Origin of the sequence: Erwinia rhapontici (genome assembly GCF_012271765.1) — a bacterium.
Taxonomy (GTDB): domain Bacteria; phylum Pseudomonadota; class Gammaproteobacteria; order Enterobacterales; family Enterobacteriaceae; genus Erwinia; species Erwinia rhapontici.
In genome coordinates, this window is sequence record NZ_VRKO01000012.1 from 1 (window position 1) to 115343 (window position 115343).

116 protein-coding genes and 2 pseudogenes (1 of these 118 running past the window's edge) are annotated in these 115343 nt (G+C 53.0%); 79 read left to right on the top strand and 39 right to left on the bottom strand.

The features are described from left to right. Positions 1–5: 5 nt before the first annotated feature. The 4 genes from FVB43_RS10055 to FVB43_RS10070 form a co-directional block, all read right to left on the bottom strand. Positions 6–413 (bottom strand): hypothetical protein, encoded by a 408-nt coding sequence (locus FVB43_RS10055; protein WP_167863892.1) that lies wholly within the window; start codon positions 411–413, stop codon positions 6–8. A 1528-nt stretch (positions 414–1941) separates the two neighbouring features. Continuing rightward, on the bottom strand, positions 1942–2760 hold the full coding sequence (locus FVB43_RS10060; protein WP_167863893.1) for a DUF3037 domain-containing protein: 819 nt from the start codon (positions 2758–2760) through the stop codon (positions 1942–1944). Then, positions 2757–3497: a HipA family kinase gene (locus FVB43_RS10065; protein ID WP_167863894.1), complete on the bottom strand. Its 741-nt coding sequence runs from the start codon at positions 3495–3497 to the stop codon at positions 2757–2759. Before FVB43_RS10065 ends, FVB43_RS10060 begins: the two co-directional genes overlap by 4 nt. Positions 3498–3642: 145 nt before the next feature. Beyond that, positions 3643–4353, bottom strand: a complete 711-nt coding sequence (locus tag FVB43_RS10070) for a LexA family protein (protein WP_167863895.1) — start codon at positions 4351–4353, stop codon at positions 3643–3645. 107 nt (positions 4354–4460) lie between these two features. On the opposite strand from FVB43_RS10070, the gene FVB43_RS10075 reads away from it, so the two are divergent. The 9 genes from FVB43_RS10075 (at position 4461) to FVB43_RS10115 (ending at position 9260) form a co-directional block, all read left to right on the top strand. Continuing rightward, entirely contained in the window at positions 4461–4658 is a 198-nt protein-coding gene (locus FVB43_RS10075) for a Cro/CI family transcriptional regulator (RefSeq protein WP_167863896.1), read from the top strand. A 59-nt stretch (positions 4659–4717) separates the two neighbouring features. Beyond that, positions 4718–5041: a hypothetical protein gene (locus FVB43_RS10080; protein WP_167863897.1), complete on the top strand. Its 324-nt coding sequence runs from the start codon at positions 4718–4720 to the stop codon at positions 5039–5041. Next, the gene (locus FVB43_RS10085) at positions 5034–5228 is read left to right on the top strand and encodes a DUF4222 domain-containing protein (protein ID WP_167863898.1); all 195 of its coding nucleotides are present in this window, start codon (positions 5034–5036) and stop codon (positions 5226–5228) included. The genes FVB43_RS10080 and FVB43_RS10085 overlap by 8 nt, the downstream gene beginning before the upstream one ends. Further along, positions 5218–5436, top strand: coding sequence for a hypothetical protein (locus FVB43_RS10090; RefSeq protein WP_167863899.1), 219 nt, complete (start codon positions 5218–5220; stop codon positions 5434–5436). Before FVB43_RS10085 ends, FVB43_RS10090 begins: the two co-directional genes overlap by 11 nt. Continuing rightward, complete coding sequence (locus FVB43_RS24780; protein WP_167863900.1) at positions 5429–6478, top strand: replication protein; 1050 nt, start codon at positions 5429–5431, stop codon at positions 6476–6478. The genes FVB43_RS10090 and FVB43_RS24780 overlap by 8 nt, the downstream gene beginning before the upstream one ends. After that, complete coding sequence (locus tag FVB43_RS10100) at positions 6475–7857, top strand: replicative DNA helicase (RefSeq protein WP_167863901.1); 1383 nt, start codon at positions 6475–6477, stop codon at positions 7855–7857. Before FVB43_RS24780 ends, FVB43_RS10100 begins: the two co-directional genes overlap by 4 nt. Next, complete coding sequence (locus tag FVB43_RS10105; protein WP_167863902.1) at positions 7857–8213, top strand: RusA family crossover junction endodeoxyribonuclease; 357 nt, start codon at positions 7857–7859, stop codon at positions 8211–8213. The genes FVB43_RS10100 and FVB43_RS10105 overlap by 1 nt, the downstream gene beginning before the upstream one ends. 9 nt (positions 8214–8222) lie before the next feature. Further along, positions 8223–8363: a LexA family protein gene (locus tag FVB43_RS24860; protein ID WP_167863903.1), complete on the top strand. Its 141-nt coding sequence runs from the start codon at positions 8223–8225 to the stop codon at positions 8361–8363. Positions 8364–8498: 135 nt separating this feature from the next. After that, the gene (locus FVB43_RS10115) at positions 8499–9260 is read left to right on the top strand and encodes an antitermination protein Q (protein ID WP_167863904.1); all 762 of its coding nucleotides are present in this window, start codon (positions 8499–8501) and stop codon (positions 9258–9260) included. 137 nt (positions 9261–9397) lie between these two features. Here the strand turns inward: FVB43_RS10115 and FVB43_RS10120 are convergent, their stop codons facing one another. After that, on the bottom strand, positions 9398–9952 hold the full coding sequence (locus FVB43_RS10120) for a DUF6037 family protein (protein ID WP_133844960.1): 555 nt from the start codon (positions 9950–9952) through the stop codon (positions 9398–9400). Positions 9953–10233: 281 nt separating this feature from the next. On the opposite strand from FVB43_RS10120, the gene FVB43_RS10125 reads away from it, so the two are divergent. Genes FVB43_RS10125 through FVB43_RS10135 form a run of 3 tightly spaced genes read left to right on the top strand, consistent with a single transcriptional unit; the run spans position 10234 to position 11383 of the window. After that, complete coding sequence (locus FVB43_RS10125; RefSeq protein WP_167863905.1) at positions 10234–10449, top strand: class II holin family protein; 216 nt, start codon at positions 10234–10236, stop codon at positions 10447–10449. 5 nt (positions 10450–10454) lie between these two features. Then, on the top strand, positions 10455–10934 hold the full coding sequence (locus FVB43_RS10130; RefSeq protein ID WP_167864000.1) for a lysozyme: 480 nt from the start codon (positions 10455–10457) through the stop codon (positions 10932–10934). Further along, positions 10931–11383, top strand: coding sequence for a lysis protein (locus FVB43_RS10135; protein ID WP_167863906.1), 453 nt, complete (start codon positions 10931–10933; stop codon positions 11381–11383). Before FVB43_RS10130 ends, FVB43_RS10135 begins: the two co-directional genes overlap by 4 nt. Here FVB43_RS10135 and FVB43_RS10140 read toward each other — a convergent pair. Beyond that, the gene (locus FVB43_RS10140) at positions 11376–11807 is read right to left on the bottom strand and encodes a hypothetical protein (protein ID WP_167863907.1); all 432 of its coding nucleotides are present in this window, start codon (positions 11805–11807) and stop codon (positions 11376–11378) included. The two genes, FVB43_RS10135 and FVB43_RS10140, sit on opposite strands and share 8 nt — an antisense overlap. 173 nt (positions 11808–11980) lie before the next feature. On the opposite strand from FVB43_RS10140, the gene FVB43_RS10145 reads away from it, so the two are divergent. Further along, a complete protein-coding gene (locus FVB43_RS10145) occupies positions 11981–12184 on the top strand; it encodes a hypothetical protein (RefSeq protein WP_167863908.1) in 204 nt (67 codons plus the stop codon). A 99-nt stretch (positions 12185–12283) separates the two neighbouring features. Here FVB43_RS10145 and FVB43_RS10150 read toward each other — a convergent pair whose 3' ends face one another. Next, positions 12284–12568 (bottom strand): hypothetical protein, encoded by a 285-nt coding sequence (locus tag FVB43_RS10150; RefSeq protein WP_167863909.1) that lies wholly within the window; start codon positions 12566–12568, stop codon positions 12284–12286. 167 nt (positions 12569–12735) lie between these two features. On the opposite strand from FVB43_RS10150, the gene FVB43_RS10155 reads away from it, so the two are divergent. The 24 genes from FVB43_RS10155 (at position 12736) to FVB43_RS10270 (ending at position 34668) form a co-directional block, all read left to right on the top strand. Next, positions 12736–13752 (top strand): terminase small subunit, encoded by a 1017-nt coding sequence (locus FVB43_RS10155; RefSeq protein WP_167863910.1) that lies wholly within the window; start codon positions 12736–12738, stop codon positions 13750–13752. Beyond that, positions 13691–15037: a terminase large subunit gene (locus tag FVB43_RS10160; RefSeq protein WP_242462132.1), complete on the top strand. Its 1347-nt coding sequence runs from the start codon at positions 13691–13693 to the stop codon at positions 15035–15037. Before FVB43_RS10155 ends, FVB43_RS10160 begins: the two co-directional genes overlap by 62 nt. A 3-nt stretch (positions 15038–15040) precedes the next feature. After that, positions 15041–16459, top strand: a complete 1419-nt coding sequence (locus FVB43_RS10165; RefSeq protein WP_167863911.1) for a DUF4055 domain-containing protein — start codon at positions 15041–15043, stop codon at positions 16457–16459. Beyond that, entirely contained in the window at positions 16431–17516 is a 1086-nt protein-coding gene (locus FVB43_RS10170; RefSeq protein WP_167863912.1) for a structural protein, read from the top strand. Before FVB43_RS10165 ends, FVB43_RS10170 begins: the two co-directional genes overlap by 29 nt. A gap of 129 nt (positions 17517–17645) precedes the next feature. Continuing rightward, positions 17646–18398 (top strand): DUF6651 domain-containing protein, encoded by a 753-nt coding sequence (locus FVB43_RS10175; RefSeq protein WP_167863913.1) that lies wholly within the window; start codon positions 17646–17648, stop codon positions 18396–18398. Positions 18399–18484: 86 nt separating this feature from the next. Beyond that, positions 18485–19621: a major capsid protein gene (locus FVB43_RS10180; RefSeq protein ID WP_167863914.1), complete on the top strand. Its 1137-nt coding sequence runs from the start codon at positions 18485–18487 to the stop codon at positions 19619–19621. 39 nt (positions 19622–19660) lie between these two features. Then, positions 19661–20038, top strand: coding sequence for a hypothetical protein (locus FVB43_RS10185; RefSeq protein ID WP_159338013.1), 378 nt, complete (start codon positions 19661–19663; stop codon positions 20036–20038). Next, a complete protein-coding gene (locus FVB43_RS10190) occupies positions 20038–20520 on the top strand; it encodes a DnaT-like ssDNA-binding protein (protein ID WP_167863915.1) in 483 nt (160 codons plus the stop codon). The genes FVB43_RS10185 and FVB43_RS10190 overlap by 1 nt, the downstream gene beginning before the upstream one ends. A gap of 1 nt (position 20521) precedes the next feature. Beyond that, positions 20522–20872 carry a hypothetical protein gene (locus tag FVB43_RS10195; protein ID WP_159338015.1) on the top strand — a complete coding sequence of 117 codons (351 nt, stop codon included), beginning with the start codon at positions 20522–20524 and terminating at the stop codon, positions 20870–20872. 1 nt (position 20873) lies between these two features. Beyond that, positions 20874–21458: a hypothetical protein gene (locus FVB43_RS10200; RefSeq protein WP_167863916.1), complete on the top strand. Its 585-nt coding sequence runs from the start codon at positions 20874–20876 to the stop codon at positions 21456–21458. Continuing rightward, positions 21455–21865: a phage tail terminator-like protein gene (locus FVB43_RS10205; protein WP_167863917.1), complete on the top strand. Its 411-nt coding sequence runs from the start codon at positions 21455–21457 to the stop codon at positions 21863–21865. Before FVB43_RS10200 ends, FVB43_RS10205 begins: the two co-directional genes overlap by 4 nt. Positions 21866–21919: 54 nt before the next feature. Beyond that, positions 21920–22579: a phage tail protein gene (locus FVB43_RS10210; protein WP_167863918.1), complete on the top strand. Its 660-nt coding sequence runs from the start codon at positions 21920–21922 to the stop codon at positions 22577–22579. After that, the gene (locus tag FVB43_RS10215) at positions 22576–22836 is read left to right on the top strand and encodes an Ig-like domain-containing protein (RefSeq protein ID WP_197931275.1); all 261 of its coding nucleotides are present in this window, start codon (positions 22576–22578) and stop codon (positions 22834–22836) included. The genes FVB43_RS10210 and FVB43_RS10215 overlap by 4 nt, the downstream gene beginning before the upstream one ends. Positions 22837–22872: 36 nt before the next feature. Then, positions 22873–23184 carry a phage tail assembly chaperone gene (locus tag FVB43_RS10220; RefSeq protein ID WP_167863919.1) on the top strand — a complete coding sequence of 104 codons (312 nt, stop codon included), beginning with the start codon at positions 22873–22875 and terminating at the stop codon, positions 23182–23184. 62 nt (positions 23185–23246) lie between these two features. After that, complete coding sequence (locus tag FVB43_RS10225; RefSeq protein ID WP_238337101.1) at positions 23247–23498, top strand: DUF1799 domain-containing protein; 252 nt, start codon at positions 23247–23249, stop codon at positions 23496–23498. Beyond that, positions 23498–26899 (top strand): phage tail tape measure protein, encoded by a 3402-nt coding sequence (locus FVB43_RS10230; protein WP_167863920.1) that lies wholly within the window; start codon positions 23498–23500, stop codon positions 26897–26899. Before FVB43_RS10225 ends, FVB43_RS10230 begins: the two co-directional genes overlap by 1 nt. 36 nt (positions 26900–26935) lie before the next feature. Beyond that, entirely contained in the window at positions 26936–27283 is a 348-nt protein-coding gene (locus FVB43_RS10235; protein WP_159338020.1) for a phage tail protein, read from the top strand. Positions 27284–27290: 7 nt separating this feature from the next. After that, on the top strand, positions 27291–28049 hold the full coding sequence (locus tag FVB43_RS10240; RefSeq protein WP_159338021.1) for a phage minor tail protein L: 759 nt from the start codon (positions 27291–27293) through the stop codon (positions 28047–28049). Positions 28050–28051: 2 nt separating this feature from the next. After that, entirely contained in the window at positions 28052–28759 is a 708-nt protein-coding gene (locus tag FVB43_RS10245; protein ID WP_159338022.1) for a C40 family peptidase, read from the top strand. Positions 28760–28890: 131 nt separating this feature from the next. Further along, positions 28891–29247 (top strand): hypothetical protein, encoded by a 357-nt coding sequence (locus FVB43_RS10250; RefSeq protein WP_159338023.1) that lies wholly within the window; start codon positions 28891–28893, stop codon positions 29245–29247. A gap of 147 nt (positions 29248–29394) precedes the next feature. Further along, positions 29395–29814 carry a hypothetical protein gene (locus FVB43_RS10255; RefSeq protein WP_167863921.1) on the top strand — a complete coding sequence of 140 codons (420 nt, stop codon included), beginning with the start codon at positions 29395–29397 and terminating at the stop codon, positions 29812–29814. After that, entirely contained in the window at positions 29814–30446 is a 633-nt protein-coding gene (locus tag FVB43_RS10260; protein WP_242462133.1) for a tail assembly protein, read from the top strand. The genes FVB43_RS10255 and FVB43_RS10260 overlap by 1 nt, the downstream gene beginning before the upstream one ends. Before the next feature lie 59 nt (positions 30447–30505). Continuing rightward, on the top strand, positions 30506–33718 hold the full coding sequence (locus FVB43_RS10265; protein WP_167863922.1) for a TipJ family phage tail tip protein: 3213 nt from the start codon (positions 30506–30508) through the stop codon (positions 33716–33718). Then, positions 33718–34668 (top strand): hypothetical protein, encoded by a 951-nt coding sequence (locus tag FVB43_RS10270; RefSeq protein WP_167863923.1) that lies wholly within the window; start codon positions 33718–33720, stop codon positions 34666–34668. The genes FVB43_RS10265 and FVB43_RS10270 overlap by 1 nt, the downstream gene beginning before the upstream one ends. Here the strand turns inward: FVB43_RS10270 and cor are convergent. Beyond that, positions 34662–34919, bottom strand: a complete 258-nt coding sequence (gene cor / locus FVB43_RS10275; protein WP_167863924.1) for a phage exclusion lipoprotein Cor — start codon at positions 34917–34919, stop codon at positions 34662–34664. The genes FVB43_RS10270 and cor overlap by 7 nt on opposite strands. A gap of 156 nt (positions 34920–35075) precedes the next feature. On the opposite strand from cor, the gene FVB43_RS10280 reads away from it, so the two are divergent. The 5 genes from FVB43_RS10280 (at position 35076) to FVB43_RS10295 (ending at position 40136) form a co-directional block, all read left to right on the top strand. Further along, positions 35076–36836 carry a hypothetical protein gene (locus FVB43_RS10280; RefSeq protein WP_167863925.1) on the top strand — a complete coding sequence of 587 codons (1761 nt, stop codon included), beginning with the start codon at positions 35076–35078 and terminating at the stop codon, positions 36834–36836. Beyond that, positions 36833–37216, top strand: coding sequence for a tail fiber assembly protein (locus FVB43_RS10285; protein WP_167863926.1), 384 nt, complete (start codon positions 36833–36835; stop codon positions 37214–37216). The genes FVB43_RS10280 and FVB43_RS10285 overlap by 4 nt, the downstream gene beginning before the upstream one ends. 170 nt (positions 37217–37386) lie before the next feature. After that, a complete protein-coding gene (locus FVB43_RS10290; protein WP_167863927.1) occupies positions 37387–38934 on the top strand; it encodes a recombinase family protein in 1548 nt (515 codons plus the stop codon). Positions 38935–39570: 636 nt separating this feature from the next. After that, a complete protein-coding gene (locus FVB43_RS24610; RefSeq protein WP_242462134.1) occupies positions 39571–39813 on the top strand; it encodes a DNA polymerase V in 243 nt (80 codons plus the stop codon). Continuing rightward, positions 39813–40136 (top strand): S24/S26 family peptidase, encoded by a 324-nt coding sequence (locus tag FVB43_RS10295; protein ID WP_167863928.1) that lies wholly within the window; start codon positions 39813–39815, stop codon positions 40134–40136. Before FVB43_RS24610 ends, FVB43_RS10295 begins: the two co-directional genes overlap by 1 nt. A 705-nt stretch (positions 40137–40841) precedes the next feature. On the opposite strand, the gene FVB43_RS10300 is transcribed toward FVB43_RS10295, so the two are convergent. Beyond that, the gene (locus tag FVB43_RS10300) at positions 40842–41258 is read right to left on the bottom strand and encodes a hypothetical protein (protein ID WP_167863929.1); all 417 of its coding nucleotides are present in this window, start codon (positions 41256–41258) and stop codon (positions 40842–40844) included. Positions 41259–41322: 64 nt separating this feature from the next. Between FVB43_RS10300 and FVB43_RS24865 the strand changes: the two are divergent. Beyond that, positions 41323–41557 (top strand): annotated as a pseudogene (locus FVB43_RS24865) (DUF2213 domain-containing protein); the annotation flags it as partial. Between the two features lie 34 nt (positions 41558–41591). Here FVB43_RS24865 and FVB43_RS10310 read toward each other — a convergent pair. After that, positions 41592–42146 (bottom strand): hypothetical protein, encoded by a 555-nt coding sequence (locus FVB43_RS10310; RefSeq protein WP_167863930.1) that lies wholly within the window; start codon positions 42144–42146, stop codon positions 41592–41594. A gap of 223 nt (positions 42147–42369) precedes the next feature. Between FVB43_RS10310 and FVB43_RS24870 the strand changes: the two genes are divergently transcribed. Next, positions 42370–42435 (top strand): hypothetical protein, encoded by a 66-nt coding sequence (locus FVB43_RS24870; protein ID WP_422718021.1) that lies wholly within the window; start codon positions 42370–42372, stop codon positions 42433–42435. Here FVB43_RS24870 and FVB43_RS10320 read toward each other — a convergent pair. Beyond that, a complete protein-coding gene (locus FVB43_RS10320; RefSeq protein WP_167863931.1) occupies positions 42413–43021 on the bottom strand; it encodes a hypothetical protein in 609 nt (202 codons plus the stop codon). The genes FVB43_RS24870 and FVB43_RS10320 overlap by 23 nt on opposite strands. Positions 43022–43574: 553 nt before the next feature. Between FVB43_RS10320 and FVB43_RS10325 the strand changes: the two genes are divergently transcribed. Then, positions 43575–44036: a fimbrial protein gene (locus FVB43_RS10325; RefSeq protein WP_167863932.1), complete on the top strand. Its 462-nt coding sequence runs from the start codon at positions 43575–43577 to the stop codon at positions 44034–44036. 873 nt (positions 44037–44909) lie between these two features. On the opposite strand, the gene FVB43_RS10330 is transcribed toward FVB43_RS10325, so the two are convergent. Then, the gene (locus FVB43_RS10330; protein ID WP_159338178.1) at positions 44910–45068 is read right to left on the bottom strand and encodes a hypothetical protein; all 159 of its coding nucleotides are present in this window, start codon (positions 45066–45068) and stop codon (positions 44910–44912) included. A gap of 208 nt (positions 45069–45276) precedes the next feature. On the opposite strand from FVB43_RS10330, the gene FVB43_RS10335 reads away from it, so the two are divergent. The 3 genes from FVB43_RS10335 (at position 45277) to FVB43_RS10345 (ending at position 47034) form a co-directional block, all read left to right on the top strand. Continuing rightward, the gene (locus FVB43_RS10335; protein ID WP_133846497.1) at positions 45277–46194 is read left to right on the top strand and encodes a sugar ABC transporter substrate-binding protein; all 918 of its coding nucleotides are present in this window, start codon (positions 45277–45279) and stop codon (positions 46192–46194) included. An 83-nt stretch (positions 46195–46277) separates the two neighbouring features. Further along, complete coding sequence (locus FVB43_RS10340; protein WP_159338176.1) at positions 46278–46748, top strand: ribonuclease domain-containing protein; 471 nt, start codon at positions 46278–46280, stop codon at positions 46746–46748. A 1-nt stretch (position 46749) separates the two neighbouring features. Beyond that, complete coding sequence (locus tag FVB43_RS10345; RefSeq protein WP_133846499.1) at positions 46750–47034, top strand: barstar family protein; 285 nt, start codon at positions 46750–46752, stop codon at positions 47032–47034. Here FVB43_RS10345 and FVB43_RS10350 read toward each other — a convergent pair. Genes FVB43_RS10350 through FVB43_RS10360 form a run of 3 tightly spaced genes read right to left on the bottom strand, consistent with a single transcriptional unit; the run spans position 47031 to position 53853 of the window. Beyond that, positions 47031–49421: a virulence factor SrfC family protein gene (locus FVB43_RS10350; RefSeq protein ID WP_167863933.1), complete on the bottom strand. Its 2391-nt coding sequence runs from the start codon at positions 49419–49421 to the stop codon at positions 47031–47033. The two genes, FVB43_RS10345 and FVB43_RS10350, sit on opposite strands and share 4 nt — an antisense overlap. Then, entirely contained in the window at positions 49418–52402 is a 2985-nt protein-coding gene (locus tag FVB43_RS10355) for a virulence factor SrfB (protein ID WP_159338175.1), read from the bottom strand. The genes FVB43_RS10350 and FVB43_RS10355 overlap by 4 nt, the downstream gene beginning before the upstream one ends. Further along, positions 52402–53853 carry an SrfA family protein gene (locus FVB43_RS10360; RefSeq protein ID WP_167863934.1) on the bottom strand — a complete coding sequence of 484 codons (1452 nt, stop codon included), beginning with the start codon at positions 53851–53853 and terminating at the stop codon, positions 52402–52404. The genes FVB43_RS10355 and FVB43_RS10360 overlap by 1 nt, the downstream gene beginning before the upstream one ends. 295 nt (positions 53854–54148) lie before the next feature. Between FVB43_RS10360 and FVB43_RS10365 the strand changes: the two genes are divergently transcribed. Both FVB43_RS10365 and FVB43_RS10370 read left to right on the top strand, forming a co-directional pair. After that, complete coding sequence (locus tag FVB43_RS10365; protein WP_166653765.1) at positions 54149–54346, top strand: peptidoglycan recognition protein family protein; 198 nt, start codon at positions 54149–54151, stop codon at positions 54344–54346. Beyond that, positions 54337–54630: a hypothetical protein gene (locus FVB43_RS10370; protein WP_167863935.1), complete on the top strand. Its 294-nt coding sequence runs from the start codon at positions 54337–54339 to the stop codon at positions 54628–54630. The genes FVB43_RS10365 and FVB43_RS10370 overlap by 10 nt, the downstream gene beginning before the upstream one ends. A 136-nt stretch (positions 54631–54766) precedes the next feature. Here the strand turns inward: FVB43_RS10370 and FVB43_RS10375 are convergent, their stop codons facing one another. Beyond that, complete coding sequence (locus FVB43_RS10375) at positions 54767–55393, bottom strand: Vat family streptogramin A O-acetyltransferase (protein ID WP_159338172.1); 627 nt, start codon at positions 55391–55393, stop codon at positions 54767–54769. 183 nt (positions 55394–55576) lie between these two features. Here FVB43_RS10375 and FVB43_RS10380 point away from each other — a divergent pair, with 183 nt between their 5' ends. Together FVB43_RS10380 and FVB43_RS10385 are read left to right on the top strand one after the other, a co-directional pair. After that, complete coding sequence (locus FVB43_RS10380; RefSeq protein ID WP_133846506.1) at positions 55577–56011, top strand: hypothetical protein; 435 nt, start codon at positions 55577–55579, stop codon at positions 56009–56011. Positions 56012–56146: 135 nt separating this feature from the next. Continuing rightward, positions 56147–56536, top strand: a complete 390-nt coding sequence (locus tag FVB43_RS10385) for a hypothetical protein (protein ID WP_133846507.1) — start codon at positions 56147–56149, stop codon at positions 56534–56536. Between the two features lie 122 nt (positions 56537–56658). On the opposite strand, the gene mqo is transcribed toward FVB43_RS10385, so the two are convergent. Both mqo and FVB43_RS10395 read right to left on the bottom strand, forming a co-directional pair. Then, the gene (mqo, locus tag FVB43_RS10390; RefSeq protein ID WP_133846508.1) at positions 56659–58314 is read right to left on the bottom strand and encodes a malate dehydrogenase (quinone); all 1656 of its coding nucleotides are present in this window, start codon (positions 58312–58314) and stop codon (positions 56659–56661) included. A 347-nt stretch (positions 58315–58661) separates the two neighbouring features. After that, a complete protein-coding gene (locus FVB43_RS10395; RefSeq protein WP_167863936.1) occupies positions 58662–59522 on the bottom strand; it encodes an aldo/keto reductase family oxidoreductase in 861 nt (286 codons plus the stop codon). Between the two features lie 88 nt (positions 59523–59610). Here FVB43_RS10395 and FVB43_RS10400 point away from each other — a divergent pair, with 88 nt between their 5' ends. The 7 genes from FVB43_RS10400 to FVB43_RS10430 all read left to right on the top strand — a co-directional run bounded on the left by FVB43_RS10400 (position 59611) and on the right by FVB43_RS10430 (position 64563). Next, positions 59611–60243, top strand: a complete 633-nt coding sequence (locus tag FVB43_RS10400) for a TetR/AcrR family transcriptional regulator (protein ID WP_422718022.1) — start codon at positions 59611–59613, stop codon at positions 60241–60243. Between the two features lie 244 nt (positions 60244–60487). After that, complete coding sequence (locus FVB43_RS10405; protein ID WP_242462135.1) at positions 60488–61159, top strand: hypothetical protein; 672 nt, start codon at positions 60488–60490, stop codon at positions 61157–61159. 444 nt (positions 61160–61603) lie between these two features. Next, positions 61604–62188, top strand: a complete 585-nt coding sequence (locus tag FVB43_RS10410; RefSeq protein WP_167863938.1) for a cytochrome b — start codon at positions 61604–61606, stop codon at positions 62186–62188. A gap of 10 nt (positions 62189–62198) precedes the next feature. Beyond that, complete coding sequence (locus FVB43_RS10415) at positions 62199–62723, top strand: tetratricopeptide repeat protein (protein ID WP_167863939.1); 525 nt, start codon at positions 62199–62201, stop codon at positions 62721–62723. A 12-nt stretch (positions 62724–62735) separates the two neighbouring features. Then, positions 62736–63263 (top strand): sigma-70 family RNA polymerase sigma factor, encoded by a 528-nt coding sequence (locus FVB43_RS10420; protein WP_167863940.1) that lies wholly within the window; start codon positions 62736–62738, stop codon positions 63261–63263. Further along, positions 63260–64066, top strand: a complete 807-nt coding sequence (locus FVB43_RS10425; RefSeq protein ID WP_159338165.1) for an anti-sigma factor family protein — start codon at positions 63260–63262, stop codon at positions 64064–64066. Before FVB43_RS10420 ends, FVB43_RS10425 begins: the two co-directional genes overlap by 4 nt. Before the next feature lie 101 nt (positions 64067–64167). Next, positions 64168–64563, top strand: a complete 396-nt coding sequence (locus tag FVB43_RS10430; RefSeq protein WP_167863941.1) for a YybH family protein — start codon at positions 64168–64170, stop codon at positions 64561–64563. A 10-nt stretch (positions 64564–64573) separates the two neighbouring features. On the opposite strand, the gene FVB43_RS10435 is transcribed toward FVB43_RS10430, so the two are convergent. Continuing rightward, the gene (locus FVB43_RS10435; protein ID WP_159338163.1) at positions 64574–66349 is read right to left on the bottom strand and encodes a sigma-54-dependent Fis family transcriptional regulator; all 1776 of its coding nucleotides are present in this window, start codon (positions 66347–66349) and stop codon (positions 64574–64576) included. Between the two features lie 286 nt (positions 66350–66635). On the opposite strand from FVB43_RS10435, the gene exaC reads away from it, so the two are divergent. From exaC to FVB43_RS10455, 4 genes are all read left to right on the top strand, one after another. Further along, complete coding sequence (exaC, locus tag FVB43_RS10440) at positions 66636–68156, top strand: acetaldehyde dehydrogenase ExaC (protein ID WP_133846526.1); 1521 nt, start codon at positions 66636–66638, stop codon at positions 68154–68156. Between the two features lie 26 nt (positions 68157–68182). After that, entirely contained in the window at positions 68183–69208 is a 1026-nt protein-coding gene (gene adhP, locus FVB43_RS10445) for an alcohol dehydrogenase AdhP (protein WP_133846527.1), read from the top strand. Positions 69209–69342: 134 nt separating this feature from the next. Further along, the gene (locus tag FVB43_RS10450) at positions 69343–70104 is read left to right on the top strand and encodes a YdcF family protein (RefSeq protein ID WP_159338161.1); all 762 of its coding nucleotides are present in this window, start codon (positions 69343–69345) and stop codon (positions 70102–70104) included. Between the two features lies 1 nt (position 70105). Then, complete coding sequence (locus FVB43_RS10455) at positions 70106–71017, top strand: LysR family transcriptional regulator (RefSeq protein WP_159338160.1); 912 nt, start codon at positions 70106–70108, stop codon at positions 71015–71017. Here FVB43_RS10455 and FVB43_RS10460 read toward each other — a convergent pair. The 3 genes from FVB43_RS10460 to FVB43_RS10465 all read right to left on the bottom strand — a co-directional run bounded on the left by FVB43_RS10460 (position 70999) and on the right by FVB43_RS10465 (position 80182). Next, positions 70999–79563, bottom strand: coding sequence for a glycoside hydrolase family 94 protein (locus FVB43_RS10460; protein WP_422718023.1), 8565 nt, complete (start codon positions 79561–79563; stop codon positions 70999–71001). The genes FVB43_RS10455 and FVB43_RS10460 overlap by 19 nt on opposite strands. 168 nt (positions 79564–79731) lie before the next feature. Further along, the gene (locus FVB43_RS24875; RefSeq protein WP_213202360.1) at positions 79732–79899 is read right to left on the bottom strand and encodes a YnfU family zinc-binding protein; all 168 of its coding nucleotides are present in this window, start codon (positions 79897–79899) and stop codon (positions 79732–79734) included. Positions 79900–79933: 34 nt separating this feature from the next. Then, positions 79934–80182, bottom strand: a complete 249-nt coding sequence (locus FVB43_RS10465; RefSeq protein WP_133846531.1) for a hypothetical protein — start codon at positions 80180–80182, stop codon at positions 79934–79936. A gap of 592 nt (positions 80183–80774) precedes the next feature. Here FVB43_RS10465 and FVB43_RS10470 point away from each other — a divergent pair. The 3 genes from FVB43_RS10470 (at position 80775) to FVB43_RS10480 (ending at position 82460) form a co-directional block, all read left to right on the top strand. Then, entirely contained in the window at positions 80775–81254 is a 480-nt protein-coding gene (locus tag FVB43_RS10470; protein ID WP_167863943.1) for a YciE/YciF ferroxidase family protein, read from the top strand. A gap of 177 nt (positions 81255–81431) precedes the next feature. After that, positions 81432–81881, top strand: coding sequence for a DUF4385 domain-containing protein (locus tag FVB43_RS10475; protein WP_167863944.1), 450 nt, complete (start codon positions 81432–81434; stop codon positions 81879–81881). A 168-nt stretch (positions 81882–82049) separates the two neighbouring features. After that, the gene (locus FVB43_RS10480) at positions 82050–82460 is read left to right on the top strand and encodes a hypothetical protein (RefSeq protein WP_133846534.1); all 411 of its coding nucleotides are present in this window, start codon (positions 82050–82052) and stop codon (positions 82458–82460) included. Positions 82461–82515: 55 nt separating this feature from the next. Here FVB43_RS10480 and FVB43_RS10485 read toward each other — a convergent pair whose 3' ends face one another. Then, positions 82516–84042 (bottom strand): FAD-dependent oxidoreductase, encoded by a 1527-nt coding sequence (locus tag FVB43_RS10485; RefSeq protein WP_167863945.1) that lies wholly within the window; start codon positions 84040–84042, stop codon positions 82516–82518. Positions 84043–84090: 48 nt separating this feature from the next. Here FVB43_RS10485 and FVB43_RS10490 point away from each other — a divergent pair, with 48 nt between their 5' ends. Continuing rightward, entirely contained in the window at positions 84091–84606 is a 516-nt protein-coding gene (locus FVB43_RS10490) for a MarR family winged helix-turn-helix transcriptional regulator (protein ID WP_197931276.1), read from the top strand. A gap of 48 nt (positions 84607–84654) precedes the next feature. On the opposite strand, the gene FVB43_RS10495 is transcribed toward FVB43_RS10490, so the two are convergent. Further along, on the bottom strand, positions 84655–85074 hold the full coding sequence (locus FVB43_RS10495; protein ID WP_167863947.1) for a GNAT family N-acetyltransferase: 420 nt from the start codon (positions 85072–85074) through the stop codon (positions 84655–84657). A gap of 132 nt (positions 85075–85206) precedes the next feature. On the opposite strand from FVB43_RS10495, the gene FVB43_RS10500 reads away from it, so the two are divergent. Next, the gene (locus tag FVB43_RS10500; RefSeq protein WP_167863948.1) at positions 85207–87039 is read left to right on the top strand and encodes a methyl-accepting chemotaxis protein; all 1833 of its coding nucleotides are present in this window, start codon (positions 85207–85209) and stop codon (positions 87037–87039) included. Between the two features lie 61 nt (positions 87040–87100). On the opposite strand, the gene FVB43_RS10505 is transcribed toward FVB43_RS10500, so the two are convergent. Together FVB43_RS10505 and FVB43_RS10510 are read right to left on the bottom strand one after the other, a co-directional pair. Next, positions 87101–88309 (bottom strand): diguanylate phosphodiesterase, encoded by a 1209-nt coding sequence (locus FVB43_RS10505; protein WP_133846539.1) that lies wholly within the window; start codon positions 88307–88309, stop codon positions 87101–87103. A gap of 217 nt (positions 88310–88526) precedes the next feature. Continuing rightward, positions 88527–89672, bottom strand: coding sequence for a Gfo/Idh/MocA family protein (locus FVB43_RS10510; RefSeq protein WP_159338152.1), 1146 nt, complete (start codon positions 89670–89672; stop codon positions 88527–88529). A 289-nt stretch (positions 89673–89961) separates the two neighbouring features. On the opposite strand from FVB43_RS10510, the gene FVB43_RS10515 reads away from it, so the two are divergent. After that, positions 89962–90840 carry a glucosamine kinase nucleotide-binding domain-containing protein gene (locus FVB43_RS10515; protein ID WP_159338151.1) on the top strand — a complete coding sequence of 293 codons (879 nt, stop codon included), beginning with the start codon at positions 89962–89964 and terminating at the stop codon, positions 90838–90840. Between the two features lie 7 nt (positions 90841–90847). Beyond that, positions 90848–91975, top strand: coding sequence for an ROK family transcriptional regulator (locus tag FVB43_RS10520; RefSeq protein ID WP_159338150.1), 1128 nt, complete (start codon positions 90848–90850; stop codon positions 91973–91975). 626 nt (positions 91976–92601) lie between these two features. Here the strand turns inward: FVB43_RS10520 and FVB43_RS10525 are convergent. Together FVB43_RS10525 and FVB43_RS10530 are read right to left on the bottom strand one after the other, a co-directional pair. Next, entirely contained in the window at positions 92602–93693 is a 1092-nt protein-coding gene (locus tag FVB43_RS10525) for an ABC transporter ATP-binding protein (protein ID WP_167863949.1), read from the bottom strand. 12 nt (positions 93694–93705) lie between these two features. Continuing rightward, entirely contained in the window at positions 93706–94305 is a 600-nt protein-coding gene (locus tag FVB43_RS10530; RefSeq protein WP_167864006.1) for a GNAT family N-acetyltransferase, read from the bottom strand. 530 nt (positions 94306–94835) lie between these two features. Between FVB43_RS10530 and FVB43_RS10535 the strand changes: the two genes are divergently transcribed. Genes FVB43_RS10535 through FVB43_RS10545 form a run of 3 tightly spaced genes read left to right on the top strand, consistent with a single transcriptional unit; the run spans position 94836 to position 97922 of the window. Beyond that, positions 94836–96176, top strand: a complete 1341-nt coding sequence (locus tag FVB43_RS10535; protein ID WP_167863950.1) for an ABC transporter substrate-binding protein — start codon at positions 94836–94838, stop codon at positions 96174–96176. 58 nt (positions 96177–96234) lie between these two features. After that, complete coding sequence (locus FVB43_RS10540; RefSeq protein ID WP_133846545.1) at positions 96235–97104, top strand: carbohydrate ABC transporter permease; 870 nt, start codon at positions 96235–96237, stop codon at positions 97102–97104. Between the two features lie 2 nt (positions 97105–97106). Continuing rightward, positions 97107–97922 (top strand): carbohydrate ABC transporter permease, encoded by an 816-nt coding sequence (locus FVB43_RS10545; protein ID WP_133846546.1) that lies wholly within the window; start codon positions 97107–97109, stop codon positions 97920–97922. Between the two features lie 22 nt (positions 97923–97944). Here FVB43_RS10545 and FVB43_RS10550 read toward each other — a convergent pair whose 3' ends face one another. Then, entirely contained in the window at positions 97945–98094 is a 150-nt protein-coding gene (locus tag FVB43_RS10550; RefSeq protein ID WP_159338149.1) for a hypothetical protein, read from the bottom strand. A gap of 245 nt (positions 98095–98339) precedes the next feature. Between FVB43_RS10550 and FVB43_RS10555 the strand changes: the two genes are divergently transcribed. Further along, the gene (locus FVB43_RS10555) at positions 98340–98879 is read left to right on the top strand and encodes a cytochrome b/b6 domain-containing protein (RefSeq protein WP_133846547.1); all 540 of its coding nucleotides are present in this window, start codon (positions 98340–98342) and stop codon (positions 98877–98879) included. 34 nt (positions 98880–98913) lie between these two features. Here FVB43_RS10555 and FVB43_RS10560 read toward each other — a convergent pair whose 3' ends face one another. From FVB43_RS10560 to FVB43_RS10585, 6 genes are read right to left on the bottom strand one after another with little or no spacing between them, the layout of a single operon-like run. Then, the gene (locus tag FVB43_RS10560; protein WP_197931277.1) at positions 98914–99585 is read right to left on the bottom strand and encodes a flavin reductase family protein; all 672 of its coding nucleotides are present in this window, start codon (positions 99583–99585) and stop codon (positions 98914–98916) included. 1 nt (position 99586) lies between these two features. Then, positions 99587–101011, bottom strand: a complete 1425-nt coding sequence (locus tag FVB43_RS10565) for a M24 family metallopeptidase (RefSeq protein WP_133846548.1) — start codon at positions 101009–101011, stop codon at positions 99587–99589. A gap of 23 nt (positions 101012–101034) precedes the next feature. Beyond that, positions 101035–101859, bottom strand: coding sequence for an ABC transporter permease (locus FVB43_RS10570; protein ID WP_133846549.1), 825 nt, complete (start codon positions 101857–101859; stop codon positions 101035–101037). Next, on the bottom strand, positions 101852–102679 hold the full coding sequence (locus FVB43_RS10575; protein ID WP_167863951.1) for an ABC transporter permease: 828 nt from the start codon (positions 102677–102679) through the stop codon (positions 101852–101854). Before FVB43_RS10575 ends, FVB43_RS10570 begins: the two co-directional genes overlap by 8 nt. A gap of 9 nt (positions 102680–102688) precedes the next feature. Further along, the gene (locus FVB43_RS10580; RefSeq protein WP_167863952.1) at positions 102689–103741 is read right to left on the bottom strand and encodes an ABC transporter substrate-binding protein; all 1053 of its coding nucleotides are present in this window, start codon (positions 103739–103741) and stop codon (positions 102689–102691) included. Positions 103742–103755: 14 nt separating this feature from the next. Beyond that, complete coding sequence (locus tag FVB43_RS10585) at positions 103756–104871, bottom strand: ABC transporter ATP-binding protein (RefSeq protein WP_197931278.1); 1116 nt, start codon at positions 104869–104871, stop codon at positions 103756–103758. Positions 104872–105414: 543 nt separating this feature from the next. Here FVB43_RS10585 and FVB43_RS10590 point away from each other — a divergent pair. From FVB43_RS10590 to FVB43_RS10600, 3 genes are all read left to right on the top strand, one after another. After that, positions 105415–106515, top strand: coding sequence for a sugar phosphate isomerase/epimerase family protein (locus tag FVB43_RS10590; RefSeq protein ID WP_167863954.1), 1101 nt, complete (start codon positions 105415–105417; stop codon positions 106513–106515). Between the two features lie 108 nt (positions 106516–106623). After that, positions 106624–107346 (top strand): GntR family transcriptional regulator, encoded by a 723-nt coding sequence (locus FVB43_RS10595; protein WP_133846554.1) that lies wholly within the window; start codon positions 106624–106626, stop codon positions 107344–107346. A gap of 75 nt (positions 107347–107421) precedes the next feature. Beyond that, on the top strand, positions 107422–107835 hold the full coding sequence (locus FVB43_RS10600) for a GFA family protein (protein ID WP_159338239.1): 414 nt from the start codon (positions 107422–107424) through the stop codon (positions 107833–107835). A 52-nt stretch (positions 107836–107887) separates the two neighbouring features. Here FVB43_RS10600 and katG read toward each other — a convergent pair whose 3' ends face one another. The 4 genes from katG to FVB43_RS10620 all read right to left on the bottom strand — a co-directional run bounded on the left by katG (position 107888) and on the right by FVB43_RS10620 (position 113506). After that, positions 107888–110065 carry a catalase/peroxidase HPI gene (gene katG, locus FVB43_RS10605; RefSeq protein ID WP_167863955.1) on the bottom strand — a complete coding sequence of 726 codons (2178 nt, stop codon included), beginning with the start codon at positions 110063–110065 and terminating at the stop codon, positions 107888–107890. Between the two features lie 150 nt (positions 110066–110215). Continuing rightward, complete coding sequence (gene satP, locus FVB43_RS10610; RefSeq protein ID WP_167863956.1) at positions 110216–110782, bottom strand: acetate uptake transporter; 567 nt, start codon at positions 110780–110782, stop codon at positions 110216–110218. Positions 110783–110976: 194 nt separating this feature from the next. Then, positions 110977–112182: an MFS transporter gene (locus FVB43_RS10615; protein ID WP_167863957.1), complete on the bottom strand. Its 1206-nt coding sequence runs from the start codon at positions 112180–112182 to the stop codon at positions 110977–110979. A gap of 208 nt (positions 112183–112390) precedes the next feature. After that, positions 112391–113506, bottom strand: coding sequence for a metallophosphoesterase (locus tag FVB43_RS10620; protein ID WP_133846559.1), 1116 nt, complete (start codon positions 113504–113506; stop codon positions 112391–112393). 148 nt (positions 113507–113654) lie between these two features. Between FVB43_RS10620 and FVB43_RS10625 the strand changes: the two genes are divergently transcribed. Together FVB43_RS10625 and FVB43_RS10630 are read left to right on the top strand one after the other, a co-directional pair. After that, on the top strand, positions 113655–114188 hold the full coding sequence (locus tag FVB43_RS10625) for a GrpB family protein (RefSeq protein WP_133846560.1): 534 nt from the start codon (positions 113655–113657) through the stop codon (positions 114186–114188). A gap of 614 nt (positions 114189–114802) precedes the next feature. Then, positions 114803–115343 (top strand): annotated as a pseudogene (locus FVB43_RS10630) (methyl-accepting chemotaxis protein); it runs 746 nt beyond the window's last position.

The following is a 115343-nucleotide window of genomic DNA, read 5'->3' on the forward strand; positions in this document are numbered from 1 at the left end:
CGGTTTCATGATGCTTTCCTCATTGTGAGGCGCGTTCTCGTTTGTGACGGCACGCGAATGGTCTGCTGATAGCGCTTCGCACATTCAGTGTCAGCGCAGAATTCATGTGGTTCGGCCCGGTCCCAGAATTCGATCAGCTTTTTTCTGATGTCGCCTGGTTGCCGGAACTTGCCGCAGTATTTGCACATCACCGCATCGATAAATTCGGTACCGCATTGCAGAACCGTTGATTCGCAGTGAGTCTGCTCGTTGCCTTCCGGATCGAGATAGTCAACGAACGTTGTCTCGTCGCCCTTATAATCCGGTCGGATGCTGCAGTTACTGAAGGTGACCAGCTGGCTGCCCAACCGGATCGGGGTGCCCGGCGGCAACTCAGCCAGGCGTTGAGTGGTCAGTTTTGGAATGGCTTGCACGGACACCTCCGTTAGTTAAATGAATGGCAGCACAACCATCGCCAGTACCAGAGACACGCCAGCGAGGAAGGCAAGCACAAGGCAAATTTCCATAGGGTTCTCCAGTGAGAGGCGAAAAAAAGCCCCCGAGGCGGGGGCAAAGGCTACACAGCAATGGATGGGATTGTGCCTGCCGGAATCGAACCGGCCCCAGTCGGGATCAGCGCTGGTCATACCCATGCGACACAACGAGGAGAGCACTGACGGGACTGTCGGACTGTGTAAGCTGCGCCAGCTTGATCACCGACAATGCTCTTTTCGTTGTGTACCAAGGCTATGTCTGGCTTCTGCTTTTAAGTTGTGGCTGGCAAAATCTATCCTTATGCATGGCGAAGCCAACTAAGGTTAATAGACTTTATGTGAAGTTTATTCAGTTTTACTTAAGTGTTGGATTTGTGTGGTTTAATCTTTCTTTTATTTCTGAGGATTAAGGATGAAATGCTACAACATTCCGCTCAAAGGCAATCAGTACTACTACAATGGCCTTAGGGCTAATCTCTTAACTTTTTGTACATCTCTAATTGGGGTGGCTATTTACTCCTTAGTAAAATCATGGCCTGATGGCATATTTTCAAATAGGGCTGCGTGGATAGCTATATTTGGTCTGTTAGTGCTTGCTTTGCTCATTTTTATTTACAGCAAATTCTTACCAAATCGTTTCTACGTTTTTAATTCAGGAAAAACACCAAGTTATAACAAGTGCGTGGCAACTTTTTGGTTTGCTTCTTTACAGTTGTCAACTGGTGTGTTCTGTTCATTTTTCTTTGATTTTATGTTTTCCCCTCTTACAACTCGACTTTTTATAACAGTGATAATTTTTTTGATTATCTATGGAGTTGGCATGAATGAATTCGCAAAAAATGCAGTGCGAAGGGCTACTCTCAGACATAGAGAATGATGACGAATAAAACACAATGGAACATCAAAGGAACTACGCCCCACCATCGGGGCGCTTCAATTTGCACAGCAGCCCGTCGTGGTTACGGGTTCCCCTTCGCGAACTATCACCCGCAGATGACTCGCCCGCCTGCCTGGTATCCTTACCGGCGCTATTTCATTTTGCCGGGAGCGTTGGCCGCTTCTGGCTGCTGTGAAAACCGAGTTGTTAAAGAGCGGGTCAGCGTTCTGCGGTGGGCTGCGTAGTGCTATTGGGTTTAACAATACTAGCGGTATTAATTAATATCAATACTTGAGGTATTAAAAAAATACTAAAGATATTAATCCGCTGATTTGATTAGCTATTTATTTTTCACTGCGCCAAGCGCTGTTACGTTTGGTTGGATGAAACTTAATCAGAAATGACTAAGGATGCTTCATGAAAAGAGGAAAAGCGGCTTTTATCGCTATAGAGATTGGCGGTGCAGTGGTCGGCTTGATAGTACAGGGTAAATATCGATGGAGGTGCTGACCAGCTACACGTTGGTTAGGGGAGACAGTTAATGTTGGAATTCAGGCACAACGATCCCGGCGCGATGGCCGGGTCAGGTAGTTATAGAGATTGTCTTGCAAATTTTACTATTGAATTTTCATCTTCGTGCTCAACGTGATTTATTCCAAGAGAAGTAAATGTCCTTCTAATCTCTTGTATTGCTTTAGTTTCTAATGAATTTGGTCTATATGGAGGGTCTATAGTAAATAGCACATTTGATAAATTTAATACTTGTTCACTGGCTGCACGTAAAACCTTCGCAGCCCAAGAATCACAGTGCTCCATCATCTTCTCGGGTTTGTCCTGTGTGAAGGCTAACGGTTTGATGGCGCAAATGACTTGTCCATCTTTTTTAGCTACAAACGGAATGCTAAAACGCGTCAATTCACCGCCTAGTGTCTCTTTTTTAAGGACATGTTTTAGGTCGCTGTAGTATGAAAGTCTGTTGCGTAGCTCGCGAGTAAGTATAATTTCCCGTGATTCTTTCGTTACATCAGAGTGGTTTACAAACTTATTGAAAATATTAATTGCAGTAGCATCAGGGTCTGTCGCCATAATCACCCTTGCAGAGCTGAAGTTTATGACAGATTCCTTTTTAGCAATCAGGTAGTTAAAGAAATTAGCTAGTTTATCAGGCGCGATGATGCCTGCTGCTTGGTCTTGAGCAAACTTCAGTTCTCTTGCGATAGCATCTTTTGCAAAAGGGAAGATGGTGTCATCTTTGAAGAAATTTTTAACCCTATTATTATTGCTATTCGTTAGGTAAAAACAAAATTTGTTCATTTTTGGCGCACACAAGACTACACCCACATTAGCGAATTCTTCGGTTTCCGCGTAAGGTGCATACCTGACTATGCTGTATAGGCATGGTGTAGTCATATGATATTGCTCCAAAATTCGTGATCTTGACATTTTTCCAGACGGCTTTTAATAGAAAGGAAAAAATCATAGTTTTGCTCGAGGTTATCGGCAAGCCAACTGCGAGGAATTCCTTCAATGATATCGTCAATATTTCTCAAAGCATGTGTTGCTAAAACCTGCAGTTCATCATAGTCAACGAGGTCGTATCGCCACATCCTTCTTGAAGGAGAATATACATGTACATCGTATTCTTCCTCAGTAGCAGATTGATCGAAAGCAAGGTTGTGGTCAATCAGGTAATGCCTATTGTTAACAGAATCGAAAATGATGTTTACATTACCGCCGAACTCCGTAAGTGATCTGTCTGTGTTAAGTATCCATTTATCAAAGAAGAATATTTTTTTTTGGTCGGAAATGTTGACTGAGTTACGGGCTTGCTGAAGGTTAATTGTTGATGTCCCTTCAATGTAAACTGTTGCGAAGGCTAATCCAGGGTAGATCTGTCCTTGCAGGTCGGGCATGAATTCGATTATCTCTTCACCTACATCAACGATGCAATAATCAGGTATTGAAAGCCCTAAAGCACCCGCAAGAGAAGCACACATCCATTCTGCAGCTAACTCAGAGCTGCGCAACTTAGGCCTGCTTTTAACTATGTATTGCTTGCCGTCATCACAAGTACAAAGAAATGGCTGAGTAAACCCGTCATTCATCCTTCGAGTGTACGCTGTCACGCTTAAGATCTGGTCAGGCATTGACGGTTTTTTCCTTGATGAACGTCATCTTGTTTACGAGCACTCATAGAGCATGTATAGAGTTTTTTTAAAACATCAGCAACCACAACGAAAACTTCAGGCCGTATCTCTGCTACCTCGCCCGAACGCTTTCCAAACCACCGGGCTAGACCAGCCGCATCTTCGTTTCCACACCAACACCGATAATTTTGCAATTACCGTTGATAGGTATCATGGGCCACTGTGGGTTGAGCCCTTTAAGGTACTTTTGGTTGCCATCAATGATCAGCCGTTTGAATGTTGCCTCGTTCGAGTCTGACAGTTTGGCAATGACCAGGCTGTTGTTGATCGCGTCTCTGCCGGTATCGAAAAGAACGAAGGTACCTTCCGGAATGCTTAGGCCTGCCGGAGCAGTCATTGAGTCACCTTCGACCTCAAGCCAGAAGGCATCACCTTGGATATGGGCGTCGGACTCCAGCCACAGGTCGATATCTTTGAGCGAGTAGACCTCACATGCTTCAGCCCAAGCACCCGCCTGGACTTTGCTTAATACTGGATACCTCGAACCGGGAGCATACTCCTTCACAAAAGATACATTCGGCTCTGCTGAGGAAGCATAGGCTGCGGCTTCACGTGCCAGTAAAGGGCTAAAGTCTGCTATCGAAACTCCCAGTTTATGAGCAAATGCTGAAGCAACAGAAACGTTAAGGGCATTTCTGCCGTTAAGGTAATGGCCGACCGCACCTTGGGTTATATCTAACAGGTCTGCGAGTTGTTGCTGCGTTACACCAAGACTTTTCTTCTTCGACTCATACAACGCTTTTAGTCGCTTTGCATCTTCGAACTGTTCAGGTGTAAGTGATTTTTTCTTTTCCATGCCTCGATTCTAATACCTGAGTTATTAAATAATGAAATACCGCAAGTATTGAATATTTTAATACTTAGGGTATTATTGCTCCATCGGTACACAACTGGAGATCACCGATGGAAAAAATACCACTTGGCGAGTACGTAAGAGAGAACGGTCAAGCCCATGCAGCAGATGTAATTGGTGTGCATCAAACGGCCATTAGCAAGGCTGTCCGTGTGGGCCGACAGATTTTCATTACCCGTTTGCCAGATGGGCGAGTGGCAGCAGAAGAGATACGGCCATTTCCCACACCTAAGCACCCAAAAAATTGAAGTACGGTGCAAGTGACGATCACTTGCCACTTTAAGCTGTTTAAGAAGGGAAATTATCAATGGAATCAGTAGCAACAAGTTGCAATTCAGTTCGAGTGACTTGCAAACCGGAAGCGTTAGAGAGTTTTTTTCACAAAGAAGCGATTAGCCGTGGCAACAAACCACTGGCGCTTGATATGGGAATACACCCTTCAGGCCTCAGCCGTAAAAAGGTCAGTCTTGTTGGTCTGGCTTGCAAATTAATCCATGAGCTTGGCTTGCCTGCGGGGTGCGTTGCGGCGCCTGGTTGCGAACAAAACGTGGTGATCACCGGGGAAGAGGCGAGAAAGCTGCTGTCGATGCTTGAGCACATCCGCACCCCAGTTGGAGGAACTGGTGGATGAAGATCGCTTCGCCGAAACAGACCAGCTTTGGCGCGATAAGCGCGGAACTGTCGTTCGTGTCATCAGTTACGACCGTCAGGAGCGTCGGGTCATCTTCATGCGGCCAGATTATGCGCATGCGTGCTTTGTGCCGAAATGGCTATTTGAAAAGTTTTTCAGGAAGTACGAAGAGAAAGGTGAAGGCTGAACAGCGCCAACTGAACAGCCGGGTACTGCAGTGCTCATCAAAAGCGAGGTTAATTATGCGTCAGAAAACCAAGCCAGCGCAACCACAAAATACTGTACATAAAGACATGGCCCGGGATCAGCTTGCCCGAGGATTTACTCCTGAAGCAGTCAACCGGCTGCGTCAGCTTCTCGAGCAGAACAAACTCGCGAGGGAAGGGCATGAGTAACACCGCCGAGATCATCAATTTCCGCGCTCGTACTGAGCACGAGGAGCAGCGCGTGGCTGATACCGACGATGGCTATGCCAGGCTGGCTAACATGCTGCTGGAGGAGTATGCAGGCGCGGATCTGACTAAGCGCCAGTTCAAGGTGCTGCTGGCTGTCCTGCGGCTGACCTACGGGTGGAATAAAAAAATTGACCGTATCAGCGATTCGCAGATTTCGGAGATTGCTCGCCTGCCGGTTAAGCGCTGCAATGAAGCCAAGTTGCAATTGGTTGAAATGAATATTCTTATCCAGCGTGGCCGCCAGTTTGGTCCAAACAAAAACGTCTCTGAATGGCGAATCCCTCAAAACGAGGGATTATCCCTCAATTCAGGGGATAAAAACTCCCTCAAATTAGGGGAGCGCTATCCCTCAAAACAGGGGGACACCAAAGACATTATTCCTAAGACAGTAAAAACAGATCCCCCTAAAGCCCCCAAGGGGGAATTTTCGGAAGAGGTAATCTCACAGGCAAAACAGGTCCTGGAGTATTACAACGAACTCACAGGGAGCACCTGCCGCTCTGCAGAAGCCTTTGCCGTTTTACTGACAGGACGTTCCGCCCGGGCCGCCTACACAGTGGACGATCTGAAGCTGGTGGTGCGCTGGGTTGTGCTGACATGGAAACGCCGTGGCGCAACCACAGTGGCCAAGCCATCGAACATCTGCCGGGTTAACCGCTTTGACGGGTATCTGGCTGACGCATCCGCCTGGTTGGATACCTACGTTGAGATTGACTGTGCAGCTGTGGTCGATGCTTACAACGAACTGGCTGGCGAACGCATGCCTCCAGCAGAACTGGACAGCGACCGGGAAGTGATGATCCGCGAGTTCGTCACGCACATGAGCAAGAAAACCGTGGAAGCCTTCCGCGCGTATTTCTCTGCGTTCCTGGCCGAGGCCCGCCCGTATTACTTCGGTGAAAGCCCGTCTGGCTGGCGCGCTAACTTCGATTACCTGATGAAGCCTGACACGCTGCGTAAAGTACGGGAGGGTTCACTGTGAGCGACCTGTATCTCGAAGCCAGCGTGATCGGCAGCCTGCTGCACGCAGGGCTTACACCGGATGCCAGCGATGTGCTGAATACCCTTGACCCGAAAGCGTTTACCCATCCGTTCTACGTGAAACTGTACGTTGAGATTAAGCGCCAGGCTACGCAGCGCAAGATGATTGATGCGCTGCTTGTGGCTAATGCCATGGGTGACGCCCCGGGGGTGTTTGCTGATGTGATGGAAACTGTGAAAACCATGCCCAGCGCAGCAAACCTCAGAGGGTATGCGAAAAGTCTGAATGAGAAGTTTGTGATCCGCAGCTTCGCCCGTCTGATGGAAACCAGTTACGACAGCATTACCGGGGCTAACAACCATGAGCAGGCTATGGAGAACATCCAGTCGTTTACCAGCCAGGTGATGGCGCTGGGTCGACCCGTTGACGAAGTGATGCCAGTGCACATCGACACACTGCTGGACTCCTACGCCGATGTATTGGAGCGCCGGGTAACCAACGGCGAGGAATCCGACACACTCAAGACCGGGATCGCCGAACTGGACGAGATCACCGGCGGTATGAACGACGAGGACTTTGTTGTGGTGGCTGCTCGGCCCGGCATGGGTAAAACCGAGTTCGCACTGAAAGTCGCCGAGGGTGTTGCCTCGAGTGAGCGCGTGATGGGCGATCACAAGGTTCGTCGCGGAGTGCTGATTTTCACTATGGAAATGAGCAACCAGCAGGTTATTGAGCGCCAGATCGCCGGTGCATCCAATATGCCGGTATCCAGCCTGCGTAAACCATCGCGGATGGATGATGTTGACTGGGGCCGGATCTCTATGGGCATCAAGCGCCTGATGGGCCTTGATGTCTGGATGGTGGATGCGGCAAACCTGACTATTGAGCAGATCCGTTCTATCGCAGAACGACACAAGCGCCTGTTCCCTGGACTGTCCCTGATTCTGGTCGACTACCTCGGTCTGATTAAAAAGCCCCGAGCTGAACGAAATGACCTGGCGATCGCTGTTATCTCCGGCGGTCTGAAGACCATGGCTAAAGAGCTGAAAACGCCGGTGCTTTCGCTCAGTCAGTTATCGAGAGAAGTGGAGAAGCGCCCGAACAAGCGGCCGGTGAATGCGGATCTGCGCGACGGTGGCAGCATTGAACAGGACGCTGACAGCATCATCATGCTCTACCGGGATGCCGTCTATAACGAGAACAGCCCGGCAGCCAAATTCGCCGAAATTATCGTTACAAAAAACCGTTTTGGCGAACTGGGGACCGTTTACCAGGAATTCCGCAATGGTCACTTCCACGAAACTAACCAGGACGAGGCCCGGCACATCTGCACCGAGAAAGTCGCCGCCAGTCGTAGTCCGGCCAGGAGAGATTTTTGATGCAGGTTTACGATATCTGCCCGCTGCCGAAGCCACGCATGACGCAGCGCGATCGCTGGGCAAAGCGGCCAGCAGTTCTCCGGTACCGCGCATTCTGCGATGAAGTGCGCCTGCGCGGGGTAACGCTTCCCGTCTGTTGCTCGCACGTCACGTTCGTGATGCCCATGCCGCCCAGCTGGAGTAAGAAAAAGCGCGCGGCACACGCTGGCCAGCCGCACCAGCAGAAACCGGACGCCGACAATCTGCTCAAAGCGTTGATGGACGCCATCTATCACGACGACTGTGCCGTGTGGGATGTGCGCGTTACGAAGCTGTGGGGCGAAGCCGGCAGCATCCAAATTACCGAAACAGCCTGAGGAGGCCGTATGCCAGAACTGACCGAGATCCAAAAAAACGTCTGTCGCTTCATCAGGGATTACTCAGCGGAGAACGGCTACGCGCCATCCAGGCAGGACATGTGCGACCACTTCGGCTGGACGCAGAGGCCCATATCAAAGCGCTCATGAACAAAGGCGCCATATCAAATAAGCCCCGCAAGCCGCGCACGCTCAATGTGCTGATCGACGTTTGACCGCAGTGAAGCCGTGACAGCAGTAGAGCCAGATAAGAAAAACAGATCGAAACGATAAGGGGAAACAACAGTGAGAATCGAAGCCGTGTTAAAACATTTCAGCGCAAAAAGCCTGATGATCACCGACATCCCCGGCGCGACCGCATCGGACAGTTTGAGCGGTACCGACGTCATGGCCGCAATTGGCATGTGCCATGCGTCCGCCAGTTTCGGTATGAGCGCTTACCTCGGTAAAGCGGGCATCAGCCAGCACGATCGGGAAGATGCCGCCAAAGCACTGGCGCTGTATGCCCGTAAAACCGCCCCTGCGCTTCTCAGTAAGGCCGCTGGCAGAAAAATGGGCCAGTGCATGATAGTGCTGGCTAAATTCGCCTACGACGATTACGCGCGTTCTGCTGCTGATACGACTAATTGCCCTGATTGCCGTGGGCGCGGTGTCACGAATACGCTGGCCAATGTCATGACGCATCCGGGGTGTGGATCAACGCCAGCAAACCATCAGTTGCAACTGGTGGAAAACACCTGTGTGACATGTCACGGAAAAGGAAAGCTGTCAGCGCGCTGCCGCTGTGGTGGTACCGGGCGGGTTCGTGACATCGAGAAATCAAAGCTGGTGGGCGCTCCGGTTGAGAAGGACTGCGACCGTTGCGGCGGCCTGGGTTTCAAGCGGCAGCCATCCACACTGGCGTTTACCGTGATACGGCACCTGGTCCCTGACCTGAACGAACGCACGTGGCGCCGCAACTGGAAACCGTTCTATGAAAAGCTGATCACTAAATGCGAAATGGAAGAGAGTTGTGCAGGGGATGAGTTCCAGAAAATTACCCGCTGATGAACAAATTACTATTGCATTTTGTCCGAAATTGGATAAATATCTCTCCCATCGTGGGATTTTAATGCTCACAGATAATTAAACGAATTCGAAGGCTCCGCATATGCGGGGCCTTTTTGCTTTACAGGGCTTCGATACTAACTTTCTGCTCTACTAACTGCCGTCCAGCAGCTGCTTATATTCCTTTCTTGGCATGTATTAGCTATCTCTGCGCCGAAGGCAGTGCGTGTTTTTTCAATATTATCATTGGTCACATGACCTCCTTTTTCGCCGTTATTTCTCCAGTGACTAAAAAACAGCTTCTCGTTTCCATTATCAATAGCAGCTCGGATAGCTGTCTGTCTGGCCGGCTGTTTTGATGGGATAGTTTCTGGGATGCTGTTTGAAAAGCTAGTGAAGAAATCTGACGTTTTGAATCGGTTGGCAGGGTCAGGCGTGACCCCCAGGGCATCCAAAAGATCCTTGTAAGCTGATTCTGGTCGGATGGCCGTGCCAATTTCAAATCCAGGTTGAACATTCACAATGAAAGCGCACTTGTGCCCAATTGCGCCGAACAAAAGTTGGAATGGCTTCCTATCTATCAGAAAAAGGATATCAAACACGGTCTTGTTATGTTGATATTGAAATCGAGAGCTAGTTATCTTTTTGGACATCATGTCCTTGTACAGCTCTTTAAGCTTAGATAAATACATTAGGGATCCTTATTTTTTAGGTTCATTAATGACCATAACTCTAAATTACTACGATTTAAAGTGCTGATACATAAGATGTAAATTAGCAATGATTCAAAACCATCTTTGATCTGTATCACGCGACCATAATCGATACGATCCCCAAGACACCTTTAACGATTGGCACGCTTCTGGGAGTCGCTGTTCTTTAGGCATTAGAAAATTCAAAGGCTCACTTCGGTGGGCTTTTTTTAATTCCTTTCCCACCCACACACGGCACCACGGCAAAGCCGGAGGTGAATATGTATCGAATGGACAAACTAACAACGGGCATTGCCTACGGAGCGTCAGCGGGTAGTTCAGGCTTCTGGGCATTACAGCTCCTCGATAGAGTCAGCCCGTCACAGTGGGCGGCGATCGGGGTGCTTGGTAGCTTGGTATTTGGTCTGCTGACGTTCCTCGCGAATCTCTATTTCAAAATCAAAGAAGACAGGCGTAAAGCCGCAAGGGGTCAGTAATGGCATTGTCACCACAACTGAAGAAAAGCATTGCCGGGGCTGTGAGTGGCGGTGCTCTGGCTATTGCAGCTGTGCTTGTCCCTTCGCTGGAGGGGAAAGAGAACAAGCCCTATCAGGATGTCGTTGGTGTATGGACGGTCTGCTACGGCCACACTGGCCCCGACATAATCAAAACAAAGACGTATACAGACGCGGAATGCCAGGCGCTACTGAATAAAGACCTGGTGCCGTTCGCCCGTTCGGTTGAGCGCTCCGTGAAAGTCCCTGCCACTGAATACCAGAAGGCCGCGCTAATCTCATTCAGCTACAACGTTGGCGATACCGCGTTCGAGCGTTCGTCTCTGCTACGCAAGCTTAATGCTGGGGACTACACCGGGGCGTGTGACGGCCTGCGCCAGTGGATTTATGCAGGCGGCAAGCAGTGGAAAGGTCTGATGAATCGACGCGAGATTGAGCGGGAAGTCTGCATGTGGGGCCAGAAATGAACGTAAAAGGCTGGCTGGTTATCGCTGTAGGGTTTCTTCTGTCGGTCATCATCATCTTGGTTCTTCAGTCGCAACTAACAAAGCAGAAAGCTCGCGCCGAGACAGCCGAGTCACTGTCGAAACAGCGTCAGGAAGCTATCACTGACATGCAGACGCGCCAGCGTGATGTAGCCGCACTCGACGCCCAATACACGAAGGAGTTAGCAGATGCCCAAGCCAGTATTGACCAGCTTCACTCTGATGTTGTTGCTGGTCGTAAGCGGTTGCAGCTCAACGCCACCTGCCAGAAACAATCCACCACCGGCACCGCCAGCATGGATGATGCAGCCCGCGCCGGACTTACTGACGCCGCTGAACGGGATTATTTCACCCTCAGAGACAGAATCGAAACCAGCGGAAAGATGATCGCCGGATTGCAACAGTACATTAGAGAGCAGTGTATTAAATGATACGATTATCGTCATAAAAGGTAATAAAGCTTCGCTTTAACCTAATGCGAATAGTTCCTCTTTTTATATACTCTAGAGTGCCTAGGATAGTAGGAACCCCAAGGGATAGATACTTACCCCCTAAAGCTTTCCATTCAACTAACTTACTGGATAGATAGATTTCTGATACAGGATGATATCTGGTTAAAAACCGAAGTTCGTATATGGCAGCGATTTGGATTTCAACATAGGGATTTGTATGCTTTCCTTCATCAGTGTCGTGTTGAATTTTCCTCATTACATCATGAAAACGTTTAAACTGAGCCTCTTGGTTCTCTCTTCTGCGGTTAAACAAATACTGAAAAATCCCCCAGAGAAAAGCAAGAGAGGCTCCCATAATTGGCAGTATCGCAATATACTTGGTTAAAATATCTATAGCTGACATCAAGTCGATTTCCAAATTTATACCGAATACGCACTTTATCGGCGTGGAGACTGAAACCATTAGTCATTTTCGTAAAGAAGATTGATCACGGGCAAGAAGTTACTTATAAAATTCCTTTATCGAGACTTATGAAGGTGGCAATGTATAGCCTCCAATTATGAAAGGAGGTTGTGATGTTAGATAATTATTTTACCCCAAGCGAAGGCGTTGAAAAGAAACAGAGACTACTGGCTGTCCAAGCTGCGCTTGAAATAGCAAAGGCTTCGGTTGGTAGCTCCGAAGGATCAACTTTTTCAAGAGTTGATGATGATTTGAATCATGTAGCTAAAGTAGTGTCAGATTTAGCCGATGCCATTCAGGCCTCATTGGGTAAGTAATCAAACATGAATGTTAGCTGAGCCACCTCCGGTCGGTTTTTTATTGTTCTGAACTTGCGTAATGAAAAAAAAGGGTGATGCTATCACCCTTTAATTCAATCACTTAAAGTCATTGTGGCTGTTTTCAATTGTGATTTTGGTAGTATGTTCTACATCACCAAATGGGCCTTGGGTAATGCGATGTTCAATGTTAGTCACATTCGAGTAGTCGCCTGATGTGTTGCAGATTGATTCTCTATCCTCTCCCCTCAAATCCTGCACATTGATTGAGTCTCCGAGGCTTATAGCACCAAATGGTGTATGTGACCTTAACTCAAGCAAAGCTGTGTTTTCTTCTCGACTGAAAACTACCAGTCGGTATGTATTTGGGTTCAAATTGCTCATACGTAATCCTGTGTGTGAAATAAAGTCCTGATTGGCTGCGCAAAAACTAACGCAGCCTTACGATATATGGTCCTTGAAAAAATTATGTCAAGGGTTTTGCATGGTTATTGCCATCACAATGCCTAGCGTGCCGGGCATCGTAATGGCTCTAAACAAAGAGATATCACATGGCAAAACCGGACTGGGGGGCCATTCAGAAAGAGTTCCTCGCCGATCACGCCATATCAGGAATATCACCGAAGGAGTGGTGCGAGGCGCGGGGTTACAACTACTCCACGGCCCGCCGCTACATCAAGCACCCTTCTGCGCAAAATGCGCAAACCACTGCGCAAGAGAAAGTGCGCAGTGCGCAGTCAAAGCGCAGCGCAAAACAACTCGTTGCTAATGACAACCTGAACGATCAGCAGCGTCGGTTCGTTGCCGAGTACCTCAAAGATAACAACGCCACTCAGGCCGCTATCCGCGCCGGGTACAGCGTTGCGTCTGCCGGGCAGCTTGGATATCAGTTGCTTCAAAAACCTTCAATAATCGACGCCATCACTGAGCAGCAGACTGCGCAGATGTCCCGCGTGCTGATTTCGGCGGATACCGTTCTTGCGCAGATGTGGCAACTGGCCACCTTCGATGCTAACGACCTGTCGCAATACCGCCGTGGATGCTGCCGGTACTGCTGGGGCTTCGGCCATAACTACCAGTGGCGCGATATGGTCGAGTTTGACGAAAAGCAGGATGAAGCCACTGAACGTGATAAGCCTGGCCCGAAGGATGTAGGCGGATACGGCTACGACGCAACGAAGCCCGCTAATCCCGAATGCCCTCGCTGCAATGGCGAGGGGCTGGGCCGTCCGTATATTCAGGACACACGCGAACTGCCGCCGATTGCTCGCCTCGCTTACTCCGGTACGAAGGTCGGAAAAAACGGCATTGAGCTGGCCAGCATAAGCCGGGAACGGATGTTCGAAGCGGTGGCGAAGCGGCTCGGCCTGGCGGATACCGAATTCACGCAGAAATTGCAGCAGATCGAGATTGAGAACCGGCGGCTGGAGCTGGAGCGGAAGCAGCTCGAGGTTGATCAGCTCCGTCGTGAACTGGCGCGCTCCGGTAAGCCGGACGGGCTTGAGGATGATTATCAACTGCAGAGCCTTAACCCTGATGAACCACTCCCGGACAACCCAATTCTCTGAAGGCTCAGTAAGCCTCACGCCGAAACAGGCAAACATCTATGCGTGGGGCTGGCAGCGATCTGCACGTTTTCGGGATGCTGTCTGCGGACGGCGTTTTGGCAAAACCTTCCTAGGTAAAGCTGAGATACGCCGCGCTGCACGTCTGGCCGTGAAATGGCAGGTCAGCGTTGAGGATGAAATCTGGTACTGCGCCCCGACGCAGAAGCAGGCAAAACGTGTGTTCTGGAGGCGGTTAAAGCAGGCGATCCCCGCTCACTGGCGCGCAACCAAGCCGAATGAGACTGAGCTGTCTATAACGTTGCGTAGCGGGCATATCATTCGCTGCGTTGGACTGAACAACTATGACGATCTGCGTGGGTCAGGTCTGTTCTTTGTGCTGGTGGATGAATGGGCGGACTGCCCATATGCAGCATGGGAGGAGGTTATCCGCCCGATGCTGTCAACATGCCGTTATGTCGTCAATGGCGTGCTCTACATCGGCGGGCATGCGCTGCGGATCGGCACACCCAAAGGCTTCAATCATTGCTATGACACCTATCTTGCCGGGCAGGATGGCAGGGAGCCAGACCATCGCAGCTGGAGTTATACATCTGTTGATGGCGGCAATGTTCCAGAGGAGGAACTGGAGTCTGCCCGGCGAAAAATGGATCCGCGCACTTTTCGCCAGGAGTATGAAGCCAGTTTCGAAAACTATCAGGGGGTTGTTTACTACTGTTTTGACCGCCGCCAGAACCACACCGACGAAAGCCTACGCCAAAATGACGCGCTGCACATCGGTATGGACTTTAACGTCAGCAAGATGGCCGCCGTTGTTTACGTCATGCGCGAAGGGTTGCCATGCGCAGTTGATGAGTTGATGGAGGTGTTCGACACGCCAGCGATGATCACCAAACTGCAGGAACGTTTCGTTGGGCATAAAATCGCGATATATCCTGATGCCTCTGGCGATAACAGAAAATCAAGCAATGCCAGTGAGTCAGATATAGCACTTCTCAAAGCCGCTGGTTTTACGGTGAACGTGAATCCAACCAACCCAGCAGTGAAAGACAGGGTGAATGCGATGAACGGCATGCTTTGCAATACATACGGTGAACGGCGCATGCGCGTTAACACCCATAAATGCCCCAAGTATACGCACTGCCTTGAGCGTCAGATTTATAACGATGCTGGAGAACCTGACAAGAAGGGAGGCTTTGACCACGGAAATGACGCCGGCGGTTATCCAATCGCATACCTTTTCCCAGTCAAGAAGCCGCAGGGCAAATCAACTCCACTACGGATGTAAACCATGCCAGATATCTCAACACCCAATCTCGATTACGGGAACATGCTGCAGGCGTGGGACATCAATGATGCCCTCATGGGCGGCACGCTTTACATGCGCACGCTGGGCGAGGCGTATTTGCCTAAATGGCCGAACGAAGATCCGGAAGCGTATAAGCACCGCCTCAGTGTCGCCACCCTGCTGCCTGGCTACGAAGAGACAATCTGCCAGAACATTGGCCGTGTATTCGCTGAACCGTTGAAACTGAGTGATGACACTCCCGATCAACTGGTGACCATCACCACCAATTTCGATATGGCCGGTAACCGGCTTGACGTTTGGGCGCAGGAGCTATTCCGCATTGCTTCACAGTATGGACTGGCTCATGCGTTGGTGGATTATCCGCGTGTTGACCGGGAGAACACCCGCACGAAGGCACAGGAGAAGGCCAGCGGTGCACGCCCTTATGCAACTTTGATAAATCCCCGTCAGGTCATCGGCTGGGAATCAGAAGTGCAGAATGGGCGAGTGGTACTTACTGAGCTGCGTATCAAAGAGGTGGTTGTAGAAAAAGCGGAGCAGTTCGGGCAGACGAAAGTCGAGCAGATCCGCTATATGACGCCGGGCAAAGTCCAGATTTACCGGAAATCGACCGTGGGTGATGGCGCGATCGCCTGGGCCTTGCATGAAGAGTGGGAAACATCACGGCAGGACATCACGCTGGTTACGCTTTACACCAAGCGTACCGGGTTTATGTGCGGCTCACCACCATTGCTCAATCTGGCAATGCTCAATATCAAACACTGGCAGAGCCAGAGTGAGCAGGACAACATTCTGCACGTTGCCCGTGTGCCGATCCTGAGTGTTTATGGGCTTGCAGAAGGGCAGGAACTGACAATCGGATCATCCAGCGCGATCCGCTTTGATGACAGACAACGACAGGGTGTCGAATACACCGAACACACTGGCTCTGCTGTTGGTGCTGGTAAAACCTCGCTGGAAGACCTCGAACAGCAAATGCGCATGGCTGGAGCCAAGCTGCTGCGCTCGGAGAACACCTCAACCAAGTCTGTCGATCAGACCAATGAGGAGCGCATGCAGGAGCACTCACCGCTCTATACCATGGCGAATTCGCTCGAGGATGCGCTCGACAACATCATGCAGATCATGGCCGAGTGGCTTGGCCTGGCTGAGGGCGGCAATGTCGATGTGCGCACGGAGCTGGAAGCGGCAGAGCAGACTATCAATGCACCAGCGGCGCTGGCAATCCAGTCATTGCGCCAAAGTGGTGACATTCGCCGGGTGGATGCGGTTCGCGGCCTGCAAAGCCTGAGAATCATCGATCCGGACGCAAAGCCGGAAAGCATTATCGACGAGTTAATCAACCAGGCACCTGACCTGATCGGTGGCAATAATGGCAACGGTAAACAACCGACTGAGTGATGAAAGCATTGCGCATGCATTGTTTGTCAGCCGGTACGGCACTGGCGCTGCCCGGCGAATGGTCAAAACTCTCAATGAGAGCGATGCAGAGCTGACAGCGCGGCTGCTGGTGGCAATGGATAGCCTCGGACGAGATGGCTTCACAGTGAACCGTCTTGAGAGCCTGCTGGGAAGTGTTAGAGAGGTAAATCATACGGCGGTGCAGGGCGCATTCGGCACGCTGGCAGACGAGTTACTGGCGTTCGCTTCGCATGAGGTTGGCTACCAGCATGACCTGTTCAATGAGCTGCTGCCTCATGCAGTGCTGCGTCATTATCCACTGGCCGCAATCACACCAGATATGGCATACGTAGCGGCGATGTCCAGGCCGTTCCAGGGGCGCCTGCTGAAAGAGTGGGCGGAGAATCTGGAAACTGACCGACTCAAACGTATCAGCAACACGGTCCGCTCGGGCTATCTGGCTGGCGATACGACCGAACAGATAGCCAGAAAGGTTCGCGGTACCGTAACCAATAATTTTCAGGACGGCTCGCTGCAAATGAGCCGGGCTAACGCTACCAGCATCACCAAAACAGCGGTGAGCCATGTTGCGGCGGTAGCGCGTGACAGCTTTGCAGAGGCAAACAGCGACATTCTCGACTGTAAGCAGTGGCTATCAACGCTGGATAATAAGACAACGCCAACCTGTATCATCCGCGACCGTAAGAAGTACACGCTGGACGGCAAGCCCGTGGGACACAAAATCGCTTACCTGCAAGGCCCCGGGCGTATCCACTTCTGCTGCCGTTCCACTGAAACGCTGGTGACGAAGTCCTGGAGTGAACTGGGTATCGACAGTGGCGAAATGGATGCAGGCACCAGGGCATCAATGGACGGGCAGGTACCAGAGGATACGACCTATCTGGAGTGGCTGGCACGTCAGTCACCAGACAGGCAGGACCAGGTGCTGGGCGTTGAACGGGGGCGCATGTTCCGAGATGGTGAGTTGCAACTCGGCGACATGTTCACCGATAAGGGCGAGTGGCTTACGCTGGCCCAACTCAAAAAAATGTCATAACCGCAAATAAATCATCTTTTATCAGGCTGCCCCCGGGTGGCCTTTTTTTATGCCTGCCGTTTAGCGGATGCAACGCGGCGCCGGGGTGGATGCCCCCTTAAACAGTGGCCGGAAGGCCTGGAGAACACCATGAAATTGAAACTTGATGCTAACGGTCATGTGGTAGTTGAAAACGGCATGCCGGTATATGTCCATGACGACGGCAAAGAAATCGCCTTCGACGCCGCACAGGCCGTCAGCAAGATTAGCGCGCTTAATGGTGAGGCAAAGACTCACCGTGAAGGCAAAGAAGCTGCTGAGGCCAGCCTGGCTAAGTTCGCCAACATTAGCGACCCAACCAAAGCACTCGAGGCGCTGGAAATGATGACCAAAATCGACCAGAAGAAGCTGATCGACGCTGGCGCCGTTGACCAGGTTAAAGCCGAAATCACCAAATCATTCCAGACCCAGCTGGACGAAGCGAATGGCAAAAACCAGAAGCTCGAGCAGCAGTTGTACGGCGAAATGATTGGTGGCCGTTTCGGTGGCTCCAAGTTCATCCAGGAGAAGATGGCGATCCCCGCTGACTTCGTTCAATCACGCTTTGGCAACTCCTTCAAAATCGAAGATGGCAAGGTCGTGGCCTACGACGGCACCGGCAATAAAGTGTATTCCCGCGCCAAACCGGGGGAGCTGGCCGAATTCGACGAGGCGCTGGAATTCCTGGTCGAGCAGTATCCGCAGAAAGACCACATCCTGAAAGCCTCCGGCAACTCAGGCGGTGGTTCTCAGCAGTCCCAGCATCAGGCTGGACAGAAAACACTTAAGCGCTCTGCGTTCGATTCGCTGGATCTGGCAGGCAAGCAGAACGCGCTCAAAGAAGGCACCACCATCATTGACTAACCCCTTTTGCCGTAGCTCGGAAGAGACGCGGTGCCAGAGCTGGATAGCTCAAAAATCACCCCTCAATTCGCAAAGGAAATTACCAAATGTCTAATACCCTCACTGGGTTGATCCCGACTATCTATACCGCTCTGGACGTTGTGTCCCGCGAGCAGGTGGGCTTTATTCCCGCCGTTGCACGTAATGCTAAAGCCGATGCTGCAGCTAAAGGGCAGACGGTTACCGCGTCTGTCGCGCCAGTGGCAACCACCGTCGATATCGAGCCTGGCCCAACCGCACCAAACAACGGTGATCAGGACATTGGCACAGTTGATGTCAAAATCACTAAATCCAAAATGGCACCTGTCAAATGGAACGGTGAAGAACAGTTGGCTATTGGTCCGTCAGGTACTTACAACACCATCCTCGCCGATCAGTTCAAACAGGCATTCCGCGCGCTGGCTAATGAAGTTGATGCCGATCTGGGTTCGCTTTACTACGGCACTTCACGCGCGGTTGGTACTGCCGGTACCACGCCTTTCGGTATCAAAGAAGATTTCACAGACGCTGCGCAGGCACGGCAGGTTCTCTCAGATAATGGTGCTCCAACCACTGATATGCAGATGGTGTTGGGTTCTTCTGCTATCACCAACCTGCGCGGTAAGCAGTCAGTACTATTCAAGGCTAATGAAGCCGGTACGGACTCTTTGTTGCGTGAAGGCGTTATTGGACGTCTTGAAGGGTTCAACATCCATGAATCAGCAGGTGTGAAGCGTGTTGCTGCTGGAGCCGGTGCTGGTTACCTGGTAAACGGTGCGAAACAGGCTGGCGATATCATCGTTGCTATCGATACCGGCACTGGCGGCATCGCACAGGGCAGCGTTGTCACCTTCGCTGGTGACGACAATAAGTATGTAGTGGCAGCTGCCACTGCCTCCACCATCACTCTCGCAGCACCGGGTCTGCGTCAGTCTCTGGCCGATAATGCAGAAATCACCATCAGCGGCTCGTTCACCGCGAATATGGCGTTTGATCGAGGTGCGTTCCTGCTTGCAGCGCGTACCCCAGCAATGCCTGAGGGCGGTGACGATGCCGATGACGTGATGAACGTTACCGATCCGGTTTCCGGCATTACCTTCCAGATTGCTCTGTACCGCCAGTATCGACAGGTGCGTTATGAAGTAGGCCTGGCCTGGGGCGTTGCATCCATCAAGCCAGCGCACGCAGTGCTGCTGCTGGGCTAATCACAGGGGCTTCGGCCCCTTTTTTAATCAGGAGGCCATATGGCTGGATTGACCAGAGAACAGAAGGCTGAACGCGAAGCGCAAAAGCTTGCGGAACAGCAGAACAGTGACCAAACCAACACGCAGACCGCTATTGGTGCAAATGCTCCTGAAATCGCAGGGGCATCCAGTGACGGAGCATCAGTAAGCCAGCAGCCAGCGCTGACTGATGGCGGCGATAATGATGCTGATCTGGATGGCAAGTTGGCTGCACTATCTCAGCAACTGGAACAGCAGCTTGCTGCTACCGAAACAGTAATGATGGTGCGTTCCTCCCCAGCGCATCCCGGCGGCCCGGTTGAAGCGGACGTTCATCCCAATGATGTCCATCTTTGGATTGATGAAGGCTGGGTGAAGGATACCAGCGAGGAGGCGTAATGCTGATTACCGATCCCTCTTCACCTGATTTCGAAAGCTACGCCAGCGTTATGGATCTGCGTGACCTGGCTGAGCGGCGGGGCTATGACGTTCCGGTGGAAGATGTTGAGTGTGAGCAGGTGCTGATGCAAGCGATGGATTACCTTTCAGGGCTGAAATGGAAAGGCACCCGCGCATATCCCGATCAGCCTCAGGCATGGCCGCGCACTTGCGTGGTGGTCGATGGTGCCACGCTGCCAGGTAACACCATACCGAAACAGCTGATCCAGGCGCAATGCAGGCTGGCAATCGAAGCACAGGAAACCGATTTGCAGCCATCTACTGCTGGCGGCGGGGAGGTGTTGCAGGAAACGGTAACCGGAGCGGTAAGCGTGACTTATGCGCAGGGCAGCCGAACAGCGGCGCCGTCATTCGCCTGGCTCGGTGGTTTGCTGCGCGGCATGGTAATGGGCAGTAGCCAGATCAGTGTTGTCAGGGGTTGATATGCCAATCAATTATTCCCGTATGCGCGCCACAGCGACCCGCCTGTTGACCGAAAACGGCATGAAGTATGACGTTAAGCGAAAGGGGGGCATCAGGGTTGTGGCTGGTAAAGAGGTGCACGATCCCGACCTGGACTTTACTGCCACAGGCGTGAGAACCGATTACGACCCAAAGGAAATCGACGGTACCAATATTCTGGCCGGTGATGTGCGGATCGCGTTCACTGCTGAAGCTGAGTTGCTGGTGGGTGATCTGATTGAGGTGGACAGCAAACTGCACCGTATTGTCAAACCTCACCCGGTAAAACCAGCATCGCTGGTGCTGTGTTATCAGGCACAATTGAGGGCGTGACATGTCACAAAATCAATCCTTCCTTTCCTCCATTGATGCTTTCGTTAACAAGGCAAAAGCTAACCAGGCAGATGTCGTGCGTGCAGTATCGATCAAGATACTGGCCCGACTGGTTCAGATGTCACCCGTTGGGAATCCTGAGACATGGGCTGTGAACCAGACTGCGGTTTCATATAACGAGGCTGTAGCAGAGCACAACAGTCTGCTGCGGCATAACCCGGAGAACCTGACGAAAGCTGGGCGGCTCAGGCCCGGCCGTAAAGTGAAGGACAGCATGGGTATCACTGCGCCGCCAGGTTATACGGGCGGCCGCTTCCGTGGCAACTGGCAGGTGTCATTCGATCAGAAGTCGGAGGGGGAAACCGGGCGTATTGATAAGTCCGGTAACGAAACCATTGCCGCAGGAAATATGGTGATCGAGCGCTTTAAGGTTGGCATGACAGCGGTCTATTTTTGCAACAACGTGCCGTATGCCTATCCGCTTGAATTCGGTCACTCAAAGCAGGCACCCGGCGGCATGGTGCGGATCACCGCTGCTGAGTTTCAGCGGTTCTTTGATGAAGCGGTACGGGAGGTGCAACAGTGAGTCGGCCTGATATTACGACAGTTCTGGAGGCCCGGCTGGGTGAGTGGGCAGAGGGGCAGGGATTGCAGGTGGCATATGACAATATCTCTTTTGACCCTCCTGGTGGTATTTATCTGACTTCTCACGATATGCCAGCCACGCCTTACGCAATCGACCTCAGCCAGCGCAGCAAAGTCTTTATCGGCGTGTACCAGGTGAATGTGGTGATCCCGGCAGCGCAGGGCCGAACAGCAGGAAAATCTGTTGCCTCCCAAATTGAGGAGATCTTCGCTAACGGTACCGAAATGAACGGAGAAGGATTCGCCTGCTATATCAGTTCTGAACCGGCGCAGTATGCCGGGATCTCCACTGATACCACTTACACCATCCCCATAAGCATGAACTACCGCGCTGACGTGGCGCAGTAATCCCCCTACCGACATTCGTTGGTTTTTTTATGTCCAAATAACGGAGAAACCATTATGGGCTTCGCATTACCTAATGGCGCCACGGTGTTCGTTGGTTCAGAGCTGGATGATGCTATTCCAGTAACGGCCGTATCGAATGCTCTTGGCGCTGTATTCACCGTTGCCACCGGCCATGGGCTGGCGGTTGATGATGTCGTGCTGATTAAATCGGGTTGGTCATTAATTGACGATTTGGTTGCTCGCGTTTCTGCGCAGACGGCTACCAGCATCACGGTCGGCATTATCGATACGTCAGATGTGAACTTCTTTGCAGCCGGTGCAGGTATCGGTTCAATTCAGAAGGTTACTGGCTGGACGGAAATCCCTCAAATTACGGAGGTGGCGCCATCAGGCGGCGATCAGCAGTATGTGCAGATCCAGTTCCTGGCGGATGATAACCAGCGAAACCTGGCGTCATATAAAGCGGCCAAAACGCTGACTTATACCCTCGCGCATGATTCAGCGCTGCCGATTTATCCAGTGCTGAAAAAAGCCGATCGATATGGGGACACTATGCCCATGCGCATGTACGTACCCAAGGCGAAAGAGATGCGCTACTGGTCTGGCACGCCATCATTCGACGGCGAACCGACATCAGCGGTAAACGCGGTGGAAACAACCACTGCTGCATTCTCCCGGAAGTCCCGCGATATGACGTTCTACAAGGAAAAGTGAGCACAGTAGCGGTAACTGGCGTCAGCCTGGATAAATCGACGATTGCTCTGGCAGTCGGTGAAACGTCCACGCTGGCCGCTACTGTACTTCCCACCAACGCCACTAACAAAGCCGTCATCTGGTCATCATCTGTTCCGACTATCGCTACCGTAACCAGCGGTGGGGTAGTGGAAGGTGTTGCTGATGGCAATGCAACTATCACCGCGACTACTGAAGACGGCACCAAAACAGCAAATTGCACCGTGACGGTAGCTTAACCACGCCCCCGGATGGGGGCTTTCTCAGAGAGAATTATGGCAACTAAATTTCAGCTTCAACCAAAGCCGACTTTCAAGGTCGACGTATCGATTCCGCGCGCTGGTGATGAAAATGGAGTTATCACATTCACCTTCAAGCACAAGCCGCTGAAAGAGCTTACTTCACTCGAAACGATGGAAGGAAAAACCACCGTTGATTTTCTGATCGAAATCACAGAAGCATGGGCGTTGCCCGATGAGTTCAACCGCGACAATCTCGAAACGCTGCTTGATAACTACCCGCGCGCGCTCGAAGCCGTCACCAAAGCTTATTACGACGAGCTGATGACGAATCGCCAAAAAAACTGATAGCGGTTGCCTCGGCGTTTTATACGCCTGCCCCCTCCACAGAAGACCTCGCAGCATTCGGCCTGAGCGCTGATGACTATACCGAAGAAGAGCAGACCGTTGAGGTCTGGCCTGATTGCTGGGCCGCATTTGGCGTTTTCCGTGCCATGGCAACGCAATGGCGCACTGGTGTGGGCGGGATTACCGGGTTGGATTACAACGTTCTGCCCTGGTTGATGAAAATGGAAGGCATAGACGACGAGGCTGCCGCGCTCAATGACGTCCGGATTATGGAACGTGCTGCGCTGGACCTGATCCACAGTAAGGGGGCGTAATGTCCGATATTGCAACAATTTCGCTCCGCGTTAACACCTCCGAACTGGAACGCGGCAATAAGGCTCTGGATGATTTTAAGGATGCTGCTGGTGCCGCCGCAAAGGGGGCTGACGATTTAGGAACCAGCAATAGAAGCGCAGGGAAACTGACGGCGGACGCTGCGCGGGAGATCAACGAGATTCATCAGCGTGTGCGTGACTTTACCAACGCACAGAAGCAGAGCCAGAGCAGCACCAAAGGTGCAACTCTGGCAACCGCCCAGCAGCAGCAGGAGCTGCAAAACCTGCTCAACCGCATCAGCCCGGTAAACCGTGCGCTGAATGACTTGGACGACCTGCAGACCAGCTTGTCGAAGCATCGCGGCAATCTTGACACGGAAACCTACGCCCGCTTTAACGCTATTCTGGATACCACTCGCACCAAACTTGCTCAGGTGATGGAGTCAGAAACGGCAGAGGGTCGCGCCCGTCAGGAGCAGGCGCAAAACGCAGAACGTGCTGCTGTTTCACAAAAGTCGTTTCTGCAAAGTCTCAATGATCAGGCGGCCGCGTTTAAATCTTCTAAAGCTGACATCGCTGAATACCGTGCCGCGCAAATGGGTATTAGCCAGCAAGCCGCCCCTATCATCGCCCGGCTACGTGAGCAGGAGCAGGCCGTTGCACGCGAGGCGGATCAGAAGCGTGCTGCTACCATCGCATCCAGAGGGTTGAAACAGGCACTGGCAGAACAGGAATCTGCTGAACGTGCAGTAGCAGCTGAATCAAGGCGTGCCGCCGCGGCGCAGCAGACCTTCATTGAGTCCCTGCAAAGCCAGGTCACAGCGATCGACAAAACACGCTCTGAGTTACTGGAGCTTAAAGCCGCACAACTGGGTGTTTCATCGCAGGCCGCGCCGATGATTGCCCGACTGCGGGATCAGGAAAATGCGTGGAAAACGGGTGCTGTTAGTGCAGGTCAGTATCGCCAGGCAATGCGTATGCTCCCGGCGCAGTTCACTGATATCGCGACTTCCATCGCTGGCGGTATGCCTATCTGGATGATCGCCATTCAGCAGGGCGGCCAGATCAAGGACTCATTCGGTGGAGTAGGTAATTCACTCAAGGCGCTGGCCAGTCTGATCACTCCCGTCCGCCTGGCGCTCGGCGGGCTGGTTACGGCTGGTGCGCTGGTGGCCTACAACTTCTTCAGTGCGGCAGAGCGTTCTGAAGAGCTGCGAAAGTCTCTGGCGCTGACCAACAGCTATTCAGGGCTGACGGCCACATCCCTGCAGAACACAGTATCAGCGGCTAACGCAGCTGGCGTGTCCTACTCAAGCGCCTCTGATTCTCTGAACAGTTTAGTAAAAGCTGGTGTGCCGGCCGGTGCTAATTTCGAGATGCTGACCGTATCGGTGTCGAAATTTTCGAAGGAGTCCGGCGTTGCGCTCGACGAAGTGGCCAAAGATATCGCGGCGCTGGCGAATGACCCGTCAAAAGGCATCCTGGCGCTGAACGAGAAATATCATTTCCTCACTGCGGTGCAGTACCAGCATATCGCTGCGCTGCAGGAAGAGGGGCGCTATACCGAAGCGCTGGCGGAGGCTAACCGCGTTGCCGCTGACGGTATGGAAACTGCAGCTACCAACATGAAGGAATCACTGGGTACTGTCTCACGCATCATGCGCGGTCTAACCGACATGGCCAAAGGCATGTGGGACGCGATTGAGGGCATTGGCCGCGCTCCAACACAGAACGAAGCGCTGACCACACTGATGAACCGTCGCAACAGTGTGCAGGCGCAAATCACCAACTCAGAGGCGACCGGATATAACCAGAAAAACGGCCGCCTTGATGAGTGGCGCAAAGAACTTGGTGTGCTTAACGCTCAGATCAACGCTTTTACTCTTCAGGGCGATATTCAGGTAGCGAAGGAAAAAGCCGCCAGCGATGCGCGGGCGCAGCATAACCAGAATCTGACTGATGCCATATCTCTGCAGCAGGGTCTTAATCAGGGGCTTACCAACGCTGAGAAGCGTGAAAAGGCTATCACTGAGCTGAATCAGCAGCGCATCCGAATGAATAAAGCGGCAGCGGCTGATCCTAAAAGCAACCTTGGTATGTCGGATGCTGATTATCAGAAGCGCCTGGCGAACATTGCCAATCAGTATAAGGATCCGAAGACTGCCAAAGGCAAAACCTATACCACTCCAGCGGGGAATAGGGCTGAGGATAGCGGGCAAAGCGAGCTTCTGGCACTGCAGGCTCAATATAAAGTTCTCCAGCAGCACAGCAGCATCAATGATGTCATCAGTCAGCAGCGCAAAGATCTTTGGAAAACCGAATCACAGTTCACTGTGCTGGAGGAAGCGGCACGGACTCGCCAACTGTCAAAGCAGGAGCAATCCCTGCTCGCCAGTAAAGACCAGGTGCTGCAGTTGGCGCGCCAGAAAGCGTTACTTGGCGACCAGATCACCGCCCAGGAGCAGCTTAACAAGCGCATGGACACTGCGCAGAAGTATGCGACGCAAATGGCTGAGAAACAGCAGGCGTTGCAGACCAGCTCAACAATGAGCGACCGAATGGCAAGCCGTGAAGCAGCTCGTTCTCAGCTTCGTAGCGGCTGGCAGAACGCTGGTGGAAGCCTGTCTGATGATGGTTATCGAACTGAGCTAAAAGCGGCAGAGGACTATTACGCTGCTGAAGACGCGCTTCGTAGCGACTGGCTGTCCGGTGCTAAAAAGGGATGGGCTGAATATCAGGACTCTGCAACCAACGTTTATTCATCTGTGAGCCAGGTTGCACAGGCCGGGTTAAATGGCCTGGCCGATGCCCTCACATCGATGGTCACCACTGGAAAGGCCAGCATCAAAGATTTTGGCGTTTCCATGCTGAAGATGATCGTTGAGGTTATCAACCGTCTTCTCATTGCCTACGCAGTTCAGCAGGCTCTCGGCTGGATTAGCGCTGGCGCATCAGCTACATCAACGGCAGCCTCGGCTGGTTCAACTGGTGCTATGGGCATGTCTACCAGTTATGCCGCATATGACGAAGGTGGTTATACCGGTTCTGGCGGGAAGTATGAGCCTGCCGGTGTTGTACACAAAGGTGAATTCGTTTTCACCAAAGAGGCGACACAGCGGATCGGCGTATCAAACCTTTACGGGATGATGCGCGGCTATGCAGATGGCGGCGTGGTCGATGGTGCAGGGATGATGTATGGCACATCGTCCAGTGGCGCTGCAGGTGTAAACGTACAAGCCTCAGTCACCGTAAACACTGGAGACAACCAACAGCAATCAGCCAGCCAGAACGCTGCACTTTCCAAAGCCTATCAACAGACAGTTGATCGCTCTGTGAGAGAGGGGATTCAGAGGGAAACACGGCAAGGTGGCATCATCTGGCAGGCCCAGCAGACCCGTTAACGCCCGGTCCGCCGGGCATTTCTTCCTGGAGGGAAAATGGCGATCGAAACATTTACCTGGCGAACCCAGATCCAGAACCAGCCCCAAGGGGCTTACACACAACGTGTGCGTGAAGCAGGGTTTGGGGATGGGTACAAACAGGTGTCAGGGGACGGACTAAACCCTGAGTCACAAAGCTGGCCTCTCACCTTTACAGGTCGTGAGCAGGACATGCTGCCAATCCATACCTTCATGCGCAATCATGTAGTTAAATCCTTCATCTGGACGCCACCTTACGGTGTTGCAGGCCTTTACCGCGTAGCGAAGGAGTCCATCGGCGCAATGCCGATCGGCGGTAATGCTATGACCGTCATAGGGACATTCGAACAGGCATACGCATCATAGGAGCCATATGGCTATCAACAGTGATATACAGAAACTGGAACCGGGAAACTGGGTCAGGCTTCTCGAGGTGGATGGTAGCGAGTTTGGCGCTGATATATTGCGCTTCCATGCGCATAACATTCCTCATACTCCTGAGGAAATTGCAGCGGCCGGTGGAGATAAAACCAAACTGCCACCAAAGTCTATCTGGTGGCAGGGAAACGAATATACTGCGTGGCCATGTGAGATTACAGGAATTGAGGCTGCTACCAGCGGCACAAGCGCACAGCCAAAGCTATCTGTGGCAAACATCAACGGTTCTATTACGGCTCTTTGCTTAGCTTACGACGATATGCTGCAGGCCAAAGTGTACGTTCATGACACGTTTGCGCAGTACCTCGACGTGCGGAATTTCGCGGGGGGCAATGTTACCGCCGACCCGACACAGGAAAAGATCCAAGTATTCTATATCGACAGCAAAAGCAAGGAAGTGCCTGGTGTAAGTATTGAATTCACATTGAGCAGCCCGATGGACCTGCAGGGGCTGATGATCCCCACACGCCAGTTGCACTCACTTTGCACCTGGTGCATACGAGGGAAGTACCGCAGCGGCGATGGCTGCGACTATGCCGGTACCAAATATTTCGATAAGCACGGCAATCCGGTAGATGACCCCTCGCAAGATGTTTGCAATGGCACTCTGAACAGTGGGTGTAAACCCCGTTTTGGCGCTAACAATCCGCTGCCTTTTGGTGGCTTCCCTGGCACCTCCCTGATTAAGAGCTGATCATGCGTGAAAAAACTCAGCAGGCAATATTTGAGCATGCGCGTCAGTGCTATCCGTCGGAGTGCTGCGGCGTCATTGCGCAGAAAAGCCGGGTAGAGCGGTATTTTCCCTGCCGTAACCTGTCGGAAAAGCCAGAAGATGATTTCCACCTCTGCTCGGAGGATTACGCCGCGGCGGAGGACTGGGGAACCATTACTGCGATCATTCACAGCCATCCGGATGGCACCACCCATCCCAGCGAATTGGATAAAGCCCAGTGTGATGCCACTAAACTGCCCTGGCATATCGTCAGCTGGCCAGAGGGGGATCTGCGTACCATACAGCCCCGTGGCGAATTGCCGCTCCTTGAGCGCTCATTTGTGCTGGGGCATACCGACTGCTGGGGGCTGGTTATGAGCTACTTCAAGCAGGAACACGGTATCGAACTGACTGACTTCCGGGTGGATTACCCATGGTGGGAGGGCGGAATAGAGAATCGCTATCTGGACAACTGGTATGCGTGTGGTTTTCGGGAGTTCAGTGGGGATCCGCAACCCGGTGACGTGGTCATTATGCAAGTTCAGGCTCCGGTAGCCAACCATGCTGGCGTACTGCTGGCTGACAATATGCTGCTACACCACATGTACGGCATGATGAGCCAACGAGTGCCATACGGGGGGTACTGGCGGGACAGGACGGTGAAGATAGTCCGATATGGGGATTTTTGTTGATGACTACCTGGCGAAGAATACGCCTAGGCTTGCTAAGTCAATGAAATAGAAGTGGCGCTTATATTTAGGAATTCTTTTGTAAAGCTTCCGTGATAAGATGTTTCTGATTGCAATCAAATGGAAATGTATTAATGAAAAAGGTTTTAGCTGTTGTTCTGGGTGCTCTGGTTCTCTCTGGATGTTCAATTCGCATAGCCGATCTGACAGTTGGCAGCACCAAAAATTACAACATCAATGGCAATAAGTTCGTTACCGGCCCGCGTGTAACAGCAGAAGATTCATACCCTGTGATCCTGTTCCCTACAGGCATTCCTAACATGAAAACTGCCATTGACCGTGCCATCGAGAAGGATAAGTGCGCTGTTGGCCTGAGTAATGTGGTAATTACCCAGCTAAACCATGCCTTTATTTTCGGTAAAATCGGTATCCGTGCCGAAGGCAACCTGATCATCGACCGCAGCTTGCCAGGTTGCGAGAATCACGCTTAAACCCACTGAGGTTTGTAGCTAGTAACCCGCCACCCGGCGGGTTTTTTTCTTTCAGGGGCATGCCTACTCAGGTGTGATTCTTATCTTCTTGCGTTACCTTGATCCCGGTCGCTGCTATCATTCTGCAACTTACTTCTGAGGGAACGAATGATGAAAAAATCCGCATTTTTGCTGGTGGCGCTAATCAGCATCGCTGGTTGCACAACCACACCAATCCCAACAAACAAGGCAGTAGATGTTCCGTCTGAGCGGGTTTTCAATAAAGCTTTATTGAACGACGGTCCCGATAGAGGAACTGTGATTGTTAAGCGTGATTCTGGTCATGTCGGCAACGCTTGCTATAGCATTGTGTACATGGATGGAAAAGAGATTGCCTATCTCGATCCTGGAGAAAAGTTTGAATTTTACCCCCCAGTTGGGGATCACATTATCGGGGCACAACCTAAAGGTATGTGTGGCGGATCGACAAGTGAGTTGTCGATTACAGTCCGACATGGGGAAAAGCACACCTTCAGGGTCGGATATGACTCGGGCGTAATATTTAGATTAAGCCCAACAGCATTTTAATGATAACAGCCGCTTTGAGCGGCTTTTTTTATGGGTGGAATATGCAGGAAAAAATGAGAACAGTACGCCTTTATGGTGTACTTGGGGCAACCTTTGGCCGGGTACACCGTCTCGCCGTATCCACGCCAAAAGAAGCGCTTAAAGCACTATCTGTGATACTCCCCGGCTTTGAGCCGTTCATCAATAACAGTAGGCGCAGGGGTCTCGCTTACGCGGTATTCAGTGGTAAGAGCAACCTTACTATTGACGGGTTGAATACGGACAATAGTGATCGTGATATTCGTATTGCTCCGATGATTATCGGCAGTAAGCAAGCTGGAGTTTTCCAAATCATTGCAGCAGCAATTATCGCGGTTGTCATGTGGTGGAACCCATTAGGGTGGTCAGCGGCCGCAGTCGCTGCTGGTTACGCCACAGCAGCGTCTATGGCTATCGGTGGCGTTATTCAGATGCTCTCACCTCAAGCCAGAGGACTCGCCAGTAAGCAGGATGCTGACAACCAGGCTTCTTATGCGTTTGGAAGCGTGACTAACACGGCCGCCCAGGGATATCCCGTTGCGCTTCCTTACGGAAAGCCACGAATCGGCGGGGCCATTATTTCCGCCGGCATCTATGTTGAAGACCAGCAGTAAATAACGCATCAATCCACCTTTAAGGTCGCCATTTGGCGGCCTTTTTTTATGGGCGCAATATGGCAACAGCTACCGCGATTAAAGGCCGCAAAGGCGGCAGCTCTTCTGGCCGCACTCCCATCGAAAAACCTGATGATCTCCAGTCTGTCGCTAAAGCAAAACTATTGCTTGCTCTCGGCGAGGGTGAGATTGAAGGCGGTTTGACTGATCAGACAATTTTCCTCGATGGCACACCGCTAAAAAACAGAGACGGGTCCAATAATTTCAGTGGCGTGGTGTGGGAATTTCGTCCGGGAACCCAGGCACAAACTTATATCCAGGGTATGCCAGGCACTGAAAACGAAGTCAGTGTTGGCACTGAGATTAAAAGCGATGCTACCTGGTCCCATACCTTTACTAATACGCAACTGTCTGCAATTCGTCTCCGTCTTAAGTGGCCGTCCCTGTTTAAGCAGGAAGACGATGGGGATCTGGTTGGCTACTCAATACGCTATGCCATCGATCTGCAAACAGATGGCGGTTCGTTTGTCACAGTCGTCAATACGGCAGTAACTGGCAAAACCACTTCCGGCTATGAGCGCAGTCACCGCATAGATTTGCCGCAGGCGGGAAGAACCTGGACGGTGCGTCTGCGCAGGATGACAACCAACGGTAACAGCGCGAAAGTTGGCGATGCAATGACGCTTCAGAGCTACACGGAAGTGATCGACGCCAAACTGCGCTATCCGCACACCGCACTTCTTTATATCGAATTCGACTCCAGCCAGTTTAACGGTTCAATCCCTCAGATTTCATGTGAACCCAAAGGGCGGATCATCCGTGTTCCGGATAATTACGACCCGATCGGTCGCACTTATGCCGGGACCTGGTCAGGCGTTTTTAAGTGGGCGTGGACTGACAACCCGGCATGGATTTTTTACGACATCGTGATCAGCGACCGCTTTGGCCTTGGCCAGCGCCTTTCTGCCGCGAACATTGATAAATGGGAACTGTATCGCGTTGCGCAGTATTGTGACCAGCCAGTGCCGGACGGCAAAGGCGGTAATGGTACGGAACCTCGCTATAAGTGTGATGTTTACGTGCAGCAGCGCAACGATGCTTACACAGTCCTGCGCGATTTTGCCGCCATATTCCGGGGCATGACCTACTGGGGCGGTAATCAGATTGTGGCGCTGGCCGATATGCCGCGTGACGTCGACTACAGCTACACCCGCGCCAACGTGATTGATGGCCTGTTCACATACTCGAGCAGCACCACCAAGACTCGTTACACCACTGCCCTGGTATCCTGGACGGATCCGGGGAATGGCTATGCAGATGCAATGGAGCCGGTGTTTGAGCAGGAGCTTGTAGTGCGTTATGGCTTCAACCAGCTCGAGTTGACGGCGATCGGCTGCACCCGACAGACGGAAGCAAATCGCAAGGGGCGTTGGGGCATTCTGACCAACAACAAAGACCGCGTTGTGACTTTCTCCGTAGGCCTGGATGGCATGATCCCGCAACCGGGTTACATCATTGGCGTCGCTGATGAACTCCTGTCAGGGAAGGTAACCGGCGGCCGCATTAGCGCTGTTAACGGTCGCTCAATCACACTGGACCGTACAGCCGATGCAGTGGCTGGTGATCGGCTGATTCTGAACCTACCGAGCGGCGCTGCGCAGAGTCGTACGATTCAAAGCGTAACCGGTACGGTAATCACCGTGACTGTGGCATATAGCGAAGTACCAGAACGCGAAAGCGTTTGGGTTGTTGAGTCTGATCAGCTTTACGTGCAGCAGTACCGCGTTCTCAGCATCGCAGACAATAACGACAACACCTTCACTATTTCAGCCGCTTATCACGACCCGGATAAATATGCCCGCATCGATACCGGCGCAATAATTGATGAACGCCCGATCAGTGTTGTGCCGCCAGGCAGCCAGTTACCGCCGTCCGGTATCACTATTGAGTCGTATTCGGTGGTTAACCAGGGCATCAGCGTACAGACCATGCGTGCGGCGTGGGGTGAAACGGCTAACGCCATATCTTACGAAGCGCAATGGCGGCGCAACGAGGGCAACTGGGTGAGCGTAGCCCGCAGCTCAACGACGTCCTTTGAAGTACCTGGCATCTATGCTGGCCGCTATGTTGTCCGCGTTCGTGCTATTAATGCGGCGGAAATTTCGAGCAGCTGGGGATATTCGGATGAAATCACGCTGACGGGCAAAGTTGGCAATCCACCCAAGCCGGTTGGCCTGGCTGCTATCGGTATCAACTGGGGTATTCAGTTGAACTGGGGTTTCCCGGAAAACACGTCAGATACCCTGAAGACGGAAATTCAGTATTCAGTTAACAGCGACCAATCCGATCCGTTGCTGCTTTCTGACGTCCCATATCCGCAAGCCACTTACACACAGATGGGGCTGAAAGCTGGTCAGGAGTTCTGGTACCGGGCGCAACTGGTCGATAAGACAGGCAACGAGTCCGGCTACACAGAATGGATCAGGGGCATGGCCAACAATAATGCTGATGATTATCTGGGCGATATCACGGGTGATTTTCTGACCGGGAAAGATGGTGACAGGCTGACGAGCAACATTGAGATGAACCTTGAAGCCATTCTCCAGAATGCGCTCAGCCTCGGTTCTACCATCGATCACCAGTTCGCCGTCATGGGTACAGTCAAAGCCGACATTATGACTATCAGGACGACGATAGCCGAAGTTGATGAAGCACTGGCCGAGCTATCAACAACAGTCCAGGCGCAAATCGAAGACGTCACCGCAACGCTCGAAGATAAGCTGACTGCGGTCGTTGATGGTGACGGAGCATCGGCGGTTTACACGCTGAAAGCAGGCGTTCGCATCAATGACGTTGTGTATAACGCGGGTATGTCGATTGCAGTATTGGCAGAGCCGGGTCAGCCTGTTGTAACCCGTGTGGGCTTCAATGCTAATCAATTTGTTCTGATGTCTGGCTCTGGTGATACGCAGTTCTCTCCCTTTGCAGTAAAGGATGGGCAGGTGTTCATCAGTAGCGCCTTTATTCAGAATGCAACAATAACCAGTGCACACATTGCTGATGCCGCAATTACTCGGGCAAAAATTGCCGAGGTTATTCAATCAGAAAACTATGTGCCGGGTAAAACTGGCATGGCTATTAATTTTAAAACTGGAGAGTTTGAGCTTAACGGAAGTGTTCAAGGGGAGGGGCGTTTCTCCATTACAAACCTACGGTCTGTATCATTTGACGAAGAGGGTTTCCCTTCTGCCGTTATGGGGAAAAGATTATAATGACATTTGGACTTCAAATATTCGTCAAAGGCACTTCATATGATGTTGTGAATTCTATGGACTTCAATTTTGTGTTTGATATATTCAACGCAAATGCAGGATCTGGAAGTCGTAGTTACAATAATTTACCTTCCTGCTCCTTTGAGCTTGTGCCCATATCAAATCTTGCTAGTACTGGAAGCAGAACATTTTCGTTTAGCCAGTCAGGTAAGACAGTTACATGGTCTAGCAGTACGGCAGTTAAAGTGGCTGTTATAGCCACGCCAAAAGTAGGAGCTGAATTTCCCGAAAATAATTTCGGGTTTAGATATTACAAAAATAAGATTCCATATTTATCCCCTAATTTCGTGCCGTTTTCTCTTGTTCAGGTGCTCAATGTCACCCCATCGACAGGGGCGATAATCCGTACCAACGTCCCTGCTGGGAAAAATGTTTTGGTGTTTCATCGCGGCGTTAGCGGGATTGATGATTTCTGGTACACTGAAACCACTCAGGCAGGTTTTGTAGCATTAGACGTTGCATTTTCAAGAGAAAATACCCCCGCGAGGATATACGTTTTTGCGCAATATTTGGTCAACGTACCAGAGCACGGTTTTTTTATGTATCGAAAAGGTGAAATGGTTTGGCACAGCAAATGCTTGCCTTTGAGATTACAGGTCATTAATGTTCCTGAAGATAGCTTTGTTGTTAGAAAAAACACTCCAATGGCAATTATGAGTACGGTTTCAGGGAACCTCAATTTACAACTGGGAGGATCAGGATACAGAAGAATATTTACAGCACCTGCCGCTGGTTGGAGTGGAACACAATATGAGGCGTCCACGATGGGTTATCGTTATATTAACGATATTATGTCAGGTTCGCCTCCAGGAGGCTGGCGAATGCCTTATGTGGGTTATATTGATACAGCTATCTATGATCAGTATTATAAGTCTGCATTGGGTTACTGAGTTACCTTACAAGCTAATTTATCACACTCTCCAGTGTACGTGAATGAACCACGCTTCACCCATTCATAACCGAATACAGAACCAGATCGGTATTCTTTATCGTTGACACCCTGCCTGATATCAAATACGGGAATATCATAATCCCCACGAGAAAGATGAGCAGTGTTGTGGCAGATGGGGGGTGTATTTGTCACGCATGAAGCTGAGGATACAACCACCAAAATCAGCAAGCTTTTACGAAGAATTTCCATTTCTCACCCATAAGTAAAATTTATGAGAATAATCTTACAGTATACGTAACAAAATGCTTCTTTTTTTGCGATTGCGATTCTTTACCCCCGCCTTTAACTCAAATAACCGCAGCAGCCCAACCCTCCATGGAGGGTTTTTCGTCTGGAGAAAACTCTATGCCAGCAGGCACTATTGCATTAACTAATAACTCAGCAGCCGTTACGGGGACAGGGACTTCATTCGGAACTGAACTGGCTGCGAATGATTTCATTGTGGCCACAGTCGGCGGTGTCACGTACACCCTTGGTATTGAGTCTGTCGACTCTGCAACGGCACTTACGCTTTCAAAAATTTATGACGGCCCAACAACAGCCACCGCAGCCTGGACGCCTTTGCCCGCTGCGGCCATGTCTTTAATCAGCGCTCAGACAGCCGCAGATGTGGCGCGAGCGTTGCGTGCAGCCAACTTTGACAAGGTGAATTGGCAGCAGGTGTTCAGTGAACTCGGCGACATTACTGTTACGCTGCCAGACGGCAGTCAGTTCCAGGGCCCAAGCTGGCGCAAAATCTCCGAACTGCTCGCAACGCTGGACGTCGGCAGCATCACTGAGATTGCCGCTCAAATCCATGCAGATGCGGAACAAGTGGCATCGGATAAGTCATTAATCTTGCAGGCCGCAGATAATGCTATTGCCGCCAATAATTCTGCTCAGCAAGCAAAAGAGGGCGCCCAGGCCGCAGACCAGTCAGCGCAACAGTCTAAAGCCGATGCAACCACGCAGGCTGGGATAGCCAAGGCTGAGGCTGACCGAGCGAAAGCTGAAGCAGACCGCGCGGCGGCATCGAATCCTGATAACTCACTGCTGAAAAGCCAGAATCTGAATGATCTCCCGGATAAATCTGAGTCTCGTAAAAACTTGGATGTGTACTCAAGGGCGGAGGTAGACGGTAAAGGGGGTGGCTATGTTGGTCGCGCATTCTGGCACCCTCTCCGCACCTCCGTGCCAGGAGGGAACTCTCCTGCGGATGGGCAAGTTGTTAACCGCACCGGGGCTTACGCGTCCCTGTGGGCTGAATGCGCAGCGGGGAGGCTGCCAGTCGTAACAGACGCGGTATGGCTGGCCGATACGACGAAACGCGGTTGCTACTCAAGCGGGGATGGCTCAACAACATTCCGCTTCCCCGATTATAACGGCGTTCAGCCAGGCTCGATTCCTGCGCCCGTAATGCGTGGTGATGGTGGTTTGACAGACGGGACCATTCAGCAGAACGCTGCGCCAGCAATCCGAGGCAGTCTTGGCGGGTATTGGCGAGCAATTGGTACACCTGATGGTGCTTTTGCTGCGAGCGCCCCGGTTAGTAGCAACACCGCAGGCACAGCAACACCGACTTACACTGATACCAATTTTGACGCCAGCCGTTCAAACCTTGCTTATGGCCGCGACGGCGCAACAGAAGTCCGTATGAACTCCCTCGTGGGGTGCTGGGTTATTCAGTTTGCCGGGGTTGCAAATAACTCAGGCAGCATTGACGCGCTAGCTCTGGCAACACGCATCGAGCAAGTATCGCAGTCAGTTACTGCCGTGAGCAATAGAATAGGCTATGCGCTAGTGACTACAACAACTGACCTTGCCTTGGGGTCGCGTACCTCCTTTGCCAATCCTTTTGGTAACACAACCCCGGTAATCCTCGTTGCTGAGTTTTATCACCAGACGTTGGGGGTGTGGGTGAGCACTGGTCTGGGTTGGAATACGGGCAACGGCAACAGCTACGGAGTCGCTGCTTACCAGAACATGTCAGCAGGTTTGGTGCTATGTATCGGCTCCGCGGGGTATGCTGCCAATACTGCTGCATTTCCCTTTTCAAGTACCACTCTATCCACTAACTACACAACGCCTGGCCCAATAAGGGTCCACGTTTGGAAGGTGACGCAATGATAATCTACGTATCAACACACGACTACCGCTCGTATGGCTTCAGCCCAGACCTGTGGGAGGGGGCCGTGATCCCGGTAGAAGTGCCTGAGGAGTTTAGCGGCGGGAATATGACCTATGATCCGGGGGCAGACACCTGGATCGTGGACGTGCCCGCGAAGTGGGACTACGTAGGCGAAGCTAATTCTAAAAAACAGGAGCTGACTGCACTATTCTGGTCAGAAACTGAAAACTGGCGCTTAGACTTGCAGCTGGGCGACATCAGCGAAGCGGACTCCGACAGCCTGAAATTGTGGGTAGCCTGGCGCAAAGCCGTTGAGGCTGTCGACACGTCTATCGCATCAGAAGAAACCCCAGTAGAGTTTCCAGTTTTCCCCGTATAAATACATCAACTTAGTCTACTGGAAGTGTTTTTTTGACGAATTAAATAGGGCCTGTAGATGATCGCCATCAGCTACAAGTGCTCGCTACATGTAATTCTTAGTTTGAGATAATTGGAATTTGCTCACATATATTATTGTTTTTATTTGAGAAGATATGCATAAATACGACTTTGTTAGGTGAAAATAATGTCAAAAAAGCAATAGCTTACATCCGATTCTCCTCTTCTTCTCAACAGTATGGCGACTCTAAAAGACGTCAGGATCAGCTTATAGATGAATGGATATCACATAACCCTGGATATGAGTTGGATGAAATAACTTATCAGGACTTAGGTTTAAGCGCATACAGTGGGGCAAATGCATCACGTGGAGCATTGGCTGATTTCATTGATGCCGTTGAACATGGTTATATAATGCGCGGTACGGTGCTTTTAGTTGAAAGTTTGGATCGCCTATCAAGAGAAAAAATTGGCGATGCCACTGACAGATTGAAAAGCATTCTCAAATGTGGAATTGATGTAGTAACACTAACTGACCACACTCGATACACTGAGGAGTCTCTTGATGATCCTTACTCATTAATTAAGGCTATATTAATTGCGCAAAGGGCAAATGAAGAAAGCGAAATTAAATCTCGCCGTATGCGTTCAGCCTGGCAGAGGAAAAGGGAAGACGCAGAGAGAACTGGTAAGATAATAACTAAATCATGCCCTCGTTGGTTGAAGGTATCTCCGGGCGGGGATTTTTTCGAACCGATCCCAGAGAGGGTCAAGTCTATTGTGAAAATTTTCAAACTTAGACTTAAAGGTCATTCTCTTAATGGTATTGTAAAAATACTAAATGATAAAAAAGTAGAAACCCTAACCGGGGAGTATGGCGTTTGGAATCCTTCTACAATAGAAAAACTACTGGGAAATAAAGCTCTTATCGGCACCTATGTGCCTTCATATCAAACGATGTCTAAAGGTGTAAAAGACATCCCAAATTACTTTCCTTCCGTGGTTCCCCAGAAATTATTTAATGATGTTCAAGGAATTAGGCTAACACCCTTTGGCAAGGATGCTGTTTATGATAACCCCTACCTTATAAATATCTTTAGATCGTTGATGGAATGCAAAAAATGTGGGTGCTCAATCATAATGTCTGGGATTGATAAAAAAGGTATGGGCTATTATGTATGCCCGATGCGTCGATTGCATCGATGTGATACCCCTGCCATAAGAAGGGATGTTGTTGATGGTGTTTTGATTGGAACACTATTGTTTTGCCTCGATTGGTTTCAGAAAAATAATAACTCATCAGGTAATCATGTCCATCTTGAAAAAAACTTGATTGAGATTCAATTAAAAATAAATAGGTTGATAGAAGCACTTCAATTCGCACCTAATGTTGAATTGCTTGCTAATAAAGTAAGAGAGTTAAATAAAGAACTACAAGCCGGTGAAGCAAAGCTTAGAGCGATGAAATCAAAAGGAACCCCATCCAATAGTTCTGACATCTCTGAAATGGATTTAAGTGAGCGTAGCAATCGGGAGCGCTGCAGAGGCTATGTGCTTCGCCGATTTGAAAAAATAATACTTGATACTAGTGCTGGGCGATGTGACGTTTACATAGCTAATGGGGTTAAGTTGTTGAATTTTCCTCTTTTGAAAACTTTAAACAAACATTCGTTGATAAGTGCAATTGAGTACCTTGATGGCGATACACTTGTTCTGTGAAGTACCGGATTGCCGGGATACTTACATTTATAAGCCTCTATCAGCTAATTCTGTTCTCGGAATGTCAACAGAACAATAAAGGCACTCAATTCAAACATGGGTGATTCATGATGACGGGAACGCCCTAATGGCAAATACCACTTCTGGATTCGCGATAAAAGACTCTATTGAAGCCATGGTGGGTAAGGTCACCGTAACCTTTATAGTAAAGATATACAAAAAACCGGCTAAGGCCGGTTAAGTTTTGCAATCTATCAAGTAAATCATATGTCAGTTCCCTGGTGCTGGTCAGCGCAGGCGATGCGCTTCGTAACTCCACTGACGTACTTGCTATCGGCACTGCGGAGGAAAGCTTGAGGAAAAAAATGCCCGCAAGGGGGTTGGCGGGCGAAATCCTTATTCGTCGAGCCTAGGCTCTTTGAGGTTGACACAATGGCTGTGTCAATTTGAGTTTAGTAGGGCCAATCATAAGTGCAAAATTTAAGCTCAATTAAATCATGAAAATGATAGGAGATTGTATACCCAAATAAATTCCTTATCAGATCATTGCCCTGACAATTTTCCCCTGTTATCCGGTTGATCATTCTCGTTAGCTGATCAAATAATACTGTATATCCAAACAGTATTGAGGTAAGCATGGGCAGGAGAGATGACATTCCGTTAGCATTCAGAGAAAGCATAAAAGTAGAGGCAAGCGGGCGGCGTACGGTCGCTACAGCTGACTTTGTGAAAGCCTTGGCGGAGGTTAACTATCATTGGACTCTGGCCGAGGCCAATCGATGGATAGAGCACTATCAGAGCACATTCCGCGATGTGTCTACAGAGGAAGGTGAGCGTCGGACGTTCCAACTGTTCAATCCGAATAACGGAGGCTTCTGATGGGATTTCCCTCTCCAGCCATGGACTACATTGAAGATCGGCCATGCCTCAACCGGATGTTCGTCCATCACCCGGCAGCGACATCTTTCATTGAGTTCGGTGGGCATAATTACGTCGTTGATGCTGCGCTTACACCCCTTGATGGAGACACGCTGTGTTATGAGATATTCGGGGAACTGGCGATCGGGAAAATGATGGGGGGATGTATCGTGACGCCGGACGGTGATGTGATAGAAGGCGAGGCGTTGAGTGAAGTGATCGTGATGGGGAAGGTCGTACTGACGATTACCCAGCACTATGACTGGGGCTGTCCGACGATTTAGATGTGGCCTGCAAAACCAATGTGTTTATGAACAGTCTTATATGGTTTTTTCTTTGAAATGTATTCTGCAAAACTATTTTTAACTTGATGTTATCTAAGTGATTTATAACAGCAAAAAGAATGGCAACAATCCAGCAAAAGACGAAATTATCAGATAAATATCAATTCGTTACGTTATTTTAGTTACAGTACTGTCGCAGCAGTTTAACGCGCTGACGGGGCCTGCGGCGACGAGCATGCTTTTGACCACGATTTTCTCTGCGCTAACCACACCGTTGTTTATGTTGGTTATGGGTGTGGTTTATGGGTGAGTTTCTATTCTTAACCCCGTTTATCGGTCATTGATTTGCTTTTAGGGCCCAAACAGGTCTGGGTACCGATACACTGGATTCACTAAACCGCAAACAGAAAGTCGGTAGCCTACGAAGGATAGTGCGAGCTATGGGGACATCGTCGATGGTCGCTACGATGGCTCAAACGATAGTGTCCTGGAGCGCATAGATGCGCTGTAAAATACAGTGGCAGTATTGATGGCTAGGCGCACCGGGTGGAGAGTGACTTTAAAGTGAAGATGGGACGGCAAAAACGGCAAACAGTTGTGGTAGCAGAGCCAGTGCATCAGCGCTGAACTCCGCCATATTGTGCAGAACACACCTGTCGGGCAGGTCAATTACTCTGGAAAATTCTCGCTGTTATGCTGAAGTAGTTATTTAATTTCATGAGAACTCTTCTTTTTACTTGGCCAGCTGTAGATTATTAGATACATAGCTAACCATACGCATAACCATGACACTACAATTATTAATAGCGTTGCGGAATAGGAATTTTTCCAGGTTGGTGTGTAAAGCAGGATGTCAATCAAGGCAGCAGCCAACGGAGTGACTGTAAATGCAAATGCTACTGTCTTTGATTGCACTTCATTAAGGTATCCTTTTATAAATCTATCTACCATTAATCCTATGACTGCAAGGGCGCAATAAATTGCATTTAGGTAAGTTATTTTTTCAGATAACTCATTGAGTCTAAGATAAAAAAATGCCCACAAAAACAAAACGCTTATAAAGGCTGAGGTTAACGAAACCTTATCGCTAACAATCGAATTTATATATTTTTTAATAAACATGTAATCATCCGTTATCTTTTTTGAAAAAAACATTTATAACCTTTATTTTAGATTTAATAAAGCTATGAAATACCATTTTAGTCGCCGCCTGGGCGAAACGCGGTACCGACGTCGGTGACGGCTCATTGCCCAGCAAAGACGTGCCTGTTGCCCGTATCGGCTCGCAGCTGTAAGCGCACGCGACCTGCCAAGATGCATATTGTGAAATCGTCGGTGAGCGTAAAGCTGACGAAGTATTCAGCCCGGAAACGCTGGCCTCTTTCGAGGGCATGACAGTCACTGTCCTCCACGCTGAGGATAACGCTAAGGGGAGTGACAACAAGGCCACCCCCCCTATGCTTTTCTGTACCAGAGCGTAATATCACTACTGGTCGCAGAAATGATGAAATCACCATCCCAGGAAAATCCTGTGCAACGGAAATAGTCGGAAATGAGTTTGAAACATCCTTCCTGATGACCTTGGCACAATGCATCTTTATTTGGTGGGCACCAGATTAAGACTTCAAGAGGCCATTCTGGTGATACTCGTTCCAATGTTTCACCGTAATGATTATACATTGGTAATCCGCCACCACATTGGCCAGCAATGGAGATCTTTTCACCAGCTAATGGCCCTATGCCATTGCATGTGAGATTGATGGGATCGTACCAGTCCCCATATTCTTCAAAATCTCTGGCAACCTTTTCGCCAGTAATGCAGTTGAATACTCCTCGTCCTGAGGAAGATATGACCAACAACAGGTGATTATATCGCTGAGAAAAACCGATCTCTGTTAATCCCCCGACGGCAATCTCTACACAGGGATGCCATTCAGGAGGATGATCAGGAATATTAAGCAATGACTTAATATAGTTATTTTCATGCTTTTTTTTACGCCAGCCAAACATTTATGTTCATCTCTACAAAAGTAAATATCTAAGTTCTCTGACTTTAATAATACCATACGTAACTCAGATAACCTCTGACGGCTACAGTCAGATTTATTGCTGGCCGAAAGGGGGGCAACGTAAGCTCGAAGTAATGTACCATCGGCACCGTCTGCGTGGATGGTGCTACCAGCCCACGACTTACTGATACACTAAACGGGATTATTTTACCTTCAGACAGCGAATCGAAACCAGCACAAAGATGATCGTCGGATTGCAGCAGTACATCAAAGAGCAGTGCTTGAACTAGTCTTTGTATGACAAAATTCCATGTGCGTATGAAGCTGATAAAAACCGATGCATTTAGAGATCGTGCGTCGAATGAATGAGCTAATAATAATTATAAGCTTAATTCTATTAGGAGTCTCTTTTGACTTAAAGGAGAAAAAACCTTTGCTAGTACCATTTGCATTAAAAAACTCTGCACACTCATCATCGAGATGTAAGTCAGAGTCATTATCCATATTACGTACCAAGTCTGCAAGAGATGCTATTAAATTTTTATTGATGGCTTCAATTGTTATTTTGTGAGCAAGATCATTTCTCAGGCCGTTAAATTTATCGAGAACTCTAAACGATTTCATGGGTAACCCAAGCCTCTCAGCTAATTCAAGTTTTTTAAAGTAATTTAGTTTAAATGGCCTGCCTGTATCTGGTTTGGGATCAAATAGATTTTCTTTTCCAATAGATGCACAAATGAAGGCTTCAAGGAAATTTTCTGTGATCAAATGAAGTCTTAATGCGACACCAATATCATCTTTACATTCAGTTGAGGCGATCAGCGCTTTATGTACTGACTTGTTATCAAAAAGCTTCTGAAATATAAAAATATTCATATGTTCCTTTAAGTGATTCATCAAATAGAAAGGCTATTAAGCATTAAATTATACTTGATAGACCTGCGGAGATGAAGAAGACAAATGACGGACACCTAAGTGGAAGGTGGGGAAGAATTTGTCGTAAATTATTGACGGCACTGACGCTGGTGATATAGTAACCGCATTCTGAACAGTTACAAGTATCGTGTTCTTTATACCATCGAGAATCACACTGCTCATGTGCATATTTTCTGTAGCACCAGGGAAGATTTTAACCGGCTGCTCTATCTGGTAATGATGTCCTGACCCTGGCCTTTCCTTTTACAGGTAATGCACATCTTCTTGCAGCTAGTCGCTTAAATCGTTCCTATGGTTCAGCATATCCCGAGCTCTGCCAGGCTGTATATCGGAGAATCTCTACCTTCACCAAGAAAGTGCCATCCCTTACACAACAACACTCTGTCGCACAATTACTCACCACGTGGTGATATAGTGGCAAGGCGTCATCAGCGCTAAGTGATAACCAGGTAAATACAATTACTTTTATTAACAGTGTATTAAAGGAGTTCTTATGTCTAACGGAATGGTTAATTTCAAAGCAAAAGTTATCAGTGGGTCAATGACCCTTCCACTCGTGCGTCGAGCTATTGAGTCGGCCGAACCGGGGCGACCAGATATTAATGTGGATATGGGGCAGGTGAGTGAAAGCCTTTTCACTATGGTGGATGAAACGGCCTCAGGCGTGATATTTGAAATACGGTTTAATAACCCGGATGCGCAAAAAGTGAGTATTACTTTCAACGGCGTTGCCTCCGACGTCATCGATGGGGTTATCGGTACAACCAATCCCACGGTGGGGGTTCAGTTGCAAGACGATGACGGCAATATTGTGCCAATAAACGAAGCACGCGACTATCCAGTTTACCCAGGGCCAAACGTGATCAGGTTCACATCCAGCCTGATTGCCACGCACGTCCCTGTGATGGCAGGCCCTCTTGTCGCCAATGCCGTCTTCACCCTGGCGTACATGTGATAGTGAGTGAGCTAAACGTCAGCCCCGGCATCGTCCGGGGCTGAGTTGTTACTGTGGAGGCGCAAACCCTTCTCTGATGTATTCCTGCAGTTCGGCCCCGAAGTACCAGGCAACCAAACCCATTCCAATCACGACGATCGTGATAATTTTCTTGTTCATGGCGACGACATCCTGTGTTGAGAGGGGCATACCTGAGGTATCCCATAAAATATGACAGGCATAAACCTGTACAGGCTAAGTTCTTTCGGTTTGCCAGTGGCACACACCATCAACACGGAGCGATCGGAAAAAACGATCGACCTCTACGATAAATCGCATTGTCGTGGCGGTTTTAAAATCCACAGCGAGCAACTGCTCTGCGGGGATGGGGCCAGTTTGAGGTAAGCCGGACGTCACGCGACAGGACGTCGCGTGCCGAGGCCCGCATGGATGCGGCCGTTGCCGTTCCGGCGTGCTCAAACTGGCCTCAGACCTGAAACCAGACTGTCAGCCACAAATAACCGGGGATCCTTAAGGCCTTATCCTGCCATGTGTGGTGCAGATGCTGAAGTGTTAAACAGGCTTTCATGCTGTAATTTTATTTTATGCTACTATACGTACAAATAACCTGCAATTAGAAGCATAAACATGCTGAATATTCAGTGCCGTGTCTCGCGTTTTCCGAGGGGAGTAATTTCGGATCTGGCATAATATGCTGTTTGGCCTGGTGTGAATCGGTCATGCAGAGGAACCACTCCCGATCGTCAGGCATAAAAAACCCGGCTTTCGCCGGGCGGTATAATCTGCACCATTAACGGAACCAGCAATGATCCCGGGCTAAGAATAGCCTCAGGTCAAAAAAGCGCCAGTAAGAATGAGAAATATAATTTTTTCTTAACCCACCACTATGCCAACCACGAGATTGACCAGTCCTGCCAGCAGCATCGTAGCGCCAGGGATCAGATAGTTTTTGTCTTTTTTACGCAAGAAAAGGGCGATAAAGAACAGGCCGATAGCCAGTAGTGGCAGGGCGGTGAGGATAAATGTCGACATGCTGACTCCTTAGCAAAACATCTTTCAGTCCAGTGAGAATAGAAAGCACTATAACCCAAACGCTGACACTGAACGCTAAAGCGTGACCGATGTTATGGTTTCGTTAAATTTCGATTGCTGACAAACCATTTATTTCATTATCCTCTAAATGTGGTTATTGCATTTCATTTAACCCGTGCGAACATCTTGCTGCCTCTGGAGAATAATAATGAAACATATGAAAAAACTGCTGCTGGTTGCGGCGTTGAGCTGCTCCACTTCTGCACTGGCTGAAACCATTGGTGTTTCAATGGCCTACTTCGACCAGAACTTCCTGACCATTATTCGCCAGGCCATCGATAAAGAAGCGAAGGCACGCGGGATCACCGTACAGTTTGAAGATGCGCGCGGCGACGTAGGGCGTCAGACCGATCAGGTTCAGAGTTTTATCAGTGCCGGTGTGGATGCGATTATCGTTGACCCGGTCAACTCGGCGGGCACCCCGGCGATGACCAAACTGGTCAGCCAGGCCAAAGTGCCGCTGGTGTATGTTAACCGCACGCCAGGTGATAAAACGCTGCCGCCGGGCGTGGTGTTTGTTGGTTCTGATGAGAAACAGTCAGGCACCTTGCAGATGGAAGAGCTGGCGCGTCTGGCTAACTATCAGGGCAAAGTGGGCGTGATGATCGGTAACCTCAGCGATGCAGGTGCGCTGCAACGTACCAAAGACGTTGAACAGGTGGTAGCCAAGTACCCGAAAATGAAAGTGGTGCAGAAGCAGAGCGCTAACTACTCGCGCAGCGAAGGGATGGACCTGATGCTGAGCTGGATCACCAACGGTGAAGAGATCGATATTGTGGCCGCCAACAATGATGAAATGGCGATTGGTGCCATTATGGCACTGCAACAGTCCGGTAAAAAAGACAGCAAAGTGCTGGTGGGCGGGATTGATGCCACGCCGGACGGCCTGAAAGCGATGTCCTCCGGTAAAATGCAGGTCACGGTATTCCAGGATGCGGTAGGCCAGGGCAAAGCCTCTGTGGATGTGGCCCAGCGCATGATCAAAGGCGAAAAACTCGATTCCTATCACTGGATCCCGTTTGAGCTGGTCACCCCGGAAAATATGAAAAAGTACGAAGAGAAGTAATCTTTTCTGCCAGCGGCCCTGAGAACAAGGCCGCTGTGCATTTTTCCCCTCGCTCCGCATCGTCGTTTTGCTAAACTGCTCAAATGAATAAAAAACTCATTATTGCCGCTATCTTGGCGATCGTCGCCAGCTACGCCGGTCTGCGTCAACAGGGCGAGTCGCGTGCGCCTGCCACCCGCCATGAGCAACCCGTATCCCGCCAGCAGAACGGCAGCAACGACATCAGCGCGCTGACGCAGCAACAGCGCGTGGCGGACTATCTGCATCAGCACCAGCGGCTGCCGGACTATTACATCCGCAAAGGGGATGCGCGGCGTCAGGGCTGGGATCCGTCCAAAGGCAATCTGTGTGACGTGCTGCCTGGCCGGGCAATCGGGGGCGATCGCTTCAGTAATCGTGAAGGGGGCTTGCCGGAGAAAAACGGACGGCACTGGTTCGAGGCTGACGTTAACTATCAGTGCGGGCGGCGTGGAACGGATCGCATGCTCTATTCCAGCGATGGCCTGATCTATGTGACCCGCGACCATTACCGTCACTTTGAGCAGGTGAACTGAGATGCAGATGGCGACGTTCGATTTACAGCAGGTGCGCGACAGCGACGATTTCTACCGTCAGTTTGCGCTGAAATTTGACCTGAGCTATTTCGGCAACAATCTCGATGCGCTGTGGGATATGTTAACGGCGGGGATTGAACTGCCCGTGCGCATCACCCTGCGACATCTCGATCGGCATCCGCAGCGGGCGGCGCTGGAGCGTATTCTGGCGGTGATGCAGGAGGCAGAGCAGGAAACCGGCGGGGCATTCAGTGTGCGTGTCAGCCGAATGCCCGCGGGAGATTAGCGGCGGATAACCTTCAAAATTTGCGCCAGTTTCTCGCGCTGTTCCAGACTGATTTCGCGCGAAGCGGCATAACCGGCATTCTGCACAATCATCTCATTTAACCCCACCAGCCAGTCGTAAATATAAAACGCTGCATGGTTGTTGGGCTTCAGTGCCAGGCGCGTCAGGCGCTGGCCTGGTCCGAGGTTGACGGTCTGCGCTTCCGGTTTGGCAAAAATCTTCTGCCCCCGGTTGATGCGGCTTTCCGGGCGCTGCGCTTCCGGCAACTGCTGGAACCCGAGCCAGGCGACAAAATCACCCAGCACGCTGAGCGCCCTGGAGACCTGGCGGTCGGCAATCTGCTCTGGAGGCAGCCCTTGCGCATCGCTGTCGGCCAGCACGCGCATCAGGGAACCTTCTAATTCCTGGCGCACGCTGGCGGTGATCAGCTCTTCGGTCAGCATCTCCAGCGTGGGCTTACTCACGCCTAACAACTCGAGCAGTGGGCCGTTGTCCGGCAGCAGGCGCAGCTGATTCACCCAGTGGCGATACACGCTCTGCGCAAACTCCGCTTCCTGATCGACGACGGGCACGCTGTGATAGCTGGTCTGTACCGCAGTGAGCGGTTCGTCGCTGAGCAGGTCGATGGTCATTCCGATGCCAAAAGGATCGTCTTCGTTGATGCTGTACTCATCGGCAGCGGTGCGTTCGGTACGCAACTGACGTTGCAGGAAAAGATGGCGCAGCGTATCGCGTACCGGCACCAGGCGCTCCAGCAGTTCACCGTGCACCCCGGTACGGGTTTGCAGGGCTTTTAACAGGGATTCCGCAATACGCAGACGCTCCGCCGGATCTTCCCCTTCGGCTGCCTGATACCAGCGACCAAGCAGATTTTCACTCAGTTCGCGCTGGATCTCGGCACGCTGTGTGGCAATACGCGCCAGTTTGCTGTCGGTGCGCACTTCATTGACCAGATAGCCCGCCATACGCTGCACGCCTTTCTCATCCATCGCCAGCATGGCGCCCCAGGCATCACCCGGGTTGCCAACAAAGCGCTGCACGGCGGCATCATGATTGTGGCCGTGAGTAATGCGCTGATCGAACGGGGTCATCGCCCAGATCAACCCCGGCTTACGACCGGTTCGCTGCGCGGTGGTCTCGCCCTGGGTCTGTTTTACCCAGAAGTCGAGCAGGCGGCCAATATGGCGGGTTTCATTACGGTGAGCCGAGGCGCTGCACACCAGCAGATGGGTCACATCCTGCTCAATGGCTGCACGCTGTAACAGGAACGGGCGACGAGCCTGTAAAAACTCCAGCGCCAGTTCGTGATGCTCGTCGTCAGGCAACACGGTTAATTCGATAAAGCCCGGGAAATCGAGCAGGTCGACTTCGGTAAACAGCTCTTCACGCGGCGCGCTATAGAGCGGCAGCAGCACTTCACGGCTGAGCAGCGTCAGTTCGGCCAGCGCCACGCTGACCGGGGCGAGTGCGCGACCGTTATGGCGCGGCACCACCTGCAACGTCAGGTCGGCTGTGGCATTAAACTGGCTGACCCCGGAGCTGTTTAACAGACTGTAAGAGGGTTCATCCAGCACGCTTAACGGTGCCAGCACCTGCGGCACGCAGGAGAGGTGATGCAGCACGTGTGCCAGCTGGCGATACAGCGCCGTCAGCTGACGATCTTCGCCCCACAACAGGGAGAACAGTCTGGCGCGGTCGTCAACACCCAGCTGCGGTGCGAGTTCAACGGCCTGCGGCCAGAAATGGCTGTCCAGCGCGCTGCTGCGCGCCAGGCTGATGGTCAGTGCATCCCACAACGCCACCATCTGATGGCGGTTAATGCCTGCAACCGGTTCCGGCTGGCGATACATCGCCACGTTTTGCACGCGTTCGCCCAGCTGGGATTCATCCAGTGGCGTGACAGTGTCACTGCCACGTTGCGCGTATTGCAGTGCCAGCACCGCCACCAAATCACATTCGGTCAACAGGGAGAGCTGTACCGGCCAGTTGCTGTCGCTGCTCTGCTGCTGGCCGCTGAAGCGCTGCACCAGATTCGCTGTATGCTGCTGTGGATTGAGCTGGCTGGCGTAATCCACCACGCTGTTACCCAGTGCACATTCCAGGCGGCCTTTCTCGCTGGATGCCAGTGCACCAATCAAATAGGACTTGCCCGCCTGGGCCAGGCCAAACAGCCCAATGGCACAGTTCAGCGGGGTATTCCGCGCCAGTACGCTGGCATGGTTATGCTGACGCAGCAGTTTGATCGCCAGACGATCCGCTTCCATATTCAGGCGAGGCGCCTGCGAACGGTTCACATCCAGCCAGGCCAGCGCCTGCTCAATGCCCTGGGTCAGGGCATCACGTTTTTTATTCGCCTGTGCGGTCAGGATTTTATTCAGAGATTTCATTTCTTGTAGACGCTCCCGCTGTCAATCCAGTAATGCGCCATACCTGAAGCGCTGCTGGCCAGCGTATTCAGACGCAGGCGCAGATGCTCCAGCGGCACCTGGCTGCCATCATCCAGAGTGGCATCGGCAATATCAAACCGTTCCGGGCCAAATTCACCAAACGGACGGCTGACCGCCAGCTTGATACGTAACACTTTATCGCCCGCAACGCTGCGCGCCAGCTGAGAATCCACAATGGTCAATGTATAGAGCGGCGAAGCAGGCCAGCGGTCGTTATCCAACTGACGGAAGCCAAGCGTGATGGCCCCGCGCACCTGGAAGCGGCTGCGGACATCCAGCGTGAAGTTGTGCTGATCCAGATCGATATCACTGTACCAGACGTTTTCGGCCGTCAGTGCGCCGGTGCCGTCGAGCATGCCAAGATAGCGGATTGTTGAGTACGGCTGGAAATCACCGGCTTTAAACCAGAAGTTAGCCAGTCGCAGGTCAAGTGACAGCAGGCATAGCATCGCACCCACCGCCGCCGTTGATTTCGGGTTCTCGATTTTTCCCTGCTTGTTGAACGGATACCAGTCATTGGTGTGGTAGCCATCCAGCGACAGAATGCGGCTGACCGGCAGCGGTTGCAGATGGCGGAACAGCGCCTGAACACCGGGGAAGCGCGAAGGGCGCCCGGTCAGCAACAGCACGTCACAATCATAAACCGCCACCACTTCGGACATGGAACGCAGGCTGTGCGTGATATTCATACGCGGGGAGAGGAACTCCGCATGCAGTTTGCTGAGGCGCACAATCAGCGGCACCGAGAGAATATCAAAGCCTTTGGCTTCGCCCGGCAGCTCGCGCTGGATCTCGCGGTTAATATAGTCGAGTAATTTTTCCGTCGGTGCCTGTGCCAGCAGTTCACCAAAGCGGGCATCAATTTCAGCCGTCAGATCGAGCGGGTCGAAAGTCTCATAGGCTTCGAGGATCGCCTGGCCCAGCGGAATAAACAGTTGTAATGTCACCTGCTGACGCAGCGTGGAGTGCCCGTCAAGACGGCCTTCATGCCCGAACAGACGCGTCATCACTGCTTCCGGATTGACCATGCCTGCCTGCTTAAATGCACCCTGCAAAGCGGGCAGCACGTACAGTTGGATCACATCCAGCAGAATATCGTCACCCGCCAGCTTAAAGCCTTCACGGAACAGCAGGCGCGGCATGATTTTGACGTTGTTGCCCACGCCGTCGTCCAGGCGGTACTGGGTAATCGCCAGGTCGGTGGTGCCGCCGCCAATATCAATGGAGGCAATGCGCAGCGTTTTGCCCGCCGGTTCATCGGCGGCGCGCGCGCGATCCGGACGCGCCATGCTGGCGAAGAAGGCTTCGGCACGGCCGCCAAAGTTCACCTGGGTTTCGTTATACAGGTACACCATCTGCCCACAGGTGGCTTCATCCCACTCCATCTGCACATCCGGCACCGGTACGCTGCTTTTGGCTTTATCAGCGGCGCTGGTGAAATCATCATCCATCGGGTGCCAGCCCATCGCTTTCCACACCAGTGCAATGGCTTCCAGCATCCGGCGGCGGAAGATCTCACGTTCCGGCTTTGGCATCGCCGACGGCAGGGTGAGGATAATATTGCGCAGCTGGCGCGGGGCGCTGCTGTGCAGCATCTTCTGGCGTTGCAGCGGGCTGTTCATCTGCAACAGCGCCTGCGCCAGCAGTTCAGAAAGCATCAGGCTCATCACCGAACTGCGGCTGTAGTGCGGCGCGAACACCGGCAGGCGTTCTTCCAGCGGAATGCTGTAGAGCGGCTGGCCCTCGTCATTGATCAGATAGGTCAGCGGCAGTGCCGTCGCCAGCGGTTCCTGCAACACATTGCCCGGCGTGCGGCTGAAGCGCCAGCCCGGCGTATAGCTCTCTTCATCCCACAGATAACGACGCGGGCTGGAGAGACCGGTGGCGCCTTCAGTGCCAAGGCGCTGTAACGCCAGCTGCCCGGCTTCACGGCCGACGCGGGTAATGGAAGGCCAGATAAAGGCATCATCACGGCCACTTTCCAATGAGAAGTTCTGCTTACCAAAACTGGCCTGGGCGAACTCCACCCGGCTTTCAAACAGCTCGTTATACAGCTGATGCGGCTCGCTGAGGTTACGCATCTGCAATTCGTAGGTGTGCTTCAGCCCCTGATGATCGTCAACATGATCTTCCACCATGATGCCGCAGGTGTGTGAGTTGCCGACGTCGAGGATCAAATCAACGGCAATGGCGGGTTCCTGAAGGGTGGCCGCGCTGATTTTCAGCTCCGGCACGGAGAGTTGCTGACCGAGCAGATGCAGAATATTCAGATAGTGTGCCTGGTACTCGAACTCACGCAGTGATGCTTTGATGTTCACCTGCGGGCGCTGTTCCAGCGTGGCGGCTGCCTGAGTAAAGGCCTCGCGCAGCCAGCCGTCAATCCAGGTGTGATCGAGAAACTCACCCAGTTCATCGCTGCGATGGGCCAGCGCAAAACTGACGCCGTTCTTCACATCGTTAACGTTCAGCGCCAGCGATTCATCCTCTCCATCGGCCCAGACTTTGGTATCGAACGCCAGCACCACGCGGTGAGTATTACCATTGGCGTCCGGCGTATCCAGTGCCACGATGCGCACGCGTGCCCAGTTATCCGGCCCACCAATAAAGGTGCGAGGAGGATTAAAACGGAAGAACGGCAGCGGCAACCACTGACCGTTAAGCAGCGTCAGCGACTGTGCCAGCGGGAAGCTGAATTCGGGTTTCACCACTTCCGGTGGTGTGCCCGCCGCCTGTGGCAGCAGGTATTTCCCGGCCTGCGCGTGATAATTCAGGCGCAGCAGCGGGCCATTCGCGGTCTGACGGACAAATTTTCCCGGCCAGTCAGCGTTCAGATCCGGGTTTAACGCAAAGTCGAGGAACTGAATGCCGCTGTTCTGAACCAGCGTCATATTCGGTTTGAAGTCAGCAATTGTCGCCAGCATTATGATTTACTCTCACGCTTCATGGTCATTGGCAGCACGGTGTCGTCGTTATAGCGGCCACTGCATTCGGCAGCACCAGTCAGACCCTGTTTACACACCAGTTCCGGCATCTGATAGCGGGAACCGTCGGTGCAGCGTGCTTTGGTGCGGCTGTTAATCACCAGGTTACCGGAAGACATCAGCCCGGCAAACACATCCACCTTACAGGTGACGCCACTTCCCTGGGTAATGCGGGCAGTGCCTTTGCCGTTTTTCAGCTGATATTTCAGCATCGGTGGGGTGCCGGTCGGCAGGTTTTTCTGCACCAGCACACGCCAGTTGCCGTTGAGGAATTTCGTTGAACCAATCTTAACGGCATCCTGCGGCATCACCAGGTCATCTTTGCCTGCCGGACGCGCATCCGAGACCGCTTCAGGGGCCGGAGCAGGCTCTGTCGCTGCTACCGCCGGGGTAGCTGGAACAGGTGCAATCACTGCTGCGGCCAGCGGCAGTGTGGTGGTTTTCACCGGAACCACCGCCGCGGCGCTCGCGACAGGCTGAGGTTCCGGTTGTGGTGCGGGTTCAGCGGCCGTTTGTTTGGCGATGGGCGCATCATGCGGTTCTTCTGCCGGTTTGTCGCTGCGGTTTTTCAGCTGCACGCCAAAGGTGATCAGCAGAGCAACGGCGGGCAATACCCAGCTGTAACGCAGCCAGATTTTAGCTTTCGGTTTCGTGGTTGCAGCGGCAGGTGCCACTGGAGCAGACTCTGGCTCGGATTCCTCAACCGCTTCTGGCTCATCGATAATTTCCAGTGCTGGCATCGGCGGAACCACCACCGGAGGCGGCACCGGAACAGGCGCGGCCACAGCAGGCTCGGGCGCGATCAGCGGGGCAATCACCGGGGAGACTGTCGCGGCAATCGAAGTCGGCGTGACCAGCGGCGCAGCAGCAGGAGCCAGGCGCGACAGACTGAGGGACGGCACATCATCTTCTTCAATGCGCAGACAGTCGAAGACATCCTGACGTGATTTTTTATCCAGGCTGACAAAGCCCCAGAAGGTAATCACCGGTTTGCCACCGACAAGGTAAACGTAGTTTTGATCGGGGAATTGCAGGGCTTTGTTGAGCAGGGCGCCAAACAGTTTCTGGCTGGGTTTATCCGACTGCTGCGCACGTTCGCCGATGTCGGCGATGGTGGTCTGACAGGCCAGCAGTTGATTCAGTGCTGCGGTGCGCGCGCTGTTGCTGGCAGCGGCCCAGGAGGTGACTTTTCCCTCCACCGGGGAGTACCAGTCAAGGCGGTCTCCGGCATCGTTCGGCTGCGGGATAGCCAGGCAGTCGGCAACCTGCGATTGTTTTCTCAGGCGCAGGGTTTCGCGCAGTTGCAAAGCCGACAGATAAACGGGCTGCCCGTTCTCACCGAGGGCGAGGATAGCGTCGAGATTACCGCTGCGTAAGAAGATTTTTGCCACGCAAAGAGACCTTATAGTCAGAGTTCGGAAGTAAAAAGCGTGTGTAATCAGACTATTTTAGTTGTACGTGACTTAAATCAAATGCGCAAATAAGCAATAAAACAGGTGAGTACTTAGGGCATAACCCGGTGATCTGGTGAAGATTTCGCCAGTGCTGGTGACCATCGTCATCTGTCGACTGCTGACTGCATGTTCAGTTCTGATATACAGGTTATATTAGTTTCATTAATGACTTCTAATATTGAATCGCATAATATCGCATTTTTGGGATCTCGCCCGCGATGGAGTCGTAAACGTGTTAATCGTAGGGCGTACTGCTGGCCCTAAAAATAAAGAGGTTTATGAGGCTGTTACAGATAAACAAAATGAGTCTCTTAAATGGCTTGTTTCTGAGATTGCTTCTAAATTTAATGTTCCTATGACTGAGGTTTACAGGCATCCTGATATAGGAAGGAAAAACAAAACGGAAGCGAGTACAGCAAAATGGAAATAGCAAAATACTTACTTTATGCATTTACACTACTTTCCTTATCTGCTGAGGCAGCAAGAGAAGTAGCACATGTAAAAATTATCAAGAGTGGTTACTTCGATGAAATCGATAAGGAAGATCCTTACAACTACGCCGAGGGATGTAAATTATTTAAACCCACCAAAGAGAAACTTATCAACTACTTCTCTAAAGCTGAAGAAAATGGATACGGATGGATGCACGAGTATTACACGCTTTGCATCGCCTCTGGCACGGTAACGTTTAAGGACGGCTCTTATGGGGATTAGGTAATGCACGATAGTGGTTATGGATGGGTAACCTTTAAAGATAAGAAGAATGATGGAAAGGAAGTGTCTTTTCTTCATGTCAATAATGGATGGGGGTTGGAATAGAAATACCCCCCTCTGTTACCCGGTCCATTCGTTATTGCCGTAAACGCACAACATCACCGCCACTGATCGCCGCCAGATTCTGCGTGATCTTCTCTGGCGACCAGTCCCACCAGGCGATTTTCTCCAGCTCGGCAATCACTTCATCGCTGAAACGCTGACGGATCACCTTCGCCGGGTTTCCTCCTACAATGCTGTAAGCAGGAACATCAGACACCACCACTGAACGTGATGAGATAATCGCGCCGTTACCGATGGTGACGCCGGGCATAATCAGGCAGTCATAACCCATCCACACGTCATTACCCACGCGGGTGTCGCCTTTATAGGGCAGGTCACCAGGCTCGGGCGCAGCACTTTCCCAGCCGTTGCCGAAGATAAAGAAAGGGAAGGTAGAGAGGCCGGAGGTCTTATGATTGGCGCCATTCATGATAAATTTCACCCCGCGCGCCAGGGCGCAAAATTTACCAATAATCAGCTTATCGCCGATGAACGGGTAGTGATAAAGCACATTACGCTCAAAGTTCTCTGCACCTTCCGGGTCGTCGTAATAGGTGTAATCACCAATCAGGATATTGGGGTTGCTCACGCTATTTTTGATAAAGCAGACCTGCGGAAAGCCAGGTAAGGGGTGAAGAGTGGCGGGATCGGGTCCGTGCATAGATACTCCTGAAATGAAATCCTGAGGGGCAGTATAGACCGCAGGCCCGGATCGGGTTCAAATCGGGCGCAGCAGATGTAAACTTCTCGTAAATTAAGAACAACCCTAATCAGAGACGGGTGTTTTTAGCCTGGTGCAGGAGTATTATAGCCGTCTGAAATTACGCTGAGGATAGACCGCTTCATGTTTTCTCGTTCCACGCTCGCCGCGCTCACGGCCACCTTAATGCTGGCAGGTTGCAGCCACAAAACAACGCAGGCCCCGGCAACGGTAGATGTATCTGCCGCCGAAGCGACACCTGCGGTTTCCGCGTTTGCTGCCGGCCCGACGCAGCTTAACGTGACCCACGTTATCTCCCGTGCTGACGATGGCTCCTCCGTCATCCTGACCATCGACGGCGTTGAAGCCGGTACGCTGACGCGCGGAGAAAACAAAGAACTGTTTGTTCCTGAAGGCAAGCATAAGGTCGGTGGCTATGTTCAGACACTGTTCGGCCTGGGCCGTGTGACCATTCAGTCGGTGGAAGTCACCACCAAAACGGATCAGGCAACGCATGTGTCCTATTCCGTCACCAAAAACAAACCCGCGTTTACCCTGACAGAAAAAGCCGCAGGCTGATGCTGTTCTTACCCTGTTCCACGCAAGGAACAGGGTAATCGCCCCCATTCTCAGACGATCCCTAACCCTGTACTGCCGATCTCTCCGCACTGAGCCGCTATAATGGTCAGTTCATTTTCCGATGGAGAGTCTTCCATGTTATATCGCCTTACCCTAACCACCCTCACTGCCGCACTGCTATTGACGGGTTGCGCGCGCCAATCCGTAGAGGTTCCTGACGATCAGTATGCCCGAGGCCCCACGCAGATTAACGTGTCGCATATTGTGACTCAGACTGATGATGGTTCTGCGGTCGTCGTCACCGTGGATGGACGAGATGCGGGGGTTCTGGACAATGGCGAAGGGACACTGTTGCATGTGCCGGAAGGCAAACATAAAGTCGGTGGCTACGTGCCGACGTTGCTGGGCCGCGTGACGATCCCTTCGGTGGATGTCACCACATCACACAATGAAGTGACGACGGTGGCCTATTCGGTCGCACGGGATAAAGCGGCGTTTAGTGAAGTCGCCCGCTTACCTGGATAAAAAGCCAGGATAAAAAGCCTGGATAATAAAAAGGCAGGGATAGTAAAAAAGAGAGGAGCAGGAAAGCAGGGAGAGCAGAACAGAAAGAAGATTGCCCCTGGAACAGGCCAGGGGCAGGGCGATTACAGCGCCATATCGTGTTGCGGGCTTTCGGCACGCTTCTCAGGCTGAGAAGGAGCGTCAGACGGCTTAGTATTGTTCATATCAATCACCGGTGGTTTCACCAGCTGCAGGGTCGCTGCGGTATCATCCCACACCTGCTGAGTCAGCGCGGTGTTGCCATTCAACTGCTGGCCATAGCTTGGAACGATAGTGCGGATCTTGCTCTGCCACTCGGGTGAGTTGAACTGCTCAGGGAACAGCTTTTTCATCACGTTCAGAGTGATAGGTGCTGCGGTGGAAGCACCCGGAGAAGCACCCAACAGGGCCGCCAGGGTTTTCTGCTGATCGGTCACAATTTCAGTACCGAGTTTCAGCACGCCGCCTTTATCTTCATCTTTCTTGATGATCTGCACGCGCTGACCGGCCTGAATCAGTTTCCAGTCTTCTTTACGCGCATTCGGGTAGTACTCTTTCAGCGCTTCAAAGCGGTCGTTGTCATCCAGCATCACCTGACCAATCAGGTATTTCACCAGGTCGAAGTTATCCATACCCACGTGCGTCATTGGCATAAAGTTGCTGGTGGTGGTGGTGCTTAACAGATCAAACAGCGAGCCATTTTTCAGGAACTTGGTAGAGAAGGTCGCGAACGGCCCAAACAGTACCACGCGCTTACCGTCAAGGTAGCGGGCATCCAGATGCGGTACAGACATCGGTGGTGCGCCTACTGACGCCTGGCCGTAGACTTTTTCAGTATGCTGTTTGGTAATCTCAGGGTTTTCGCTCACGAGGAACGAACCACCCACCGGGAAGCCTGCATAGTTATCCGCTTCCGGGATGCCGGTTTTCTGCAGCAGCTTCAACGCACCGCCGCCTGCACCGATAAAGACGTATTTCGCATCAACGCTGTGCTCTTCACCGCTTTTCACATCGGTGATGGTCACGTGCCAGGAGTTATCGGCATTACGTTTAAAATCGGTGGCTTCCGCTGAGGTTTCCAGCGTGAAGTTTTTATCTTTCTTCAGGCTGCCGATCAGCTGACGGGTGATTTCACCGTAGTTAACGTCAGTTCCGACCGGGGTCCAGGTGGCAGCGATTTTCTGATTAGGATCGCGGCCTTCAATGGTCAGGGGTGCCCACTGTTTAATTTGATTTGGATCGGTAGAGAATTTCATTCCCTGGAACAGCGTGGTCTGCTGTAACGCTTCATAGCGTTTGGTCAGGTAATTGACGTTGGTGTCACCCCAGACGAAACTCATATGTGGCGTGGAATTAATAAAGGAGTGCGGGTTATTTAAAATGCCGCGTTTCACCTGTGCGGTCCAGAACTGGCGGGAAATCATAAACTGTTCGTTAATTTCCAGCGCCTTGGACACATCAATGGAACCGTCTGGACGCTCTGGCGTATAGTTCAGCTCCATATTTGCCGAGTGACCCGTACCGGCATTGTTCCAGCCGTTAGAGGATTCAAGGGCCACGCCGTCCAGCTTCTCTACCATCAGCTGTTTCCAGCCTGGCTGAAGTTCCTGTAACCAGGTGCCAAGGGAGGCGCTCATGATACCGCCACCGATCAGCAGTACGTCGGTTTTCTGCGTGGCAGGGGTTTCAGCCCAGGTACTGGTGCAAACCAGTAAAGCTGACAGAGAAAGCAGGGGAATCGTTTTTTTGGAGTTAGACATTTTAAATAACGCATCAATATAGGTTAACAAATTGAGGTGATATTTTAGCGCAATTTAACGAAAAGTTAATAACTATTTATTATGTTTAAATCAAATCACGAAATTAATTTAATTACTTAACGTTTATTTTAATTACTCGTCAGGTTTATTTAGTTTTAAAACACAAAATAGAGGGTTATTAATTGGCTGAAAAAGCATGAGAAAAAGAATAATCAAGCTGGCGATTACCGCCAGCGCAATAAGGGCAAAAAATGAGGGGGAAGTCGACGGCAGCGAAGGTTCATTTGCCGTTTTTTCCCCTCATTTTCCCCATTGATGTGTTGTTCCGGGCGGTACAGCATGAAATGTTAACCGATGCGATTTAATGCATCCAGCACGTCGTGCGGCAATTCGAGCTGTGCGCTCGCCAGATTTTGCTCCAGGTGAGCGAGTGATGAGGTGCCGGGGATCAGCAGGATATTGGGTGAGCGTTGCAGCAGCCACGCCAGCGCCACCTGAAGCGGGGTGGCCTCACAGGCAACGGCCGCCTCGCTCAGTGCGGCGCTCTGCAAAGGAGAGAACCCGCCGAGCGGGAAGAAGGGCACGAAAGCGATGCCGTCTTGTGCCAGCTGGTCAATCAATGCGTCATCCTGACGATGGGCGAGGTTATACATATTCTGCACGCACACGATCGGCGTGATACTGCGCCCCTGGGCGATCTGGGCTGCTGAGACATTACTCAACCCGATATGGCGAATCAGTCCCTGTTCTTTCAGTTCGAGCAAAGCCGTCAGTGAGGCTTCAATATCGCCTTCGGCAGGCTGGAACATATCAAACATCAGCCGCAGGTTAACCACATCCAGTACCTCTCGCTTCAGATTGCGCAGATTATCATGCACCGCGCTTTGCAGTTCCGCAAGGGACATCGCCGGGTTCCAGGAACCGTCACTGCCGCGCACAGCACCCACTTTGGTGACAAGGGTCAGGTCATCCGCATAGGGATGCAGCGCTTCGGCGATCAGCTGGTTGGTGATGTGCGGGCCGTAAAAATCACTGGTATCGATATGATTAATCCCGCTTTCCACCACCGCCCGCAGCACGGCGATGGCGGCCTGGCGATCCCGCGGCGGCCCGAAAACATGGGGACCAGCCAGCTGCATCGCACCATAACCCATGCGGGTGACTACGCGGTCGCCAAGTACACAGGTTCCGGCATTTTTTATCGTCATTGTCAGGCTCCAGATCGAGGTTGTAGAAAAAACCGTAAGGTGTTCCAATAAAATACGAATAATTATTCAGGTTGTGAATTCGCATATGATGAACGACAACGCTAAGGGACTTGAAGCGCGCAAACAGCCGCGGCAGGCGCGATCGCAGGCCACCGTTGAGGTGATCCTCGAGGCGACTATTCAGGTTTTGCTGGCGGAAGGGCTGCCCCGGTTGACCACGATCCGCGTGGCCGAGCGGGCTGGCGTGTCGGTGGGGACGCTGTACCAGTATTTTCCCCAGAAGCAGGCGCTGCTGTTTGCGCTGTTACAACGCCATCTGGAGAGGCTGGTAAGCATAATGGAAGGTGCCGCGTTATCCGCACAGGGTCAGCCACTGGCAGTGATGGTGAAACATATTGTCAGCGTGTTTATGCAGGTGAAAACCGAGAACCTGCACGAGTCGGCGGCGCTGTATGCTGTCGCCAGCGAACTGGATACGCGCAGCTATGTGCGCAGCGTGGAAGCGCGCAATCGCCTGGCGCTGGAAACGATGCTGGACAGTGCCAGCGACAGGCGGTTTGCCGATACGCCGGGGGTGACGTTTGTGTTTATGGGCGCACTGATCGGGCCGATACGGCTGCTGCTGGAAGGCGACCCTGAGCAGCAGGATATGGAGCGTCTTGCAGGCCAGCTCGAACTGTTATGCCTGAGCTATCTGGAGCACGTTTCGTTGCCACGCTGAGCGTGGCTCAGCTCTGGGCTGAGGTGAGCTCTTCAGCCTTATCTGTATGAATGACGGCTTGATGCAGGTTTAGTGTATTTCCATCAGATTAACAGTGATCTTAGGATGGTTATCTTAATTTGGACAATTATGATTTAAACATAGCATAATATAATTGACTTCACTAGTCTCGGAAATTTACTATAGATAAAAAATTAGAATAAATTATAATGGTTTTTTATTCCTAAATAAAAGAATTTTATTGATGAGTGAAAGTGATTTTTCTTCCTGTAAATTTATGACGAAATCTCCTTCGTGGGGGATCATGGATATTCTTATATGGAAAATAGTACCAGACACATTCGGTGGTGGGGTTGGATATATTCAAAGGTTTAAGGACGCCTGGGTATCTCATAATAGCTTAAACATAAGAATGGCATCTTTAGAGTATAAATTACCAGCAGAGTTACTGGCAGGTGTGTGTTGGATAGAAATTGCTGGTGATCCAAATTTCATAGATAAAGTTGCATTCGAGGTAAGGTCTTTTGATTGGAGTGGTCCAGAATTTATTGATAGAAACTTTACGGTAACAAACCCACCGGAAAAGACATCTTTCGGCTTTGTAAGCATACAGTTAAGAACAGCAGCAGCCACATTAGGGCTTGATGTAAGAAAAATGAATACATCTCAACTCAGAATGTTGGCAGATTGTATTGAAAGAGATAGTTATAATATTAGACTTGTGGCGCGACATCTTAGACAGTTGGCAGACTATGATCGTTTACCGTCAACATTAAGAGAAGAAGATATTAAAATAATTGGCGCGAGATATAATAGAGGTATTAGGCCAACATTAGAAGAGATAAAAAGAAACACTAATTACGGTGATTTTATTGTACGAAATTGGAAAAAATTTCATAAGCTAGTATGGAGGTAACATGAGGGTTTTATTAAGGATTTGCATTTTACTTATTTATCTTTCTGCTATGCTTTTATTGTATGTACTTGGTGTTGATAAGTACTCATGGATAAGTGAAATGGACCCTTCGATGTCTCCTCACTCTATTGTTAATGATTCAAGTAATCAGCATCTTGTTTCCTCTATACTGGTTGCCTTTATCATCATGATGCAACTTTTCTATTTTATTTTTGAAAAGAGTAAAAAGTGGAAGGCTACCTCAGTGATATTATTTTCCCTTATTGCTTCATTGTACGTCTTCAGATAGTTCATCCCCGTACCTGTCAGCCCGGATCGCCCCGCATTTTTCTTTATAACTGGCCCCAGAAACCGCACTGAAATAAAAATTTGTTTTTTTTCGAATAGAAACCCGCCCTGAGACGTTAACCGATCATCTTCCCCTGTGACAGGAAACCGATCGCCATGTCTCACACCTCTCTCCCGCTGCGTCAGCGCTATGACGCCTTTGCCCTGACGCTGCACTGGATCACTGCCGCCAGCGTCATTTTCCTTTTTGCTTCTGCCCATATCTGGGAACTGCTGGCGCGTGGCACGCCGCTGCGTAAAGGATTGCAGTCCGTACATATCTCCTGCGGCATTTTGTTGGCACTGGTGATGATTGTGCGACCGTTATGGCGTCTCTACAGCCAGCGACAGGCGCGTTTTGCCATGCCACCCGTGGCCGGGTCGCGACCGACGCGCATCCTGGCGCATGCCATGCACGGAGCGCTGTATCTGCTGCTGTTTGCACAAATCTCTCTGGGATTTCTGTTCCGCTGGGCACAGCAGGAGCCGTTCAGCTTTTTTGGCCTGTTTGATATTCCGGCCTGGATCGCGGTCGATCCGTCACTGCGTCATCAGATCGGCGGCTGGCACGATAACGTGGCCTGGGCGCTGATTATCCTTGCCTGCGCTCACGCGCTGGTTGCTCTGTTCCACCACTATGTTCTGCGCGATGACGTGCTGCGCCGTATGCTGCCCGCGCGTCGTTCCTCATCATCCCAATAAGGCTAACATCATGAAAAAAATAACGATAATCCTGCCTGCACTGTTACTGACGTTGTATGCGCCCCTGGCTCTGTCCATGGGCGACAGCAGCAGTGAAAGCAAAACCCCGGATTGCCCGAAAGGCCAGGTGTATGACAGCGGCAGCAAGCAGTGTGTACCCGAGAAAACCAGCCGTCTCAGCGATGATGATAAAACCCGTTATGCTTATCATCTGGCGAAAAAAGGGGAGTATCAGTCAGCACTTAACCTGCTGGATACCCTGAAAAATCCGGATACCCGCGAAGCCTGGAACTATCGCGGCTACGCCACACGCAAATTAGGGCGCACAGATGAAGGGATCGGCTATTATCAACGCTCGGTGGCGCTGGATCCGCGCTATGCCAAAGTGCGTGAATACCTGGGTGAAGCCTGGATGATCAAAGGACGTCCCGATCTCGCCCGTGAGCAGCTTGCTACCATCAAGACCTTGTGCGGTGTGAACTGTGAAGAGTATCGGGATTTGCAGGCCGCGATTAACGGTCACCCTGAATCCTGATGATGAATCCGTGTGGAGGGTAGAAAAATCACCCGTAGTGAAGTCCGAAACCATCTGGCTGCCCATCTTGAACGCTTATGGCGTTACGGGATGGTGCTGTCACGTAATCGTGATGTGGCCGAAGAGCTGGTACAAACCACCTGTGTACGGGCGCTGGAACGCAGCGCCCAGTTTACGCCGGGAACACGCATCGACCGCTGGCTGTTCACCTTGTTGCACTCGGTGTGGATCAACGATCTGCGTGCCAGGCGCGTGCGGCTCGGGCAGGGATTTGTCGACAGTGAGGATCTGCACGCAGCGGATACCTGGTCGCACGAAGAGGACCGTATGCAGTATCAGCAAGTGATGCAGCGCGTGGAAAGGCTGCCGGAGGCTCAACGTAATGCGGTGTTTCTGGTGTATGTAGAAGGGTTTACCTATCAGGAAGCTGCTGACACGCTGTGCGTGCCGATCGGCACCATCATGAGCCGTCTGGCAGCGGCAAGAGCCACGTTGTCCCGTGCGACAACTTCAGCGCCTGCACAGGAGAAACGCCGGTGAACAGAGAACGTTTTTGTCCCCCTTACAGCGATGAGGCGATAGTCGCGTGGCTGGACGCAGAAATGGATGCGGAAGAGGCTCAGGCCTTTGAGCAACAGTTAAAGCGCGATCAACCGCTGGCGGCCCGCACCGCCGAACTGATGAAAAGCAACCAGCCGTTTGCCGAGGCTTTCGACCCCCTGCTGGAGGCCGCACCCAGCGCACGCCTGCACGCAAACCTGGAGCGTCTGCTGGCGCAAACCCCGGCAACGGCGCCCGTGGTCCGCGCTCAGGTCAGCCGCCGTGCGCTGATTGCTGCGTCACTGAGTTTCCTGGTGATCGGTTCCGGCTTCGGTTACTTCGTGCGCCCGGATAATCGCTCGCGCCGCGATAGCGAGAAAATCCGCGATCTGGAATCGCAGTATATGTCGCTCTACAGTCCGGAAACGTTGGTGGATGTGGACAGCACCGCAGCGGTGATCGACCGCTCACTGGCCAGAACGGCACAGACGATGGGCCTGCACCTGAACGCGCAACAGCTCATGCTGCAGGACGCTGAGTTAAAAAGCGTGCGCCTGCTGCGCTATGACGATACCCGCATTGTGCAGATTGCCTGGGAGCACAGTGCGTATGGCCCGATGGCGCTGTGTGTTTCCCGCGAGGATCATAACAGTGCCACCCCGGTGCTGGGCGAACAGCGCCACGGCATGAATCTGGCCTGGTGGCACGCGGGAGGTTACCAGTACGTGTTGATTGGGCGAAGCCCGGCACCGTGGCTACAGCAGAGCGCCGGGTTGCTGCGTCAGGGACTGATGCCGACGTGATGACCACAGGCTTTGCCGACAGGGCGAAAATATCCTTGTTTTCACTCTGATGTTTATGACAGGGTGAACACCGGACATGTCACCCTTTCAGGAGCCACCGCATGAGTTCACATCCTCTTCGCCAGATCATCGAAGCCTGCGACCGCGCGATCACCGCCCGTGATTTTGACCAGTTGATGACGTGGTATGCGCCCGATGCCGCACTGGTGATTAAGCCGGGCATGATTGCCCGCGGCCACGATGAGATCCGCCGGGCGTTTATCGCCATCTCTGACCATTTTCAGGGGCAGCTGCGGGTTGAGCAGGGAACGATGCAGGTAATTGAAGGGGCGGGCGATGCGCTGGTGCTGATGGAAACGGTGCTGCATTACCCGGATGGCGCGGGCGAGACCCTAACCGTCACCCGGCGCGCCACCTATGTATTCAGGCAGGAGCCTGATGGCCGCTGGCTCTGCACCGTTGATAACTCCTACGGTACCGACCTGCTGGATGCCTGATATCGGCCCATTATTTGCGCGCAGCACGGCGATACAGCGTGCTGCGTGCCACGCCCAGCGCTTCTGCCGTTTTGCTCACATTGCCGTTGAAGCGTTGCAGAGTGGCGGCGATCAGTTGTTCATCATGCTGTTGCAGTGCAGGCAGCGGTTCACTCACCGCCAGTTGATACTCCGCAGGCAGGCTGTCGCAATCCAGCACGTCGTTATCATCGGCGAGCGCCAGCAGCACTTTCAGTACGCTGCGTAACTGGCGCACGTTACCCGGCCACGGATGTTGCGCCAGGGTATCCCGCAGCAGCGGCGTCATCTCAATACCACGCTGCTCACCGCCCAGTTCCTGCCAGAGCTGGCGAATAAAAGCAGGCAGTTCTGCCCAGTCGCGCAACGGTGGCAGCGTCAGAGAGAACTCCTGCAAGCGATAAAGCAGATCCTCACGGAACGCACCCTCAGCCACTAACTGTGGCAGATTACGGTGGGTCGCGCAGATCACCGCAAAACTCACCGGCCAGCTGCGGCTGGAGCCGAGCGGGGCCACTTCTTTCTCCTGCAACACGCGCAGCAGACGGGTTTGCAGCGCCAGCGGCATATCGCCAATTTCATCAAGGAACAGCACGCCGCCGTCAGCTTCACGAATTTTCCCGATATAGCCATTCTTACTGGCCCCGGTAAAGGCACCGGGCTGATAGCCAAACAGCTCTGATTCGATCAGTGACTCCGGGATGGCCGCGCAGTTGATCGCCACAAACTTCCCCTGATGCCAGCGGCTCTGCTGATGCAGCGCCCGGCTGACATATTCTTTACCGCTGCCGGTTTCTCCATGCAGGCACAGCGACACCCCCGCATTGATCAGCCGCACCATCTTCTCGCCGCCATCACGCAGCGAGAACGGCAGAGTAGAGGAGGTGATGGCGGTCGAGGCAAAGTGTGTGCGGGCCGGGGCACGCAGTCGGAAAAAATAGTGCTGCTGGCTGCGGGTGGTGAGCGGCTGTGGCACCTGATTTGCCTGCTGTTCGAGCTGTGGGAACAGCTGCTGGAAGGTCAGGCAACCCAACTGTTCCGCTCCCAGTTCCAGTTCACGCATCGCCACGCGGTTGGCGGCCATCAGAATATTGTCAGAGAACACCAGCAGCAACTCTTCCACACGGTCAATGCCCTGAACCTGGCGGTGCAGACTCATCATCCACTGATCGGGGTGCAGGCTCTGCTTGATCCACAGATATTCAATGTGCTTCGCGGCGTCTTTGATCCAGGCCAGGGTATGCGGATGCGCAAAGTGTGCCGGGCCGGAGATATCCAGCACCCCGGCAATCTGTCCACCAGGGCTTTGCAGCGGGATCGCCGCGCAATACAGCCCCTGGTTGCTGGTGAGAAAATGCTGCTGGCCGTCGATTTCACAGCAGTCATCAATCGCCAGAGCGGTGCCGATGGCATTGGTGCCGCGCCCGCACTCACTCCAGAGATTGCCCGGTGCCAGCGCAAAGCGTTCCGCTTTTTGCAGCGCCTGCATATCACCAAAGGTGTTCAGCACCAGCCCGCTGGCATCCGACAGGATCACCACGGCCTGTTTCTCGGCAATTTTCTCGGCTAATGCCCGGATGGCAGGCTGGGCAAACTGTTGCAGCGTGGCGTGGTGGGCGAGAGCATCGGCCAGTTCTGCCTGGCGAATGCGGGGAAAGTCGTCGGACAGGCGATCCAGACCGTAAAGCTGGCTGCGAAACCAGGAGTCACTCAGCACTGGGTTTGGCGCAAACGGTGGCGTACTGACGGCTGACGAATTTCCCTGCATTGATAACCTCATGCCCTGGTGAAAGTGTTGCAATATTGTAGCCATCTGGTTTTTTCGGTGTTGCGATTTGCAACACAGATGCGAAAAGTTTCCATTATGGCTTGCGATAGCGGCGGTCACTCACTTCGTATTACTCTGATAATCATCATTATTTTTACAATTCCACTAAGGTAAAAAATTGGCACGGGGTGTGCAATGGGAAAGAGGCAATCGTAACAACGTCCGGGACAGGATCGCGCTGCGGTTGTTTATCTCTCAAAGACCTACCCTACAAGAGGATTTTGCGATGCGTTATTCCCATCCTGGTACACCCGGTGCTTTAGTGTCTTTCAAAGCGGCCTATGGCAACTTTATTGATGGCAAATTCGTCGAACCGCAAAGCGGTCAGTATTTTATGAACACCTCTCCGGTGAACGGCAGCGACATTGCGCAGTTCCCGCGTTCTGATGCCCGTGATATCGAGGCGGCGTTAGATGCCGCCCACCGTGCGGCCGACGCCTGGGGAAAAACCAGCGTGCAGTATCGTTCTAATCTGCTGTTGCAGCTGGCCGATCGTATAGAAGCCAATCTGGAATACCTTGCCGTGGCAGAAAGCTGGGATAACGGTAAGCCAATCCGCGAAACGCTGAATGCCGACCTGCCGCTGGCGGTTGACCATTTTCGTTACTTTGCCGGGTGCCTGCGTGCCCAGGAAGGGAGCGCCAACGAAATCGATGAAAAAACCGTGGCCTACCATTTCCATGAACCGCTGGGCGTGGTCGGGCAGATTATCCCGTGGAACTTCCCGCTGCTGATGGCCGCCTGGAAACTGGCCCCGGCGCTGGCAGCCGGAAACTGTGTGGTGCTGAAACCCGCAGAGCAAACCCCACTGGGTATCACGCTGTTGCTGGAACTGGCAGGCGACCTCTTCCCGGCGGGCGTGCTCAACGTGGTGCAGGGCTTTGGCCGTGAAGCGGGCGAAGCCCTGGCAACCAGCAAGCGCATTGCCAAAATCGCCTTTACCGGCTCCACACCGGTTGGCCGTCATATCATGGCCTGCGCGGCAGAAAACATTATTCCCTGCACCGTCGAGCTGGGCGGCAAGTCACCGAATATCTACTTCGCCGATGTGATGAACGGCGAGCCGGAGTTTATCGACAAGGCGGTAGAGGGGCTGGTTCTGGGCTTCTTCAACCAGGGCGAGGTCTGCACCTGTCCGTCACGCGCACTGATCCACGAATCAATCTATGCGCCGTTTATGGAAAAAGTGATGGCGAAAGTGGCGACCATCCGTCGTGGCGATCCGCTGGACACCGACACCATGATTGGCGCACAGGCATCACGCCAGCAGTTCGACAAAATCCTCTCGTATATTGATATCGCGCGCCTGGAAGGCGGAAAAATCCTGACCGGCGGCGAACGTGCCAGCATCAGCAAAGAGCTGGATAACGGCTACTACATTCAGCCAACGCTCATCCAGGGCGACAATCAGATGCGCTGCTTCCAGGAAGAGATCTTTGGCCCGGTGATCGGGGTCACTACCTTTAAAGATGAAGCCGAAGCGCTGTCCATCGCCAATGAAACCCAGTTCGGGTTGGGCGCAGGTATCTGGACGCGTGACACCAATCTGGCGTATCGCATGGGCCGCAGCATCAAGGCCGGGCGCGTATGGACTAACTGCTATCACATCTACCCGGCACATGCGGCCTTTGGGGGATACAAACAGTCCGGCGTGGGCCGTGAAACGCACAAGATGGCGTTGAATGCCTATCAGCAAACCAAAAATCTGCTGGTCAGTTATGACACAGCACCGTTAGGGCTGTTTTAAGCCTGTTTTCTTTCGAGGATTGAATAATGAAAACGATGAAAGCCGCAGTAGTGAAAGCCTTTGGTGAACCGCTGGTGATTGAGCAGGTGCCGATCCCTGAAGTCGGACCGGGCCAGCTGCTGGTGAAAGTGGTGGCTACCGGTGTCTGTCATACTGACTTGCATGCTGCCGAAGGTGACTGGCCGGTGAAACCTCAGCCGCCATTTATTCCGGGCCATGAAGGCGCAGGTTATGTCGTCGCGGTAGGTGAAGGCGTAAAGCATATAAAGGAAGGGGATCGCGTGGGCGTCCCCTGGCTGTACTCTGCCTGTGGCCACTGCGAACACTGTCTGGACAGCTGGGAAACCCTGTGCCATTCGCAGCAAAACGCCGGTTATTCGGTTAACGGTAGCTTTGCCGAATACTGTCTGGCCGACGCTAACTACGTTGGCATCCTGCCGGATAACGTTGATTACAATGAAATCGCGCCAATCCTCTGTGCTGGTGTTACCGTGTACAAAGGTCTGAAAATGACCGAAGCCAAAGCGGGTGACTGGGTGGTCATTTCCGGTATTGGTGGGTTGGGCCATATGGCGGTGCAGTACGCCGTAGCGATGGGCTTTAACGTGGCCGCCGTGGATGTCGACGACGAAAAACTGGCCTTCGCCAAACGTCTCGGCGCCACTGTCACAGCAAACGCCCGTAACGTTGACCCGGCAAAAGTGTTTAAAGACACGTTCGGCGGCGCACATGCGGTGCTGGTGACGGCAGTATCACCCAAAGCCTTTGAACAGGCGATTGGTACGATGCGTCGCGGCGGCACCATGGTACTGAACGGTCTGCCACCGGGTAAATTTGACCTGTCGATCTTCGATATGGTGCTGGACGGCATTACCGTGCGCGGTTCGATCGTGGGGACGCGTAAAGACCTGCAGGAAGCGCTCGACTTTGCGGGTCGCCACAAGGTAGCGGCGAATATTTCGGTTGAGCCGCTGGCCAATATCAATGATATCTTTGCCCGCATGCATGCCGGGAAAATTGAAGGCCGCATCGTGGTCGATCTGGCCCTGTAATGTCTGTCTGACGACGGCAACACCGGATTAATCCGGGTTTCACAGCAGGCATAGCTTCAGCGCTATGCCTGTTCGCAAAATGTAAAGTATCAGTGATATCATCTGCCAGGTGTTCACTTATTAAAAGCCCGCATATGATCCTGACCCCGCAGAACATTGACTCTCTTAATACCATTTCACACTGGCTTGCCGTTAATGATGTCAACGGCGAACAGGAGCTGCACGCTGATGTGGCTATTCTGGCTGGCCATGCCGTGCTGCCGGGGCTGATCGGGGCCTTTACCCGGCTGGCTGACACCTCAATTCCTTTGTTGCTGAGCGGCGGCACGGGTCACTCCACTGAACTGCTGAAAACCGCATTGAACACAGTGCAGGTCAACAGCGCTGCGTCGAGCGAAGCACAGTTACTGGCCGACGCAGCCGTGCAACTCTCCGGCATCAAGGCAGATCGGCTGATCATTGAAGATCAATCACGTCACTGCGGGGAGAATGCTGCCTTCAGCCGTCGAAATCTGCTGGCGCGAGAGATGCCGGCACAGCGTATCATTCTGATTCAGGACCCGCTGATGCAGCGCAGAACCACCGAAACCTTCCATCATGAGTGGCAGCGCCAGGGGCAACAGGTCGATTTCATCAGCTGGCCGGTGTTCGTGCCGCAGCTGGTGTTACAGGACGACCAGCCGGTCATCACCGGGGCGGCATCGCAACAGGGATTGTGGGCACTGGACCGCTATGTTTCGATGGTGCTGGGAGAAGTGCGGCGGCTGCGTGATGACAAAGAGGGCTATGGTCCCCTGGGCCTCGGGTTTATCGGCCATGTGGATGTGCCTCACGCAGTGGAACATGCCTGGCAGCGGCTGATGGCCGAACCTGAACTGGCGGCGCTGGTGCGCTGAAATGACGACGGAACCCGATCTCAACTTACTGATTGCACTGGATGTGCTGCTGAATGAGGCCAGCGTGGCGGCAGCGGCACGCCGTCTGGGCTTAAGCGCCTCGGCCATGAGCCGCACGCTCAGCCGCCTGCGCAGCGTTACGGGCGATCCGTTGCTGGTGCGTGCCGGGCGCAACATGGTGCTGACGCCCTGGGCCGAAGCGATCCGCGAACGCAGTCAGAACGCGGTCTTAGAAGCCCGTGCGGTGCTGCGTCCTGCGGTGGCCGAACAGCATCCCGCCAGTCTGGACTGCACGTTTACGCTGCGCGCCAATGACGGATTTGTTGAAGCTTTTGGCCCGGCATTGATTGCGACAGCAGCGCTATCCGCGCCGTTGGTCCGTCTGGTTTTTGCCCCCAAACCGGAGAAAAGCGTCAAGCCGCTGCGCGAAGGACGCGTGGATCTGGAGATTGGTGTGCTGGGCGAGATGGGCCCGGAGATTCGTGTGCAGGCGCTGTTCCGCGATCGTTTCGTCGGTGTGGTGCGTCAGGGCCATCCGCTGTCGCAGTTACCTGATGTCAGCGTCAGCGACTATGTTGCCTGGGGGCATGTGGTGGCCTCACGCAGCGGACGGGCGGAAGGCCCGGTGGACCAGGCGCTGGCAGAGCAGGGCGTGCAACGCCGGGTCAGCGCCGTGGTGCCTGCTTTTCCGGCGGCGCTGGCCGTGGCGCGCGCCTCCGATCTGGTGGCGCTGGTGCCGGCATCCTTCCTGCTTAATCAGCCAGCCGGGCTGTTGTACCGTTTTGAACTGCCGGTCAAAACCGGTGCCATCACCGTGTCACAGATGTGGCACCCGCGCTCGGAAGTGGACCCGGCGCACCGCTGGCTGCGGCAACTCCTGTTGACAGTATGCCGTCAGCGGGTGCCGGATTGATCTTCTCCTCCCAGGTGGATCGTCACATGATGGTGCTGCCCCTCATCCCGTAGGGGAATGCGATCCTCCGTCAGATCCACGCCATCCAGCGTGATGTGATAATCCCCCTCACTGCGCACCACCTGAATATGATATTCACTGCTGCCATGCTGATACGTCAGGCTGACGGAAGGCCAGTGTGCAGGCAGTAATGGCCTGACGGCCAGCGCATCCGCATGGCGGGTAATCCCCAGTAGAGACTCCACCAGCAGGCGGTAAGCCCAGCCCGCCGATCCGGTGTACCAGCTCCATCCACCGCGTCCGGTGTGTGGTGCGACACTGTAGACATCCGCCGTCATCACCCAGGGTTCAACTTTATAGCGTGCCACCGCATCGGCATCCAGGCTGTGATTGATTGGATTGATCAACGACCACAGTTGCCAGGCTCTTTCACTGTTGCCCATTTGGGCAAAGGCCATCACCGCCCAGATAGCACCATGCGTATACTGCCCGCCGTTTTCACGCACGCCCGGGACGTAGCCCTGAATATAGCCGGGATTCGGCCCATCGCCATTAAACGGCGGCGTTAACAGTTTGATCATCCCTGCGTTGTCATCAACCAACCGTGCATCCAGTGATTGCATGGCTTTTGCGCACTGTTCCGGCGTTCCGGCACCGGAGAGGACAGCCCAGCTCTGCGCGATAGCATCAATCTGGCAGGCCTGCGACAGATGGGAACCCAGCGGTTCGCCGTTATCAAAATAACCGCGTCGATACCATTCACCGTCCCAGCCGGCGCTGTTAAGGTTATCGCGAAGCTGGTCTGCCTCTTTGCGGCATTGCAGGGCAATATCCGTTTGCTGCCGCTGTTCTGCCAGCGCGCCAAAACGCCGTAAAATATCGTAGAGGAAGAAGCCAAGCCAGACGCTTTCCCCTTTCCCTTCACTCCCCACCCGATTCATCCCGTCATTCCAGTCACCCGTCCCCATCAGCGGCAGGCCGTGTTGCCCAAAACGCAGGCCGTGGAGCAGGGCTTTCAGACCATGCAGCCAGACGGTATCTTCGTGAGCACTGATGGTGGGCTGCTCGTAAACGGACTCTTCACCGGGCTGCGGATGTTTGCCTTCCAGCCAGGGGACGGACTCCTCCAGCAGCGTTATATCGCCGGTCGTGGTGATGTAATGACAAATCGCCAGCGGCAACCAGAGGTAATCATCCGAACAGTGAGTACGCACGCCATTCCCGAGAGGAGGATGCCACCAGTGCTGGACATCGCCCTCAATAAACTGCCGGGAGGCACAAAGAACAATCTGTTCACGCAGGCGCTCAGGTGCGGTGTGACTCAGGGCAAGCGTATCCTGCAACTGGTCACGGAAACCGAAGGCGCCGCCCGACTGGTAGTAACCGCTGCGCGCCATAATGCGACAGGCCAGCGTCTGGTACAGCAACCAGCCGTTCACCAGCAGGTTGACCGTTGGATCGGGCGTGGTTACCACCACTTTATCCAGAATCCGGTGCCAGTACTGATGAACCTGCGCCAGCTCATGGCGAGCAGCATCCTCATCCAGATATTGGGCGATAAGCGCTTCCGCCTCCTGCTGATTTTGCCCCACGCCCAGTACAAAGATGAACGTGCGCTGGTCGCCATCAATAAGCGTGGTGGCTGACTGCACCGCCGCACAGGGATCAAGCCCTGCGCCCGTGGTATCCGGCAGTCGCTGCTGTTGCATCGCCGCTGGGGAACGGCGTGAACCGTGACGGCCGAGGAAGGCCCGCCTGTCACCTGTCAGTGAACAGTGTGCCCCGGTCACCGCGAAGAATGCCGTTCTTTCAGAGCCGTTGCTGTTGTAGTAGTTACTGGCCAGCACACCGCAGCCGGTGCGAACAGTGGAAGGGTGCGTGATGATATGCATGGCTGACTTGCTGCGCGATTCACCCAGCGTCCATTCAACATAACCCGTGACAGAGATTTTCCGAATGCGGCCTGAGTTGTTGGTAAGGGTTAAAATGGCCAGCTTCACCGGCGCATGCTCAGCGACCAGCACGGTCAGCTCGCTATCCAGCCCGGTTTCTCGGTGGCTGAAGACGCTGTAGCCAAACCCGTGACGGCTCAGATAAGGGCCGCGCCCCTGTACGGGTAGAGTGGTGGGTGACCAGACGGCACCGGTTTCTTCATCACGCAGATAGAAGGCCTCCCCTGAACGGTCACTGACGGGATCGTTCTCCCAGGGCGTGAGACGGTATTCGTGCGCATTTTCATACCAGGTATAGGCTTGTCCGGCCTCCGAAATCACGGTGCCGAACTGCGCATTGGCCATTACGTTCGACCAGGGTGCAGGCGTGGATCCACGTTCATCCAGCAGGATTTGATATTCGCGCCCGTCGGGAGAAAAGCCCCCCCGGCCGTTGAAACAAAGCAGCGCAGCGGTATCCGGCTGCCAGTCAAGGTGCTGGTTCACCGGGAGTACGGCTGGCGTGACCAGGGCAAGCGACGAGGAGACGGCACCCTGAACACGCAAATTGAGTTGTTCTTCCAGCCCACCCGCGCGATCGTCAATCACAACCCGTGCCACACTCAGCAGCAGCGTGCGATCCTCTGCGGAGAGATGCTGACCATTCCGTAAGAAAATCCCTCCCGACTTATCCGTCATTCCTGGCGCAGACTTGGCGGCGATCAGGTCCATAATCTGGTTGTGCAGGGTCTGCTGATAGCCTCCCGGGCCATCATTGAGGATCACCAGGTCGACCGCCAGACCCTTCAGACGCCAGTAATGATGGGCCTGCATCAGCGTATTGATCAGCGGAATACTGTCCGAATGCGTAATATTCAGGATCACAATCGGCAGATCGCCGGAGATACTCCAGCCCCACAGACCGCTCTGCCCACGACGATTACGGGCAATAATCTGCGCCTCTGCACGCAGTTCAGGGCCAGGGAACAGCACGGCGCTGGCAAGGCGATTGAACAATGACGCATCGTCTTCATTGGCATTAATCTGTCGCAGCACAATCTGGCTGTGTGACCATGCCAGTTCAAAGACGCGATCGGCAATCGGGGAGTCGCGGTATTTCTCCAGCAATGCCTGGCTCTGTTCTCGACTGCCCGTGACGCCGTAAACGATATCGAGGGTGACCGGTACGCCGGGGAGTAACACCAGCGGCTGGCGCAGGGCGATCACCGGGTCGAGTACAGCACCGACGTTATTGCTCAGCGGCCCGCTCCGGGTGGGAGCCAGGGCGTTAGCGGTATCATTCCCGCGCCCAAGAAAAGCGGCACGATCGGTTTCAAATGAGGCCGTTTTCTCCGTTCGACCATGCACCACCATCATATGGAACAGCCACGGGCTCTGTTCCTCCGGCGTGCGTGCCCGGCGGTGACAGAGAATCGCTTCCTGGGCAGAGACCCACTCGGTCTGAACAAACAGGTTGCTGAAGGCGGGGTGGGACAGATCGCTGTCGGCGGAAGCCAGCACCACTTCGGCGTAGCTGGTGAGTTCCACCGTCCGTGGCTGACGACCCCTGTTGACCAGCGTGATACGACGCAGCTCGATGTCATCTTCGGGGGAAACGACAATCTGCGTTTTAATATGCAGCGTTCCCTGCCTGCGCGTGAACTCTGCGCCGGCATCGGTGAAGGAGGCTTTGTAATCATCGGGCGTTGAGCCGGAAGGCTGCCAGGTGTTGCTCCACACTTCGCCGCTTTTCACATCGCTGATGTAGCAGCAGGAACCCCAGTTATCACAGGTGGTATCGCTGCGCCAGCGGGTGAGGGCCAGATCGTTCCAGCGGCTGTAGCCGCCACCTGCCTGTGTCACCATCAGATGATAACGCGCGTTCGACAACAGCTGAACTTCAGGCGCGGCGCTGTCCACATCCGTGAATTCCCGCGGATCATAGTGAACCGGTAACAGCGTTCCTTCCGGCGCATCGAAGTGCCTGCGCGGACTGTAGAGCTCGATATTATTCGGCACCCGCTCTTGCAACAGCAGACGTGCTGACTGAAAAGCCGGGACAGCCATAAACCGGTCTGTCATCGGGGCATTGTGTAACAGGTGAGATAATGCCTGAAACGACATGCCCTGGTGATGGGCCATCCAGGAGCGAACAACGGCAAACCGCTGGCCGCTGGCCTGGCGGGAAGGGGTGTAATCCAGCGCTTCATAAAAGCCATATTCGCCACGCGCACCGTTTTTTTCCAGTACGACAAGATTGTCACAGGCTTTGTGAGGCGCAACCAGCAGTGCCAGGAAAGTGGCATAAGGGGCCACCACCATATCGCCCGCCAGGCCGCGTTTTAGTCCAAGACCGGGGACACCAAAGGCGTGGTACTGATAATTTTGTAGGGGGTCAAACGCGTAATACCCTGACTCTGAAATGCCCCAGGGCACGCCACGCTGTTTTCCCCACTCAATCTGCCGATGCACCGCAGAAAGGCTCATCTGTTTCAGCAGGCTGCCCGGATAGGTGGGCATCACCAGATTGGGCATTAAGTACTCGAACATCGAGCCACTCCAGGACATCAGCGCCGTATCGCGATCGATGCGGGTAAACAGGCGTCCCAGGGCAAACCAGCTCTTGAGTGGTAGCTGATTGGTGGCAATGGTCAGGTAGGTGGTCAGACGGATCTCGGAGGGGAAGAGATCGTAATGACTGGTGTCCAGCCTGTTATTGTCACAGTCATAGCCGACGCTGAGCTGACTGGTCACCTCATTGTAGAGGAAGGTGAAATCCATGTGGGCATGTGCCGCCAGCCGCTGTTCCAGTTCGGCAATAATATCGATCTGCATGCGAGCCGCTGCCAGCGCTTCTACTGTGGGTGTACCTGCTCCTGCTGGCGTTGCGGTTGACAGCCACGTCAGCGAAGGCAGCGTGGCCTCCTGCCAGCCTGCAGTGACCCAACCCAGCAGTGAGGACCAGGCATGGCAGAATAATGTCAGCTGGCGCTGAAGATGACCAATCCAGTGACTGATGGGGTCATTGTCTTCGGAGAGGGTGGGATGCAGGCGCAGGCTCAATGCCTGCATTTTTCTGAGCTCGCCGAGTAACTGTGCCGCAGGCAGTTCATGCGCGTTGCGACAGTGCTTATGCAGCTGGCGCAGAGTGGTCGGCGCATGTTGTCCCCAGCGGTTTTCCAGCAGCGTGATGGTGTCATCCAGGCCTGCCAGCATCCGATCAATATCGATGACGGGCTGGGTACGTAACTGCGATAAACCGGCACTCAGCGTCAGCAGATGCCCGGCCATATTTCCACTGTCCACGCTGGAGACATAGCGTGGATTCAGTGGCTTCAGCGTACGGGTGTCGTACCAGTTGTAGAGGTGCCCACGGTAATGCTCCATTTTATCCAGCGTGTCCAGGGTGAGCGATACACGCCTCAGTACTTCACCGGCGGGGATATAGCCGAAGTCACAGGCCGTCAGGTTTGCCATCAGCGACAAACCAATATTCGTGGGTGACGTGCGATGAGCAACGGTGGGCTGCGGAAACTCCTGATAATTATCCGGTGGCAGCCAGTTTTCTTCGGCCTGGGTGAAGTGGTCGAAGAATGCCCAGATTTCACGACTGTTGTGGCGTAAAAAACGTTTCTGTCCGGCATTCAGCGCTGCCGCGACAGGCGCAGGGGAACGGCTGAGCCAGCTCAGGATCAAGGGGGTCAGGCACCACAGCATGCCGATGGGAAGGGCAAAAACAAGCAGTAGCGGGGCATAACGGGCGGTTAACGCTGGCAGCAACACACCGCAAACCACGTTGAATGCCATGGCACGGTAAAACCGCAGCGGGGAGGTTTTGTTTCCCTCGTGACAGGGGTCAACACTGGCCCACTGATTGAGGTGACGGTGTGAAACACCCAAACGCCATAGCGTTTTCACAATCGCCAGCAACGAGAAGGCGGCCTCATGCGGCAGGGTGGCAAAGTTAAGAATAAGGTGTGTCAGGCGGCGCAGCGTTCCCGACGCGACAGCCGTCAGGCGCTGCCAGACAGGCCGATTACTAAACAACAGATCCTGAACGATGGCCAGAGCAGCAGGCAACAGCAGAACCAGGGCCAGCATGACGAGCCAGTAGTGTGGGTTGGGGACCAGCAGCAGAGCGGAAAATATCAGCAGCAGCAGCGACGGCGCAACCAGGCTCCGGCGAAGATTATCGAATAATTTCCAGCGTGATAAGGTACTTAACGGGTTTTTCTCACGTGAACCATCCGCTTTTTTCACCCGGAACGTCAGCCAGTTGAGCAACTGCCAGTCGCCACGAATCCAGCGGGTGCGGCGTGCAACATCAGAGAGATAATTGGCCGGATACTTTTCATAAAGCAGCACTTCGCTCAGTAACCCGGAGCGGGCATAACAGCCTTCCAGCAGATCGTGGCTCAGTACCAGATTATCGGGACAGGTGTTCTGCATGGACTGCGTAAAGATATCGACATCATAGATGCCTTTGCCAACGAAGGCGCCTTCACCAAACAAATCTTGATAGATATCAGACGACATCATCGAATAAGGGTTGTTACCCGGTACGCTGCTACAGATAGCGGCATAGCGCCCCTGTCCTGACAGGGGGATTTCTTCAGCCAGACCTGGCTGCAAAATCCCGTAACCTTTAATCACTCTACCTGTCGCGGCATCATAAACCGGATGATTCAGCGGGTGCGCCATGGTGGCCACCAGTTTGTGCGCCGTGTCACGGGGCAATACCGTATCGCTATCCAGTGTGATCACGTACCTGACGCGGGCAGGGAACGGTTTCTCATCCCCGACGCGGTGGGAAAATTGCGAGCCTGGCTGGCGCAACCAGCTGTTCAACGCCGCCAGTTTTCCCCGTTTGCGTTCATAGCCCATCCACACACCTTGCTGCGGGTTCCATTCGGGTGAGCGGTGCAGCAAAAGGAACAGCGGGCGATCCGCCGCATAGCGACGGTTCAGGGCGTCGACCTGTGAAAGCGCCCATGCCAGCAGCGCATCATTTTCAGGAGAGTGTTCTGTCTCCGCGTCACTGAAATCGGTCAGCAGCGCAAAATAGAGATGGGCACTGTTATTCCCCAGATAACAGACCTCCAGGCTATTCAGCAATGCATCGGTTGCCTGACGGCTGGTCAGCAGGCAGGGAATGGCAATCAGTGTACTGAATTCTGCCGGTACGCCGCTGGAAAAATCCATCCGCGGCAATGGCTCCGGTGTGCGAAACCGCGTTGTCGCCTCACTGAGCAGATGCAGAACCACCTGACCGATCGCCATCGACAGTGGAACCGCCAGCAGCAACAGCGGCCAGCGCAGCCCCTGTTCCGCAGTCGCATGCAACACCTCTGCAGTACAAGCAACGGTCAACAGACTCAGGCTGCCGAGCCAGGCGAGCAGGGGTTCCTGATTGAATCGATGACGCAGATGCGTTAGCCAGTTGGTGTTGGCGGCCAGGCGTTTTTCCAGCACATGACGGTCTTCGCCGATCAGATACTGGCCGATATGATGCTGCGGTAGGATGGCACTGGCCGCCTGTGACAATGCCAGCACGTGGCGGGTCACGTCCAGTTCACTAAAGCGGCTGGTGCGGGCCAGTTTCTCGATCACGTGCCGGTAATGGTCTCGGGTATCAAAGTGCATCAACGGGTAGATCCCGGCAGGATCCTGAAGCAGCATCTGCTCGACCAGGCTTTGAGCTTCACAAAAATCGGCCCAGTTGGTTTCACTTAACAGCCGCAATCCGGCAATGCTGTTACTGACAGAGAGCTGGCTGGCCGCGAGTTGCTGATTAAAACGGTGGATCAGCAGATCGGTGGTGATGCCGGTTTTCACCAGTCGCTGTTCCATCCAGGTCAGGGGCAGGGCAAGCAGGTTGCCACGCCCCTGCAATCTGCGGACCAGTTCGGCAACAAACGCGCTGCTGAGTGGCGGGCGGGATCGCGCCATATCAGCGATGACCATCACCAGGTCGGCCGGGGTCGTTTCAGCACAGGTGATAATCTGGCTGACCCACTCATCGGCGAGGTTACGCTCCTTTTGCGCCTGAGCCACTTCGCTGCTCACGCGGCGCAGATTTTCGATAAGCGCAAGGCGTAACATGCCGGGCAAGGCCCAGAGTTCTCCCAGCGTGAGTGGCGTTACCTGCTGATAGGCGTTGATATAGCCCGACAGACTGCTGACATCCCAGCGCCCGTCACCGTGAGCAATGGCTTCGGAAGCAATATCATAAATACGCGGGCAGGCATGAGGGGAGGCCAGTACTGGAAGGCCTTTGCCAAAGTTTTTTGGCAAATGATGACGCACCATGCGGATCTGTTCTTCAATCAGATAATAGTTGTCCAGCAACCATTCGCCCGCTGGGGCAATACTGATTTTATCGACTTTATTGAGCAGATAGCAGTTTTGGGCAATGACTGATTCATTGTCGTCCAGACGTTTCAGCAGATACCAGGGGATTTTATCAGGTGATAATCGATGCGAACGCGCCAGTTTCTGACCGAAATGCGCCATCTGGGCGGCTGAAAATAATTCTGCTTTAATCACACTATCCATCGCCCGGGCAGGTGCCCCCGTCCAGGCTGTTTTTATTGTGGCGATTTTTGCGCGTAACATCGTCATAAATGGAGATTTAATGCTTAATTTCATATTATTGCTCGTCAGGCGGGGAAACGCACAGGAGCAGTTGTGAAATCATTTCAGAAACGATCTCTCTGAATGGTGTAAACAATCAAAATTCAGCAGCTGCGAGAAGGGTGGTCGGTGAAATAGGTGAAGTCGCGTTTACTGATGATTAACAATAAACAGTGATTTACAGGCAGGGCAAAGTAATGTCTGGTTTTGACGAATTTTGCTGGCTGCATGAGATGAACGGTGTCCACACAACGGGCACGTTACCGTCGATGTCGTTGCCGTGTTAATACGCTTCATAACATCACTAAGAAATGACATGGTACAGGCCTCACAAAACGAGAAATTAATTTCATTATGGCGATTTAGTTGTTTTTTTAAATTCTTTTATCCAGTTAGTGTAGAGATCTATCATTGCCACAATGTCTGTTCCTGGCGAAACATCACGGATAAATAATTTTGCTTTATTTTCATTGACATCAAAGGCATACAATGAAGTTTTGGCATTAAAGGTTCCATGATCGCCATCCTGAACAATGTTGGCATGATCGAATTTGATCAACGGCCACTTTTCCAGACGCGAGAAGAGATGATTTTTATCCATAACTCTCCGAATTAAAAGGAAAATAGATTTACCACAAAGAAAACAACACTAAAAATAAACACCCCTGCCGCAGCCTGATATGATGATTTTTAATGATTAAGTTTAGCCTTTGAAGGGTATTTATAAATCAACCTTCTTTTAACACTCTATACCCAGGGGGGGGGCAATGTCGTGTTAAATCCTTAAAATATCGAATTACACCTCAATCTCTGTTTTAATGGCGACAGGCGGTTGTTAAGCGCCTTTCTACTGCGCCATTCAGTACATACCACTACAATTTGGCTTTTTTCCTAATTTTCACAACTCCAAATCCATAAAAAAACCTGGAAAATAAAATTTCATCCTATCGTGGCAATATTCTATTTCAGCGCATTCCTTTTTTACTTTTTTCATCATGATTTTCATTTAAAATTTATCTGTCGCAATGGTCATGAAAACAGCCAGTTGCTAAAGCCCCGCGCTTCGCCTGAATGCAATAATAACGTCATTTATTTACCGCCCCTCTTTTTTTATCGTTCTTTTATTGTGAAGTACGCCAGGCTTGTTAGGTCAGCACTCTAATTATCCCTGCTACTTATTGGAAGAAAATATTATGACAATTAAAACGCTTGAAGATCTTTTTATTCATGAATTATCTGATGTTTATAGTGCAGAAAAACAGATATCCCGTGCATTGCCAAAAATGGCGCGGGCAGCAACAGACGAGCAGTTGGTCGCCGCTTTTAAGCTGCACCTGGAGGAAACGCGCGGACAAATTGAGCGCATCGATCAGCTGGTGGAGATAACGGATGGCGTAAAAATCAAGCGCATGAAGTGCCACGCTCTGGAAGGTCTGGTGGAAGAAGCGCAGGAGATTATCGACTCCGTTGAGGCAGGCCCGGTACGTGATGCGGGCTTAATCGGGGCCGCGCAGAAAGTGGAGCATTACGAGATAGCGACTTACGGCACGCTGTCGGCGCTGGCCACCAAACTCGGCTATAAAGAGGCGGCTCAACTGCTGAATGAAACCTTGCAGGAAGAAAAAGACAAGGACGATAAGCTGACAGCCATTGCACAACAGCAATCGGAGTGAGTTATGTTCAGACCGGTGCAGAACGACAACACACTATGACTGCCGGATAGTAAAGCGCGCGGGCTCCTTCGGGGGCCTTTTTGCCATTCAACGACGCCGTCACCGTTCAGTATGCCAGGCTTAAAGAGTGGCCTGATGGCCAGATAGCATCAACATGAAATGAAAGGACGTGCGTGAATGAAGGCATTTGACTACCAGCAGGATTTTAAACAGATCGACTTTCGCCAGCATCCTGAGCAATACCAGGTCGGACGCGGTGAACAGGGGGTATTGATGGTTGAACCTTACAAAAGTGAGATTCTGCCGCACTGGCGGTTCAAGACCGTAGCCCTGGCTGAAACATCGTCCGAAAAGATCATGTCACTGTTTGAAGACTACCGCACTCACGATGATTTTGTCGGTATGGACATGGCCCGGAAGTTTATACAGATGGGCTACACGCGCGCCCGGCGTTATGCCAATCATAAAGGCGGGAAGAAATACGATGCCGATGGCAAGCTGCTGCCTTATGAAGTTAATGAGGAGAAAGCGGCTGCCGCCGCTGTATTTAAAACCTGCTGGGATAAGATCCGCGCCGATAAAGACTATCTTGCGCGTAAGAAAAAACATCAGCAGGCGTTTGGCTAGCAGGGCAGAAGACATTCTCGTATTCCAGGAAAAACCACTAGAGACGTAATCTCATATAATTGTTAAGGTTTAAGTCTCTTTGGCTTCTACATTCAATGTACCCATGACAGAGGTTTACAGCCATCCAGAAATTGCCAGGAAAAATAAAACAGAAGCGAGCACAGCAAAATGGAATTAATGAAATGCTTAATAGCTTCAATTTTGTTGATTCTCCCTTTATCACTGCAGGCTGGTGTGGAAATCACTCATCTGGAGATAGTGGAAAGCGGTCATTCGGTGGAAGACACTAAAGACGATCCCAATAACTATCGGATGATTTGTAAAGGCTGGAACCCGACCAAAGATCAATTGATCGATTTTTTTGCTAAAGCGCAGGTATCGGATCAAGGCTATAGATGGTTACACGACTATTACTCTCCTTGTATCGCGACGGGAACGGTCATTTTTAAGGATGGATCTTCTGGGGAGTGGGGTATTTACGATACTGGATATGGGTCTGTAGATTTCAAGGACGGAGCAAATAACATCGTAAAACAAAAGTATTTTCTTAATTTAAACAATCAGTGGTTGAAGGAATGATCCGCGCCGATAAAGATTATCTGGCGCGGAAGAAAAAACATCAGCAGGTGTTTGGCTAGCGCGCTGTGTTCCGTTGTAACCCGAGTGAAGCCGATAATCCTACGCGGGTGAGGTATTCTTCCAGCGCGGAAAGCTGCTCCGTGACGATAATCGCGCCGATATAACCATCCGGGCGCACCAGCAGCCAGTCACCAGCAGCCGGAGCGTAGGCATCGAGGAAGTGGTTTCCGTCATCAATCAGATCGCCACTCATGCCAATAATATGTTGGTTCAGGCCTGGCCGTGGCTGAACGATATGGCGAGCGGCCTGATAACCGATTAGCGTCCAGTGTGCTCCCTGATAAAGTTCAAATGCGCGGACCCGCTGGCCGTCAGCACGGAGAAGCGGCGCATCCGGCGCCCGATCCCCCGCATGGACACCACCCGTGCGTGCGGGCATCTCCAGCGCCAGATCAGGATCGCAATACCCCAGATCGAGCTGATGCACCTCCCGCCCGCGCCGCAGGTCACCCTGTTGTGCCGCGCTCAGTAGTTGGGTAGACAGATCCAGCATGGCAGCGGCAACGGGACGGCGCTCCTGCTCATAACTGTCCAGCAGGGACGCAGATGCTCCCCCGATGACGGCGTGCAGTTTCCATCCCAGGTTATAGGCATCCTGCACGCTGGTGTTGAGACCCTGACCGCCAGTTGGCGGATGAATATGAGCCGCATCGCCGATCAGGAAAACCCGGCCCACCTGGTAGCGTGCGGCGAGCCGCGCATTCATGCTGTATGCGGATGCCCATGACACCGCATGAAGATGAATATCTTTGCGCCCGGTGCGCGCAGTGATCAGGGATTGCAGCCCTTCAGCGGAAAGGTCAACCTCGCCCTCCAGCGGGAGAGGCCCCTGGATTTGAAACAGATCTGTCGCGGCCAGCGGACAGAAAGCAATTTGTCGCTCCCTGTCGCCGTCACCGAAGCGGTGCCAGACATCACGCTCAAGCCCCGTCATCAAGACATCGGCAACCAGGGCACGCACGCCAAGGGTCTTGCCAGGGAAACTGATGTTCAGCGCATGGCGGACATCACTTTTACCGCCATCCGCCCCCGTCAGCCATTGCACCCGCAGCGTCTCTTCACCGGCCGGGCCCTGGATACGCGCGGTTACCCCCTCTGGATCCTGTTCAAACCCAAGCAGCTCACAACCGAATTCAACCTGATGCCCCAGCTCTGCCAGCCGTTCCCGCATCACCTGTTCCGTTAAGTATTGCGGTAGCATCAGCGGATGTGGCCAGGGTTCCGCAGGGGATGGCGTACGTTGTTCGACAATATGTGCTTCCGTCTGACTGCCATCAGGATGATAGCGTCGTTCAGGCGGATAGAGACTGGCCAGCCGGTTAATGCCCTCGATAATACCCAGATCCTCGAAAATCTCGAGGGTACGTGGCTGGATGCCCTTGCCACGGGACCCGTGGAAGGGGATGGTTTTCTTTTCAATCAGACGAAAGTCGACGCCCCTGCGTGCAAGGTCGATTGCCAGCGTCAGGCCAGCAGCGCCGGCACCACAAATCAGCACCTCTGTTGCATGTTGCTCTTTCATACGCCACCTCATTATGTGTAATATGCACATATTTAGAGGAAGGGATAATTGATGTCAACAAAAAGCATGCAAAATACACATATTAACGATCAGCTTCGCGAACTCCATGGTGCATTACTTGAAATCGTCGGGGTGATGAATCGCCCTCAGCGCGATGAGGCGCTGGTTCGGGCGGCAGGTATTTCACTCGATCGCGCGCTGTTTCCGTTGCTGGTTCTGATAGAGCGCTTAGGTCCGACAGGTATTGTCGAACTCGCGGATCGGGTAGGGCGCGACTACACCACCGTGAGCCGACAGGTGGCGAAAATGGAAAGTCTGGGGCTGGTCAACCGTCAGCACAGTGCCGCCGATCGCCGCATCCGCGAAGCGGTGATCACGGAAAGTGGCAAAGCCATGACCCATCGCCTTGATGAGGCACGTAAAAAAATCGGGCAGGCTATTTTTGATCAATGGGATGAGCAGGATATCAGCGATCTGGTGAGGCTGATGCGCCGCTTTGCCGACGATATTAAGGACGACCGTCATTTTGAGCACATCTCCCCACCCGGGCAGAAACCGGTTTAAGCCACGGGACGGGTCGACGGGTTACCCATAGCCCTCGACGCGTTCCCGCTACGTAAGGCGTTTAGTCAGATAATGACGCTGCTTTCCCGGGTCGGGAAAATCGGGCAATGTCATTTGCAGTACAAATCCCTGCTTTTCATAAAAGGGCAGTGCCTGAAAGCTGAAGGTATCAACGAGAACATGCTGTGCACCTTTTGATTTCGCTTCTTCTTCCGCTATCTGAATCAGTTGAGCGCCAACGCCCGCGCCTCTGATATTTTCGCTGACCCATAAATAGTCAATCGACAGCCAGATCCCCACCAGAGACGCCATCACTCCCCCGATGATAATGCCCTGTTGATCGCGGCAAAAAACGCCGACAGGTCCCCAGCCGCTTTTATCAATAAACTGGCGGTTATATCCTCTCAGCCCTTCTAGCAGCGCTTCTCTGTCTGCCTCAGGGATATCGCCAACCCGGGTAAATTCCATTCATCAGTCCCTCTGAAATTGTGACCATTACGTGATAATTAAGTAACTAAATAAACTGTTTATTTAACAAATCCTGCCGATAACTGAGCGATTTTCTTAAACAATTGTTGTTCAACAACGGAAGGTTATCCAATGAAAAAGTTGTTTGTTTACTTTGAAAATATGAGCGTTGGGAAAAAATTGATGACAGGTTTCGGCATTGTGCTGATCCTCAGCATCGCTGTCGCACTCTGTGGCATTAAGAATCTTAATGATATCGCTGTCCGGGCAGAAAAAGTTCGTATGCTGAAACTCGTCACCGATCAGTTTGCGCTGGCGAAGGATACGCGTATGCAATTTATTAAAACCCATGACGAGCAGTTTATCATCGCTAATGATAAACACTTGCAGCAAATCGAAACCGAGATCGGCCTGCTGAAACAGCTGCCCTGGCACCCTGAGCAGTTGACCTTGCTCAACAGCCTGACCGGACTGATCGCGGAGTATCGTGATAAACGAGCCCAAACGGTGCTTGAAACCCAAAAACGCGTTCAGATAGCCGCAGCACTTTCTATCAGTAACGAGAAAAATGCGATCGCGCAGATTTCTTCAGGCTTTGCAGGCCGGGCTGATGCAGCAGCGCTGGAAGCAGCACTGTCTGAGGTGAACAAGCATCTTGATGGCGTCTCAACCCGCTTAACGCTGCTGGAATTGCAAAATACGGAAGCCGCGCAGAATGCGTTAACCGGTTTCCTGGCAGAGTCCGTGCAGTTAATACAAAATCTGGTGCCGCAAATGACGCCTGACAACAGCGAACGTTTACAGAACATCGCCAGTGTACTGAATCAGAAAAAAGAGAGCGTGGCGGGCTATCGCACCTCATTCCTGGCAGAACAGGAGGCGACAGGCACGTTGGCGAAGGCGGGTTCCAGCCTCACGACCATTAGCGGTCAGCTGTTTGAAGACGAGATCGGTGCCACGCAAACCGATATCGACGACGCCATCTTCTGGATGACGATCATTCTGCTGGCGGCGGTGATCATGGGCGTAGCCACCACCCTGATTATCACCCGTCAAATCACCACGCCGTTATCCGCCATTCTGGCCTTTACTCAGCGTATTTCTGGTGGGGACCTCAGTACCAGCCTGACCACCTCGCGCCGCGATGAGATGGGCACACTGACTAATGCCATCGGCGGTATGAATGAAGATCTGCGCCGCATCATCGGTGATATTCGCAACGGTGTTGCACAGGTGAACATGGCTTCTGCCGAGATTGCCGATGGCAATAATGATTTGTCTTCGAGGACGGAAGAGCAGGCTGCCGCACTGGAGCAGACCGCTGCCAGCATGGAGCAGTTAACCGCCACGGTTAAGCATAACGTTGAGAATATCCATCATTCCACCAGCCTTGCCCAGACCACGGCGGAAATGGCCAATAAAGGCGGGGTAATTGTCAGCCAGGTGACGGAAACCATGCGGGCGATTACGGCCAGTTCGACAAAAATCAGTGATATCACGTCAGTCATTAACAGTATTGCGTTCCAGACCAACATTCTGGCACTGAATGCCGCAGTTGAAGCTGCGCGTGCCGGGGAGCAGGGGCGCGGTTTTGCTGTGGTGGCCAGTGAAGTCAGAAATCTGGCGCAGCGCAGCGCCGAGGCAGCGAAAGAAATTGGCGGGCTGATTGAGGCATCGGTCAGGCAGATCGATCTGGGGGCCGGGCTGGTGGAGCAGGCAGGTGGCACCATGCGTGACATTGTCACTTCTGCGGAGAGCGTAACCGGCATTCTACAAGAGATTGCTCAGGCTTCCGACGAACAGAACCGGGGTATTTCGCAGGTGGGCGTAGCGATTAACGAGATGGATAATGTGACACAACAGAATGCGGCGCTGGTTGAGCAGTCGTCATCAGCGGCAAATTCCCTGCGCGATCAGGCGGAGGGTCTGCTGCATTCCGTTTCGCGCTTTACCACCGCGGCATAAGGCGGTAACACTCTTAACCTAACCCCGGCACGGCAGAGAGCAGCGCCGGGGTTAGGCCGCATCAAACTTTATGCGGCCAGGCCACGGCAGGTATTCCATTAAGCAGCGGCCGGGCAAAAAGGTAACCCTGGAAATGGCGGATACCTGCGGCTTCCAGCCAACGCCACTCGGCAGCGGTTTCCACGCCTTCTGCCACCACGGTGATCTCCAGTGAGGCGCAGCAGTTCACGATAGCCTGAACAATTGCCTGCTTAGGGCCATTGGTATGAATCGCTTCGATCAGACAGCGGTCGATTTTCAGCTTTTCTGGCTGAAGGCGGGCCAGCAGTGATAACCCGGCAAATCCCGCACCAAAATCGTCAATCGCCAGGCTGATCCCGGCATGACGTAGCTGATGGATGGCTTTTTCAAACTCATCGAAACGGGAAATAAACTCATCTTCGGTCACTTCAACTACCACCTGTTCCGGCACCAGACCATTACGGGCGATTTGTTCCAGCAATATATTCACCGCATCAGGCAGCATCACCAGCGACATTGGTCGCAGGTTCACCGCGATTTGCGCGCTGCCAATATCCATTTGCCTGGCCAGCGCAAAGGCGACATCTTTGGCATGGAGATCGGCTTCGTAGAGTTTATCGGCCGGAATGGTGGCGAAATAATCCGCGGGGGAGCCGCCGGAAGCACTGCGGATCAGGGCTTCCAGATAGCTTATTTTCCCTGTGGCCGGTTCAACAACAGGCTGTAGTGCAAACTGGCAGGCTGCCTGTTCAGATGCCACCGGCACGACCTGGACTGACGGTGCCCGGCATTGAAAATCCCACTGCGCGCTGTCATCAGGCTGGGCCAGATCGTTTTTACGCGGGCCTTTAACAAAGGTTCGGATGAATTTAAACACCCGATCACCGTAAGTGAGCAGGTATCTGGCGGTGCCCTGGTTCAGGACCTGCTCAATGATTGCCTCAGCGCTGGCATTGCGCATATCAATCACCGCCATGCCCAGCTTGCCGAAACGGCGATCCGGCGCATAATCACGCATCAGTTGCACAATCTGGGTGTGCCGGGAGTCAGCACAGACGCGGTGGAACACCTGATCAATCGACTCAGAAGGACCTTCCAGTATCTGAAAGAAATAGTCGCCGTCGAAAAGTAAAATTCCGGTGACATTGACCGTTTCATTAAAACGTTGCGCTTTAGCCGCAAGGCGTTCCAGAAAATGCGGACTGACGCTTTTGCACAGGCGACTACGATAAATAAGCGTCGTTAACATACATTCCGGACCTGATAGAGAGGTGAGCCATTTTGTCTTAGAGAACGAATCTATCGCAGACTCCGCCTCTGCCGCAAGCAAGCGTTAATGCAGATGGACGTAAAAAAACCGGCCCGAAAGCCGGTTGAGGGAACGTGCCAGTCTATCAAGTGATAACAGCCTGTCCGGCAAGGGGGGTAACACACCGGATCAGGAGAGGTGCAAACTCACCTCCAGATTACCCCTGGTGGGCATCGAATTTTTTCCAGGTTTCCGTTAAATCAATGACCTGACGTGTTTTTCTCGCTTCATCAATCTTAATCGCGGTCAAACCGGCTTCCAGTGCATCTACCACGGAGACTTTCAGCGGCGTTCCCTGAGTGATGTGTTTGACGATCTCTTCCGCCATCAGTGCATCGGCACCGTAATGACCGTCGTACGCATTGCCACCGTAAGAGGTATCCACTTCTTTTTCGCCCGTACGCGCGTTGTGAACGCGGAAGTAGTTACGCACAAAGTCCCCTTCGGCCATACCGTCGGTGCCCATCACGCAGAAACGGCGGAACTCGTCAGGCACATTCAGATTGGCATGGAAGGACAGGGTGGCACCGTTGGCGTATTCAATGATCGCTGTCTGGTAGTCAACAATATCAGCGTCGCTGTCAAAGACGGCATCCGTGCTGGACCAGCCGCTCGGTTTCTCGTGATAAATCTCGGATGCTGCGGTGATCGCGCCCTGCGGGGCATGTTGGGGAGTGAACGACTTACGGCCGCCAAAGCTGGCCACCCGCACCGGGCGTTCAGCCATCAACCCCTGATAGAGGTCGATATCATGGCAGCATTTTTCCAGAATGTAGGGACCGGCATACTTCTCCAGACGGCGCCAGTCACGCTGGAAGAATGCACCGTGGTAAGGCTTGATGTGTTCGGTGGCTTCCATCGAGGTGATTTCGCCCAAACGGCCCTGATCGCGGGCGGCCAGCAGATCGTGGTAGAGCGGGGAGTAACGCAGTACCAGACCGACCAGAATACGTTCCTTGCCGTACTGGCGCACCAGCTTCGCCATCTCCATCGTCTGTTCTTCGTTAATCACCACCGGCTTTTCAGTGAACACGCGGTAACCCGCCGCCAGCGCCTGGCGAATATGTTCCAGATGCATAAAGTTAGGGGAACCCACCAGAATCAGATCGAGTTCACCCGCTTGCAATAACGCCTCGATGGAATCAAAGGCCGTACCGGGTGCAATACCGAAGCTGGCCAGATTAGGCAGCCCCGCCGGGGCGGGATCGAAATAGCCGGCGATTTCAAACGATGGGTCGGCTTTGCTGAACTCGTGAACCACATGGGACAGGCGAAAACCAAGACCGATAATGCCTACTTTCATGTTAAAACCCCTGACGGAAATGCATGAGCGTGAGGTGAAGGCCAGTTAACCGTATGCAGACAGGTTCGCTGGAGATTATCTGACCACCAACTTATTACGGCAAGAAAACTAATGTCAACACGCGCACTGAGACATTTCACCAGGTTATTGGTTAATGCATTGTTATAAAACATTTTTAATGAAGGTGATTTTCGTCATATTTATTTGTTATTGCGATTTAAGTTTTTTTCACCTATCGTTCGGTCAATAATGAAACAACGATTCACAGCGATTAACGTGGGAGCAGCCCGTGTATTCTGACTATCTCCTTGGTATTGACGGCGGTGGCACCCATTGCCGTGCAAGGCTGACCGATAAACAGGGCGTTCTACTGGCCGAAGTGACGGGGGGAGCGGCCAATGTCTGGTCAGACTTCGCACAGGCCATCGACAGCGTTGAGCAGTTGATCGCCCGGGCGATGGCCACGGCGGGCCTTCCGCCTGATGCATTGAAGAAAACCGCGCTGGTGGCGGGTCTGGCAGGGGCCAATGTCGCTTCCGTTGCTGCGCAGCTGGCAGACTGGCAGCCCGCCTGTGCCTCTTTGCAGGTGCTGAGTGATGTTGAGATCGCCTGTGCAGGCGCTCACGCAGGCAGCGCGGGTGCGGTGTTGATTGTCGGCACCGGCAGTCAGGGTGCCGCCTGGGACGGTGAACGCTTTACGCTGCTGGGCGGTTGGGGGTTTGCACTTTCCGATCAGGGTTCGGGAGCCGAACTGGGCCGTCGGGCGTTGCGGCAAGCGCTGCTGGCTCATGAAGACCTCATTGTCAAAACCGACTTTACCCAGACCGTGATGGCGCGTTTTCAGCACAGCGCGGAAACCATGCTGTTGTGGACACGTACGGCAACGCCGGGCGACTGGGCACGTGTGGTGCCTGAGGTGTTTAGCGCTGCCGCCGCGCAAGACCCTCATGCGGTAAAATTAATCCGGCAGACTGCCGAGGATATTGCGATGATAGTCCGCCGCCTGCGCCTGCTGAGCAGCGGTCATATTGCACTGATGGGCGGGCTTGCTGCGCCGATCGAACGCTGGCTGGATGATGATATCCGGGCGCTGCTGGTACCGCCGCAACAGGATGCACTGGCAGGCGCATTGCTGCTGGCCCACTATCACGCTTCATTTGCTGAATAAGGGAACGATGACAGCGCCAAATGTAACCGCGCGCATTCTGCGCCTGATTGTTGAAAATGCCCCGATCAGCCAGTCCGACCTGAAAGTACGCACCGGGCTGAGCATGTCGACGGTCTCACAGGCCACTAACCGGCTACTGGCTCAGGAAATTATTCAGGAGCTGGGGCTGCGGCGGGTGTCGATGGGACGGCCGAAAACGCTGCTGGGACTGAATCCTGAACGCGCCAGCGTGGTCGGTATTCAGCTTAATGCTGAACGCAATCTGATCGTGATGACGGATCTCAACGGGAACTTACTCGGTGAACAGCAGATCCCGTCGGGATCTATGACGCCACGCCAGCTCAGTGATGCGCTGGCGAAATTTTTACGTGGCGTGGAGGGAAAGCGCGTCAGTGCCATCGGGCTGGCGCTGTCCGGGCTGGTCGACGCGGAGCAGGGCATCTGTATCCGCTCTAATGTGCTGGACTGGGATAACGTGCCGATTGCGCAGCTGCTGTCCGAGCGTTTCTCGTTGCCGGTGTTTATTGAGAATGATGCGAATGCGATGGCGATGGCTGCCATGGTGTTTGGTCAACTGGGCAATGTGCACTCTGCGGTGATTGCCACCTACGGTAAAGGGATTGGTGCCGGCATTTTGCTGGATCGCCAGCTTTATCGTGGCCGACATGGTAAAGCGGGGGAGATTGGTCACGCACTGCTGGGTGATGGCTCGATGCGCCTGTTGGAGGATGTCGCTTCTTCCCGCGCTATTCTTCAGCGCCTGGCTTCAGGTCAGGCAAGCAAATCAATGACGCTGAAGTCGCTGGACGCGGCACCCACGCCGGATGCGCTGGCGGCACTGGAGGAGGCGGGGCGCCATTTAGGCATTTCGCTGGCGAATTTGTCCATTGCCTATGATCCTGACGTGGTGTATCTGGCGATGGAGCCGCAGATGGCCTCACGCATCCTGCTCGACCATATTACCCTCAACTTCCAGGCTTACCGCCTGAAGCTGACGCCGCAAACCACGCCCCTGCAATTTTTGACTGAATCCAGCCGTATGTGGGCGCTGGGGGCGGCCGGTTTTGCGATCAATAAGCTGTTGGATTTGCTGGCGGCGCAGGCGAATGATGAGGCAGAGAATCCCGTTAGTTAGTGGGTCAAGGGCGTTTCGCTTTCCCACGTTGTGGGCGAAGCGACCAAAGGGCGGCAGTCGCCCCGCCCTTTGGAATCCACGCTTGCGGCAGGCGCTGCGCCCGTTTCACGGGTGCCTTCGCAAGCGTTGCTCACCGACGGACCGCTCGTGACGGCACTTCCCTGTGCCGGCCCGAGCTTTCACCGCCGTCCTGGCGGTTCATCCTGGTTCACATCGCTTCCTCAGCGCAGCTTAATTGCCGCCTCAACATCAAAACCCAAAATCTAAAGAAATTAAAACACCAACAAAAGCCAAGAATGGTTCTTTTGTGTTTGGTTTATTTTTAGTCCGTCTTTGATTGTTCTTTTGACCTGGCCGTTGACCTTTTGAGCGGCAATTAAGCCTCGCCGAAGGAGGGCGGATTTCCAGGACGAGCCAACAGGACGTCGGCGAGAGGGCGTGCCGGGACAGGGATGTCCCGTCACAGCCAGTCCGGCAGGAAAGCCAACCGACTGAGGGAACCCACGAAGTGGGCGATGCGCCTGCCGCAAGCCCTGGGTCGCTCAGCCCGCGACAGCGGGAAAGCGAAACGCCTTTGACCTGGCCGTTGACCTGGCCTTTCGGGTCGCCCCCTACGTCAGGCCACTTCAGCGCACTCGCTGCCCCTGCTCATCGAACACCAGACAATGCGTTGGCGGGATCACCCATTCCACCCGTGTACCGATCTCCCGCTGATGCACTTCGCGCTCCTCCACCACCAGCATCTGCTCATCCCCGGTATTCAGATAGAGATAGTTAGTGTGCCCCAGCAGCTCACAGTAGGTCAGCTCCGCACTGAACTGCGAGGGGCTGGCGCTGTCTTTCACCGGCTGGAAGTGCTCAGGGCGAATACCCAGACGCATTTTCTGCCCTTCGTGGCAGGGGGTATTCAGCGCCAGCGTCAGATTATCAATGCCCAGCGACGGCAGACGCAGTTGCACCTGGCCTTCACGGGTCGCAACCACCTGGGCATCAATGAAGTTCATCTTTGGCGAACCGATAAACCCGGCGACGAACAGATTGTCCGGGTTGTGATAGAGATCCAGCGGTGTACCCACCTGTTCAATGCGCCCCTGACGCAGCACCACAATGCGATCTGCCAGCGTCATCGCTTCCAGCTGATCGTGGGTCACGTAAATCATCGTATTCCCGAGGGAGGCATGCAGGCGGGCAATCTCAATACGCATTTGAAGGCGCAGTTCCGCATCCAGATTCGACAGAGGTTCATCGAACAGGAAAATACGCGGTTGGCGAATAATGGCACGCCCGATGGCCACACGCTGACGCTGGCCGCCTGAAAGGGCACGTGGATGCCGATCCAGCAGTTCGGTCAGATGCAGTTTTGCCGCGGTTTCGGCAATGGCGCTGGCGATCTCGGCTTTAGGCCGTTTGGCCACCTCAAGTGGATAGGCCAGATTGCCACGCACTGTCATATTCGGGTACAGCGCATAGGACTGAAAGACCATCGCCACACCGCGTTCGGTCGCGTGACGCTGGGTCATATCCTCTTCATCAATCAGCAACTGACCACCGCTGATCTCCTCCAGCCCGGCAATCATTCTCAGCAACGTGGACTTACCGCAGCCAGAGGGGCCGACAAACACCACAAACTCACCGCTGTTAATCGTCAGGTCGATACCTTTGATGACACTGATGTGATCGTAAGACTTTTGAACGTTCTGCAATCGCAAACTGGTCATGAACTGCCTCACTCAAAGTAACTGGCCCATATAAATGGCATTGCTGCGCAGCAGAGGCTGGAAGCCCAGGCGCTGATAGAACGCGCACACCTGTTCATTTTGCAGGCTGACGCCAAGATGCACACCACCGACACCCGCTGCACGCAGGGCATTCAGTTGATGTTCAATCAGTTTGCGTCCCCAGCCCCCTTTCTGTTGCGCAGGTAACAGATTGATATGGAGATGAGCAGGATAGAGCGTGACCAGTTCCCCGGCGGCAGCATCAGGATGGCGAATACTGTTGAGCACGTTGGCATCCAGCGCAGCCTCAGGCTCACGGTGGCGATATTTTTCCTGTAATTCAGGCCACCAAACGTTGTTTAGCGTGGCTTCAAAGGCGCGCGTATCAGGGGCGGCAACCACATAGCCCATCACCTCACCCTCCACATCCAGCACGAACGCGAAGTCGGGCGCAAAGCGCGCATAGGGAACAGCAAAACGTTGCCCGGGGTACTCCGGGTCGGAATAGAGCGCACTGGCATCAACCCCCGCATTCGCCGTTTGCAGGCAAATTTGGTAGAGCGCCGGATAGTCGTCCGGGGTGGCTGCACGGATCACAGGGTCATTATTCATCATCAATTCTCGTTGGTCAGCAGATGAGCAATTTCAACGTTAATGAATGCCGACTTAGTTTTCAAGATGAAATAATTGCGTGACATCACAAAGCAGACGTAATAGTGCATCATTCTGCTCACCGATAACCACGGTCATCCGCCGGGTACGCCTTTAGCACTGCGGCCTGCGCCTTTCCTGGTGTAGTGGCACCCGCAACGCGACCGGAAAACATATGATTTTCGTATGGTAAAACAGGAGGTTAGTTTTCCCCAATTTTTATCAGCTTAAGATGCTGGCAACAGGGAGATAAGCGGAGTGAATCACAGGCTATCGACCGCGTCTGCGTGATGGCATGCTGAATCGGTGCACAATATGTTGCTTTTATGCACGCGCTCACAGCGCTGTAAATCGCTACAGGCGGTGTTTGACTTTATTTTCCTATTAAAGTAAGTATGAAGGGGTGCATTAATAATCGTAGCTTCAATCTGCGGGATTGGCAGATGTCGACATGAAAGGATGCCCATTCAGTGATGGAGAAACCGAGCACTATGTCTAGTTCATCCGTTCGTTCGTCCCAGTTTCGCACTTCGGTGCGCCTGCTCTCACGTTTGATAGCGGCCGGCGCGCTGGTCGGGTGCATGGCGCAAAGCGCCCATGCCGTCACGCTTAATGAATGGGATATCTATAACTATCCTCAGCAGACCGCCGCAGTTGATGAAGGGATAAAAGAGTTCTCACAGAAAAACCCGTCAATTGTGATCAACCGATCCGTTCACTCGTTTGAAGATACCCGCATCCCGCTCAAGCTGGCGCTCACCGCTGGCGATGGTCCGCAGATTGCCCAGGTCAATCAGGGCGGCGGCGATATGGGGTCATTGGTGAAAGACAAGCTGCTGGTGCCGCTGGACGGTTATGCAAGCATCTATGGCTGGACCAAACGCTTCCCGGATTCCATCCTGAAACGTAACCGCTGGTCCGACACGCAGGACTTCGGCAGCGGTAAGCTGTATGGCGTGGCAAGCCTGGGGGAGATGGTCGGGCTGTATTACAACAAAGCGCTGCTGGATAAAGCCGGCATTGCCGTGCCGAAAACGCTTCCTGAACTGGAAAGCGCAATGGCCAAACTGAAAGAGCAGGGCGTGGCCCCGATGATGCTGGGTCTGCTCGATGGCAATATGGGCCAGCAGATGCTGAGTACACTCTGGCAGGCGCAGATCGACAGTAAGGATCGTAAAAAGCTGGATGACCTTATCTATGATGTTGGTGGCACCTTTAAAGATGACAAGCTGAGCCGGGCGGCAACGATGATGAAGAACTGGAACGAGAAAGGGTACTTCTTCCCGGGCTTCCAGGGCATCGGTAACGATGATGCCGCAACACTGTTCCAGAACGGGCAGTCGGCCTTCCTGATCAGCGGGACCTGGTATCTCGGCCAGTTTAAAGATAATAAAGATCTCCACTTTGCCGCGATGCCTGCAGGCGAGGGCGTACAGCATGCGCTGATGGTCGGGGGCACCGATTTAGCGTTCTCCGTGACCAGCACGGCGAAGGATAAAGCGCAGCAGGATGCCTCGGCGAAATTTATCGATTATATGGTGTCAGATGCCATGGCCGACCGCTGGTTAAAAGCCGGTTTCCTGCCGGCCAGCTCCAGTAAGAATGCCCAGGTTCCTGCGGATAACGTGCTGCTGAAAGAAGCCTGGCAGGTGTGGTTAACCCTGAATGAGAATGACGGCCTGGGCCATTATGTGGACTGGGCGACGCCGACCATGAACGCGGAGCTGAATCAGAATGTTCAGCTGCTGCTGGGAGGGCGTCAGACGGTCGATAAGATGGTGACCAATTTCGATAATAACTATCAACGCTACCTCAAAAGCATGAAACATTAAGCCGCATTGCCCGGCAATCCTGCCGGGCAGTCAGACGTTCTGGCCTGTGAGTCCGTTTATGTTGAATCTAAGCCCCTGGCGTAATTTTCTTTATCTTCTTCCTGCGGTGCTGGTGTATGGCGTCTTTTTGCTGCTGCCACTGTTGGCATCGCTGGGTATCAGCTTTACCGAATGGGACGGTACCTCGTCCCCGGTATTTGCCGGTATCAGTAACTATATGCGGATGTTCAGCGATCCGGTGTTCTGGATTGCGCTGGGGAACAACGCCCTGCTGATGCTGTTTTATACGCTGCTGCCTATCGGCATTGGGCTGCTACTGTGCAGTTTCCTGAATGATATGCGCAGCAATACAGAACGCAGTCTGCTGCGCATCCTGTTCTTCCTGCCGTACATTATGCCGATGGCGGTACTGGGCGTTGTATGGCGCTGGCTGTATAACCCGGCCTTTGGCCCCATCGATCAGCTGTTGCGCGCCATCGGCCTGCCACATCTGGCGCTCTCCTGGCTGGGCGATTTTACCTGGGCGCTGCCCGCCGTTGGTATGGTCGCGACCTGGTATTTCTTCGGCTTTTGTCTGGTGCTGTTTATGGCGGGCCTGCAACGTATGGATCCGTCACTGTTGGAAGCGGCCGATCTTGATGGCTCGTCAAGACGACAAAAGTTTATGCGCATCACGCTGCCGGGGTTAAGACCTGAGGTGCGTATCGCACTGCTGCTGACGGTGATCGCCAGCCTGAAAACGTTCGACCTGGTGTATGTGATGACGCAGGGCGGCCCCGGCACCTCGACCATGGTCACCAATATCTTTATGTATAAGCAGGGCTTCGACCTGCACTATTTCGGCTATGCCTCTTCGGTTGCGGTCTTCAGTATGGTGATCGTCTTGCTGATTAACTGGCTGATTCATCTGGCGTTAAAGGAGCGTTAATCATGCACAAAACGCCGGTAAGTTCCCGTGCGCTGATCTGGGTGGTGGCGCTGCTCACCGTGCTGCCGTTTATGCTGGCGCTGCTGACTTCATTTAAAACGCAGATGGAGCTGTTTCAGGGTGTGTTTACGCTACCTGGCTCTTTCAATGTGAAAAATTACATCACGGCCTGGCAGCAGGGGCATTTTAATGTCTATTTCCTGAACTCTGTGCTGGTGGTGATCCCGGTGGTGGTGTGCAGTATTTTTCTCGGCATTCTGGCGGGGTTTGGGTTCGCCTGGTTGAAGATCCCCGGTAAGAAAGTGATTGCCGCGATGTTTGCCCTCGGCATGGTGCTACCGAGCGAGGCGTTTATCATTCCGCTTTACCATGAGTTGCGCTGGATGGGGCTGACCAATACCTATCTGGCGTTGATCATTCCGCAGATCGCGCTGTCGCTGCCGTTTACCACGCTGATGATTGCCAGTGCGTTTCAGCAGGTGCCGAAAGAGCTGGTGGAAGCGGCGGTGATGGACGGCGCATCACGGGTGAAAATTCTCTGGGGGTTGCTGGTGCCCGCCATCGGGCAGACGCTATCAACGCTGGCGCTGCTGCTGTTTATCTGGACGTGGAATGAGTTTTTGATGCCGCTGATTCTGGTGAATAAAGATGAGCTGCGCACGCTACCCATCGGCATGATGTTATTCCAGAACCGCAACACCATTGATATTCCGGTGCTGATGGCCGGCGCGATGATCGTTATCCTGCCGTTGATGGCGGTGTTTTTAATCTTCCAGCGCAAGTTTATCAGCGGCGTGACCGAGGGCGCGGTGAAATAGGGGGCTGATATCCCCCATCCTGTTAACGACCTTTTTCTTTTCTGACTAATGCCGGGTAACTGTATTCCGCCGCGTTCCCGGTGCGGATGTCTAAGACCGTGTAACGGGCATCCGGGAAACGGCCTGCTTTGCCGGTTACCAGCAGGGCGCGGCCGCGCTGATCGTTAAACATCTTTCCCGCAGGGAACCTGGGGGCGTCCGGGTTTTTACAGGGGCAGTCAGAGCGGCATGTCATGATGGTGCCTCGCGATGGCAGAGGGATAACAGGAATAGGTCCGGGTGATATTGTGCCACAGCGGCGGCCAAAACGTCGTGGTGGAACGAGGTTTTTTGGCGCCTATCGGTAAATTTTGCCTGTGGTTAAAACGTGTTAGCCGGATATACTGCGCGCAAACTTATTCAATGACTCTGCGGGTAATGCAAAAAAAATACACTTTCCCTTTGATTGCGCTGCACTGGCTGACGGTGTTTCTGCTGCTTCTGGCTTATGGTTCCATTTTGATCAGCGACTATGCACAGCCGGGAACCTGGCACGGTTATGCTATTGCAGTGACCCACGTGACCGCCGGGGCAACGGTGCTGATTACCATGATCATGCGTTTGATGATCCGTCTGCGCAAACGATCGCCCGCGATTATTCCCGCGCCGAAACGCTGGCATACCGCGCTGAGCCATTTAACCCATACCTGCATTTACGCACTGTTCATTTCCCTGCCCGCGCTGGCACTGACCTCCCATTACTTCTGGGGCGGGGAGTGGAGCCTGTACGGACTGCCGATGCCCGTGGCCGCCGTGCCCGATACTGAACTGTCGGAAACGCTGATCCACTGGCACGCCGTACTGGCGCCCCTCGGCTACTGGCTGATTGGTTTACATGCGCTGGCGGCACTGGTGCATCACTATATTTTTCGTGATAACACCCTGATCAGGATGATGCCATCACGGCAAAAAGGCTGACCGGACGGTGGCCCGGCCGCCAGAAGACCTGAGCTTATTCCACGGCAGGTTTTACCGCGACATCCCGCTGCGCCCACTCCTCGCTGCTCAGGGTTTTGATATCGAACTGGTCGCGTGTGCGGGTATAGGTGTGCCCGCCCATGCGGCCAACGGCATCCATCAACTGCTGGTCGATGTGCAGGTTTTCCAGGTTAACCGCATCGCTGCGGACATAAACGCCCAACACTTCACCGAGGATAATCTCGCGCGCCGGGCCCACCTGTAAAGTGGTATGGCGACGGCACTCCAGCGCGGCCGGGGCGGCCAGAATCCGCGGACTGCGCACCATTTTACCGGGTGTAGTTTCCAGCCCGGCTAACGCTAGTTCGTCCACCTCAGGACCGAATTTAATCGCGCAGATCTCCATCTGTTCAACCAGTGCATCATCCACGATATGCACTGTAAATTCCCCGGTTTCACGGATATTACGCGCCGTATCTTTAAAACGCATATCCGCATAGTTTTCCACGCCGATGGCGACAATCGCCGGGTCATGCGTCAGTACGTTAAAGAAGCTGAACGGCCCGGCATTGGGCATACCGTCCTTGCTCAGGGTGGTGACCAGCGCGATGGGACGCGGGATTACCGTCCCGATGAGCAGCTTATAGCGATCGCGTTCGCCCAGCTGGGCAAAGTCAAACCAGGTATGTCCCGGCATATTTTTCATTTCAGACTCCGGCAGTTATGCGGTGAGTGTCCAGCGGGGTATGGCGGCTGAGGTTTTCAAACCCCTCTTTCGTGACAACGTAACAATCACCGATATTGCAGCCCGCTGACAGCGGCTCCAGCCACTGTGTGTGCATCACGAAAATCATGCCTTCTTCCAGACGATCGTAGTTATGAGAGGAGATGTTGAAACTGTTCTGACCGCCCGCCATGCCGACCGAATGGCCCAGGTTTGGGTTATGCGGCCCATGCGTTGCCGGGTAGACGTGCATCAGCCTGCGACCCTGGGCTTCATAATCGGCATCAGGCACATACTGCTGTGGGATCAGACGCGCTGTTCCGTCGGGCATCGGTGACCAGTTATAGGGCATGGTGCGCGCCTCCGGGGAGGTCAGCAGCCCGGCATCAATCATCGGTGCAAACGCCGCGTTGTTAATATCACGCATCAGCGCCCCCGGTTTAATCAGTTTTTCGGCCTGCTTCACGCCAGCGGTACAGGCGGCCAGCACCCGCTCCTGACGTTCAGTTATCTCACCCACCGCAATCATCCGCGCGGTCTGAGCGGTATAGCCGCGCCAGGTCACGTTGGAAATGTACAGATTGATCAGATCGCCCGGCCGCACAACGTGACCATAAGGTTTGCCGCAGTGGGTGCCGAACTCGTTAATGCCGATCTGATAGCCATCACCCGTTTCACCGCCGAACGCCAGCTGCGCACAGCTGAAGGCCGCATAGATTTCATGATCGGTGACGCCCGGTTTCGTTACATGGTAGGCCGCCTGGGTGCCAATGCTGATGAGCTGTGCGGCTGCGCGGAACATCTCAACTTCACGCGGCGAGCGGACCTTCTGCAAACGCTCAAGGATGGCACTATCCTCAACATATTTCGCGGCGGGTGTCAGCGATGCCAGCGCCGCCCAGAACGTTAACGAGGTCCGATCACCGATTTTACCGATCTGCGCTTTTGACAGCCCGAAACGGGCCAGCACCTCAGCACATTTTTCTGCCGTTTTGACCACCGAATCGCCGGGGCGGTCGGCATATTCGCGGCCAATCGGGCCAATTTGCCAGATTTCATCAACCAGCAGCGGCTCACCACCGGGGGGAAGCAATACCGACTGCGTGAAAAAGGAGAGCAGTACCAGCGGTTTGTCACTGTCGGTCGGGACGATCAGCACGCCTTCACGCATCCAGTCACAGAGATAGCGCAGCCAGGGGTTAGAGGCATGGAACCAGCCAACGCTCCCGGCATGGACGATAATCGCATCATGTCCCGCTTCCACCGCCTGACGACGCACTTTACGCAGACGTTCTTCGAACTCTTCTAACGGTAACGGCAGCGGCGCTGAAAATTCAAAATCCGGCTGGAAATCGGCCAGCAGCGCGCCAATGCGATAGCCAGCGGCCTGAGTCGCACGAGTATTCATAGTCTTTCCTTGTCGTCAAAAAATCAGGGTTGCTGTGGTCGCGGTGCCAGCACGCGCCGGGCGACCAGCAGACCAAGCAGGGTGATCGCGATTAAAATCCCGGAGATGGCCGCAACACGAACGTCGAGCGACTCCTCGATCAGTGCGAACATACGCAGCGGCAAGACGGTGGTGCGGGCATCGGCAAGGAACAGCGAAACCGAGACATTATCCAGAGACTGAATAAACACCAGAAACGCCCCTGCCATAATGCCCGGCATCAGCAGCGGTAAGGTGACGCGGCGCAGCGTCATAAACCAGCTGGCCCCCATCGTGGCCGAGGCTTCCGCCAGCGAAGGATTCATCCCCTGCGCCACCACCGACACGGCGCGATACATCAGGGGGCCAAACACCACCACATGGCCAAGAATGGTCAGCCACAATGACGGCGGGAAGCCGATAAAATTGGCAACAATCAGCGCAGCCAGCCCGTAGACCAGACTTGGCAGCACCAGCGGTGCCAGCAGCAACGGTTCTATGGTGCTGACATTTCTGCGCTTCATCCGCGTCATACCGATGGTGGCAGGCACGGCGAAGATCAGCGCACCCAGTACGGCCAGGGCGGCGATTTTTAACGAGTTTCCGGCGGCAACGTGCTCCGTGGCTGACCGGACCGGATCTAACAAGGCCTCGTACCAGCGCAGAGAGAAACCCTGCGGCGGGTATTTCAGGGTCTGCCCGGAGGTGAATGACATCATCAGTGCAATCACTATCGGGGCCACCAGATAGATCACGCAAAGCGAGCCAAATCCGTAGACAAAGAGCTTATACAGCAGGCCGGGAACAGGGTTTTCGCGTCGATTAAGCATGACCGTTCAGTCTCCGGTGGCGTGAAATCATCGTGAGTGCGACCAGCAGGCACCCGGTGGACACCAGGAGCACCACGGCAATAGCGGAAGCCAGCGGCCAGTCGAACAGCGTACCCACTTCGCGGTAAATCAGCTGAGGGACATACACATTACGCGCGCCGCCAATCACCGCCTGGGTAACGAATGAACTGCTGGTACTGGCAAATACCAGTATCCAGCCTGCCAGCAGGCCCGGCAGCATCAACGGCAGCAGCACGGTGATCAAAATTCGCCATGCGCCCGCTCCGGACACCTGAGCGGCTTCGGTCAGTTGATAAGGTGTGCGTGAGAGAATGGCGATCAGCGGCAGAATGATCAGCGGGAGATCAATCTGGCACATCGCCATCACCAGTCCGGTTTCGGTGAACATCAGGCTGGTCGGCATTCCCGTTATCCCCATGGCCATCAGCGCCTCGCTGATCGGCCCCTGGCGGCCAAGGATGACAATCCAGGCAAAGGTGCGTACCACGTTACTGGTCAGCATCGGGATCAGCGTCAGGAAGATCAGCACCTGACGTAAGTGACGCCCGCTGTGCCAGTAAAGCAGGGCAATCGGCACGCCCAGCAGTGTCGTTCCTATGACCGTTTCAATCCCCAGCCTGGCGGTGTTCATCAGCACACGGAAGTTAAAGCTATCACCAAAGAAACGCGCGTAATGGCTTAACGTGACACCGTCACCGGACGTGAAGCTGAAACCAACCAGAACCGCCAGCGGTGTGGCAAAAAACACCAGTGAAAGCAATAACATGGGGACAACATAAGCAAAGCCGCTCTGTTTCATCACATCACCTTAACCGGCAACCAGGGAATCAAACTGGCGTATCCAGTTATCACGGTTTTTGTTAATCGCAGCCCAGTCCGGGTAGACCAACGATTTCAGCTGCTCACGCGTGACATAGGCAGCAATTGCCGGTGTCAGGGCGACGTTTTTATTGGTCGGGAACATCTCGACGGGGGGTTGCATCAGTGCAGTTTGTGCCGCCTTAGAGATGGCGGCATCCATATAGGCATAGGCCGCATCGAGATTTTTACTGCCTTTTGTGAGATGAATATTCACCGGGGCGGCCGGTGAGCCACTCTCCGGGTGCACGAACTCCGCGTTTAACCCCAGGCTTTTCAGTCGCGCCACATTCCCGGTACTGCACATAAACACGGCAATTTCACCCTGCTGGAACAGCGTCATCTGATGGTTGGTACTGTCAACGATGCTCGTCAGCTGCTCCGGGTGTTCCTTAAACAGTTTAAAGACCGCGGCCATGTCATCCGGGCCTGTCCCGTAAATTTTTGCCAGCTCGGTATACGCCATGACGGCGGTGTTCGAGGCAAATCCGGTCCAGGACACCAGGCCTTTGTATGCCGGGTTCTCGAACAGGTCGCGGTAGCCTTTAGGGCGCGGCACCAAATCGGGATTGTAGGCGATGCCGTTAACCTCAACGGTGACCGTCGGGCCATATTCGCCCTGAAATGCCGGATCAAGCAGGTTCCAGTTTTTCAGGCGTGACGGATCAATTTTCTGGATCAGATCCTTTTCAATAGCGACTGTCATCTGTCCAGGCGACATCAACAGCGTGTCGTAAGGCGGGTTTCCGGGGCTGGCCAGCACTTTTGCCAGCTGGTCCTGGGCCATCGCAGGGGACACCGTCAGGTCAAAACCCTCTTTTTTCAATATCGGCGTCAGGATAGTGCGATACGCATCTTCCCAGTTTCCCGGGAACGTCGCGGCGACGGCGGTTCCACTGCCTGCGGCGGCAAGCGCACGCAGTGAAAACGGCAGCATGGCGGAAGCGGCGACACCCGCCATTAACTGACCGAACCGACGACGACTGATTTCTACATTTTTCATAGTGTTCACCTGGGTTATTGATTCATGGGAAGCGGTTCAGCCGGGAAGGCATGACAGCGGGCAGTGTCAATCTCAGCAAAAAGTTGGGATCCGGGTTGGGGGATAAACGTTGATGGTCCTCGTACCTCTGACGCTTTCAGACGAGTGCCGTCTTCCAGTGCCAGGTCATGCAGCAGCGTTGGCCCGAGCGGCACCGATACTGTCATGCGTACGGGCTGGGTGTTTTCCCCAGGCTGCAAACAAAGCCGCACCTCTTCAGGACGGAAAGTCAGCGTCACTTTTGAACCGGTAGTGAAGTTCAGACGGCGCGGCAGGCGCACGGTGCTCTGGTCGGGCAGGCCGATCAATGTGGTGTCGTTATCGAAACGCAGCACGGTCCCTTGCAGCTGATTGGTCTGACCGATAAACGTATTCACGAACAGCGTTTTCGGCTGGTCATAGACCGCCATTGGCGTATCGATCTGTTCGACGTTCCCTTTGTTCATCAGGACCAGACGGCTGGCGAGACTCTGCGCTTCTTCCTGGTCGTGAGTGACAATCAGCGTGGTAATGCCCAGGGTTTTTTGCAGGTGCAGCAATTCAACCTGCAGATCGAAACGCAGCGCCCGATCCAGCGCGCCGAAAGGCTCATCAAGCAGCAGCAGTGAAGGGCGGCCAGCAATGGCGCGGGCCACGGCAACACGCTGCTGCTGGCCACCGGATAGCTCACGCGGCAGGCGATGACCAAACTCGTTCAGTCTCACGAGGGAGAGCATCTCCGCCACGCGTTGCTTACGTTCCGCGCGGGATATCTGCTGACAGGCCAGCGGATAAGCAATGTTCTCTGCCACGGTGAGATGGGGGAACAACGCATAGTTCTGGAATACCATGCCGATGCCGCGAGCCCTGGCTGACACGTTGGCGAGCTCCTGGTCCCCCAGAACAATTTTGCCTGTCTTTGGCTGGATCAGTCCGGCGATGGCTCGCAGCACGGTGGATTTACCGCATCCGCTTGGCCCGAGCAGCGCCACAATTTCACCCGGTTCAATGGTAAATGACACATCACTCACCGCGTTGTTGCCACCGTAACTGTGGGTCAGTCCCTGCACGCTCAGGCGCTTACGTTCAAGGGTATGTTGCTTATCTTGCATAGGGCTTCCCTGGTGATGAGTCGCTGTCATAAGACGAATGGGTTGATGACAAGGAAACTGCAAGCCGTATGCCAGATTGTTGGGGGAAGGGGAGGGAAACTCCATAATGGATTGAAATAAAACAATTATTAATTTAAATCAAAGTTTCGCAAATCTGTGCGAATTAAATTACATCTTATAATTCGAAAGAAAATTCCTTACGTGAAATGACGATTGTGGTGCAGAAAGGGCATTATTTTGGTGCAAATAATCACCAGGATCGCGCAGAAACAGACGATAAAATCCCCTTTTTTCGCAAAATGATCGCCCATAAAGATGACGGAAAGCCCGTTCTGTCAGGTTTCTGACGTACTGACAGTGCAATTACGATGATGTGATATGAATATTTATGCGAAAGTTTGTTATACAAAATAAAATAAAAAATATAGAGATTAATTATCAATGAGATACGTTAAATATCATGACGAAAAAGGGTCGATGGCATAAGGCTTGCAACCTCCTGAGCTATCAGTCAGTGATTTGTTAACCTTAAAGGAATCGTCAATGAAGTTAGGCATCGATGGGTTGAAACTACCCGAAGTTAAAAAACGTGGCCCGCTGGCCAGCCTGGATCATGTTAAGTCACTGGGGCTTCAGGGCATCTTCTTCAGCACGGTGCTGGATATGAGCCCCAATCTGGACAGCGGTTTACTGCGGGATATCCGCGCAAAAGCCGATGAACTGGGTCTGTATCTGGAAAGCGGCCTCGGAAAAATCAACCCTTATTGCAGCGCAGAAGCACCAGAACTGCGGGCCATCGGCAATGGCGATATTATTGCAGGGCTGACCCGCATGATTGAAGCCAGCGCAGCGATTGGCTGCCGGGAAATGTGGGTTTCACCGGGTAATTTTAAACCTGCCTATCCTGGCCGTCTGGCGGCCGACCGTTTCCGTACCGATGTCACATGGGAAGAGCAGCTGGCAGGCATGGCAAATGTCATGCGTAAGCTGGCCCCGGTTGCCCGCGCTCACGGCGTGCATATGAATATCGAGACTCACGATGAGATCACCTCTTTCGAAATACTGCGGATGATTGAGGCCGTAGGGGAAGAGTGCGCGGGGGTGGTGCTGGATACTGCCAATATGCTGCAACGCGGCGAAGACCCGGTGCTGGCCACTCAACGCCTGGCACCCTGGGTGCGTCAGACCCATATTAAAGATGCGTACATTGGACGCGCTCCGGGGGGACTGGATTTTCAGCCGCGCCCATGTGGCAGCGGCGTGGTGGATTTTGCTGCTATTCTGTCGATTCTGGCACAGGTCAACCCACAGCTGAATCTGTCGCTGGAAATCGCCCAATCGACCGACGATAATCGACGCCGTCCTCATCCGCGTCAGTGTATTCAGATTGACGATCCGCTCTGGCGCGCCGGGCATCCCGACCTGACGGCCAGCGAGCTGGAGGCGTATTTTGCCACCATTGATGCCTGTGCTCAGCGCGTTGCCGCTGGCGAGGTTGAAGACTGGGAAAGTTATGAACGTAGCCGCTACGGTTACCCAAGCTACGAGCATCAATCTTACGGGTTTAATGAAGCGATTCGTTTTATTCAGCAATCGGCAGCACATATCCGGGCCACCTGTCGCGCTCAGGGCATCGTGTTATAACCCGGTTACGTATCAATATCATTATCACGATATAGAAGGCAGTCACCGTTGTGTTGCGGTAACGTACTCAGCATGCGGTCAGGGTTCAGACAGAGGATGAACAAGCTAATGAAAAAAACGCGTGCCAGGGCGACACCGGTTGCTAGCGCCGACAGTCATGATGACGTATCCGAGCGGATTCGCGTCACGCTGGCGGCGGCAATTGGTGAAGGGGCGCTGAAGCCCGGCAGTAAAATTCTTGAGGAAGCTATCGCCGAACATTTCGGCGTGAGCCGGACGGTGGTGCGGGGCGCGCTGGGCGTGCTGGAAAGCGATCATCTGCTGGAGCGCAAAAGAAATCGCGGCACTTTTGTTGCCGAACCGAGCGTTGAGCAGGCCAGGCACTTGTTTGAAGCCCGGCGTCAGTTGGAGGGTATCCTGCTGGCGTTCGTGGTGGATCGGGCCACCCCAGAGCAGCTGGATAGCCTGGAAAAGCTGGCAGATGAAGAAGAACAGATCCATCATCATGGCGACGAGAAATCGAAAACAGTGTTGTCCGGCAAGTTCCATATCGTTCTGGCAGAGCTGGCCGGTAATCCGGTGCTGACCGAGATGCTGACGAAGATTGTTGCGCGGCTGTCGCTGGTGATGTCGCTGTATGAGGAGGATCGCAAAGATGATTGCGGTGCTGACCATCATCGCCAGATTGTCGCGGCGCTCAAAGCGAAAGATTTAGCTAAGGCCCGGGCGTTGATGGACCACCATCTTGCCGATATTGAGGGGCGGGTGCGGCTGACGGAAGGCCATGGTGACCGGCATTCCTTTATGTCGATGTTGGAAAACTTTTCCTGAGCCAATATCACAGTATTGTCACCAGGAGCGCAGATAATGTCAGCTGGCTCCTCAACTGATAACGGGATTATGACGATGACGGAGAACATTTCTGCTCAGTGCCACTGCGGCGCAGTGGCCTTTAACGTTACGCTTATTGATGGCCTGAATAGCGCGCGGCGCTGCAACTGCACTTTTTGCCGGATGCGGGGCGCCGTGGTGGTGTTTGCGTCAGCAATCGATGTGATAAAGGGCAAAGAAGCGCTGACGGAGTATCGGTTTAACAGCCGGGAAGTGGCACACTATTTCTGTTCTGTCTGCGGCATCTATACCTTCCATCAGAGCCGCTCGAATCCTCATCAGTACGGGGTCAATGCGGCCTGCCTCGAAGGCGTATCGCCGTTTGATTTTACCGCTTTGAATGTCACTGACGGAGTAAATCATCCGAAGGATGGCGGTGCAGGCGGGGTGGCGGGTGTATTATCGTACGTCCCCAGCGAGAGGAAATAACGCAGGCGTTGAGAAAAAGGGTAAGCGGCATCGATCCGCTTACCCGCAGGGGTTACTGAACGTCGAAACGATCCAGATTCATGACTTTCGTCCAGGCAGCGACGAAATCGAGCACAAACTGATGCTGGTAACTGTCGCTGGCATACACTTCCGCCAGTGAACGCAGTATTGCGTTGGAACCAAACACCAGGTCTGCACGTGTTGCGGTGTATTTCAGCTGACCAGTGGTACGATCATGCCCTTCATAGTGTTCTTTAGCGTCATCACTTGCGCGCCAGACGGTGCCCATATCTAACAGATTGACAAAGAAATCATTGCTGAGCACACCCACCCGGTCGGTAAACACACCGTGCGGGGTGTTATCGACGTTCGCCCCGATAACACGCAGCCCACCGATTAACACCGTCAACTCAGGTGCGGTCAGCGTAAGTTGCTGCGCTTTGTCGATCAGCATATTTTCTGTCGATGCACTGCTTCTGCCACTTTTGTAGTTACGGAAACCGTCAGCAACCGGTTCAAGTACCGCAAAGGAAGCCACATCCGTTTGCTCAATGCGCGCATCCACCCGGCCAGGTAAGAAGGGCACATCAATCAGGACGCCCGCAGCTGCGGCCGCTTTTTCAACGCCCACGGTACCTGCCAGAACAATCGTGTCGGCGAGAGAGAGCTTCCCTGACTGCTGTTGAATCGCCTCAAGCTGAGGTAGCACACGACTGGCGATACGGTTAACTTCCCAGTGACGTTGCGGCTCAAGGGCCAGACGCGCACCGTTGGCACCACCGCGTTTATCGCCACCGCGGAAGGTGGAAGCAGAGGCCCACGCCACTGATACCAGCTCACTCACCGAAAGAGAGGAGTCCGCAATCCGCTTTTTCACCGCGGCAATATCCGCAGGCACCGGGTGATGCACCGCAGCAGGCAACGGATCCTGCCAGATAAAATCTTCCGCCGGGATTTCAGGCCCCAGATAGATACTTTTCGGCCCCAGATCGCGGTGGGTCAGTTTGAACCAGGCGCGGGCGAAGGCGTCATTGAACGCATTGTGATCGTTCAGGAAACGACGTGAGATTTTCTCAAACTCAGGGTCAAAACGTAACGTCAGGTCGGTTACCAGCATCGTCGGTTTACGTTTTTTCGTTGCATCAAACGGATCGGGGATCAGGTCTTCCGCATCTTTAGCTTCAAACTGGATCGCGCCCGCCGGGCTGCGGGTCTGCACCCACTCATATTTGAACAGGTTCTCGAAAAAGTAATGGCTCCAGTGCATTGGCGTCTGGCTCCAGATCACTTCCAGACCTGAGGTGATGCTGTCCGCGCCGATGCCCGAACCGTGAGTACTGACCCAGCCAAGTCCCTGCTGCTCAAGCGATGCCGCTTCAGGTTCAGCGCCAACGTGGGTCGCTTCGCCCGCGCCGTGGGTTTTGCCCAGCGTATGGCCACCGGCAATCAGGGCAACGATCTCTTCGTCATCCATCGCCATATTGCCGAAGGTTGCCCTGATGGCCGCCGCTGCCGAGGCCGGGTCGCCGCTGGCGTTCGGGCCTTCAGGGTTAACGTAAATCAGCCCCATTTCAGTGGCAGACAGAGGATTGCTGGCGAGACTTTCCGGGTGACGGTGCGTCAGCCATTCTTTTTCATCGCCCCAGTTCACGTCCAGATCGGGTTCCCAGACATCCTGGCGGCCCGCCGCAAAGCCAATCGTCTGGAAACCGGAGTTTTCCAGTGCCACATTCCCCGCCAGAATAATCAGGTCAGCCCAGGAGATCTGTTGACCGTATTTTTGCTTCACCGGCCACAGCAGACGTCGTGCTTTATCCAGACTGACGTTATCCGGCCAGGAGTTGAGCGGGGCGAAACGCTGCTGACCGCGCCCGGCACCGCCACGACCATCCACCATGCGGTAGGTGCCAGCACTGTGCCAGGCCATACGAATAAACAGCCCGGCATAATTACCCCAGTCAGCGGGCCACCACGGCTGAGAATCGGTCAGTAATGCTTTGAGATCGGCTTTAAGGGCAGGGTAATCAAGCTTCTTGAATTCTTCACGATAGTTAAAATCAACGCCGAGGGGATTGGAACGGTTGGAATGCTGGCTCAGAAGATCGACTCTTAGCTGTTTTGGCCACCAGTCATTGCTACTGGTGCCACTGCCTGCAATGGGTTTGGCGGCTCCCGCGTGGAAAGGACACTGCGCGGCTGAAGCATTTGGGTTTTCCGACGATTGGCTCATTTCTCTATCCACCTTTTTATTGTGTGGTTTTAAAATAGTGCATTCTGAGCTTGCGGTACATCTGGATAACCCTATTAATGTGATAGAGAATAAGTACGTGGCTAACAAAGGGGCTGAGTGGCCACGTTGCCGATGGCCACTTAAAGTAAGTTAGTGTTTATCACCCACAGGCAGGATGCTGCGACCGAACTGCTCATTCAGCACTTCAGCCATCGCCAGATAAAACGCGCTGCCTCCGCAGACAACACCGATCCAGCCAGCAACGTGAATGATCGCCGGGTTATCCACCAGATGGCCAATCGCCAGCAGGGCGAATAGCACGGTCAGGCTGAAGAACACACATTGAAGTGCGCGGTTGCCTGCCAGGGTGCCGAAGAACATGAATAACGTAAACACGCCCCACAGACCCAGATACGCCCCGAGGAAATGCCCGTTTGCTGCCTCTGTCAGACCCATTTTCGGCATCAGCAAAATCGCGACCAGTGTCAGCCAGAAGCAACCGTAAGAGGTAAATGCGGTTAAACCGAAGGTGTTGCCTTTTTTATATTCCAGCAGACCCGCGAATATTTGCGCGATGCCGCCATAAAAGATGCCCATTGCCAGGATAATAACATCCATTGGGAAAAACCCTATATTATGCAGGTTCAGCAAAATGGTGGTCATGCCAAAACCCATCAGGCCCAGCGGAGCCGGATTAGCTAACTTAACGGTGCCCATAAATCCCCAGAAATATTGATTAAGATGTTGAAAGGGTTCACCCCTCGCCAGCACTCCCTGGCAGGGCGCGAGATCATAATCAGAGCACATCAAAGCTTCTTTGATCTAAAGAGGGTGAAACTCACTATTTATATTCTTATATGCTGCTGGGTATCTCAGCCAGTGAAATAGGTGCGTATAAAATAGATTGAGACTCAGGCCATCGTTCTTTTCATCGCCAACCGATGCCCATGGCGGAAGAACAGCAACCCGGCCGCGGAGAAACCGATCAGGGCAATAAACATGACCGGTGGAGGGGTATAGCTGAGTAAGAATCCACACAGTACGGGGTTAACGGCACCGCCGATATTGCTCAGGTTCTGTACACCGTAGTAACTGCCTTTCATATTATCGGGCGCGATGAAATCGATGAACATATATTCCACGGGGATTACAATCAGCTCGCCGAAACTGAAAATCACCATCGCTATCATCCACAGCAGTATCGAAGGTCCCGCGAGCATAAAGCCGGCCAGACCGAGGATAAAGAATAACGTGCCGAAAAATAACCATCTCAGCAGGTTGTCCTGTTTCATGCGACTGCTCATCACGTACTGAAAGGCAATAACAATCACCGCGTTGGTGATCATAATGGCGCCAATCACTTTATAGGCGTAAGCGGCATCCGCGATAATAATCAGGTACTGCGACAGATATCCGGTGAACTGCCCAAAAACAATCGCACCGAAGGTGCTGCCCAGCGTGAAATAGATCAGGCAGCGATCACGCATCAAGATGGATAAAGTCTGGCGTAAGTCGGGTTTTTCCAGTGGTTTCAGCTCAACATCGTTACGCGCAGGGCTGTTGGGGATATTGCGTAATCCCACCATCAGCGCAATAACCGTGACCAGCGCCAGAGTGCCCGAAATCATAAACGGTAGCGTTGGGTCAAACCCCGCCAGCCAGACACCTAATGAAGAGCCAACGGCCCAGCCCACATTGATCAGCGTGTAGTTCATCGAGAATGCTTTGACACGTTTCTCGACGGGAAGCCACGCGGCAATGCAGGCTTTGATGGTGATGCTCAGTAGCGCATAGGATGCGTTGAGCAGGGCGATTACCACGACCACACTGCCGACCTCTGGCAGTAGCGGAAGCAAGAAAAAACTGAGGGCGAACAGACTGATAGAGAAACCAATTAACAAGCGGTGGCTGAATTTATCGACCAGGTAGCCACCGTAGAGACTGCTGAAAATACCGATAGCAAGGCTTGCCCCCATAATGATGCCGACACTTTTGGGCAGCAGATGATAGTGCTCGGTGAGGTAAATAGTCAGAAAGGGCAGCGTGACCCCACGGCCAATTGTCAGCACCAGTGAGCCAGCAAGCAGGGCAAGAATAATGGGCGGCATTCCTTTCATTTATTACATTCATCCATCAATTTATTAACAACCAGACCCGTTACTCTACTCTGTTATCAGGCATTTTTTGTATCGTAAAACCATAATGTTTCAAGGTGTTAACTGGAGAAAAAACTATAGAAATATCTTATTCCAGTGGGGAATACTGCGCTGACGCCAGGCGTTCCCGCTCTCCCTTTTTCAGGGCATGATGAGCGGGGTGCCGGTATTACTTCTTACGCGTCAAGGTGATACGGGTCAGTTCCGATGGGCGACCGACCCTCACCGCCATACCGGGCCAAAGGCCGGTACCGTTATTCACGTACAGCTGCATGCCATCCACATCATAACGGCCTGAAACAAAACCATTATTGGGTTTGGCAAACAGCCGATCGAATCCCCAGATTAAGCCACCGTGCGTATGGCCTGAAAGCTGGATATCGACGCCCTGTGTGGCATTTTCACGCGCATTTTTGGGCTGATGATCGAGTAACACAATCGGTGCGTTTTCCGGTGCGCCTGCTAATGCTTGGGTGAGATCAGGACCATCAGCACCTCGTGCGGTGGCTGACGCATCGGTCAGGCCGGCGATCACCAGTTTTGCCTCTCCGCGGGCGATCACCTTGTGGCGGTTGAGCAGGGGATCTAACCCTAAGGAAGCCAGATGCTCCGTCCACGCCTGTTGTTCGAAGAAGTATTCGTGGTTGCCGGTGATGGCAAGTACGCCATCCGGGGCATGCAAACCGCGCAGCGGTTCGACATCGTTACGGCGGTTTTCCAGGGTGCCATCAATAACATCACCGGTGATGACGATCAGGTCCACATTCAGCGACATTGCCTGTTTCACCATGGACGCCGTCCAGCTGGCATTGAAAAGCCGGGTGATGTGCAAATCGGTGAGCTGGAGCAGTTGATAACCTTCAAATGCCTGCGGCAAATTGGCGACCTCAAGAGTGACATCTTTCAGCGCGGGAACGCGGGTGGCCTGTTGAACGCCATACGTAGCCAGACCCATGGCAAACAGTGCAGCCAGGTAACGAATGCCAGGCGCAATCTCCAGCGGATGCCTGACAATCAGTGAAATCAGTGCGACCACATCAATCACCAACTGCGTGAGCGCGAGGAACAGCACCGCACTGAACGCCCAGTTGAAGAGAATAATCACCATGCGCGGCATTTCAGGCGCAAAAATGCTGCCAGAGGTGAACCGGCTAACCAGCAGATACTGAGAAGCCAGCAGCACCAGCAGCGATAACAGGATTTTTAGAGCAATGGGCATGGAAAGCGGGATAAGAAAACGGGCGATAACATACCAACTCGGTATGCTGAAGATAAGGTGAAACATGTCAATATTCCCTTAAAAAGTGGTGCACGATAATGCAAAGATGAAATGAAAAGCATCTGTCACTGAACAATCTGAAAAGTTGTAGCATAGATCCCGTATTAATCTAAGTGCTAAGGTCATTACACAGAGCAAAAGGAGGAGGGTACTCATGCGGACCGTGACTGTGACCGCTTACGACAAGCGGTGGCCCGATCTATTTGAGGCAGAAAGCGCGCTATTACTGGCCACCCTGGGCAGTATTATTTTCCGCATTCACCACATTGGCAGCACGTCAGTACCCGAGCTGGCAGCAAAACCCGTCATAGACATATTGTTAGAGGTGAATGGGCTGACAGAACTGGATAACGCCAATGCTGCAATGAAGCTCAATGGCTACACAGCCCGTGGTGAAAATGGCATCCCCAATCGTCGATATTTCACTAAAGGTGGCGATCAACGCAGTCATCAGGTTCATGCTTTTGCTGTAGGCGACAGCCAAATCATAAAGCATCTGGCGTTCCGGGATTATCTGATCAACAACAAGGACGCAGCAGAAGAGTATGCCGAAATAAAACGTGCTGCGGTGCTGGCAAGTGGCAACGATGTTCATCGTTACAGTGCTTTCAAGACGGCGTTTATTGAACACCATCTTCGGTTGGCACTTACTGGCGCTGAGTGTTCAGCCAGTCACACCAAGCCTTAGCTGTGAGTTTCATCAGTGGAGAGAGAGCTTCAGACACCATCAGTGAACAGCAGAGGATGAACCGCGGATAAACATCAGATTCAACGTACCGCTACGTTGGTGCGCATAATGTATATTATGTTAAATTGAATATCAGGAGGCACTCCCGCTGGTTGCAACCGGCTCGCCTTCTTTTCCTGACTGAATCTACATCTACTCATCTCTCTGAGCCAACGGTACGCCAATGTATCGCTACGTGAAAAGTTGGGGATAACTCCCCTTCTCTTTTCGTAGAATTCGCGTAGCGACGCCAACTTTGCAATGCCGTGCAATTATTTTCATTTTTCCCTGAACCTTTCCACGCATTTGCCGATACCCGTTAAGGACACCAGTTACGTGCCCGTCACCATACTTGTTAGAACACCAGGAATGCACAGACAATCATCCCGGCAAGCACCCTTTGGGTGTAAAGAGATACCATCTTTCGTGACTGACTGATGACCAAGTGTCCCGCCTGGAAAAACATTCAGCCCACTATGGGCTTGCCGAGAAGAATTCAGTTGCGATGGCTATGCCACAAACCGGCCTGCGCGTATCTGGTTCATCGAGATGTTGATAACTTCCTGAGGTGTTCTATGTTTGGTATGAAAAAATCGCGTTTTTCACTGCCCTCGTCCAAAAGTAACGGCATCACCCGGGACATCAATGCAATAAAACAGCATGTGGCATGGATTGAGTTTTCGCCTTATGGAGAGATTCTCAACGCCAATCAACAATTTCTCGATGTCACTGGTTACTCACTGAGTGAGATTCAGGGAAAGCATCACCGGATTTTTTGCAAACCGGATTACTGCCGTTCAGCAAGCTACAGTGCCTTTTGGCAGACTCTCGCAACAGGCGAATCGGTAACGGGTATCTTTGAACGTTTCAGCAAACAGCATCAGCGCTTTTATCTCAGCGCCACCTATTTCCCTGTTACCGATGATAACGGCATTGTTTATAAAGTGATTAAGGTCGCCTCCGATATCACCGCCCGCCATCATGAGTTAGAGCAAAAAGAAGCAGTGATCACTGCGCTGGACCTATCCATGGCGGTGATCGAATTCACGCCTGACGGTCAGATTCTTACGGCTAATAGCAACTTTCTTACCCATATGGGCTTTAACTTGTCTGATA

Coding starts and splice junctions, on each gene's coding strand:
- FVB43_RS10060 (WP_167863893.1), bottom strand. CDS start 2,760: ATGACTACACCATGCCTATACAGCATAGTCAGGTATGCACCTTACGCG.
- FVB43_RS10065 (WP_167863894.1), bottom strand. CDS start 3,497: ATGCCTGACCAGATCTTAAGCGTGACAGCGTACACTCGAAGGATGAAT.
- FVB43_RS10070 (WP_167863895.1), bottom strand. CDS start 4,353: ATGGAAAAGAAAAAATCACTTACACCTGAACAGTTCGAAGATGCAAAG.
- FVB43_RS10075 (WP_167863896.1), top strand. CDS start 4,461: ATGGAAAAAATACCACTTGGCGAGTACGTAAGAGAGAACGGTCAAGCC.
- FVB43_RS10080 (WP_167863897.1), top strand. CDS start 4,718: ATGGAATCAGTAGCAACAAGTTGCAATTCAGTTCGAGTGACTTGCAAA.
- FVB43_RS24780 (WP_167863900.1), top strand. CDS start 5,429: ATGAGTAACACCGCCGAGATCATCAATTTCCGCGCTCGTACTGAGCAC.
- FVB43_RS10105 (WP_167863902.1), top strand. CDS start 7,857: ATGCAGGTTTACGATATCTGCCCGCTGCCGAAGCCACGCATGACGCAG.
- FVB43_RS24860 (WP_167863903.1), top strand. CDS start 8,223: ATGCCAGAACTGACCGAGATCCAAAAAAACGTCTGTCGCTTCATCAGG.
- FVB43_RS10120 (WP_133844960.1), bottom strand. CDS start 9,952: ATGTATTTATCTAAGCTTAAAGAGCTGTACAAGGACATGATGTCCAAA.
- FVB43_RS10125 (WP_167863905.1), top strand. CDS start 10,234: ATGTATCGAATGGACAAACTAACAACGGGCATTGCCTACGGAGCGTCA.
- FVB43_RS10135 (WP_167863906.1), top strand. CDS start 10,931: ATGAACGTAAAAGGCTGGCTGGTTATCGCTGTAGGGTTTCTTCTGTCG.
- FVB43_RS10140 (WP_167863907.1), bottom strand. CDS start 11,807: ATGTCAGCTATAGATATTTTAACCAAGTATATTGCGATACTGCCAATT.
- FVB43_RS10145 (WP_167863908.1), top strand. CDS start 11,981: ATGTTAGATAATTATTTTACCCCAAGCGAAGGCGTTGAAAAGAAACAG.
- FVB43_RS10150 (WP_167863909.1), bottom strand. CDS start 12,568: ATGAGCAATTTGAACCCAAATACATACCGACTGGTAGTTTTCAGTCGA.
- FVB43_RS10155 (WP_167863910.1), top strand. CDS start 12,736: ATGGCAAAACCGGACTGGGGGGCCATTCAGAAAGAGTTCCTCGCCGAT.
- FVB43_RS10160 (WP_242462132.1), top strand. CDS start 13,691: ATGATTATCAACTGCAGAGCCTTAACCCTGATGAACCACTCCCGGACA.
- FVB43_RS10165 (WP_167863911.1), top strand. CDS start 15,041: ATGCCAGATATCTCAACACCCAATCTCGATTACGGGAACATGCTGCAG.
- FVB43_RS10170 (WP_167863912.1), top strand. CDS start 16,431: ATGGCAACGGTAAACAACCGACTGAGTGATGAAAGCATTGCGCATGCA.
- FVB43_RS10175 (WP_167863913.1), top strand. CDS start 17,646: ATGAAATTGAAACTTGATGCTAACGGTCATGTGGTAGTTGAAAACGGC.
- FVB43_RS10180 (WP_167863914.1), top strand. CDS start 18,485: ATGTCTAATACCCTCACTGGGTTGATCCCGACTATCTATACCGCTCTG.
- FVB43_RS10185 (WP_159338013.1), top strand. CDS start 19,661: ATGGCTGGATTGACCAGAGAACAGAAGGCTGAACGCGAAGCGCAAAAG.
- FVB43_RS10190 (WP_167863915.1), top strand. CDS start 20,038: ATGCTGATTACCGATCCCTCTTCACCTGATTTCGAAAGCTACGCCAGC.
- FVB43_RS10195 (WP_159338015.1), top strand. CDS start 20,522: ATGCCAATCAATTATTCCCGTATGCGCGCCACAGCGACCCGCCTGTTG.
- FVB43_RS10200 (WP_167863916.1), top strand. CDS start 20,874: ATGTCACAAAATCAATCCTTCCTTTCCTCCATTGATGCTTTCGTTAAC.
- FVB43_RS10210 (WP_167863918.1), top strand. CDS start 21,920: ATGGGCTTCGCATTACCTAATGGCGCCACGGTGTTCGTTGGTTCAGAG.
- FVB43_RS10220 (WP_167863919.1), top strand. CDS start 22,873: ATGGCAACTAAATTTCAGCTTCAACCAAAGCCGACTTTCAAGGTCGAC.
- FVB43_RS10230 (WP_167863920.1), top strand. CDS start 23,498: ATGTCCGATATTGCAACAATTTCGCTCCGCGTTAACACCTCCGAACTG.
- FVB43_RS10235 (WP_159338020.1), top strand. CDS start 26,936: ATGGCGATCGAAACATTTACCTGGCGAACCCAGATCCAGAACCAGCCC.
- FVB43_RS10240 (WP_159338021.1), top strand. CDS start 27,291: ATGGCTATCAACAGTGATATACAGAAACTGGAACCGGGAAACTGGGTC.
- FVB43_RS10245 (WP_159338022.1), top strand. CDS start 28,052: ATGCGTGAAAAAACTCAGCAGGCAATATTTGAGCATGCGCGTCAGTGC.
- FVB43_RS10250 (WP_159338023.1), top strand. CDS start 28,891: ATGAAAAAGGTTTTAGCTGTTGTTCTGGGTGCTCTGGTTCTCTCTGGA.
- FVB43_RS10255 (WP_167863921.1), top strand. CDS start 29,395: ATGATGAAAAAATCCGCATTTTTGCTGGTGGCGCTAATCAGCATCGCT.
- FVB43_RS10260 (WP_242462133.1), top strand. CDS start 29,814: ATGATAACAGCCGCTTTGAGCGGCTTTTTTTATGGGTGGAATATGCAG.
- FVB43_RS10265 (WP_167863922.1), top strand. CDS start 30,506: ATGGCAACAGCTACCGCGATTAAAGGCCGCAAAGGCGGCAGCTCTTCT.
- FVB43_RS10270 (WP_167863923.1), top strand. CDS start 33,718: ATGACATTTGGACTTCAAATATTCGTCAAAGGCACTTCATATGATGTT.
- cor (WP_167863924.1), bottom strand. CDS start 34,919: ATGGAAATTCTTCGTAAAAGCTTGCTGATTTTGGTGGTTGTATCCTCA.
- FVB43_RS10280 (WP_167863925.1), top strand. CDS start 35,076: ATGCCAGCAGGCACTATTGCATTAACTAATAACTCAGCAGCCGTTACG.
- FVB43_RS10285 (WP_167863926.1), top strand. CDS start 36,833: ATGATAATCTACGTATCAACACACGACTACCGCTCGTATGGCTTCAGC.
- FVB43_RS24610 (WP_242462134.1), top strand. CDS start 39,571: ATGGGCAGGAGAGATGACATTCCGTTAGCATTCAGAGAAAGCATAAAA.
- FVB43_RS10295 (WP_167863928.1), top strand. CDS start 39,813: ATGGGATTTCCCTCTCCAGCCATGGACTACATTGAAGATCGGCCATGC.
- FVB43_RS10300 (WP_167863929.1), bottom strand. CDS start 41,258: ATGTTTATTAAAAAATATATAAATTCGATTGTTAGCGATAAGGTTTCG.
- FVB43_RS10310 (WP_167863930.1), bottom strand. CDS start 42,146: ATGTTTGGCTGGCGTAAAAAAAAGCATGAAAATAACTATATTAAGTCA.
- FVB43_RS10320 (WP_167863931.1), bottom strand. CDS start 43,021: ATGAATATTTTTATATTTCAGAAGCTTTTTGATAACAAGTCAGTACAT.
- FVB43_RS10325 (WP_167863932.1), top strand. CDS start 43,575: ATGTCTAACGGAATGGTTAATTTCAAAGCAAAAGTTATCAGTGGGTCA.
- FVB43_RS10330 (WP_159338178.1), bottom strand. CDS start 45,068: ATGTCGACATTTATCCTCACCGCCCTGCCACTACTGGCTATCGGCCTG.
- FVB43_RS10335 (WP_133846497.1), top strand. CDS start 45,277: ATGAAACATATGAAAAAACTGCTGCTGGTTGCGGCGTTGAGCTGCTCC.
- FVB43_RS10340 (WP_159338176.1), top strand. CDS start 46,278: ATGAATAAAAAACTCATTATTGCCGCTATCTTGGCGATCGTCGCCAGC.
- FVB43_RS10345 (WP_133846499.1), top strand. CDS start 46,750: ATGCAGATGGCGACGTTCGATTTACAGCAGGTGCGCGACAGCGACGAT.
- FVB43_RS10350 (WP_167863933.1), bottom strand. CDS start 49,421: ATGAAATCTCTGAATAAAATCCTGACCGCACAGGCGAATAAAAAACGT.
- FVB43_RS10355 (WP_159338175.1), bottom strand. CDS start 52,402: ATGCTGGCGACAATTGCTGACTTCAAACCGAATATGACGCTGGTTCAG.
- FVB43_RS10370 (WP_167863935.1), top strand. CDS start 54,337: ATGGAAATAGCAAAATACTTACTTTATGCATTTACACTACTTTCCTTA.
- FVB43_RS10375 (WP_159338172.1), bottom strand. CDS start 55,393: ATGCACGGACCCGATCCCGCCACTCTTCACCCCTTACCTGGCTTTCCG.
- FVB43_RS10380 (WP_133846506.1), top strand. CDS start 55,577: ATGTTTTCTCGTTCCACGCTCGCCGCGCTCACGGCCACCTTAATGCTG.
- FVB43_RS10385 (WP_133846507.1), top strand. CDS start 56,147: ATGTTATATCGCCTTACCCTAACCACCCTCACTGCCGCACTGCTATTG.
- mqo (WP_133846508.1), bottom strand. CDS start 58,314: ATGTCTAACTCCAAAAAAACGATTCCCCTGCTTTCTCTGTCAGCTTTA.
- FVB43_RS10395 (WP_167863936.1), bottom strand. CDS start 59,522: ATGACGATAAAAAATGCCGGAACCTGTGTACTTGGCGACCGCGTAGTC.
- FVB43_RS10400 (WP_422718022.1), top strand. CDS start 59,611: ATGAACGACAACGCTAAGGGACTTGAAGCGCGCAAACAGCCGCGGCAG.
- FVB43_RS10405 (WP_242462135.1), top strand. CDS start 60,488: ATGAGTGAAAGTGATTTTTCTTCCTGTAAATTTATGACGAAATCTCCT.
- FVB43_RS10410 (WP_167863938.1), top strand. CDS start 61,604: ATGTCTCACACCTCTCTCCCGCTGCGTCAGCGCTATGACGCCTTTGCC.
- FVB43_RS10415 (WP_167863939.1), top strand. CDS start 62,199: ATGAAAAAAATAACGATAATCCTGCCTGCACTGTTACTGACGTTGTAT.
- FVB43_RS10430 (WP_167863941.1), top strand. CDS start 64,168: ATGAGTTCACATCCTCTTCGCCAGATCATCGAAGCCTGCGACCGCGCG.
- FVB43_RS10435 (WP_159338163.1), bottom strand. CDS start 66,349: ATGCAGGGAAATTCGTCAGCCGTCAGTACGCCACCGTTTGCGCCAAAC.
- exaC (WP_133846526.1), top strand. CDS start 66,636: ATGCGTTATTCCCATCCTGGTACACCCGGTGCTTTAGTGTCTTTCAAA.
- adhP (WP_133846527.1), top strand. CDS start 68,183: ATGAAAACGATGAAAGCCGCAGTAGTGAAAGCCTTTGGTGAACCGCTG.
- FVB43_RS10450 (WP_159338161.1), top strand. CDS start 69,343: ATGATCCTGACCCCGCAGAACATTGACTCTCTTAATACCATTTCACAC.
- FVB43_RS10455 (WP_159338160.1), top strand. CDS start 70,106: ATGACGACGGAACCCGATCTCAACTTACTGATTGCACTGGATGTGCTG.
- FVB43_RS10460 (WP_422718023.1), bottom strand. CDS start 79,563: ATGTTACGCGCAAAAATCGCCACAATAAAAACAGCCTGGACGGGGGCA.
- FVB43_RS24875 (WP_213202360.1), bottom strand. CDS start 79,899: ATGTCATTTCTTAGTGATGTTATGAAGCGTATTAACACGGCAACGACA.
- FVB43_RS10465 (WP_133846531.1), bottom strand. CDS start 80,182: ATGGATAAAAATCATCTCTTCTCGCGTCTGGAAAAGTGGCCGTTGATC.
- FVB43_RS10470 (WP_167863943.1), top strand. CDS start 80,775: ATGACAATTAAAACGCTTGAAGATCTTTTTATTCATGAATTATCTGAT.
- FVB43_RS10475 (WP_167863944.1), top strand. CDS start 81,432: ATGAAGGCATTTGACTACCAGCAGGATTTTAAACAGATCGACTTTCGC.
- FVB43_RS10480 (WP_133846534.1), top strand. CDS start 82,050: ATGGAATTAATGAAATGCTTAATAGCTTCAATTTTGTTGATTCTCCCT.
- FVB43_RS10485 (WP_167863945.1), bottom strand. CDS start 84,042: ATGAAAGAGCAACATGCAACAGAGGTGCTGATTTGTGGTGCCGGCGCT.
- FVB43_RS10495 (WP_167863947.1), bottom strand. CDS start 85,074: ATGGAATTTACCCGGGTTGGCGATATCCCTGAGGCAGACAGAGAAGCG.
- FVB43_RS10500 (WP_167863948.1), top strand. CDS start 85,207: ATGAAAAAGTTGTTTGTTTACTTTGAAAATATGAGCGTTGGGAAAAAA.
- FVB43_RS10505 (WP_133846539.1), bottom strand. CDS start 88,309: ATGTTAACGACGCTTATTTATCGTAGTCGCCTGTGCAAAAGCGTCAGT.
- FVB43_RS10510 (WP_159338152.1), bottom strand. CDS start 89,672: ATGAAAGTAGGCATTATCGGTCTTGGTTTTCGCCTGTCCCATGTGGTT.
- FVB43_RS10520 (WP_159338150.1), top strand. CDS start 90,848: ATGACAGCGCCAAATGTAACCGCGCGCATTCTGCGCCTGATTGTTGAA.
- FVB43_RS10525 (WP_167863949.1), bottom strand. CDS start 93,693: ATGACCAGTTTGCGATTGCAGAACGTTCAAAAGTCTTACGATCACATC.
- FVB43_RS10530 (WP_167864006.1), bottom strand. CDS start 94,305: ATGAATAATGACCCTGTGATCCGTGCAGCCACCCCGGACGACTATCCG.
- FVB43_RS10535 (WP_167863950.1), top strand. CDS start 94,836: ATGTCTAGTTCATCCGTTCGTTCGTCCCAGTTTCGCACTTCGGTGCGC.
- FVB43_RS10540 (WP_133846545.1), top strand. CDS start 96,235: ATGTTGAATCTAAGCCCCTGGCGTAATTTTCTTTATCTTCTTCCTGCG.
- FVB43_RS10545 (WP_133846546.1), top strand. CDS start 97,107: ATGCACAAAACGCCGGTAAGTTCCCGTGCGCTGATCTGGGTGGTGGCG.
- FVB43_RS10550 (WP_159338149.1), bottom strand. CDS start 98,094: ATGTTTAACGATCAGCGCGGCCGCGCCCTGCTGGTAACCGGCAAAGCA.
- FVB43_RS10555 (WP_133846547.1), top strand. CDS start 98,340: ATGCAAAAAAAATACACTTTCCCTTTGATTGCGCTGCACTGGCTGACG.
- FVB43_RS10560 (WP_197931277.1), bottom strand. CDS start 99,585: ATGAAAAATATGCCGGGACATACCTGGTTTGACTTTGCCCAGCTGGGC.
- FVB43_RS10565 (WP_133846548.1), bottom strand. CDS start 101,011: ATGAATACTCGTGCGACTCAGGCCGCTGGCTATCGCATTGGCGCGCTG.
- FVB43_RS10570 (WP_133846549.1), bottom strand. CDS start 101,859: ATGCTTAATCGACGCGAAAACCCTGTTCCCGGCCTGCTGTATAAGCTC.
- FVB43_RS10575 (WP_167863951.1), bottom strand. CDS start 102,679: ATGAAACAGAGCGGCTTTGCTTATGTTGTCCCCATGTTATTGCTTTCA.
- FVB43_RS10580 (WP_167863952.1), bottom strand. CDS start 103,741: ATGAAAAATGTAGAAATCAGTCGTCGTCGGTTCGGTCAGTTAATGGCG.
- FVB43_RS10585 (WP_197931278.1), bottom strand. CDS start 104,871: ATGCAAGATAAGCAACATACCCTTGAACGTAAGCGCCTGAGCGTGCAG.
- FVB43_RS10590 (WP_167863954.1), top strand. CDS start 105,415: ATGAAGTTAGGCATCGATGGGTTGAAACTACCCGAAGTTAAAAAACGT.
- FVB43_RS10595 (WP_133846554.1), top strand. CDS start 106,624: ATGAAAAAAACGCGTGCCAGGGCGACACCGGTTGCTAGCGCCGACAGT.
- FVB43_RS10600 (WP_159338239.1), top strand. CDS start 107,422: ATGACGGAGAACATTTCTGCTCAGTGCCACTGCGGCGCAGTGGCCTTT.
- katG (WP_167863955.1), bottom strand. CDS start 110,065: ATGAGCCAATCGTCGGAAAACCCAAATGCTTCAGCCGCGCAGTGTCCT.
- satP (WP_167863956.1), bottom strand. CDS start 110,782: ATGGGCACCGTTAAGTTAGCTAATCCGGCTCCGCTGGGCCTGATGGGT.
- FVB43_RS10615 (WP_167863957.1), bottom strand. CDS start 112,182: ATGAAAGGAATGCCGCCCATTATTCTTGCCCTGCTTGCTGGCTCACTG.
- FVB43_RS10620 (WP_133846559.1), bottom strand. CDS start 113,506: ATGTTTCACCTTATCTTCAGCATACCGAGTTGGTATGTTATCGCCCGT.
- FVB43_RS10625 (WP_133846560.1), top strand. CDS start 113,655: ATGCGGACCGTGACTGTGACCGCTTACGACAAGCGGTGGCCCGATCTA.